The sequence below is a fragment of the Duganella sp. GW821-FHT07G03 genome, assembly GCF_059418605.1.
Map to the genome: position 1 here is coordinate 57,672 of NZ_JBWKQE010000016.1, position 92,472 is coordinate 150,143.

The following is a 92,472-nucleotide window of genomic DNA, read 5'->3' on the forward strand; positions in this document are numbered from 1 at the left end:
TGTACTACATCCTGCAACCGCCGATGCAGCGCCTGATCCGCCTGGGCCTGAGCCACAACGCCGCCACGCTGATCGTCGGCAGCGTGTTCCTGTTGTTGCTGGTGGCGGCCGGCCTGGTGTTCATCTACTGGGACAGCGGCCCGTCCGACTCGTGGCAGGACATGCTGGGCAAATACCTGACCGGCGGCCTGGAGTTCGTGCGCCACACGATGCTGTCGCTGGAGCGGGAGTTCCCCATCCTCAAGCAGATCAAGCTGGCGCGCACCGTCAACAGCCGCGTCAGCGCCTTCACCGGCAGCTTCGTGCAGAAGCATCTGACCGACATCCTGGTGTCGGTGGCGGCGTGGCTGCCGTCGCTGCTGCTGGCGCCGTTCCTGACCTTCTTCTTCCTGCGCGACGGTCTGCGCTTCAAGAAGTTCCTGGCGCGCGCCGTGCCCAACGCCTTCTTTGAAAAGACCCTGCGCCTGCTGCACGAAGTCGACCAGACCGCGCACCGCTACTTCCAGGGCCTGTTCAAGCTGACCATCCTCGACACGGCGGTGCTGGCGTTCGGGCTGTGGGCGATCGGCGTCTCGTCGCCGCTGGTGCTGGGCCTGATCGCGGCGATGCTGGCGTGGGTGCCGTATGTGGGCTCGATCGTCGGCTGCGTGCTGGTGGTGATGGTGGCCTCGACCGACGCGCCGGCCGATCCGGGCGTGGCCTATATGGCGATTGGCGTGTTCATCACGGTGCGGCTGCTGGACGATTTCGTCTTCATGCCGATGACGCTGGGCCGCAGCCTGCACATCCATCCCCTGATCACGGTGCTGATGATCTTCATCGGCGGCTCGGTGGCCGGGGTGGCGGGGCTGATGCTGGTGTTGCCGCTGCTGGGCGTGGTGATGGTGGTTGGCGAAACGCTGGGCCGGCTGATCACCGACCCGCGCCTGCGCGCGCGCCACCGCAACGCCATGGCGCTGCGCACCAGGCAGGCCAGCGCCGACCTGATTTAGTCCGAATGTCAGACTTGACCCCGGGCGTTTAAGCGGTCATCGCCTGCTTGTCGGCCGACTCGGCCACCACTTCCTCGTCGTCCGAACGGATCAGGTGATCGAAGGCCGACAGGGCCGCCTTGGCGCCGTCGCCGGTGGCGATGATGATCTGCTTGAACGGCACCGTGGTGACGTCGCCGGCCGCGAACACGCCCGGTATCGAGGTCTGGCCGCGCGCATCGACTTCGATCTCGCCGTGACGCGACAGCGCCACCGTGCCCTTGAGCCACTCGGTGTTCGGCACCAGGCCGATCTGCACGAACACGCCTTCCAGCTCAACCTTCTTCGCTTCGCCCGACACGCGGTCGTTGTAGCTCAGGCCATTGACGATCTTGCCGTCGCCGTGGATCTCGGTGGTCTGCGCCGAGACGATCACGGTGACGTTGGCCAGGCTGCGCAGCTTGCGTTGCAGCACCGCGTCGGCGCGCAGTTCGGCGCCGAACTCGATCAGGGTCACGTGCTTGACCAGGCCGGCCAGGTCGATCGCCGCCTCGACGCCGGAATTGCCGCCGCCGATCACCGCCACGCGCTTGCCCTTGAACAGCGGGCCGTCGCAGTGCGGGCAGTAGGCCACGCCGTGGTTGCGGTATTGCTTCTCGCCCGGCACGTTGATCTCCCTCCAGCGGGCGCCGGTGGCCAGGATCACCGACTTGGCTTTCAGGATGGCGCCGCTGGCGGTCTGCACTTCGATCAGCTTGCCCGGCACCAGCTTGGCGGCGCGCTGGGTGTTCATGATGTCGACTTCGTATTCCTTGACGTGCTGCTCCAGCGCCACGGCGAATTTCGGACCGTCGGTGGCCTTGACCGAGATGAAGTTCTCGATCGCCAGGGTGTCGAGTACCTGGCCGCCGAAACGCTCGGCCAGCACGCCGGTCTTGATGCCTTTGCGGGCGGCGTAGATGGCCGCCGCCGCGCCGGCGGGACCGCCGCCGACGATCAGCACATCGAACACGTCTTTCTTGCTCAGCTCGGCGGCCTGGCGGGCGCCGGCGTTCTTGTCCAGCTTGGACAGGATCTCTTCGACGTTGGTGCGGCCCTGGCCGAAATGCTCGCCGTTGAGGAACATCATCGGCACCGCCATGATCTGGCGCGCCTCGACTTCTTGCGGGAACACGCCGCCGTCGATGGTGGTCACCTTGATGCGCGGGTTGATCACCGCCATCGCGTTGAGCGCCTGCACCACTTCCGGGCAATTGTGGCAGCTCAGCGAGATGAAGGTTTCGAAGACGTAGTCGCCGTCGAGGTTGCGGATCTGCTCGATCACGGCGTCGTCGAATTTGATGGTGTGGCCGCCGACCTGCAGCAAGGCCAGCACCAGCGAGGTGAATTCATGGCCCATCGGCACGCCGGCGAAACGCACGCCAATATCGGTGCCGGGGCGGTTGATGCTGAACGACGGCTTGCGTTCGGCATCGTCGGTGCGCTTGACCAACGTGATCTTGTCGCTCAACAGGACGATTTCCTGGAGCAGTTCTTCCATCTCGCGGGCCTTGGCGCTGTCATCGAGAGAGGCGACGATCTCAATCGGTTGCACCACTTTTTCCAAGTAGGCTTTCAACTGGGTTTTGAGAGTTGCATCTAACATGATTTTTCTTCCTTTTTACAAATATTTAGGCGTATGCCGGGCCGGACGCCCGGACCGGCATCGCGGTATTACTTGTGTGCTGCGGTCTCTTTCAAGACGTGCTCAGACTTAGATCTTGCCGACCAGGTCCAGCGATGGGGTCAGGGTCGCTGCGCCTTCGGTCCATTTAGCTGGGCAAACTTCGCCTGGGTGGGATGCCACGTACAGCGCTGCCTTGACTTTGCGCAGCAGTTCCGAAGCGTCGCGGCCGATGCCGTTGTCGTGCACTTCCAGCACTTTGATGAAGCCTTCCGGATTGATGACGAAGGTGCCGCGGTAAGCCAGGCCTTCTTCTTCGATCATCACTTCGAAGTTGCGCGACAGGGTGCCGGTCGGGTCGCCGATCAGCGGGTAGTTGACTTTTTTGATGGCATCCGAGGTGTCGTGCCATGCCTTGTGCGCGAAGTGGGTGTCGGTCGACACGCCGTACACGTCCACGCCCAGCTTGGCGAATTCAGGCTGGTGATCGGCCAGGTCTTCCAGTTCGGTCGGGCAGACGAAGGTGAAGTCGGCTGGGTAGAACATCAGAACGGACCACTTGCCCTTCAGGGACTCGTCGCTCACGTCGATGAACTTGCCGTTGGCGTACGCGGTTGCCTTGAATGGTTTTACTTGGGTATTGATCAGAGACATTGTGGTTTCCTCGTTGGGTTGTGAATCATTGAGACGCCAGTTTAAGGGCTTTTGCCCCATTTGCAAAATTGATTGTTCCAATAGTTTCAATAGCTACTAGCTATAGAACAAACAAAGGGAATAGCTATTATCGCTGTTTCGGGCTATGCAGGCAGGGGTCAGCCGAGCGGAACGCCCAGCTTGCGGAGGAAGGATTGCAGAAGCGTGGTCAGGCCTGTGGCGGAGGCAAACTCGCCGTGCTCATCAAATAAGTCATTGCCGGACTCGACGTCGATGATTTCAGCGTAAAAAGCGCCGCTATCCCAGCAGGTGACGCGCCCCAGCCGCGTCGAGGCATCGAAATCGATCCTTGCTGACGGGTTGTCGGAATCCTGCGCAGCGATCAGCTCGGCCTGCACGCCGGGCGGCAAGGCATCCATGATTTCCTGCGCGCAGTCATAAAAAATTTTCAACATTAGCGCCATCCATTAAAACAATTTTGTCGCAACTAATCGAATATTCGACGCAAAGGGCATTTGAGGAATAGCGGTCTTTTTACGAGCTGCATTCCTGCCCTGTAACGACTGCGGACCGATTATTTTTGCCCAGCCAGTACCGCTGGGCCTCAAGCAGTTTGCGGGACCGCAAATTCAACATATACGTGGCCCTTCTTGGCTTGTCTTTGAAAAGACAACTGATTCGGGGGGAGCAGCACATGCGTGGTGCCGCTAAAGCTTTCCTTAACAAATCCGGTAGCCAGCATGGCCTGATATTCAGCCATGCACATCCAACGTCCGACTGTCGTCATCTGCATTGTAGTACTTGTGGCCATATTGGATAGCTAGGGCGCTGAAGGGCATGAAACACTCTATTGCTCGTGCCTGCTTGCGGTAATGAGGCAACGCAGACAATGCTCTCAGTTTCCCACGCAGATTGTGGAAGCGATACCACAGACTAGAATCCGGCATTGCGTGGGGTCCTCAGAATTGGATAACATTGCTTAAATAACACGATGAGAAGGCAGTACCCATGAACACAACAGAAATCTTCCTAATCGCGATGCTGCTGATCTTTACCGCGCCCTACCTGGTGTGGCGTATCTTCAAGACCGACTACTACGCGCCGCTGGTCATCGTCCAGATCATCGGCGGAATCTTGCTGGGCCCCGGCGTGCTGGGCGCGGCCTTCCCCGAATATCACCAATTCGTCTTCGCGCCGGACGTGGTGAAGGCCTTGAACGGCATCGCCTGGTGGGGCGTGATGCTGTTCGTGATGCTCGCCGGCATGGAGCTGGACCTGAAAAAAGTCTGGCAGTACCGCCGCGAAAGCGCGACCACGGCCACCTTCGCGCTGGGCATGCCGCTGCTGTTCGGCTGCGCCGCTGCGGCCCTGCTGCTGGGCTACCAGGGCTGGAAAGGCGCCAAGGGCCAGGACTGGCAGTTCACGCTGGGCGTGGGCATGGCCTGCGCCGTGACCGCGCTGCCGGTGCTGGTGCTGCTGCTGGAAAAACTCGACATCCTGCGCCAGCCGATGGGCCAGCGCATCCTGCGCTACGCCAGCCTCGACGACGTGGCCATCTGGGGCGTGCTGGCGCTGATCCTGCTCGACTGGCAGCGCGTCGGCCGCCAGGCCGGCTTCATCGTGGCGTTCGGCGTGCTGACCTTCGTGTTCCGCCGCGTCATGGCGCGCCTGCGGGAAAACGACCGCTGGTATGCGGCGCTGATCTGGCTGGTCGTGTGCAGCTTCGGTTCCGACTGGGCCGGCCTGCACTTCATGGTCGGCGCCTTCCTGGCCGGGGTGGTGATGGACGCGGAGTGGTTCGACCGCGGCACGCTCGACACGCTGTTCAAGCACGTGCTGCTGATCCTGATGCCGGTGTTCTTCCTCAGCACCGGCCTGCGCACCAAGTGGGAGCTGGGCGGCTATTCGGTGTTCTTCGTCGGTGGCTTGCTGCTGCTGGCGTCGGTCGGCGGCAAGCTGGTCGGCGTGCACATCGCCGGCAGGATGCTGAAGTGGAAAGCGGGCGAGGCGGCTATCATCGGCTGGCTATTGCAGACCAAGGGCCTGATTGAAATCATCTTCGCCAACATCCTGCTCGACAAGCAGATCATCACCAACGAAACCTTCACGGCGCTGCTGCTGATGGCGGCCGCCAGCACCATGCTGACCATTCCGGTCGTGCATCCCAAGCTGAACCGTTCGGCCCATGCGGGCCTGGCGCAGCAGGCCGGCTCCTGACCGCTGCGCCAGAAACCGGGCCTTACTGGCCGCGCAGCAGCTGGTCGAACTGCTCGGCCGGCATCGGGCGGGCGAACAGATAGCCCTGGCCGTAGTCGCAGCCGGCGGCGGCCAGCAGCTCGCGCTGCTCCGGCGTTTCCACGCCCTCGGCGATCACCCGCAGGCCCAGCTTGTGGGCCATGACGATGATCGCGTCCGACAGCGCCATGTCGCTGGAATCGGGCGCCAGGTTGCGGGTGAAGGAGCGGTCGATCTTCAGGTAGTCGATGTCGAACTTCTTCAGGTAGGACAGCGACGAGTAGCCGGTGCCGAAGTCGTCCAGCGCCACCTGGATGCCGGCGTCGCGCAGCTGCAGCAGCTTGTTGCTGACGGTGGCGTTGGCGTCGAGCAGCAAGCCCTCGGTGATTTCCACCACCACCGCCTGGCCCGGCAAGCCCAGCGCCTGCAGGTAGCTCAGCCACGAGTCGTAGGCGCCGTCCTCGCGCGCGAACTCCAGCGGCGACTGGTTGACGCTAACCTGGAATTCCGGATGGTGCTCGTGGCGCCAGCGCTGCACCCAGCGCGCCGATGCGCGGAACACCCACTCGCCGATGTCGATGATCAGGCCGCTGGCCTCGGCCAGCGGAATGAAGTCCATCGGGCTGACCACGCCGCGCTGTGGGTGGTTCCAGCGTATCAGCGCCTCGGCCTTGTGGATGCGGCCGCTCTTGAGGTGGACGATGGGCTGGAAATACAGCTCGAACTGCTCGGCCTTGAGCGCGCCGCGCAAGTCGTTGGTCAGGCGCATGCGGTTCAGCGCCGCCACCTGCAGCGTCGGCGTGAAATAGCTGTAGCGGTTGCGCCCGGCGCCCTTGGCGGCGTACATGGCCTGGTCGGCGTGCTTGAGCAGGTCGTCGATGTCGAGCGCGTCGTCCGGGTACAGGGTGATGCCGATGCTGGCCGAGACGAAGGCCTGCTCCTGCCCCAGCGCGAAGGGCAGGCGCAGGCTGTCGATGATGTGCTGGGCGATGTGCTCGACCCGCTCGGTGCCCTCGAGCTCGGACAGGATCACGGTGAACTCGTCGCCGCCCAGGCGCGCCACCGTGTCCGACTTGCGCACGCAGGCGCTGATGCGGCGCGCCGCGTCCACCAGCAGGATGTCGCCCTGGTGGTGGCCCAGGGTGTCGTTGACCTCCTTGAAGTGGTCGAGGTCGATGAACAGGATGGCGATGTGCGAGCGGTCGCGCTGGCTCTTGAGCATGTCGTGCGCCAGCCGGTCGTGGAACATGCGGCGGTTGGGCAGCTGGGTCAGCGGGTCGAAGTTGGCCTGCTGCCAGATCAGCGCCTCGCTCTGCTTCTTGTCGGTGACGTCCTCGATCATGCACAGGTGGTGCGGATGGCTGCCCTGCTCGGTCTCGATGGCGGTGACCGACACCTCGATCCAGACCAGCTCGCCGTCCGGGCGGAACAGCCGGTTGGTGATCTTGAAGCTGCCGATCTCGTGCACCAGCAGGCGCCCCATCTGCACCTTGAGCTGGGCCACGTCCTCCGGATGGCCGGCCTCCAGCCAGCGCATCGCGCCCAGCTCGACCTGCGAACGGCCGACGATTTCCTGGAAGCGCGGGTTGATGTCGCGGTATTCATAGGTCACCGAATCGACTAGCGCGATGCCCAGCGGCGAGGCTTCGAACATGGTGCGGAAGCGCTGCTCGCCGGTGCGGATGGCGGCGTTGGCGCGGCGCCGCTCGCGCGCCAGCAGACTGAAGTGGACGGCCGCGCCCAGCGCCAGCACCAGCGCGGCGCCGCCCAGCGCCCGGTACAGCCACAGCAGGCTGGCGCCGCCGTCGACCTGGTATATAAAGCCGTCGAAATTGGCGCTCTTCGGCACCATGCCCAAGCCGGCGTAGACGTCGGCGATGTGGCGCCAGCGCTCCGGGTTCTGGTAGCCGATCTCGACGAGCACCGGCTGCACCAGCGGCACCATCTGGCGCGCCTCGTACAACAGGTGGGCGCGGTCGTTGCGGCGCGAGTACTTGCCGAGGATGAGGTCGGCCATCTCCTCCTGGTGGCTCATGGCCCACTGCCAGCCGCGCATGCTGGCGGCGCGGAAGGCGCGCACCCGCTGCGGATGGTTGGCGATCTCGCGCTCGCTGGTGAACAGGTTGTCGCCGTAAAAGTCGATGCCGACCGCGCGCGGGCTGTAGATGTCGTAGGGGAAGCCGAGGCGGTCGAAGGTGTCCGGCTCGTTGGTGGTGTAGACCGAGAAGGCGTCCACCTTGCCGTTGATCAGGTCGGCCGTGTTGTAGCTCGGCTCGATCCGCTGGAAACTGCTGGCGGGGATGCCTTCCTTGATCAGGTAGGCCAGCAGCTCGTCGGCGCTGCCCAGCTCGTCGATCAGCGAACCGATCATCGCGCGCTTGCCGATGATGCGGCGGATGTCCGGCTCGGCGCTGGTCTGGCGCATCGCCAGCGCATACGGCGAGTGCTGGAACACCACGCCCAGCACCACCACCGGCTTGCCGGCCAGGCGCGCCAGCATCAGGCTGCTGGCGCCGACACCGTACTCGGCCTTGCCGGACAGGACGTCGCGCTCCGGCTCGTTGCCGTCCGCGCCTTCGAGGATGGCCACGTCCAGCCCGGCCTCGCGGTAATAGCCCTGCTCCAGCGCGGCGTAGTAGCCGGCGAACTGGAACTGGTGATGGTGTTTGAGCTGCAGCGTGACCTTGTCCTGCGCCGCGGCGGGCGCCAGCCACAGCGCGGTCAGCAGCGCCAGCAGCGTCAGGCCGGCACGGCGCCACCGGCGCGGCGCGCAGACGGCGGGGGAAGGGGTGGGGACGGTATCACGGACAGGCACTAGGGTTTTTCCAGAGAATCGCGGACTAGCCGTAGTGTAGCTGCTTCGGCGTCCGAAATCGTCGCTTTCTGACAATACTCAGGCATAAAACACAACGGACGGCCAGGCGTTTGCCTGCCGTCCGTCGTGATGCCGGTAGTACTACTTAGTTCGGGATGGCGACCGGCACCGGCGCCTGGGCATTGTCGCCCTTGCCCAACTGGCCTTCCGCGTTGCGGCCCCAGCCCCACAGCGTATTGTCCGAGCGCAGGCCGAAGCTGTGCAGCGCGCCCGCGGTGACCGACAGCCAGTTATTGGCGGTGCCCACCTGCACCGGCGTCGGGCTGTCCGTGCCGCCGGTGCCGAGCTGGCTTTCGGCATTGCTGCCCCAGCCCCACAGCTGGCCTTCGCGGGTCACCGCCATGGTGTGCGTGGCACCCGACGCCGCCGCCAGCCAGTTGCTGCCGACGCCGATCGGTGTGGGCGCGTTGATGTTGGTCGAGCCATTATTGCCGACCTGGCCAAACGTGTTGTTACCCCAGCCGAACATGGCGCCGTCGGTGCGGATCGCCACCGAATGGTTGGCGCCGGCCGCCAGCGACGACCATTGGAAGGTGCCGATCTTGGCGGGAGACAGAATGTCCACCAGGCCGCCGTTGCCGACCTGGCCGCTGGCATTGCCGCCCCAGCCATACAGGTTCAGGCTGTCCTTGATGATGGCCAGCGTATGGGTGTCACCGGCGCTGACCGACAGCCACGCCTTCAGGCCGGTCGGCAGCGGTACCAGGATCGGCGCCAGCCTGTCGATGTTGGTGCCGTCGCCCAGCTGGCCGTTGAAGTTGCGCCCCCAGCCGTACATGGCGCCGCTGGTCTTGATCGCGAACGCGTGCGATTTGCCAGCCGCGACAAAAGCCCAATCGCTGTCCTTGCCGACCTTGGTCGGGACCGGATGCGGGTCGGTGTCGGACGTGCCCAGGCCCAGCGTGCCGTTCTGATTGGAGCCCCAGGTCCACAGGGTGCCGTCGCTGCGCAGCGCCACCACGAACTGTTCGCCCACTACCATCTGCTTCCACAGCGTGCTGGCGCCGCTGACCAGCACCGGCGCGTTGCGGTCGGTCTTGGAGCTGTCGCCGAGCTGGCCGCGAATGTTCGAACCCCAGCCGTACAGGTTGCCGTCGGACTTGTGGCCGATGGTCTGGTTGCCGCCGGCGGCCACGCCGTTCCACTGCGCGATGACGTTGATGGCCAGGGTGCCGACCACGCCGTCCTGGGTCGCGGTCACGCTGTCGGAGCCGACCGCCTTGCCGGTCACAGTGCCGGCCGGGACGATGGTCGCCACCGCGCCGGTGCCTTTGAAGGCCCACACCAGGCCGGTGGTGGTGTTGAGCACCTTGGTGGTGTTGTCCGAATAGGTGCCGGTGGCCGTCAACGGCACGGCAATGCCGATCGGGACGGTGGTGGTGGTGGCCGCGATGGCGATCGATTTGAGCGTGACCGCCGTCGGCGTGGCCGGCGTGCTGCTGCCACCGCCGCCGCCGCCGCCGCATGCGGCCAGGATGGCCAGCACGGGTACCAGCAACAGGGTCGAGAATTTAAAGTTTTTCATGTTCTTCCAGTTCACAGAATGAGGTCTGCGTGCGGGGCCAACCGGACCGGTGGCCAGCTTGCAACCAGTGTAGCCGCAAGCGGTCTCCACGCATCGTCGGAGCAAGCCTGAATTATCCACGCAATTGCACCGATGGGGGAATTTAACAACATTTCCTGAATGAAATGGGCGAAAAAAAAGCAGCGCCACCGTGGTGACGCTGCTGGCCGGGCCGGCCTGGCCGGCCGATTGGCGGCCGGTTGGCGACTTATTTGCGGCTTATTTGCGGCCGCGCGGGGCCGGCTTGGCGCCCTTGGCCGGCGCGGCGGCGGCCGGCTTCTTGACCTTGATGGTGTCGAGAATCGAGGCGCGCGGCTTGGTGTCGAGCGACTGGCGCGCCGTCAGCGAGCCGGTCAGCGCATTGGCGCGCTGGCCCTGGTGGCGTGCCGGCGGCTGGGCGCTGGCGACGATGCCGGAGCGGGCGCCCTTGGCGCTCGGCGCCGGGCCGGACGGCGTGCGCCGGCTCGGGTCCGGCGCATTGCCTTCGCCGGCCGACCACGAGGGGATCAAATGCTTGTCGCCGTTGCCGATCAGGTCGCCGCGCCCCATGGCCACCAGCGCCTCGCGCAGGATCGGCCAGTTCTCCGGGTCCTGGTAGCGCAGGAAGGCCTTGTGGGTGCGGCGGATCTTGCCGCTGCGCGCGGTCTCGACCACTTCCGAATCCGCGCTCACCTTGCGCAGCGGGTTCTTGCGCGTGTGGTACATGGTGGTGGCCATGGCCATCGGCGTCGGCATGAAGGTCTGCACCTGGTCCAGCTTGAAGTTGTTCTTCTTCAGCCACAGCGCCAGGTTCAGCATGTCGAGGTCGGTCGTGCCGGGGTGGGCCGCGATGAAGTACGGGATCAGGTACTGCTTCTTGCCCGCCTCCAGCGAGAAGCGGTCGAACATTTCCTTGAACTCGTCGTAGGCGCCGATGCCCGGCTTCATCATCTTCGACAGCGTGTTTTCTTCCGTGTGCTCCGGCGCGATCTTCAGCAGGCCGCCCACGTGGTGGGTCACCAGCTCCTTGACGTACTCGGGCGAGCGCACCGCGATGTCGTAGCGCAGGCCCGACGAGATCAGGATCTTCTTCACGCCGGGGATGGCGCGCGCCTTGCGGTACAGCGAGATCAGCTTGCTGTGGTCGGTGCCCAGGTTGACGCAGATCGACGGGTACACGCACGACAGGCGGCGGCACGATTCCTCGATCTTCGGGTCCTTGCAGGCCAGCCGGTACATATTGGCGGTCGGGCCGCCGAGGTCGGAGATGGTGCCGGTGAAGCCCTTGGTCTTGTCGCGGATGTGCTCGATCTCGCGCAGGATCGACGGCTCCGAGCGGCTCTGGATGATGCGGCCCTCGTGCTCGGTGATCGAGCAGAAGGTGCAGCCGCCGAAGCAGCCGCGCATGATGTTGACCGAGAAGCGTATCATTTCCCAGGCCGGAATGCGGGCCTTGCCGTAGGACGGGTGCGGCGCGCGCGCGTAGTTCATGTCGTACACGCCGTCCATCTCGTCCATGCGCAACGGCAGCGGCGGCGGGTTGAGCCAGACGTCGCGCTCGCCGTGCGCCTGCACCATGGCGCGGGCGTTGCCGGGATTCGATTCCAGGTGGAACACGCGCGAGGCGTGCGCGTACATCACCGGATCGGTGCTGACGGTTTCGTAGGACGGCAGCCGCACCACGGTCTTGTTGTGCTTTTCCTTGGCCATGGCCTGGCGCTCTTCGCGGCTCATGATGCGGATAGGCTTGATCACCTCGACCGGCACCACCGGCTTGGGCTCGACCATGCCCTCGTCCACTTCGCCCTTGGCGCCGCCGTTCTCGGTGGCGCACGACGAGGTGTTCTGCTGCACCATCATGTACGGATCGGGATGGGTGTCGACCTTGCCGGGCACGTCGACGCGGGTGCTGTTGTGCACGCCCCAGTCCTGGTCCGGCAGCCAGCCGGCCGGCACCATGAAGGCGGTGCCGCGCAGGTCGCGGATGGACTTGATGTCCTCGCCGGCGGCCATGCGGTGGGTCAGGTCGACCAGCGCACGCTCGGCGTTGCCGAAGATCAGCAGGTCGGCCTTGGAATCGGTCAGCACCGAGCGGCGCACCTTGTCCGACCAGTAGTCGAAGTGGGCGATGCGGCGCAGCGACGCTTCGATCGAGCCGATCACCACCGGCGTGCCGGGGTAGGCTTCGCGCACGCGCTGGGCGTAGACGGTGACGGCGCGGTCGGGGCGCTTGTTCGGTTCGCCGTTGGCGGTGTAGGCGTCGTCGGAGCGGATCTTGCGGTCGGCCGTGTAGCGGTTGACCATCGAGTCCATATTGCCGGCGGTGATGCCGTAGTACAGGCGCGGCTTGCCCAGCGCGCGGAAGGCGTCGGCCGAGTGCCAGTCCGGCTGCGAGATGATGCCGACGCGGAAGCCCTGCGCCTCCAGCAGGCGGCCGACCAGGGCCATGCCGAAGCTCGGATGGTCGATGTAGGCGTCGCCGGTGACGAGGATGACGTCGCACTCGTCCCAGCCGAGCGCAGCCATTTCGGCGCGGGACATCGGCAGGAAAGGCGCAACGGCAGCGCGGGCAGACCGTTTCGGGACGGTCGCAAATAAATTGGTAGGGGAGCTCATATCGGACAGCATTGTACCGGAAATGCCCCGGCTCCGCTCATGGCAGAAAGAAAAATTCTTTTAGTATTCAATCACTTGAGTGTCAATGATGCAGGATTTACATTGCTATAGTCCGCAACTTTGCTATAACGGTTAGATACCTGCCACCGGGAGACCATTATGCGACGCCGACTTTATTTCATGCTGCCCGACGTGCCGAGCGCCCGTGCCATGCTGGACGAGTTGCTGCTGGCGCGGATCGAGATCGGCCATATGCGCTTCATGGCCAGGGATGGCCTGCCGTCGGACATGCCGGACGTCAGCTTCCTGCAGAAGACCGACCTGGTGCACGGCGCCCAGCTGGGCGTGGTGATCGGCGCCATCGTCGGCCTCGGGGCCGGGGTGTTCCTGACCTTGTTCCCGGTGGACGGCATGACCTTGCGCACCGCCGCCATCCTGCTGGTGGCGCTGGGCGGGGCGATCTTCGGCGGCTGGGCATCCGGCATGAATGCGGCGGCCGTGCCGAACACCCGGCTCAAGCAGTTCACGCCGCGCATCGAGCAGGGCCAGGTGCTGTTGATGGTGGACGTGCCGGTGCGGCGCGTCGAAGAAATCGAAGAGATGATCGCCAAGCGTCATCCCGAAATCAGCTTTGGCGGTATGGAACCGCCGATGCTGGCGTTTCCGTAACGCCGGCTGCCCGGGGACCTAGGTTCCCCGGGTCCTCCCCCCTGCTTTAAATTCCCATGCTGGACAGGATATTGCCCAATTCGCGCAGGGCCGGCTCGAGTTGCGGATGCTGGGCCGCGAACTTGGCGGAGATTTCCTGGGTGCGTTCGGCCAGGCCGTAGGTGGTGCTCTCGCCCGGGTTGGCTTCGGCGGCGGCGCGGCGTTCCAGCAGCTGCTTGATGTCGCCGTCCAGCTGCGTCAGCAGTTCCTGCAATTCATCGTCGATCGGACCGGCGCCGGCCAGCTGGCTGCGCAGGGCACTCAATGAGGTTTTCAGATTGCTGTCCATGATAAATCCCTAGTCGGTAAATGTCGTGGCGACGTAGAGTTCTTCGACTCTGGCGCGGGCCCACGGTGTCTTGCGCAAAAATTTCAGGCTGGACTTGATGCTCGGATCGCTGATGAAGCAATTGATGTCGATCCGTAGGCCCAGCTGTTCCCAGCCGTAATGCGCGTGCAAACGGGTTACGATGGCTTCCAGCGTCACGCCGTGCAGTTCGTTACTCATAGTTCTATCTTACTCATAAAATGAAAGGGCCGGACTCGATTCTTACACAAATCGAGTCCGGCCCTGCTGACTTACGCTGCTTCGGCTTTATTTACCGGTCAGGCCACGACGCTCCAGCAGCGGCTCGATGATCGGATCGCGGCCGCGGAAGTTGCGGAATAGGTTCATCGCATCGTCGGTGCCGCCGCGCGACAGCAGCTTGGCGCGGAACCAGTCGCCGTTCTCGCGCTTCAGGCCGCCTTTTTCCTTGAACCATTCGACGGTGTCGGCGTCCAGTTTCTCGGACCACAGGTAGGCGTAGTAGCCGGCCGAGTAGCCGCCGGAGAAGCTGTGCGAGAAGTAGGTGGTGCGGTAGCGCGGCGGCACCGGCGCGAAGTCCACGCCCATGTCCTTCAGCGAAGCCGCTTCAAAGGCCAGCACGTCGGTCGGGATCTGCGACGGCGTCAGCTGGTGCCAGCGCTGGTCCAGCAGCGAGGCCGACAGGTACTCGGTGGTCAGGAAGCCCTGGTTGAATTTCTTCGAGGCGATGACCTTGTCCAGCAGTTCCTTCGGCATGGCCGCGCCGGTCTTGTAGTGCTTGGCGTAGTTGGAGAGAACCTCGGGCCACACCGCCCACATCTCGTTGACCTGCGACGGATATTCGACGAAGTCGCGCGGCACGCTGGTGCCGGAGAAGCGCGGGTACTTGACGTTGGAGAACATGCCGTGCAGCGCGTGGCCGAACTCGTGGAAGGCGGTCTTGACTTCGTCGTAGGTCAGCAGCGTCGGCTCGCCGGCTGGCGGCTTGGGAATGTTGAGGTGGTTGGCCACCACCGAGTGCGTGCCCAGCAGCGACGATTGCGAGCTGTACTCGTTCATCCAGGCGCCGCCCTGCTTGTTGCTGCGGGCGTACATGTCGGCCAGGAAGATCGCCAGCTGCTTGCCGTTGGCGTCGAACACGTCGAACACGCGCACGTCCGGGTTGTACACCGGCAGGTCCTTGCGCTCCTTGAACGACAGGCCGTACAGCTTGCCGGCGGCGTAGAACACGCCGTTGGTCAGCACGTTGTTGAGCTCGAAGTAAGGCTTCAACTGGTTCTCGTCGAAGGCGAAGCGCTGGGCGCGCACCTTGTCGGTGTAGAAGGCCCAGTCGGCGGCGTCGATCTGGAAGCCGCCCTTGTCGGCGTCGACCACGGTTTGCAGGTCGGCCGCTTCTTTCTTCGCGTTGGTGACGGCCGGCTTGGCCAGCTCGCCCAGCAGCTTGTTGACGGCGGCGGTGTCGTGCGCGGTCTGGTCTTCCAGCGAGTAGGCGGCGAAGTTGGCGTAGCCCAGCAGGGTGGCTTTCTCGGCGCGCGCCTTGGCGATTTTCAGCACCACTTCGCGGCTGTCGAACTCGCCGCCACGGCTGCCGCGCGTCAGCGACGCGGCCATCAGGCGTTCGCGCACGGCGCGGTTGGTCAGCACGGCCAGCGGCGGCTGGCCGCTGGTGTTGACGATGGCGACCAGGAACTTGCCGTCCATGCCCTTGGCCTTGGCGGCGGCCGCCGCGGCGTCGATGGCGGCGTCGGTCATGCCGGCCAGTTCTGCGCGGGTGTCGACCACCAGCGCCGAGGCGTTGGTTTCCTTCAGCACGTTCTGGGTGAAGGTGGTTTGCAGCGTGGCGATGGCGCCGTTGATGGTCTTGAGTTTTTCCTTGTCGGCGTTGGACAGCTTGGCGCCGGCGCGGACGAAATCGGTGTGGTAGCGTTCCAGCAGGTGCTTCGATTCGGCGTCGAGCTTGAGCTTGTCGCGGTTGTCGTACAGCGACTTCACGCGGGCGTACAGCTTGGCGTTCAGGTAGATGGCGTCGCCGTGGGCGGCCAGCTTGGGCGACATCTCGCTATCGATCGCGTCCAGCTTGTCGTTGGTGTTGGCGCCTTGCAGGTTGCCGAAGGTGGTTTGCACGCGGGTCAGCAGCTCGCCGGATTTTTCCATGGCGACGATGGTGTTCTCGAACGTGGCCGGCTTCTTGTTGTCGGCGATCGCTTCGATTTCCTTCAGCTGGATGCGCATGCCTTCGACGAAGGCCGGCTGGAAGTGCTCGTCCTTGATCTGGTCAAATGCCGGGTAATGGAACGGCAGCGTGCTGGCGGCGGCCAGCGGGTTGCCGGCCAGCGCGGCGGCGGGCGCCGCGAGTACGGTCTGGGAGAACGCCAGGCCGAGGGCGGCCGCAATAACAAGCATCTGAGGACGGGACATGATGGAATCTTTCATTAAACGCCGAGGAAAAATGCTGACGCAGCGAAGCGCAGCATGGAAGCGCCAGATGATATCAGGGTGATATGGCGGCAGTCACTGGCAAAAAATGCTGCACTGCACTTGGTTGGAAAGTAGGGGATTTTTCCGAAGAATGCTTTGTCGAATTGGCATTTTTACGGCTACACTGAGGCTCCCCTTGCAACATCGCCGCAGAAATGAACACGCAACAGCTGAAACGACATTGCCAGCAATACCCCGGCGCGGTGGAAACCCTGCACGGCGAACCGTCGAATATCCTGGTCTACAAGGTCGAAGGCAAGACCTACGCCTACTTCAAGACCAGCGAGCCGGAGCGCTGGCGCTTCAGCCTGCGCGTGACGCCGGACCGCTTCCTGGAGCTGACCGACGTGCCGGGCGTGAAGCCGGCGCGCTACATGGGGCGCTTTCACTGGGTGACCATCGTCGACGTGAGCAAGTTCCCGGCCGACTACCTGGCCGAGCTGGTGGCCGGCTCCTACCGTCGCGCGGTGGCATCGCTCAGCAAGTCCAAGCAAACAGCGCTGGCGGCGCACGATAAATAAAGCGCGCCATATGTTGCGTCTACTTGCACTGGCCGGCTTGCCGGCTGCCGGCTGCTGCGCCGCCGTCGCCAGCCGATCGTTGGAGCTGACCTGTTATGTGTGCCAACACACATACGACCAGGGAATATATAGCTAAACTGAAAAAGTTAGCAAATAACAACAATAATGGCCAATGCGAATTGGTACCCATGTGCACCTGCACATTAAAAATTTTGATCACTACTGAGCTCACTGCTCGCGATGAAAGTGTTGCCATGAATTTTATTAAACTTACGATACCATTCCTGCTTGCGCTGACCTTCGGGGCGGCTCAGGCATCAACCGCCCCTTTGCTCGGCACGGCGCAAGATTTTGCGGTCTTAGGCGCAAGTACCATTACCAATACTGGTGCAACCACCATAGTCGGAGATGTAGGATTGTCTCCAGGCTCGTCTATCACCGGCTCCGGTAGTTTTTCCTTGACTGGCGCGATACACGACAGCGATATGGCCGCTTTGAACGCCCATAACGCCAGCTTCACGGCCTTTGCCTCCCTGGCAAACAAAGCGGCCACTGTCAATCTGACCGGTCAAGATTTGTCGGCGCTGACACTGCATGCGGGCATTTATCAATTCGACTCCTCGGCCCAATTGACTGGCACCTTGACGCTGGATGCGCAAAACGATCCAACCGCCCAGTTCATTTTCAAGATCGGCAGTAACTTGACAACGGCCACGGGCTCAGCCGTCAATGTCATCAACGCCGGCAGCCAGACAGGTATCTTCTGGCTGGTGGGCAGTTCCGCCACTATTGGTGGCAACACCGCCTTTGCTGGCAATATCCTGGCGGACCAGAGCATTACCCTTGATACCGGCGCCAATATCTTCGGTGGCCGGGCGCTGGCGCTCAATGCCGCCGTGACGATGGACCACAACGGTATCTATAGTAGTTGCGGCAGCGCATGCAATGATTTCGGCAGCGCTGGTTACAGCGGCGTGTCAGCTGTGCCTGAACCAAGTATGCCCTTGATGTTCGGCTTTGGATTGCTAGTGGTGATTGCGTCGAAACTGCGCTCCCGCCCGGGTGCTCGCCCGAAGATCAAGACGATTTAAGTTCTTTAGCCAGCGTTTTACAGGACTGGCCATCCAGTTTGAAGACCGGCCCCGGCCGACTACCTGGTCGAGCTGGTGGCCGGCTCCCACCGCCGCGCGGTGGGAGTCGTTCAGCCAGCATGCTGGCGGTGCTCGAAGCGGCGATCCGGAATAAACCAGATCATCGCGACGATCACGTAAAGCGCGAAACCGGCCATCGGTTCGACCAGCGACAAGACTATGCCGACCAAATACAGCAGCGAGGACAGCTTGCCCTTGCGGTCCTTGCCCAGCGCAAGCCGCAGCGCTTCGTTGTTGGCCGCCAGGCACTTGGCCAGGATGAAGTAGGCGGAGCTGGACATGAACAGGATGAAGCCATAGCAGGCCAGCGGCAGCGCGGCGAAGTGGTTCTCGCCGACCCAGCTGGTCACGAACGGCACCAGCGACAGCCAGAACAGCAAATGCAGATTGCCCCACAGCGCGCCGCCGGTGATCTTGCTGACGGTGTGCATCAGATGATGGTGGTTGTTCCAGTAAATCCCGACGTAGACAAAGCTCAGCACATAGCTGAGGAACACCGGCCACAAGGGCTGCAACGCCGCCCAGTCCGCGCCATGCGGCACCTTCAGCTCCAGCACCATGATGGTGATGATGATGGCGATGACGCCATCGCTGAATGCTTCCAGCCTGGTTTTGCCCATGTGTTGTGATCCTTTTCAGGCCGACTTTCGTCGCACCATTTTTATCTGTAATTCGCAACCTACCGCTGCGGCATATTTTTGCAGCGTCGCAACGGATGGCGCATGCCGCCTTCCCGCTTCAAGGCGGGAGATAGCGCTTTTCGTGGTCCCCATGATATCCGCTACGTTGTCCTGCGTGAGTCCGGCTTTGGTACGAGCCTTCAGCATCTGCTCGACCAGCGCATATTCCAACTCAGAGGCTTGGTATGCCTCGTCAAATCCGGGGCGCTTCCTGGCCTTGGCAATGAACTCCTCATGATTGTGCTTCACCGGCTTAAACTTCGTGTCAGCCATGATGTATCTCCCTCAAACGCTTACGTGCCAACTTCAGTTCCTTCTCTGGCGTCTGTCTGGATTTCTTGAGGAACGCATGCAGCACGATAACGCGTTTCTCAAAAATGAAACAATACATCGCTCGCCCCGCACCTGAATGCCCGTGAGGCCGGAGTTCAAAGAGTCCATCACCAAAAGCTCGGGAGAATGGCAGCCGCAGATTCGGGCCATGCTCTAGCAACAACTCAACGAGCCGAGCATAGTCCGCCAATACATCCGCTGGCCACGATTCGATAGTGTCGAGGACGCGCTGACTGAAATACTCCAGTTGGTAGGCCATACGAATATGTTAGCAAACTCGCTAACCATTGTGAACTGTGGTTTCTATGTAAAAGGCGCCCATCAAGCTTAGCGTTGGCGGGGCTCGTCAATAACGATCTGTGTCACGAATTTTACGAATGAATTCAGCTGCCGGCTCGCCCGAATAACGAATGCCCGCCCGGTGTTCGGCCAGGCTAGGGACATGCTGACGGGGTGGATCGCTTTTCACAATCTTGACGACCGCTTTTCCACGCTTGGTGATCGTCACCTGTTCGCCGCCCTCTACCAACTCGATCAGCTTGCTCAGCTGCGCTTTCGCTTCAGCCAGAGAGAACGTGTACATGGGCACCTCATGACTATCTGGATGGTCATAAGATCATAGCACCACTTGGAACTGGCTCCCCTGTCCGAGAGTCCAATGATTAGTAGCTACCGTCGATTCGGTAGGTGATGGTCACTTTGCCCTTGACGGCATATTGCTTCAAGCGCAACTCCGCGACCCCGCCCAAGCTGTCTTGCGGAAAACGAATCTCCAGATGATTGGCCGCGAGCCATTTGACATCCGGGCCATTGCGCAGATTATTGGTCCTTGGATCACGGAAGCTGGCGCAGCCGCCCACATACACGACCTGGGCATCGTCACGCGTATCGACCTTCACATTGGCGGACACGACAGCGACCGTATCAATGCAATAGGGAGCAATGCCGCCTCCGCCGTTCTCGTTGAGCAGCACCGCCTTGTATCGTCCATCAGGCGAGCGCAGCTCCTGCGTTGGAGAGGGCCGATCGCCGAAATAATTCAACAAGAACCGCGCCGCACCGGCCAGCAAGGCCAACAAGCCCACCAGCGCCAGCATATTTTTCAACCACCGACCGACGGCGCGTCGCACCGTCCCGCCTTCGCGGGAGCGCAGGTTTCCAAACAATATTTCCATTTATTCCCATCCTATTGGAGACCATGTGACCGAGTCATTTACTGCCGGCTCGGCTGTACCGCTCGGACCTGCATCAATCGTGCGCGCTATGCTGCGCGTTCATGCTGGCGTAAAGTGGTGAATGCCTCCGAGGAGTCCACCATGAACGGCAATAATCCGCCCCAGCAGGAGCAGCACCGCATCGCCGAACGCGTTGCCCATCTTGAGACGGCCATCGACTATCAAGGCCAGATCTTATCGGGGCTACGCGAGGAAATGCGGGCAGGCTTTATTCGTACCGACACTGGCTTCGATCGTGTGGACGCCCGCTTCGTTCGTGTCGACTCCGAGTTTACTCGTGTGGACGCCGAGTTTGTCCGCGTACACGAGCAGCTGATGAAGATACGCACCACGGACTTCCGCATTCTGCTGAGCATCAGCCTGACCACCGCCCTTGGCACGATGAGCTTGATCGTCAAAGTCTTCGGCCTGCTCTAGCACGCGGGCATCACTCGCGTATCTCAGGCTCCACCAACTGCGCCAGCAACACCAGCGACTCCTGCCAGCCCAGGTAGCAGGCTTCGGTTGGTATCACCGCCGGTATGCCTTCCTGCACCACCTTCAACTCCACGCCGCAGAACACCTCGCGCAGCGTCACGGTGGTCTGCATCACGCCCGGCAAGTTGGGATCATCGAACTTGCCGGTATAGACCAGCCGCTGGTTCGGCACCAGTTCCAGGTACTCGCCGCCGAAGTGATGGCCGCCGCCAGTGGTGAAGTTGGTGAACGACATGCGGTAAGCGCCGCCCACCTTGGCGTCCAGCACATGCACCTTGCCGGTGAAGCCGTGCGGCGGAAGCCATTTGGCCAGCGCATCGGCATCCAGGAAGGCGCGGTAGACGCGCTCCGCCTTGGCCTTCAGCACCCGTTGCAGTTGTACAGTATTCGTAGTCATGTGCGTATCTCCTGTGAGTGAGAGGACATCCCTCTCCAACCTACGACGAACGACGGCCGGCCAATTCGACACGCCGCCCCTATCCTGCCGGTAATAGACAAACAACTAATTTCCGCCTATCCTGCCAGTTTTCAAATTTGAAACATTAAGGATACGCTATGGGCCAGACTTTTTCCACTTGGCGCCTGCTGGCCGCGGCGCTGGGCGTCTCGGTCTCGCTGGCCAGCCACGCCGACCAGCCGCGCACCAGGCCGGTCGCCGATTTCCAAAGCTGCGCCAAGCCCGTCTGGCCCAAGGAAGCGCTGCGCAAGGAACAAAGCGGCACCGTGACCCTGTCCTTCCTGATCGCCGCCGATGGCAGCGTGGTCGACTCCAAAGTGGTCCGCTCCAGCGGCTTCCCGCTGCTCGACGACGCGGCCGTCAACGGCGTGCGCCTGTGCCGCTTCAAGCCGGGCACCGTCGACGGCAAACCGGTCAGCGCCTGGCAGCAGATGCAGTATGTGTGGGAACTGGAGGGCGCCTCCAGGATCAAGGTCGATCGGCAGGCCGTAACGCAGTACCACGACGCCGCGCTGGCCGACGATCCCGAAGCGCTGTACATGCTGGCCAAGGCCTACAGCAACGGCGCGGCCAACCAGGCGGCCAGCCTGGAACAGTTCCGCGTCACGCTGGACAAGAGCCTGGTGGCGGCGCAGTTCGAGCTGGCCCGTCGACTGGCGCACGGATCGGAAGCGTCCAAGGACCAGGTCGAAGCGAGCGTCTGGTATCGCAAGGCCGCCGAAGCCGGCCACGCGGCCGCGCAGCTGAACCTGGGCTACCGCTACGAACATGGCAACGGTGTCGCCAAGGATGATGCCGAGGCGATGGCCTGGTATCTGAAAGCGGCCGCGCAGGGCGACCACCAGGCGAAAATCAACATCGGCCTGCTGCACGCCTATGGCCGCGGCGTTGCGATCGATATGGTCGAAGCCGCCAAGTGGTATCGCAAGGCGGCCGATGGCGGCAATACCTGGGGCGAGGCCAATCTGGGCTTGTTCTACCTGTACGGCAAAGGCGTACCCGAGGATCTGCCGCAGGCGCTGCATTGGCTGCAACTGGCGGCCGCCAAGCACAATCCCGCCGCCGAGCGCGACCTGGCCACCATGTACCTGAGCGGCCGGGGCGTCGCCCAAAACGACGAGGAAGGCTTGCGCTACCTGCGCCTGGCGGCGGCCGACCAGGACGTCGGCGCGCAAATCCGGCTGGGCCTGGTGCTGTCCCACGGCCTGCACGGCGTCGCCGCCGATCCGGTCGAGGGCGTGAAGTGGCAGCGCGCCGCCAGCAAGAACGGCAGCGCGGTGGCCGAGAACAACCTGGGCTACGCCTACGAAACCGGCAGCGGCGTCGCGCAGGATTATGTCGCCGCGCGCGACTGGTATATCCGCGCCGCCGGCCAGGGCAACGGCTATGCGCAGGCCGCGCTGGGCGGCCTGTACGAACATGGACTGGGCGTCGACAAAGACCTGGCCCGCGCGGCGGCGCAGTACCAGATGGCGGCCGCGCAAAACAATCCGGATGGCCTGTTTCGCCTGGCGGCACTGCACGAAACCGGACAGGGTGTGCCCCACAGCGCGGCGACCGCCGCCGCCATGTACCTGCGCTCGGCCAACCTGAACTTCGAAGCGGCCATGCGCCGCCTGGCCACCGCCTATCAAAAAGGCGAGCTGGGCCTGAAGGCGGATGCGGCCCTGGCAAGTGATTGGCTGGCCAGGGCCGAGCAGAAGGCCGCCGCGCCGCGCTTCGACTTCCGCTAGGCTACACTGCCGTCTTGTACCGGAAAAGGATCAACGATGGAAAATTATGTCGAGCTGCTGGAAACCCTGGCGCAGCAGGAAAAGGAACTGCAATTCACCGCCTTCACCAGCGACACCGCGCTGGCGCTGGGCCTGAAGGTGATCGAGCTGGCCAGGCAACGCGAGAAGAGCGTCACCGTCAACGTGACGGTCAACGGCAAGGTGCTGTTCCACCACGCGATGCAGGGCGCCACGCCCGACCAGGCCGACTGGATACGCCGCAAGAGCAATGTGGTGACGCGCTTTGGCCGCTGCTCGTTCCAGATCGGCACCGATTATAAAAATCGCGGCGTGGCGTTCGAGGAAGTGAAGTACCTGGACCCGAAAGAGTACGCGCCCTACGGCGGCTCGTTCCCGGTGGTGGTCAGGAATGTCGGACTGATCGGCACGGCCACCGTCTCCGGCCTGCGCCAGGCGGAAGACCATGCGATCGTGGTGGAAGCGCTGCGAGCAGTACTGGCCTAGCCTGTGCTGGCCTAATCAGTAGTGCGGAGGTGGTTCGTGCGCCAGCGCGCCGCCACCACCGCCGCCTTGCGCCTGGTCGCGCACATGCTGCACCAGCGCCGCGCACATCTGCTCCAGCTTGTCGATCTGCTGCTGTTGCTCGTAGACGCGCTGGTTCAGCGATTCCACGATGTGTTCCTGGTGCGCCAGTTTGATTTCAATATCGATAAAGCGGTCTTCGTTGGTGCTCACGGCATACTCCCTGCTGGAAAGCACGCATTCTACCGCCTTATGGCCTCACTTGAGGTAGACCCCGCCGCAGACCACCAGGTCCTCTTCCGGCACGCAATACATGGACTTCGGTTCGATCTGGCCGCTGACCGGATTGGTGAACTTGTAGTCCTGCCAGAACGGCTGCTTTTTCTTCGCCAGCTCGATGCGCTCCTTGACGAAGGCCTTGCCGTCGACGTCCTTAATTTCCATCAGGTTCTTGCCGATCATCTTGGCGTTGGCGCCGTGCGCGCGCACCACGCCGTCCAGTCCGTACACGGTCAGGTACAGATCGCGGTCGGTGAACTGGCCATCCCTCTTGTTGATTTCGGCGTAGGTTTTCTCCTTGCCGTTGGCCTTCAAGAACTTCAGGGCTTTATGCACCATCGCCTCCGCTTCGGCCTTGGTGGCAATGTCGGCGGCGCGGGCTACGGGCAGCAGCGCGCAGGCGAGAACGACAGACGCGATGAGCTGGATACGCATGTGTCACCTCCGGTGGAATCGCGCCAGATAGGCACATGCCGATGCTAGCACAAGGCCGGCGCGATTACGTTTTCGGTGTGGTTAATAGTTCCTTCATGCGTGCCAGCCGCTCCTTCGGCGTCAGCACTTCGGACTCGGCCGGCACGGCGTTGCCGACGTCGAGTTCCATCTCCTTGATGAAGCGCGACGGATCGCAATGCACCTGCTCGCCCGCGCGCTTGCGCTTCTTGCACCAGGTGATCTGCAGCGTGCGCTGCGCGCGCGTGATGCCGACGTACATCAGGCGCCGCTCTTCCTGCACGCGGGCGGCGATGGTCTCGGCCGGCGCGTCGGGATCGCCCTTGTGCGGCAGGATGCCTTCCTCCACGCCGACCAGGAACACGTGCGGATACTCCAGTCCCTTCGACGCGTGCAGGGTCGACATGCGCACCGCGTCCGGGTCCTCGTCCTGGCCTTCGAGCATGGACATCAGCGCCACCATCTGCGTCAGCTCCAGTACGTTTTTCTCTTCGCTGTCGCGGTCCTTGCCGCCACGGCCGCGCTCCTTGAGCCAGTTGGTGAACTCCAGCACGTTCTGCCACTTGCCCTGCGCGGCGCGCTCGTCGAACATATCGTAGAGGAAGGATTCGTAGTTGATCGCTTCCAGCAAGTCGTCCAGCACCTGGGCCGCGTTGTCGCCACTGCCGCTCGGGCCGGGCCGGCTGGCGCGCGCCTCCAGGTTGTTGATGAAGTTGCAGAACTCGCGCAGCGGCAGCAGCTGGCGGTCGTTCAGCAAGCCTTCGATGCCGCCCTTGAACACCGCCTCGAACAGCGAGCACTGCCATTGGCCGGAGAAGGTGCCCAGCGTTTCCAAGGTCGACTGGCCGACGCCGCGCCGCGGCGTGGTGACCGCGCGGATGAAGGCCGGATCGTCGTCGGTGTTGGCCAGCAGGCGCAGGTAGCTGATGATGTCCTTGATCTCGGCCTTGTCGAAGAAGCTCTGGCCGCCGGAGATCGTGTACGGAATGCGTTCCTTGCGCAGGCACTGCTCGATCACGCGCGCCTGGTGGTTGCCGCGATACAGGATGGCGTAGTCGGACCACTTGTTCTTGCGCTGGAAATGGTCGGCCGAAATCATGATCGCCACCTGCTCGGCTTCCTGGTCGTCGTTGGCCATGCCCAGCACATTGATGGGCTCGCCCAGGCCGTGCTCGGACCACAGCGATTTCTCGAACAGTTTCGGGTTGTTGCCGATCACCGCGTTGGCCGCTTGCAGGATGCGGGTGGTGGAGCGGTAGTTCTGCTCCAGCTTGATCACCTGCAGGTCGGGGAAGTCGGTTTGCAGCGTCTTCAGGTTTTCCACCGACGCGCCGCGCCAGGCGTAGATCGCCTGGTCGTCGTCGCCCACGGCGGTGAACATCGGCTTCTTGCCGATGCCCGTCACCAGCAGCTTGACCAGCTCGTACTGGCAGGTGTTGGTGTCCTGGTATTCGTCCATCAGCAGGTAGCGCAGGCGGCGCTGCCACTTGTCGCGCACCGGCTCGTTGTCGCGGAACAGTTCCACCGGCAGGCGGATCAGGTCGTCGAAGTCCACCGCCTGGTAGGCCGACAGTGTGGCCACGTAGCTGGCGTAGATGCGCGCCGATTGCGCCTCGTCCTCGTCCTTGGCGTTGTGCAGCGCGACCGTCGGATCGACCAGGCCGTTCTTCCACAGCGAGATATCGGTCTGGATGCGCCGCACCACCTGCTTGTCGGTGGTGATCGCCATGTCCTGGATCAGCGAGCCGCAATCGTCGCTGTCCATGATGGAGAAGCGGTCCTTGAGGCCGACGCCGTTGGCCTCCTGGCGCAGGATCTTGACGCCCAGCGAGTGGAAGGTCGAGACCGTCAGCTGCTTGGCCTGCCGAGGCTGCTTGAGCAGCTTGGCGATACGCTCCTGCATCTCCAGCGCCGCCTTGTTGGTGAAAGTCAGCGCGGCGATGGTGCGCGGATCGTAGCCACGGTCCTCGATCAGGTGGGCGATCTTCTGGGTGATCACACGCGTCTTGCCCGAGCCCGCGCCGGCCAGCACCAGGCAGGGGCCGTCCAGGTACATGACGGCCTCGCTTTGCGGGACATTAAGACCGAATTGGGGGGCTTTGGACATCGGGTAACGATCGGCTGGGGAACAGCCAATCATTGTACAGCCCCGGACGCCCTAGAAGCCCGACAACACGATCTTGCCGATGGTGCGACGGCTTTCCAGCGCCTCGTGCGCGCGGCGCAGGTTGGCGGCGTTGATCTTGCCGTAGACCTCGCCCAGCGTGGTCTTGAGCTTGCCGGCGTCGATCAGCGTGGCTACCTCGTCGAGCAACTTGTGCTGTTCGATCATGTCCGGCGTGCCGAACATCGAGCGGGTGAACATCATTTCCCACACCCAGGTCACGCTCTTGGCGAACAGCTTGTCCATGTCCAGCGGCGCGGTGTTGTGGACGATGCTGACCACCTTGCCCTGCGGCGCGATCACTTGGGCGATGGCGTCGAAGTGCGGGTCGGTGTCGCTCAGGCACAGCACGTAGTCGACACTGGCGATCTCCAGCGCCAGCAGCTGCGCCGCCATGTCGCCGTTGTGGTCGATCACATGGTCGGCGCCCAGCGCGCGCACCCACTGGGCCGATTCCGGACGCGAGGCGGTGGCGATCACTGTCAGGCCGGCCAGCTGCTTGGCCAGCTGGATCGCGATCGAGCCGACGCCGCCGGCGCCGCCGATCACCAGCACGCGCTTGCCGGCGTCGGCGCCGTCGCGGCGGATCGCCAGGCGGTCGAACAGCGCTTCCCAGGCCGTGATCGAGGTCAGCGGCAGGGCGGCGGCGTGCTTGAAGTCCAGGCTGGCCGGCTTGCGGCCGACGATGCGCTCGTCGACCAGGTGGAATTCGCTGTTGGCGCCCGGGCGGACGATGCTGCCGGCGTAGTAGACCGCGTCGCCCACCTTGAACAGGCTCACGTCCGGGCCGACGGCGGTCACGGTGCCGGCGGCGTCCCAGCCCAGCACGCGCGGGGCGGCGTCGGCCGCTTCGCCGGCGCGCACCTTGGTGTCGACCGGGTTGACAGAGACCGCTTCGATCTTGACCAGCAGATCGTGGCCGGTGGCGCTAGGCACGGCGATTTCCACATCTTGCAGGGCGGTGTTGCTGACGGCGATGGCTTTCATGGCTTGCTCCAGATAAAAGTTTTGATGGACGCAGTATGAATCGCCGCATTTACTTTGATAATTGGCATAATGATGAAATCATTCTTCATTAAATCAATCAAATGGCTCTGGACCTGACCGACGTGGCGCTATTTGTGCGGGTATGCGCGACCCGCAACCTGTCCGCCGCCGGGCGCGAGTTCGGCCTGTCGCCGGCCGCCTCCAGCACCCGCATGGCGCAGCTGGAAAAGCAGCTGGGCGCGCGCCTGCTGCACCGGACCACGCGCCAGATCACCGTGACGCAGGACGGCGAAGTGTTCCTGGAACGCGCCGTCGCGCTGCTGGACGCCGCCGAACAGGCGTCGGCGGCGGTCGGCCACGGCAACGCCCAGGCGCAGGGCCTGCTGCGGGTGGCGGCCTCGGTGACATTCGGACGGCTGTACATCGTGCCCGAGGTGGCGCAGTTCCTGGAGGAGCACCCCGGCGTGCAGCTGGACCTGCGTCTGTCCGACAGCACCCACGACCTGGCGGCGGACGGCATCGACGTCGCCATCCGCGTCGGCCCGCTGCGCGATTCGGCGCTGGTGGCGCGGCCGCTGGCTCCGAGCAAGCTGGTGCTGTGCGCCTCGCCCGACTACCTGCGCCGGCGCGGCGTGCCGCAGCAGCCGTCCGACCTGTTGCAGCACGAATGCCTGGTGCTGCAAGCAATGAACCCGTGGCGGCTACGCGAGCGCGACGGTAGCGAGCTGCTGCTGCGCGTCGGCGGCCGCTTCCGCAGCGACAACGGCGAAGCGCTGCGCGACGCCGCCGTCGCCGGGCTGGGCATCGGCCTGTCGTCGAGCTGGCTGGTGGCGGACCAGCTGCGCAGCGGCGCCTTGGTACGGGTGTTGCCCGGCTACCAGACCACCGATTCGGTGATTTCCGCCGTCTACCTGAACCGCCGTTTCCTGCCGCCCAAGAGCCAGGCCTTCATCGACTTCTTCAGCCGGCGTTTCGGGCCGGAACCCTACTGGGACGAGGGCATCGCCTGAGCGGGCGCAGTCGTCTTGGTGACAGATGCGTTACCATGCGGGGACGAGGCGCGCGTGCGCCTGCCCTAAACATGGTTTCCCTATGAAATTCGAACATTTAATTGAAATTAACGACCCGCTGAATCCGCTGATCGATGCGCTCAGCCTCAAGCAGCTGTGGAGCGGCCTGGTGCTACGCGCCGAATCGCCGAAGCTGTTTGTGCCGCACCTGGACGAGTGCGTCATCGACGAGCGCACCGAGAACAGTTTCCGCCGCCGCCTCACCTACGGCAAGCTGGTCATCGAAGACCGCGTGGTGCTGGAGCCGATGCGCCAGGTGCGCTACGAGGTGGCGGCGCAGCAGGACATCAGCCAGTCCAGCCTGACGATGAGCATCGAGACGCCGACCGCCGACACGCTGTACGTGCGCTTCCAGTACGACGACGGCCACGATGCGGCGACCGACGCCGCCAACGCGATGTACGACGATTTCCGCCGCTCCGCCTACCAGGAGTCGGATATCGACACCATCCGCGTGTTGCGCGACCTGGCGCAGCAAGGCCGGTTGGACGCGCTGCTGAACTAGTTCAGACGGCGGCGCTGCGGCCCCACACCTGCTCCATGCGCAGCGGTGGCGCCTGCAGCGTGGCCAGCTGCGCCAGGCTCAGCACCTCGCGGATGCCGTGCAGCTCGGCGCGCGTATCGCGTTGCAGGAACACGTCCAGCGGCGCGCCGCGCGGGCCGATCACCGATTCCACATGCGGCGTGGTCGACTGCAGGCCGCGACGCGACACCACGCCGATCTCGCCGTTGATCAAGCGCACATAGGTGCCGATGGGATAAATGCCCAGCTCGCGTATCAGCAGCGCGGCCAGGTTGCCGTCCACCGTCACGTTCGATTCCAGCAGCAGGTCACGCAGGGCGGCGTGCGGGGTCATGGTCTTGCGCCAGGCGCGCTCGGTCACGCGGGCGCAATAGCGGTCGGCCAGCGCCAGCAGGCGCGCCAACGGCGGGATCTGCGCGCCCGACTTGCGCAGCGGATAGCCGCTGCCGTCTTCGTTTTCATGGTGATGCAGGATGCAGTCCAGCCAGGCCTGGTCGGCGATGCCGGCTTGCCGCAGCAATTGCACGCCGGCTTCGGGATGGGCTTGCACCACGGCGCGGTCGGCGGCGTTCAGTTCGAGGCGGCTGTCCTGCAGGCGCTGGTGCTGGTCCAGCATGGCGACGTTCATCGTCAGCGCGGCCAGCGTCAGGGTCGCGGTCTCTTCCGGCGACAATTGCCTGGCCTTGGCCAGCAATTGCGCGACCACGGCGGTATCGATGCAATGACGCGCGGCGTAGGACGCGGCGCGCTGGTTGTGCAGGATGGTGGCGGTGGCGACGTCGGCATTGACAGCCACGGCATCGGTGACCAGCAGCGCCACTTCCTCCAGGCGGCGGCGCAGGTCCGGCGGCGCGGCGCGCTGCGACACCGCTTGCAGCAGGGCTTGCAGCTCCAGGCTGGCGGCGTTGAGCTTGCGTAGTGCCGAGTCCGGCTCGCGGGCCTGGTCATGCTGCCCGCTGTGGTCCTCGAACGAACCGCGCTCCACCAGATAATCGATCTGGTTGGCGCTGGCGATCATATGCCCTTTGCGGACCAGCAGGGCGCCGTTGTCGCCGTACACATTCCACGGTATCAGCATGCCCAGTTTCAGATCGGCTGCCGTGACTTTACGTATCTTCATTGCCGCTGATAAAAAACTATCGAGCCAGCAGCATACGGTGTTTCGGTGACAATGTGTGAGATTGTTGTATTTAAGGTGCGGGCGTGCAATCGACACAGCCGCAATCGTAGGCCGGGGCGTTGGCCAGCTGGTGCGCCAGGTCGCGCAGCGCGGTGCGCACGCCTTCCTCCACCACCGGGTGGTAGAAGGGCATGTCCAGCATGGCGCTGACGGTCAGCCCGGCCTGGCAGGCCCACGACAGCAGGTGGCCGATGTGCTCGGCGCGGGGGCCGATCATCTCGGCGCCCAGGAAGCGGCCGCTGGCGTGCTCGGCATACACGCGCAGCATGCCCTTGTTCTGCAACATCACGCGGCTGCGGCCCTGGTTCTCAAACGACACCTTGCCGACCGAGAAGCGGCCGGCGTACGTCGCGCACAACTCTTCGTAGCTGGCGCCCAGGGTGGCGATCTGCGGCTCGGTGAAGGCGATGGTCAGCGGCGTGCGGCGCAGGCCCGGTTGCACGGCCGGGTAGCGCGCCGCGTTGTCGCCGGCGATGCGGCCCTGGTCGGCCGCTTCCGGCAGCTGCGGCCGTTCGTTGTCGGCGTCGCCGGCGATGAAGATGGCGCTGGCATTTTGCGTTCCCTTGCACTGCATCGTCTGCTGGTGGTACAGCGGAATGCCGTGATGGTCGCGCTCCAGCCCGGTGTTTTCCAGGCCCAGCTTGTGCACGTTCGGGCGCCGGCCGATCGCCGACAGCAGGTAGTTGAACTGCTCGGTGCGCTGTACACCGTCGCCATCCTCGCTGGTGACGGCCAGGCCGTCGCCGTCCTGCACCACGCGCACCACCTTGGTTTTGAAACGGACGTCGAGCTCATCGGCCATGGCGCGGCGCGCCACGGCCAGCACGTCCGGGTCGCTGAGCTGGGCAACGCTGCCGCCACGGCCGAACACGGTCACCCGCACGCCCAGCCGCGCCAGCGCCTGGCCCAGCTCCAGCCCGATCACGCCGGTGCCGGCCACGGCGATCGAGGCCGGCAGGTCGTCCCAGTAAAACACGTCGTCGCTGGTGATCACGCGCGGGCCGGCCGCGCGCCACTCGTCCGGCACGATGGGCGTCGAACCGGTGGCGATGACGAAGCGCTCCGCCTCGACCAGCGTGTGGTCGTCGATCTGCAGCTGGGTCGCGCTGAGGAAGCGCGCATGGCCGTGGATCTTGTCCTCGGCCGGATAGCCGTCGACGCTCTCGACGACGAAGCCGACAAACCGGTCCCGTTCGCTGCGCACGCGCGCCATCACGGCCTTGCCGTCGATGCGGACCTGGCCCGGATGCACGCCGAAGGCCGGCGCCGCGTGCAGCGCATGGGCCGCCTCGGCCGCCGCGATCAGCAGCTTGCTCGGCATGCAACCGACGCGGGCACAGGTGGTGCCGTAGACGTTGGCTTCGATCAGCAGGGTTTTCTTGCCGCCGGTGGTGGCGGCGCGGTAGGCGGTCATGCCGGCGGTGCCGGCGCCGATGACGGCGACTTCAGTGCGTAGCGTTTTCATTTTTCAGAGTCTACACCGTTTGGCCGGACGGCATCTCCGGCCAAAAGGCAAGCCTCCCGCGCACGATTAGGTGACACCGAGTTTTACTTCAAAGCAAAAGAGTATTAGTATCACTTATCGTTTCCAATTTATATAAGTACAGCTTATGGGCTCACTCGACTATCGCGCACTGGCCGTACTGGACGCCGTTGCCAGCCAGGGCAGCTTCGAAAAGGCCGCCTTGGCGCTGGGCATCAGCCAATCCGCCGTATCCCAGCGCATCAAAGCGTTGGAGGACGCCGCCGGCCGCCTGCTGATTGTGCGCGGCCAGCCGGCCGTGCCGACCGGCCTGGGCCAGCGGCTGGTGTCGCACCATCGCAACGTCAGGCTGATGGAAGCGTCGCTCGATATTGATCTGGGTCACAAGGTGAGCATGCCGGAGATAGCGCTGGCGGTCGACGCGGCCAGCCTGGCGACCTGGTTCCCCATGAGTTTGCAGCCCTTGCTGTCGCCGCCGCGCTGCCAGCTGAAGGTGCAGCTGGCCGACCAGCGGATGGCGCTGCACCTGGTGCAGGAAGGCAGCGTGTTCGGCAGCATCGCCGTGGCCCAGGAGCATCCGGACCAGCACGCCAACGGGCCGGACGTCACGCCGCTGGGCAAGATGCGTTACGTGTGCGTGGCCACGCCGGCGTTTGCCGGCCACTGGTTCGGCGACGGTTTCTCGCTGGATGCTGCGCGGCTGGCGCCCGCCGTGGTCAGCGACCAGGACATGATGACCGGCTTCCTGCACACCGTGCTGGAGCTCAACGGCCCCTATCCGCACCACACCATGCCGCCGTCGGCCGCCACCGCCGAGTGCATCCACGGCAGCCTGGCGTACGGCCTGATGCCGCTGATCCAGGTGTCCGGCGCGCTGGCCAGCGACCGTCTGGTCGACCTGGCGCCAGGCCACCACATCGACGTGGCGCTGAACTGGCATGCCTGGAACCTCGACACGCCGTTCACCCGCGCGCTGACCGAGCAGATCGTCGCCACCGCCCAGCGCTTCCTGCTTTAGATATCCAGCGGATCGACTTCCAGCGACCACTTCACGCGACTCTTCATTTCCCGCAGAGTGAGTAGCCACTCTCGCAGAAACGCTTGCAACATCGGCCTCGATGCCGACTCCACCAGCAACTGGGCGCGGTCGACGTTGTGCACCCGCGTCATGCTCATCGGGATAGGATCGTTGATCGTGATGCCCGGATGCTCGACGCAATCGCGGGCCATGGTCAGGAATTCGATGGCCGTGGCCAGCTCCGGCGCCTCGGCCCGCAGCAGCGCCTGGTACAGATAGGGCGGCAAGGCGGCCTGTTCGCGCTCCTCCAGCAAGGCCGAGGCGAAGTGGTCGTAATCATGGCGCACCACCGCGTCGTACAGTGGATGCTGCGGGTAGCGGGTCTGGATCAGCACCTCGCTGGCGCTGCCGCCTTCGGTCTGGGCGGAGCGGCCGGCGCGGCCCGCCACCTGCATCAATTGCGCGAACAGGCGCTCACTGGCGCGGTAGTCCTGCGAAAACAGCGCCGTATCCGGATTCAGGATGCCGACCAGCGTCAGCTTCTTAAAATCATGCCCCTTGGCCACCATCTGCGTGCCGATCAGGATATCGACCTCGCCCCGATGCACCGTATCGAAGGCGGCCTGCGCGCTGCCCTTCTTGCGGGTGGAGTCGGCGTCGATGCGCAGCACCCGCGCTTCCGGGAACATGGCTTGCAAGCCTTCTTCCACGCGCTGCGTGCCGCGTCCCAGCGGTTGCAGGTCGACATTGCCGCAAGTGGGGCAATGACGCGGGATACGCATCTCCAGGCTGCAATGGTGGCAGCGCAGCCGATGCTCGGGACGGTGCAGCACCATGAACGAGGTGCAGCGCGTGCATTCGCTGATCCAGCCGCAGGATTCGCAGCAGATTACCGGCGCATAACCGCGCCGGTTCAGGAACAGCAGCGATTGCTCGCCGCGCTCCATGCGCTGCTTGATGGCGGCGATCAAATGCGACGTCAGCCCATCCTTGGGCTTGTCGCGCTCCATGTCCAGCAGCTTCACTTGCGGCAGCACGGCGTTCTTGACGGCCCGTTCGCGCAGCTCCAGCTTGCGGTAGCGGCCGGACTGGGCGTGGTGCCAGCTCTCCAGCGACGGCGTGGCCGAACCCAGCACGATAGGAATGCCCAGCTGCCAGGCGCGCCACACGGCCAGGTCGCGCGCCGAATAGCGCAGACCTTCCTGCTGCTTGTACGAGGGATCGTGCTCCTCGTCGATGACGATCAGCTTCAGGTTCGGCAGCGAGGCCAGGATCGCCAGCCGCGTGCCCAGCACGATGCGCGCCTTGCCCTGGTGCGCGGCCAGCCAGTGCAGCATGCGCTCGCCTTCGGACAGGCTGCTGTGCAAGGTCGCCAGCATCACGCCGGGGAAGCGCGCGCGGATATTGCCTTCCAGCTGGGGCGTCAGGTTGATTTCCGGCACCAGGATCAGGATCTGCGCGTCCGCCTCGCGATCCAGCACCTGCGCGCAGGATTGCAGGTAGACCTCGGTCTTGCCGCTGCCGGTGACGCCGTACAGCAAAGTGGGTTTAAAACCGACAGCACCGCCGATCGCATCCGCCGCCTCCTGCTGCGATGGGTTGAGCTGCGGCATGTTGAGCGGCGTGCCGTCGTGCGGCGCGTCCAGCTTGGCCAGCTTCTTCAGCGCCCGGTCCAGCGCCACCGTGGTCAGCACGCGCAGATTCTTCGGCAGGCCCGGCAGCGCCACCTCGCCCAGCGGACGCTGGTAATAGTCGGCGGCAAAGCCCGCCAGCGCCAGCCATTCCGGCGACAACGGTCCCAGCTGGCTGCGCACGGACAGCGCATCCTTCAGCTTTTCGGCCGGCACATCGGTCTCGGCCGCCACGCCGACGATCAGGCCCATCACCTCTCGGCGGCCGAACGGCACCAGCGCCAGCTGGCCGACCTGCGGCTGCTCTGACGCGTCGCAATGCCAGCGGTAGTCGAAAATCGCGTTCAGCGGCGTATCAAGCGCAATCTGAAGGATGCAATGGTGGAAAAGGCCCTGCATAGATCCCGTCACAGTAGAAAATTCTTGCGGCAATTGGGCGCAAATACCGTCCCGTCTGGGGCGCTTTGAAGTATCCACAGTTTTTGTGGATAACTTTGTGGACAAAGGAATCTTAATCCCCGGAAAGCATAGACTTCTGGCTTGGCATCGTCGTAAACCGGGCAAAAATTCAAAATTATTTCTCTTTAAAATCAACCACTTGGAAAATGCTTACTAGGAGAAGAAAAATTCGCGTTTTTTCTCCGCCGCTGTGCATAAGTGAAGTATTTAGGATGCCTTTTTTGCCAAAATCAAGCATTTTTTAGAACTTATCCACCGATATTGCGGAGCACAATACGCTACTTCCGGTGGACCGCCTTGCACATACCTTATGTATAAGGTTTGTCTGTTCGCAACTTCGTTATCATGGCCAAAACTTTGCTCAGAAATCGTGCAACGCAACATAAACCTCAGGCAAAACAGCAACATTATGGCTAAGTCACGGTTTACTAAGTACTTTTATTTTTTATCCACAGTTTTTGTGGATAACTTTGTGGACAATGAAGAAATAAACTAGTTTCAGTGGACAGTCAAGGTTTACGACTTGCCATGTATTGCCTCTTCGACCACAAATTTTAACCTTTGTAATCAAAGACTTGCAACATCCTCACGGGCTAGAAAAAAAGCACTGCCTAATATTTCCGCAGTAAAAAAAATTGTGCATAAGTCGGTTTTACTGAGCCGTGAACACCAATGAAAAAAGGGCACGCCTCCGGAGAAACGTGCCCTCTTTCCGGAAATTACATCAGGCCGCGCGCTGGGCCTTGCTGTGGCTGTGAACGGCTTCGACCATGGCGGCAACGTTCTCCGGCGGGGTGAATTGGGAGATGCCGTGGCCCAGGTTGAACACATGGCCATTGCCGTCGGTCGGCTTGCCGTAGGCGTCCAGTACTTTATGCACTTCGGCGCGGATCTGGTCCGGGCTGGCGAACAGGATGGCCGGGTCCAGGTTGCCCTGCAGGCCGACCTTGTGGCCGACCAGCTTGCGCGCCTGGGTCAGGTTGACGGTCCAGTCCAGGCCGACCGCGTCGGCGCCGATGTCGGCGATCTGCTCGATCCACTGGCCGCCGCCCTTGGTGAAGACGATGGCCGGAATCTTGACGCCGTCCTTGTCGCGCTTCAGCAGCGAAACCACCTGCCGCATGTATTTGAGCGAAAACTCCTGGTAGGCGCCGTCGGCCAGCGCGCCGCCCCACGAGTCGAACACCATCACCGCCTGGGCGCCGGCGTCGATCTGGGCGTTCAGGTACTCGGCCACCGCCTTGGCGTTGATGGCGAGGATGTGGTGCATCAGGTCCGGGCGGTTGTACAGCATCGTCTTGATGGTGTGGAACTCGCGCGAGCCCTGGCCTTCGACCATGTAGCAGGCCAGCGTCCACGGGCTGCCGGAGAAGCCGATCAGCGGCACGCGGCCGTTCAATTCGGTGCGGATCTGGGTCACGGCCTTGAACACATAATCCAGCGAGCCCAGTTCCGGCGCGCGCAAGGCCAGCACATCGGCCTCGGTTTTCAGCGGACGCTCGAATTTCGGGCCTTCGCCTTCGACGAAGTACAGGCCCAGGCCCATCGCGTCCGGCACCGTCAGGATGTCCGAGAACAGGATGGCCGCGTCCAGCGGGAAGCGGTCCAACGGCTGCAAGGTGACTTCGGTGGCGTAGTCCGGATTGGTGGCCAGGCCCATGAAGGAGCCAGCCTTGGCGCGCGTGGCGCGGTATTCCGGCAGGTATCGCCCCGCCTGGCGCATCAGCCACACCGGCGTGTGGTCGGTCGGCTGGCGCAACAACGCGCGCAAGAAGGTGTCGTTCTGGAGCGGGGCAAATTGTGGCATGGAAGGCAATCGAAATCGGTCAAAAGACTATTATCGCATCCTGCGCGGATTTTTTTGCTGGATGATAGTCCGTTCATTCACTATCATGCGTAGCACCCGACTTTGGAGACGCCATGACATCTGCCACCACCATCACCGCGCCCTACGGCGCCTGGCCATCGACCATCAGCGCCGCGCGCGTGGCCGACGGCGCCACGCCGCTGTCCACGCTAATGCTGGGCGGCGCCGATGGCTGCGATATCTTCTGGCTGGCCGGCCGTGCCGCCGAAGCGGGCCGCAACACCCTGCTGCGCCACCACGGCGTGACCACCGACGAACTGACGCCGGCCCCCTTCAATGTGCGCAGCCGGGTACACGAATACGGCGGCGGCGCCTATACGGTGGACGGCGATACCATCTATTTTTCGCATTTTGCCGACAACGTCGTCTATAAACTTGATGTAGCCGACGACGGCGCGGCGCCCGTGGCGCTGACCACGGCCGGCAAGCAGCGCTTCGCCGACTTCGTGGTCGACCGCGCGCGCGCGCGCCTGATCGGCGTGCGCGAGCTGCATGGCGACGATCCGCATGCACAGCCGGCCAACACCATCTGCGCCATCGACGCCGACGGTGGCGAGACCGTGCTGGCGCAGGGCGCCGACTTCTACTCGTCGCCGCGCCTGTCGCCGGACGGCCGCTCGCTGGCCTGGCTGAGCTGGGATCATCCGCGCATGCCGTGGCAGGGCACGACCCTGTGGCTGGCCGACATCGGCGACGACGGCGCGCTGGCCGCGCCAGCGCGCATCGCCGGCGGCGCCGAGGAATCGGTGTGCCAGCCCGAATGGTCGCCGGACGGCCTGCTGCACTTCGTCTCCGACCGCAGCGGCTGGTGGAACCTGTACCGCCTGTGCCGCGAACGCGATCGCACCGAGGGCCTGTGCCCGATGGAGGCGGAATTCGCCTCGCCGCATTGGACTTTCGGGAACGCGATGTACGGCTTCCGCTCCGCCTCCGAAATCATCTGCACCTATATCGACAAGGGCGTGAGCCGCCTGGCGCGCCTGCTGCCGGGCAGCGGCAAGCTGGAAGCGATCGCCAACCCCTACGAGGAAATCCGCGAACTGCGCGTGGCCAAGGGCTACATCGCCATGCTGGCCGGCGGCCCGACCATCCCGATGGAACTGGCGCGCATCGACTTCACCGAGGAGGGCGTGGAGATCCTGGCGCAGTCGATCGAGGAGCTGCCGGACGAAGGCTACCTGTCCATCCCCGCCAGCATCAGCTACGCCAGCGTCAATGGCCGCACCTCGCACGCCTTCTTCTACCCGCCGCGCAACCGCGACGTGACGGCGCCCGAGGGTAGCAAGCCGCCGGTGATCGTCATCAGCCACGGCGGCCCGACCGGCATGACCGTCAACACGCTGAACCTGAAGACCCAGTTCTGGACCAGCCGCGGCTTCGGCGTGCTCGATGTGAACTACGGCGGCAGCACCGGCTTCGGCCGCGCCTACCGCGACCTGCTCAAAGGCCAGTGGGGCATCGTCGATGTCGAAGACTGCGTGGCGGGCGCGCAGGCGCTGGTCGAGCGCGGCCTGGCCGACGGCGAACGCCTGATCATCCGCGGCGGCAGCGCCGGCGGCCTGACCACGCTGTGCGCGCTGACCTTCCACAATGTGTTCAAGGTCGGCGCCAGCTACTACGGCGTGTCCGACCTCAAAGGCCTGGACCAGGACTCGCACAAGTTCGAATCGCACTACAATGAGTACCTGATCGCGCCGCAGCCGCAGGCCGAGGCGCTGTACCAGGCCCGCTCGCCGATCAACCATACCGACAAGCTGGCGCGCCCGATGATCTTCTTCCAGGGCCTGGACGACAAGGTGGTGCCGCCGCAGCAATCGGAAATGATGGTCGATGCGCTGAAGGCGCGCGGCGTGCCGGTGGCCTACGTGCCTTTGGCAGGCGAAGGCCACGGCTTCCGCAAGGGCGAGAACATCGTCCGCACACTGGAGGCGGAGCTGTACTTCTACCAGCGGATGTTTGGCCTGCACGACCCGGCCGCAACGCCGCCGGTACACATCGATAACCTGAAAGACTGACCACGCATGGCCGACGCTAAGCTGCTCGCCGAATTTGACGCGCTAGAATTCAACGAAAAAATGATACTGGCGCTGCTCGCCCTGATCGGCGAGCCGGTGGGACGCACGGCCATCCTCGATCACCTGAACCACGCCCGCATCGAGGACAAGGACGGCAATACCTACGGCGTCGGCACGCTGGACGAATCGATGCGCAAGCTGGAGCGGCTGGCCTTCATCAGCGTGGTGACGGGGCGCGGCTTCGCCTGCAACCCCAAGCTGCGCTGGCCGGCGATGCGCGCCTCGATCGGCACGCACGCGCTGGACGACTTGTGCGGCGCCTACGACGAGCTGACGCCGATGCGCCAGACCTGGAACAGCTTCGAGCCGCGCAGCTACCGCGCCGGCATGGCGCGCCTGCGCATGGGCCTTCTGCGCGGCCTGGCGCCGCAACAGATCCAGCCGATACTGGCGTTCTGCCTGGGCAGCTACGAAGCGGCGCAGCTGCACCCCATCGTCGACATCTTCGGCCGGCCTTTCGAGCCGGGCATGCTGGCGCGCGTGCATCCGCTGCTGCAGGACGACGTGCTGATGGTGCTGCTGCAAAACGCCCAGCATGAATTCCTGACGGTGCCGGTGATCCGCGAGTTCTGCGAGCAGCACATGCAGCGCCGCCTGGCCGCCAAGGACGACATCAGCCCCGAGCTGCGCATGGCGCTGGCGGAAGACGCCATCCTGTGCGGACGCCTGGACGACGCCAAGCGCTACCTGGAACGCACCGCCGGGCCGCAAAGCCAGTACCTCGCCAGCGCGGTGGTGCTGCTGCGCGGCGCCAGCGGCGCGGCCATCGTCGGCTTCGACGCGGCGCTGAAGACGCTGCGCCGCGACACCGGCAAACGCAAGCACCTGTTCACCGGCATGTCCGGCTACCTGTACCTGCTGTCGATGCTGCGCAGCGGCGACGCCAAGCACCTGAAGGCGGCCGAGGCCTATCTCGAAATCGCCGTGCGCATGACGCAGAACCACGACTCCGCCGTCCACCAGCAGATCGACATGCTGCGCCAGATCCGCGCCGGCACCATGCAGACCGACGCCGTCGCCGCGCTGGCATGGGACAACAACCTGCAAACGCAGATGTTCCAGTGCCTGCTGTATTTCTGGCTGTCGCTGCCGCAGCTGTCCGAGCGCAAGGCGCAGCTGCAGGAGCTGGCGCAGAACGCCGAACGCGCCGGCTATCTGTTCATCGCCGGCCAGGCCGCCTGCCTGCTGGGCCACCTGGGCGACGTCGAACAGCAGCGCCACGCGAACGCGCTGCGCTCGCGCCTGGGCTATCCCGACATGAGCGTGTGGTTCGAGCGGCAGGAAGCGTGGCAGCGGCAGCTGACGGCGCTGATCAATCTCCAGCAGCCCGCCACCGCCGATGCCGCCGGCAGCACGCGCCTGGTGTGGATGCTGAACTACGACAACCGCTACGGCCTGACCGACGTCGCGCCGGTGGAGCAGAAGCGCGATGCGCGCGGCCTGTGGAGCAAGGGCCGCGCCGTCGGCCTGAAACGCTTGCGCTTCGAGGCCGAGCAGTTCGACTTCCTGACGCCGCAGGACGTCCGCGCCTCCGAGGCGATCTCGGTGGCGCACCGCAGCTACCAGTCCAGCGGCCTGGCTTACGAAATCGATCCGCAGCGTGCAGCGTCGGCGCTGATCGGCCATCCGCTGCTGTTCTGGGCCGACGCGCCGGACACGCGGGTGGAAATGCTGGCCGGCGAGCCTGAACTGCTGATCAAGAAAAGCCCCGGCAACCTGGAACTGCGCCTGCAACCGCCTATCCCGGACGACAGCTCATCCGTCATCGTCAGCAAGGAGACGCCGACCCGCCTGCGCGTGGTCACCATCCTCGACGAGCACCGCCGCATCGCCGCCATCGTCGGCAACGGCTTGAACGTGCCGGCCCACGCCGAGCAGCAGGTGCTGCATGCGATCAGCTCCATCTCCTCGCTGGTGACGGTGCAGTCGGAAATCGGCGGCGCCGCACCGGACATGGAACAGGTGGAGGCCGACATGCGCCTGCACCTGCACTTGCTGCCCTACCAGCACGGCCTGAAGATGCAGGTGCTGGTGCGCCCCCTGGCCAATGGCGCCTACTATGCGCCGGGTGCCGGCGCCGACAGCGTGATCGCGGACGTCAACGGCAAGCCGGTGCAGGCGCGCCGCAAGCTGATCGACGAACGCGACGCCGAGCGCGAACTGATCGCCAAGTGCCCGGTGCTGGAAGCGGCCGAGCAGGAACATGGCGAATGGCTGCTGGGCCAACCGGCGCTGTGCCTGCAGCTGCTGGTGGAGCTTCAGGAGATGAACCCGGACACCATCGTGCTGGCCTGGCCGGAAGGCGAGAGCTTCCGCGTCACCGCCAAGGTGGAGACCAAGCAGCTGCGCCTGGCCATCAAGAGCAACAAGGACTGGTTCGCGGCCAGCGGCGAATTGCAGATCGACGAAGGCAAAGTCATGGATCTGAAAACGCTGCTGGAGCTGATGCAGAAGAGCCAGAGCCGCTTCGTGGAACTGGGCGAGAACCGCTACCTGGCGCTGACCGAGGAACTGCACCGCCGCCTGATGGAAGTGTCGGTCTACGGTGAGCTAACCGAGGACGGCGTGCGCGTGCATCCGCTGGCGTCGTTCGCGCTGGAGGAACTGGCCGACGATATCGGCGGCCTGAAGTCGGACAAGCTGTGGAAGGAGCATCTGACGCGGATGGAGGCGCAGGCGGCCTTCGTGCCGCAACTGCCGAGCACTCTGCAGGCGGAGCTGCGCGACTACCAGCTGGAAGGCTTCAACTGGCTGTCGCGCCTCGCCAGCTGGGGCGTGGGCGCCTGCCTGGCCGACGATATGGGCCTGGGCAAAACGCTGCAGGCGCTGGCGCTGATCCTGTCGCGCGCGCCGCAAGGCCCGACCCTGGTGGTGGCGCCGACCTCCGTCTGCATGAACTGGATCAGCGAAGCCGCGCGCTTTGCGCCGACCTTGAAGGTGAAGCTGTTCGGCCCCGGCGACCGTGCCGAGACCATGTCCACCCTGCAGCCCTACGATCTGGTGGTGACCAGCTACGGCCTGCTGCAACTGGAATCCGCGCTGTTCGCCGGCGTGCAGTGGAACACCATCGTGCTCGACGAAGCGCAGGCGATCAAGAACGGCGCCACCAAGCGCTCGCAGGCCGTGATGGCGCTCAAGGGCGACTTCCGCATGATCGCCACCGGCACGCCGCTGGAGAACCATCTGGGCGAGTTGTGGAACCTGTTCCGCTTCATCAATCCGGGCCTGCTGGGCAGCATCGAGCAATTCAACCTGCGCTTCGCCGCGCCGATCGAAAAACCGCAGGACCACCGCGCCGAAGTGGGCGCGCGCAACCGCCTGCGGCGCTTGATCCAGCCCTTCATGCTGCGCCGGACCAAGGCGCAGGTGCTGACCGAGCTGCCGTCGCGCACCGAGATCACGATGGAAGTGGACTTGTCGGCGGACGAGACGGCGCTGTACGAATCGCTGCGCCGCGCCGCGCTGGAAAACCTGGCCGCCGTCGAAGGACCGGCCGAGAAGAAATCGATCCAGATCCTGGCCGAGATCATGCGGCTGCGCCGCGCCTGCTGCAATCCCAACCTGGTGGCGCCGGAGCTGGGCCTGGCCAGCAGCAAGCTGGCGGCCTTCGCGCATCTGCTGGAAGGCTTGCTGGAGAACCGCCACAAGGTGCTGGTGTTCAGCCAGTTCGTCGACCACCTGTCGCTGATCCGCGCCCACCTGGACGCCAACAACATCAGCTATCAATACCTGGACGGCTCGACGCCTATGGCCGAGCGCAAGAAGCGCGTCGACCTGTTCCAGGCCGGCGAGGGCGAGGTGTTCCTCATCAGCCTGAAGGCGGGCGGCGTCGGCATCAACCTGACCGCCGCCGACTACGTGATCCACATGGACCCGTGGTGGAACCCGGCGGTGGAAGACCAGGCCTCGGACCGCGCGCACCGCATGGGCCAGTTGCGGCCGGTGACCATCTACCGGCTGGTGGCGCGCCATACCATCGAGGAAGGCATTGTCGATCTGCACCAGCACAAGCGCGATCTGGCCGACAGCCTGCTCGAAGGCAGCGACGTATCGGGCCGCATGACGGCCTCCGATATGTTGAACATGCTGCAAGAAGGAATGCGAAAGTAGCCGTCCGGTTACAAACCGGATGCGCTCAAACCTGCGGATTAATGATAATCTCCTCCGCTTCGGCCCGGTACGCCCGGCCATTTTATCGACAAGGCTGTTCAAGATGATCAAGACAAAAATCGCACTGGCTGTATTGATGACGACGCTCGCCGTCGCACCAGCCGGCGCCACCACGCACCACAAGACAAGCCACACTTCGGCCAAGAGCGGCGGCAAGAGCAGCAGCCACACGGCCCACGCGAAAAGCGGCAAGTCCGGCAAGAGCACTAAAGGCACTAAAACCAGCAGCAAGAGCGCCGGCAAGCACGGCAAGACGAAAGCCGTCGCCGCCGCCGCGGTGGTGGCCGCCGTCGCCGCGCCATCCCTGAAGCCGTCCGGCACGCCGGAACGCCGCCAGGACCGCTCCTTCGACGGCCAGAGCAGCCAGTTCCTCAACGCGCTGTGGCGCATCGATTCGGAGAGCGCGATCTACGCCGGCAAGTACGATACCGCCGCCACGCTGTCCATCCCCGACAAGGCTGGCCAGGCCAAGGAACTGGCTTTCATCGACGAGTGGAAGCAGCGCTTCGGCGCGATCAACGCCAGCCAGCTGTCGGCCAAGCAGCGCACCGACCTGGCGCTGCTGATCAACAAGCTCGACAGCGACCGCTTCCGCCTGACCACCTTGAAGGAATACGAGTGGAACCCGGCCAGCTACAACGTGGCCGGCCCGATAGACCTGATCCTCAACACCGAATACGCGGCCCAGCCGCAGCGCCTGCGCACGCTGCTCAAGCGCATCGCCGGCATCCCGGCCTACTACGATGCGGCGCGCGCCAACATCGTCAACCCGACGCGCGAACACACGCGCCTGGCGATCGCCCAGGCGCCCGGCGTGCAGACCCTGCTGACCGAGGTGGACAAGGCGGCGCAGGCGTCGATCCTGACGCCGGTGGAGAAGCAGCTGTTCACCCAGCGCGTGAACGCGGCGCTGACCGCGGTTGACGGCTATGTGGCCTTCCTGACCGAGATGGACAAGCAGATGGACACCAGCGGCCGCCGCACCTTCCGCCTGGGCAAAGAACTGTACGAGAAAAAATTCACCTTCGACATCCAGTCCGGCAGCAGCGCCGAACAGACCTACCAAAAGGCGCTGGCCGCGCGCGAAGAGCTGCTGGCCAATATGGAGCGCATCTCCGACGAGCTGTGGGACAAGACCATGGGTTCCACCGCCAAGCCGGCCGACCGTTTTGCCAAGATCGGCAAGGTGATCGACAAGCTGTCCGAGCGCCACGTCAAGCGCGAGGATTTCTTCGCAGAGATCCGCCGCCAGGTGCCGGTGCTGCAGGACTGGGTGATCAGCCACAACCTGCTGACGCTCGATCCGAAGAAGCAGCTGGAAGTGAGGGCGACACCTGCCTACCAGGCCGGCGTGGCGGGCGCCAGCATCGATGCGCCGGGACCATATCGTCCGCAGGACCGCACCTTCTATAACGTGACGCCGCTCGACGGCGCGACGCCGGAAGCGGCCGAGAGCAGCCTGCGCGAGTACAACTACTGGATCTTGCAGATCCTGAATATTCATGAGGCGATACCGGGGCACTATGCGCAGCTGGTGTATGCCAACAAGTCGCCGTCTATCGTCAAATCCATCTTCGGCAATGGCGCGATGGTGGAGGGTTGGGCGGTGTACGGCGAGCGCATGATGCTGGAGTCCGGCTACGGCGACAACGCGCCGGAGATGTGGCTGATGTATTCGAAATGGAACCTGCGCAGCGTGACCAACACCATCCTCGATTACAGCGTGCACGTGCTGGGCATGACCGAAGAGCAGGCGATCGACCTGCTGACGCGCCAGGCCTTCCAGACGCGCAGCGAGGCTGTTGAGAAATGGCATCGGGTGCAGGTGTCGTCGGTGCAGCTGACCAGCTATTTCAGCGGCTACAGCGAGATCATGGAACTGCGCGAGCAGCGCAAGCAGCAGCTGGGCGCCAAGTTCAACCTGAAGGAATTCCACGAGCAATTCCTGAGCTACGGCAGCGCGCCGGTGCGGGTGATCAAGGGCTTGATGACGCAGTAGCGTCGCATGGGTTTGCGCGCACTTGAGTGCGCGCAAACGACTCAACCATTGATTCGATACGATAGTGAGCCGGTTCGCATTCTGCCCGGTTTCTGCTACGATTAAATCAGGGAGCGGTCATGAATATGGCTATCAAATTCGACACCCTTTCATACGCCAGAAAACTCGAGGAAGCAGGGTTGCCTCAGCAGCAAGCCGAGGCCCAGTCGCTGGCCTTGCGCGACGCATTAGCCCAGTCCACGGTGACGCCCGGCGATCTGTTATTGCTGAAGACGGATATTGTCGCACGCATCGAGATGCTGCGCAGCGATGTGCACGCGCAGATCGAAAAGCTGCGTAGCGAAATACAAGCGCAGATCGAGAAGCTGCGTAGTGACCTGCAAGGACAGATCGAGAAGCTGCGTAGCGACATGCAAGGGCAGATCGACGCGTTGAAAGGACAGATCGACGCGTTGAAAGCACAGATCGTCGAGTTGAAAGCACAGATCGCCGAGTTGAAAGCGCACATGAATATCCGGTTCAACATACTTTACATGCTGACCGGACTCTCCTTGGCGCTACATGGCGTAACGCTCGGCGTGCTTTTTAAAATATTGAGCCGGCTGCCATAGCCAGGCAGATCAGGCCTTCTCTTCCGGCGCCGTCGACATGCGCACGAACATCGGCGCCACCAGCAGGCCCAGCTCGAACAGCAGGCACATCGGAACCGCCAGCGAGAACATGCTGACCGCATCAGGCGGCGTGACGATCGCGGCAATCACGAAGGCGCCCACGATGGCGTAAGGCCGTATCTCTTTCAGCTTGGCCACCGTCACCAAACCCATCCGCACCAAAATCACCACCACCACCGGCACCTCGAAGGTCGCGCCAAACGCCAGGCACATCGACATGACGAAATCCAGGTAGTTCTCGATATCCGGCGTCACCGCGATCGAGTGCGGCGAAAACTCGGAAATGAACTGGAACACGCGCCCGAACACCAGGAAGTAGCAGAACGCCACGCCGGCCATGAACAGCACCGACGACGAAATCACCAGCGGCGCGATCAGCCGCTTCTCATGCGCATACAGGCCGGGCGCCACGAAGGCCCACAGCTGGTACAGCACCCACGGCAGCGACAGGATGATGGAAATGACCAGCGTCACCTTCATCGGCACCAGGAAAGGCGAGATCACGCCGGTGGCGATCATCTTCGAGCCGACCGGCAGCGAGGCGATCATCGGCCGCGCGATGAAATCGTAGATCTGCGACGGACCGGGCCAGATCATCAGCGCGATGCAGACGATGGCAATGCCGATCGATGCCTTGACCAGACGGTCGCGCAATTCGATCAGGTGAGAGATAAAGGTCTCTTCGCCCTTTTCAGGTGTAGTCATTTAGTAGAACGAAGAAGAGGAGTTGCTGCCGGGGCGGAAGCGCTTCACGCGCGCAGCGCCGGAGGTCACGTGCTTCTTGCCGCCGTGACGCTGCTTGTACCAGCCGGGGATGGCCGAATTGCGCACCAGCTTCTTGCGGCGGAACTCGCGCGCCTTGCGCGACAGGTCGTCGGTGGTGACGTTGCTGATGGTCGGCGAGTGGATGGTCGGCGTGTCGTGCCAGGCGTTCTCCACCTCGGCCACGTGCTGCGACATCGAGCTTTCGACGTCCGCCTTCACGCTCTCGGCCGCCGCCTGCACTTCTTTCTGGAGGTTTTTCAACTCTTCCAGTTCGATTTCGCGCGAGACTTCGGATTTGACTTCGTTCAGATAGCGTTGGGCGCGGCCGTATAGCGTCCCGGCCATGCGCGCTACCTTGGGCAGCTTTTCAGGACCGATGACGACCAGCGCAACCACGCCGATCACAGCAAGTTTGGTAAGACCGAGATCGATCATAAGGGTGTTTCAGCGAAAAGGGAGCACCGCTCCCCCAGCTTACTTCTTCTCTTTAGCGTCGACGTCGATGGTGCCGGGAGCGGCTGGCGCAGCTGGCTTGTCGTCGTCGCCCTTGACGCCATCCTTGAAGCCTTTAACGGCCTTGCCGATGTCCGAACCCATATTGCCCAGTTTTTTGGTGCCGAATACCAGCATCACAATCACCAGGACGATCAACCAATGCCAAATACTGAATGAACCCATCATATTCCCCTTGCAAGGCGCATGCGCCCAATTTATCCGTTGATTCGAGAACTGCTGCAACAGTATAAGCGAACCGCAGCCTGTCATGTAGATGTCATGCGGCTAGCGATATAACGCCATGGCGACTAGCGTTGTCCGCGCCAAGGGTGCGGGCCGCCGATCACGTGCAGATGTAAATGGTACACCTCCTGGCCGCCGTTGGGACCACTGTTAATCAGGGTCTTGTAACCGCCGGTCGGCGTGCCGTCCGCATCATAGCCGACCCCGCAGCCGGCTTCCTCTGCCAGACGGGGGGCCAGCGCCAGCATCTTGCCCAGCAGCGGCGCTTCATTGGCGCTGCAATCCGACAAGGTCGAGAAATGTTTCTTCGGGATCAGCAGCAAATGCACCGGCGCGGCCGGGTTGATGTCTTTGAAGGCCAGCAGGTCTTCATCTTCGTAGACGATGGCTGAGGGGATTTTCTTTTCGGCTATTTTGCAAAACAGGCAGTTTTCCACAACGACTCCGTAAATGGGGGATTATTCCTTGCGAGCGGCTTTTTCGGCTATGCCGGAAACGCCTTCGCGGCGCGCCAGCTCGTCGAGTACCTGCTGCGGCTTCAGATCGAACTGGGCCAGCAGCACCAGCGTATGGAACCACAAGTCGGCCACCTCGTACAGCACCTTGCCGCTGTCGCCGCCGGCGCGCGCATCCTTGGCGGCCATCACGGTTTCGGTGGCTTCCTCGCCGATCTTCTTCAGGATGGCGTCGTCGCCCTTGGCGAACAGCTTGGAGGTGTAGGACGTGGCGGGATCGCCCCCGTTGGCCAGTTTGCGCGACTCGATGATGTCGGCCAGGCGGTCCAGGATAGTACTCATGTGGATTTCTTTGCTTTGGTTTTCGCCACGGTGGCGGGGGTGTAGATGTCGGATGGATCTTTCAGCACCGGCTCGGTGTTCTGCCAGTCGCCTTCCAGCGCGTCGCCTTCGAACTTCTGGAAGAAGCAGGAATGGCGGCCGGTATGGCAGGCGATGCCGCCGGCCTGTTCGATCTTCAGCAGCACCACGTCTTCGTCGCAGTCGAGGCGGATTTCCAGCACCTTCTGCACGTGGCCGGACTCCTCGCCCTTGTGCCACAGCTTCTTGCGCGAGCGGCTCCAGTAGACTGCTTCGCCGAGCTCGACCGTCTTGGCCAGCGCGTCGCGGTTCATCCAGGCGAACATCAACACATCGTTGCTGCCCGCTTCCTGGGCGATAACCGGCACCAGGCCGTGCTCGTCCCACTGGATTTTCTTCAGCCATTTAGCCTTGGCCAAGGCGCTTGCGGTAGTCGACATCTTCATTTCCATACTGTTAAAAACTACGCCAGGCGCATCGGAATGCCCTGTTGCGCCATGAAGCGCTTGGCTTCCTGCACGGTGTGCTGGCCGTAGTGGAAGATACTGGCCGCCAGCACCGCATCGGCCTTGCCCAGCTTGATGCCGTCGGCCAGGTCCTGCAAGCCGCCGACGCCGCCCGAGGCGATCACCGGGATGCTGACTGCGTCGGACACGCCGCGCGTCAGGCCCAGGTCGAAGCCGGACTTGGTGCCGTCGCGGTCCATGCTGGTGAGCAGGATTTCGCCGGCGCCCAGCTGTTCCATTTTCTTCGCCCATTCGATGGCGTCGATGCCGGTGGCCTTGCGGCCGCCGTGGGTGAACACTTCCCACTTGCCGGGCGCGATCTGCTTGGCGTCGATCGCCACCACGATGCACTGCGAGCCGTGCTTTTGCGAGGCGTCGAACACCAGCTGCGGATTCGACACCGCCGACGAGTTCATGCTGACCTTGTCCGCGCCGGCGTTGAGCAGGCGGCGCACATCGGCCACTTCGCGCACGCCGCCGCCCACCGTCAGCGGAATGAACACCTGCGAAGCGACGGCTTCGATGATGTCCAGGATCAGGCCGCGGTTGTCGCTGGTGGCGGTGATGTCGAGGAAGGTCAGTTCGTCGGCGCCCTGCTCATCGTAGCGGCGGGCGATTTCCACCGGGTCGCCGGCGTCGCGCAGCTCGGTGAAATTGACGCCTTTGACGACGCGGCCATTGGTCACGTCCAGGCAGGGGATGATGCGTTTAGCGAGCATGATATTTGACTTTAGTTTTCTTCCGAGTCGACTTCCAGGTCGCCGCTCAGTTCATCCGCGCGCAACTGGGCCGAGGCCAGGTCGATGGTGCCTTCGTAAATCGAACGGCCGCAGATCACGCCCTCGATGCCTTCGTCCTGGACAGCGCACAGCGCTTCGACGTCGCCCAGGTTGTGCAGGCCGCCCGAAGCGATGACCGGGATCTTGACCGCCTGCGCCAGCTTGACGGTGGCTTCGATGTTCACGCCGCCCATCATGCCGTCGCGGCCGATGTCGGTGTAGATGATCGATTCGACGCCGTAGGCTTCGAACTTCTTGGCCAGGTCGATCACTTCGTGGCCGGACATCTTGCTCCAGCCGTCGGTGGCGACCTTGCCGTCCTTGGCGTCCAGGCCGACGATGATGTGGCCGGGGAAGGCGCCGCAGGCGTCGTGCAGGAAGCCCGGCTCCTTGACCGCGGCGGTGCCGATGATGACGTAGCTGATGCCGGCGTCCAGGTAGCGCTCGATGGTGTCGAGGTCGCGGATGCCGCCGCCCAGCTGCACGGGGATTTCATCCAGGTCGTTTTCTTCGGCGTATTCCTGCACCACTTTCAGGATGGCCTTGACCGCGGCTTCGTTCTTCGGCTTGCCGGCGAAGGCGCCGTTCAGGTCGACCAGGTGCAGGCGGCGCGCGCCTTGCTTGAGCCAGTGCAGGGCCATGTCGGCCGGGTCTTCGGAAAATACGGTGGCGAGTTCCATATCGCCTTGTTTCAAGCGAACGCAGTGACCGTCTTTGAGGTCGATGGCAGGAATGAGCAGCATGATGGTTTCAGTAGATTTAAGGGGTAAATGAAATCAAGGGTTCCAGTGAACGAAATTTTTGTACAACTGCAATCCGGCCGCGGCGCTTTTCTCCGGGTGGAACTGGGTCGCAAAAATATTATCACGGGCGACGGCGCAACTGAACGCCGCACCGTAGACGGTTTGTCCAACGGTGTGCTCGGTCCGCTCAGGCTGGGCGAAATAGCTGTGCACGAAATAGAAATAACTGTTGTCGGCAATGTCCTGCCACATCGGGTGAGACGCGTTTTGGTGGACTTGGTTCCAGCCCATCTGCGGCACCTTGAAGCGCGAGCCGTCTTCCTGGATCTGGCCGTCCAGCTGGAAGCGTACCACTTTACCCGGCAACAGGCCGAGGCCGGCGGCATCGCCTTCCTCGCTGACGTCGAACAGCATCTGCTCGCCGATGCACACGCCCATCAGCGGCTTGGTTTTGGCGGCCACCAGCAGCGCTTCCTGCACGCCGGATTCGCGCAGGCTGCGCATGCAATCCGGCATGGCGCCCTGGCCGGGCAGCACGATGCGGTCGGCCGATTCGATGTCGGCCACTTCGCCGGAAATGAGCACATTGGCTTCGGGCGCGACGGCGCGCAGGGCCTGCGCGACCGAGCGCAGATTACCCATGCCGTAATCAACTACTACGATTTTTTTCATGATGTATCTTCTACAGACTGCCCTTGGTCGACGGGATGGTGCCGGCGGCGCGCGGGTCCAGCTCGGACGCCATGCGCAGCGCGCGGCCGAAGGCCTTGAACACGGTTTCGCATTGATGGTGGGCGTTGGTGCCGCGCAGGTTATCGATGTGCAGCGTGACCAGCGCGTGGTTGACGAAGCCGCGGAAGAATTCCAGCGTCAGGTCGACGTCGAAGGTGCCGATCATCGCGCGCGTGAACGGAATATGGTACTCGATGCCAGGACGGCCGGAGAAATCCAGCACCACGCGCGACAGCGCCTCGTCCAGCGGCACGTACGAGTGACCGTAGCGGACGATGCCCTTGCGGTCGCCGATGGCCTTGGCCACGGCCATGCCCAGCGTGATGCCGACGTCTTCCACCGTGTGGTGGTTGTCGATATGGATGTCGCCGGTCGCTTCCACGTCCAGGTCGAACAGGCCGTGACGGGCGATCTGGTCCAGCATGTGGTCCAGGAAGGGCACGCCGGTGTTCAGCTTTTGCTGGCCGGTGCCGTCAAGGTTGATGGAAACGCGGACTTGCGTCTCGTTGGTGTTGCGGATGATTTCTGCGGTGCGGTTCATGAAGGGCTCGCGATGGGTCTCAGGATGCCAGCGATGCGGCGAAGGCATCGAGGAAGGTGGAATTCTCTTCCGGGGTACTGACCGTGATACGCAAACAATTGGCCAGCACATCGTGCATTTTACCTACATTTTTGACTAATACCTTGCGGGACAGCAGTTTCGCGTAGGCATCGTCGGAATTTGGCACCCGAATCAAGATAAAATTCGCCGCCGAGGGAAATACCTCGACGCCGGGCATAGCGGCCAATGCCGCCGTCAGATCGGCGCGTGCGGCGCGCAAAGCGGTGGCCTGCTGGTTCAGCACCTCCACGTGGTCGAGCGCGAATTCGGCCGCTGCCTGCGTCAACACGTTGATGTTGTAAGGAGGCCGCACTTTGTCGAACTCCGCCAGCAATTGCGGCGCCGCCGACATGTAACCCAGGCGGATGCCGGCCAGGCCCAGCTTCGATACGGTGCGCATCACGACCAGATTGTTAAATTCCGGCAGGCGGTGCATAAAGGTCTGCTGCGCGAACGGCTCGTAGGCTTCGTCGACCACCGCCAGACCGAAACCGTCCAGCGCCTTGATGATGGCGACGATATCGTCCGCCGCGAACAGGTTGCCGGTCGGGTTGTTGGGATAGGACAGGAACACCAGCGACGGCTTGTGCTGCTTGATCGCGGCCAGCATGGCCGGCATATCCAGCGTCAGGTCGGCCCTGAGCGGTACGCCGACGTAGTCCATGCCGGCGAATTGCGCCGAGCGCTGGTACATGACGAAGGATGGCGTCGGCGCCAGCACCACGGCGCGGCGGTCCTGCAGCGCGCAGCCCATGCACAGGATCGAGATCAGTTCGTCGGAGCCGTTGCCCAGCATGACGTCGTAACCGGCCGGCACGCCCAGTTTGGCGCACACGCTTTGCTTGATGGAGGCGTAGGAGGCGACCGGGTAGCGGTTCAGCGTCACCTCCACCAGGCGGCGGGCCAGCTCCTCGCGCAGATGATGCGGCAGGTGGTAAGGGTTCTCCATCGCGTCCAGTTTGATATAACCACTCGCGTCGGCGACGTGATAGCCATGAATGGCGCGCACGTCGGAGCGGATGGTGGTGTTGACCAGGGTGTCGATGGAAGACATCTTACTAAGGCTCCTATGAGTTGACTAAACTTCGTTTAACAGCGGATTTTTTCTTCTTCTCCGGCGGTGCGGGCACCTCCGGCATGGCGAGACGTTCGGCAATGATGGCGCAGTAGTCCGGATTCAGTTCGAAGCCGACGAAATTTCGGCCGCAGCGCTTGGCGGCGATCGCCGTCGTGCCGCTGCCCATGAACAGGTCCAGCACCACGCCATCCGGCGGGCACGAAGCCTTGAGCATGCGCTCGATGATCTCCAGCGGCTTTTGCGTTGGATGGTCGGCGCGCTCGGGATGCTCACGGTGCAGGCGCGATACGCTCCACAAATCCTTGGGGTTGTAGCCCACTTCCAGCCATTTTGCGCCGATGAAGATCGAGCGCGAACGGGCTTTCTTGGTTTCGGCGTCGTAGGGAATGCGCACCGAGTCCAGGTCGAAGTAGTAATCCTTGCGGCGCACGAAGAAGCCGATGGTGTCGTGCACCGACGAGTAGCTGCGCACGCTGCCGCCCATCGACGGCACGCGGCGGTCCCAGATAATCTCGTTCATCATCGTCATGCGCTTTTTCAGCAGCACGAAGATCTCCGGCGAAAAGCGCCAGGTCAGGAAGATGTACAGGCTGCCGTTGGGCTTGAGCTTGGGCAGCGCGGCGTCGATCCACTGCTCGGTCCAGCGCAGGTACTCTTCCACCGTCTGCGAATCGGAGTCGTTGCCGTAGTCCTTGCCCAGGTTGTACGGCGGGTCGGTCAGTATCAGGTCGATGGAACCGTCCGGGATGCGCGCCAGGCCGGTCAGCGCATCCTCACAGAAGACCTGATTGATCCATGCTTCGCTCATTTGAGGCGCAGCTCCGCGCTGCGGGCGTGGGCTTGCAGGCCTTCGCCGTAGGCCAGTTCGGCCGCGACCTTGCCCAGCGTTTGCGCGCCGGCTTCGCTGACGTGGATGATCGACGAGCGTTTCTGGAAATCGTACACGCCCAGCGGCGACGAGAAGCGCGCGGTGCGCGAGGTCGGCAGCACGTGGTTCGGGCCGCAGCAGTAGTCGCCCAGCGATTCGGACGAGTAGCGGCCGAGGAACATGGCACCGGCGTGGCGGATCTGGTCGGCCCACTGCTGCGGGTTCTCGGCCGAGATCTCCAGGTGTTCGGCGGCGATGCTGTTGGCGATGGCGCAGGCCTCGGCCATGTCGCGCACTTTCACCAGCGCGCCGCGGTCGGTCAGCGAGGTGCGGATCGTTTCCGCGCGCGGCATCGTCGGCAGCAGCTTGTTGATGCTCGCTTCCACCTTGGCGATGTAGCCGGCGTCGGGGCACAGCAGGATGGCTTGCGCCAGTTCGTCGTGCTCGGCCTGCGAGAACAGGTCCATCGCCACCCAATCCGGGTCGGTGGTGCCGTCGCAGATGATCAGGATTTCGGAAGGGCCGGCGATCATGTCGATGCCGACGATGCCGAACACGCGGCGCTTGGCGGCGGCCACGTAGGCGTTACCTGGGCCGACGATCTTGTCGACCGGCGCGATGGTCTCGGTGCCGTGCGCCAGCGCGGCGACAGCCTGCGCACCGCCGATGGTGATGACGCGGGTGACGCCGGCAATCGCGGCGGCGGCCAGCACCATCTGGTTCTTCACGCCGTCCGGGGTCGGCACCACCATGATGATCTCTTCGACGCCGGCGACGTGCGCGGGAATCGCATTCATCAGCACCGACGATGGATAGGCGGCCTTGCCGCCGGGGACGTAGATGCCCACGCGGTCCAGCGGCGTGACCTTCTGGCCCAGCACCGTGCCATCGGCCTCGGTGTAGGTGAAGCCGTTCAGTTCCTGCTTCTGGCGCTCGTGGAATACGCGGATGCGCTGCGCGGCGATGTGCAGCGCGTTGCGCTGCGCTTCGGGAATCGCGGCCAGCGCGGCCTGCAGTTCGGCTTCGGGAATATCGAAGGCGGCCATGCTGGTGGCGCCACCGTTCGGAATGCGATCGAAGCGGTTGGTGTATTCCAGCACGGCGGCGTCGCCGCGCGCCTTGACGTCGGCCAGGATGCCGCCGACGGCGCGTTCGATCGCTTCATCGGTGCTCGCTTCAAATGCCAGCAGGGCATCCAGGGACTTTTTGAAATCGGCTTGGGTGGAATCGAGCTTGGTAATTTGAATCGACATGATGATTTACTTTTTAGAGGCGCGTTCGAATGCTTCGATGATCGGTTGCAGGCGGGCGCGCTTGATCTTCAAGGCGGCCTGGTTGACGATCAGGCGCGACGAGATGTCCATGATCGCTTCGACCTCTTTCAGGTCGTTGGCGCGCAGCGTGTTGCCGGTGCTGACCACGTCGACGATGGCGTCCGACAGGCCGACCAGCGGCGCCAGTTCCATCGAGCCGTACAGCTTGATCAGGTCGACGTGCACGCCCTTCTTGGCGAAGTGCTCGCGCGCGGTTTCCACGAACTTGGTGGCCACGCGCAGGCGCGCGCCCTGGCGCACGGCGGTCTCGTAGTCGAAACCGTTGCGCACGGCGACCGACATGCGGCAGGCCGCGATGTTCAGGTCGATGGGCTGGTACAGGCCTTCGCCGCCGTGCTCCAGCAGCACGTCCTTGCCGGCCACGCCAAAGTCCGCCGCGCCGTGCTGCACATAGGTCGGTACGTCGGTGGCGCGGACGATGATGACGCGCACGTCAGGATCGTTGGTCGACAGGATCAGCTTGCGCGATGTCTCCGGGTTTTCGGTGACGGTGATGCCGGCCGCTTCCAGCAGCGGCAGGGTGTCCTCGAAAATACGTCCCTTCGACAGCGCGAGGATCAGCTGCGAGTTGGCCTGGAATGCGCTCATGTTATTTAATCCGTTTGATGTTGGCGCCCACTGCGGACAGTTTCACTTCCATCTGGTCGTAGCCGCGGTCGAGGTGGTAGATGCGGTCGATCAGCGTTTCGCCGCGCGCGGTCAGCGCCGCGATCACCAGCGATGCCGAGGCGCGCAGGTCGGTCGCCATCACAGGCGCGCCCACCAGCTGCTCGACGCCTTTGATGAAGGCGGTGTTGCCGTCGGTTTCAATCGACGCGCCCAGGCGGTTCATCTCCTGCACGTGCATGAAGCGATTTTCGAAGATCGTTTCGGTCACGCGGCTGGCGCCATCGGCGATGGTGTTCACCGCCATGAACTGCGCCTGCATGTCGGTCGGGAAGCCCGGGTATTCGGTGGTGCGGAAGGTCACGGGCGTCGGACGCTTGTCCATCTGCGCGCGGATCCAGTTGTCGCCGATGGTCATCTGCAGGCCGACCTCGCGCAGCTTGTCCAGCGCGGCGTCCATGATGTCGACGCGGGTGTTGCGGATGGTGATGTCGCCGCCGGTGGCAGCCACTGCGCACAGGAAGGTCGCCGCTTCGATACGGTCGGAGATCACGGCATGCTTGGCGCCGTGCAGCTCGGCCACGCCCTGGATCACCAGGCGGTTGCTGCCGATGCCTTCGATCTTCGCGCCCATCGCCACCAGCAGGTTGGCCAGGTCGGTCACTTCAGGTTCGCAGGCGGCGTTTTCCAGCACGGTCTCGCCTTCGGCCAGGGTGGAGGCCATCAGCAGGTTCTCGGTGCCGGTCACGGTGATCATGTCGGTGACGATGCGCGCGCCCTTGAGCTTTTTGCACTTGGCGTAGATGTAGCCGCCTTCGACGGTGATGTCCGCGCCCAGCGCCTGCAGGCCCTTGATGTGCTGGTCCACCGGACGCGAGCCGATGGCGCAGCCGCCCGGCAGCGAGACCTTGGCTTCGCCGAAGCGCGCCAGCAATGGGCCCAGCACCAGGATCGAGGCGCGCATGGTTTTCACCAGCTCATACGGGGCTTCCAGCTTGTCGATGGCGCTGCCATTGAGCGTGACCTTGTCGCCGTCCTGCGCCACTTTGAGGCCGGTCTGGCCCAGCAGCTTGAGGATGGTCGCCACGTCGTGCAGGTGCGGCACGTTGGACAGTTCGACATCGCCCGACGTCAGCAAGCCGGCGCACAGGATAGGCAGCGCAGCGTTCTTCGCGCCGGAGATGTTGATGTCGCCGTTCAGGCGGTTGCCGCCTTGTATGAGGAGCTTGTCCATGCTTGCTTATCCTTGGTATTCGTCAGGGGTGAGGGTTTTCATCGACAGCGCGTGGATTTCTTCGCGCATGCGATCGCCCAGCGCGGCGTACACGATCTGGTGGCGCTGGATCAAACGCTTGCCGACGAAGGCCGGCGAGACGATGACGGCCTGGAAGTGCTGGCCGTCGCCCTCCACTTCGAGGTGGGTGCATTCGAGGCCGGCGCTCAGGTAGCCGTGGATCAGTTCTGGAGTAGTGGTCATGATGAAGTCCTTGGAATTAATGGCGCAAACCTTAGTGGCGTAAACGATATCCGCTGCGCAGCAAACGTATCGCCAGCAGTGCCAACACGACGAGGAAGGCGGAGACGATGCTCACGCTGACCAGCGGGTTGACGTCCGACTGGCCGAAGAAACCGTAGCGGAAGCCGTCGATCATGTAGAAGAACGGGTTCAGATGCGATACCGTCAGCCAGAACGGCGGCAGCGAATGGATCGAGTAGAACACGCCGGACAGGAAGGTCAGCGGCATGATCAGGAAGTTCTGGAACGCGGCCAGCTGGTCGAATTTCTCGGCCCAGATGCCGGCGATCAGGCCCATGGTGCCGAGGATGGCGGCGCCCAGCAGCGCGAACACCACGATCCACAGCGGCGCCGTGAACGACAGGTGGGCGAACCACGCCGTCACCACGAACACGCCGAAGCCGACCACGATGCCGCGCACCATGGCGGCCAGCACGTAGGCCGAGAAGATCTCCCAGTGCGACAGGGGCGTGAGCAGCACGAACACCAGGTTGCCGGTGATCTTGGACTGGATCAGCGAGGACGACGAGTTGGCGAAGGCATTCTGCAGCACGCTCATCATCACCAGGCCGGGAATCAGGAAGGCGGTATAGCTGACGCCCGCATACACGGTGACACGGCCTTCGAGCACGTGGCCGAAGATCAGCAGGTACAGCATCGCCGTCAGGATGGGCGCGGCGACGGTTTGCGTGGCCACTTTCCAGAAGCGCAGCGTCTCCTTGTAGACCAGGGTGCGGAAGCCGGTGGAGATGAAGTTCATACGGTGCCCTTGTCCATGATCTGCAAGAAGATGTCTTCCAGGTCAGCTTGTTGCAATTGCATTTCGTCGATCACGGCGCCGGACTGGCGCAGGCGCGCCAGCAGGGCTTCGACTTCTGCGTATTCGTTGACGCGCAGGCTGTACTTCTTCCCGTGCTCCGAGGTCTCCGGATGCGTGACCAGGTGGCGCATGTCGTCCGGCAGGTCGCCGGCGGCCAGGTTGACCGTCAGCTGCGAGCCGGAGATGCGGCGGATCAGCGACGCCATCGTGTCCAGCGCGACGACCTTGCCGCTCTTGAGCATGGCCACGCGCTTGCACATGGCTTGCGCTTCTTCCAGGTAGTGGGTGGTCAGCACCACGGTGTGGCCTTCGCGGTTCAGGCGCGAGATGAACTTCCACAAGGTCTGGCGCAGTTCGACGTCGACGCCGGCGGTCGGCTCGTCGAGCACGATCACGGGCGGCTTGTGCACCAGCGCCTGCGCCACCAGCACGCGGCGCTTCATGCCGCCGGACAGGGCGCGCATGTTGACGTCGGCCTTGTTGGTCAGGTCGAGGTTGTGCATCACCTCATCGATCCAGGCGTCGTTGTTCGGCAGGCCGAAGTAGCCCGACTGCAGGCGCAGCGTCTCGCGCACCGTGAAGAAGGGGTCGAACACCAGCTCCTGCGGCACCACGCCCAGCATCTTGCGGGCGGCGCGGAAATCGCCGGTGACGTCATGGCCGTGGATGGTGACCTTGCCGGCGTCGGGACGGATCAGGCCCGCGATGATGGAAATCAGGGTGGTCTTGCCCGCGCCGTTGGGGCCCAGCAGACCGAAAAACTCGCCCTCTTCGATCGAAAGGGACACGCCGCCCAGTGCCTGGAGCGACTTGTAGCGCTTCTCGACATTACTTATTTGGATCGCTGTCATGCTTGACTTATCTGTAAGGTGCGGCGGCACGGGTCCGGCGCGTAGGTGCCAAAAAGGCGGAAGATGCTGCGGGCGCCGCGGCTCTCAGGCAGCGGCAACGTTCAATTATATTGGAAATTCGGATCGGCAGAGCCAGACTGGCTATTTACCGGGGGAACAACAAGCGGCGGGGGGTGCGGCGAGGGTCAATGATGGTGGTGCGAAGCCGGGTCGTCGGCGAGACCGGTCTTGGGGGTGAAGAAGGATTCCGGTGCATGGACCGGAGCGAATTCTTCGTGGGCGGGATTGCTCGCCGCGGCGCCGTCCTGCTCCAGCTTGACCTCTGGCGGGAACAGCAGCGAACACACACCGTACAGCTTGGTCAGGCTTTGCAGCGCCGGCGGCAGGTTTTTCAGTTCCAGCTTGACGCCGCCATCCTGGGCGGCGCGCTGCCACGCCAGCATGACCGACACCGCCACCGAATCCACCGTCAACACATGGCGCAGGTCGAACACGGTCTGGCCGGCCTTGAGGGCCGACAGGCCGCGCTCCAGCGCCGCGGAGGCGTTGAGCACGGTCAGGGTCGTGAGCGACTGCAAGTTGTCGATGGCTTCGGATACGGCGTTAGACATGGCGTGTTGGCTTGGTTATGGCTTACTTGGCGACGGTTTTCAGGGGTTTGTTGGCCAGCGACTTGTTCTTTTCCGTCAGCGTCTTGATCAGGCCGTCGATGCCCCCCTTGCTGATTTCGGAGGCGAACGTGCCTTTGTAGGTCTCGACCAGCCATGCGCCCAGCACATTGATGTCGTAGATCTTCCAGCCCGACGGGGTCTTGGCGACGCGGTAGTTCAGCGGGATCGGTTCGCCGCGGGCGACGTTGACCTGCGAACGCACTTCCACTTCGTTGTCGGCCGGATCGGAACGCATCGGCTTGAATTCGATGGTTTCGTTCTTAATCTGCGACAGCGCGCCGGAATAGGTGAAGATCAGCAGCGTGCGGAACTGTTCCGACAGCGCTTTTTGCTGTTCGGGCGTGGCGTCGCGCCAGAAGCGGCCGGCCGCCAGCGCGGTCATGCGCTGCGAATCGACGTAAGGCAAAATCTTGCTCTCGACCAGGTCGAGCACTTTCTTCTGGTCGCCGGACTGGATGGACTTGTCGGCCTTGGCGGTCTCGATCACTTCCTGGCTGATGCGCTTGACCAGCACGTCCGGTGCTTCGTTGGACGGCGCGGCGGCCGCGTGGGCGTTGACGGCCAGCGCAACAGTTACTAAAGCGATAAGTTGTTTGATCAATTTCATGTTGTCGTTACCTTTGTGTGGTTCTTCGGGGTCACTGGCTGGCGGTAGCCGCAGCCGGTGCGCCAGAGTTTAACTCTTTTGGCGCCGATTCGGATGACACGGGGATAGAACTTTGTGCGGCAGTGGCCGGCGCAGCGCCAGGCACGGCCGCCGGTTTGGCGTCGATCTCGGCCGAATCGTCCTTCGTCGACTTGCGCGGAGCATCGTCGCCGTCAGGGTGGATCTGGCTTTCGCGGCGTTGCAGGAAACCGTCGCGGATGAACTCGTAGCGGTCCAGCGCGGCGTCTTCCAGCAGGCTGGTCGCGTTGAGCAGGTTAGCACGTTGGTCGACCACGCGTAGCGCGGTACCGGTGTTGCGGATGTAGACCGGCTCCTTGTAGGCCCAGATATCGCCCTTGATATCAAGCGGCAAGGCCACCGTGTCGCGCACGGTCGATGGGCCCAGCAGCGGCAGCATCAGGTAGGGGCCGGACGGCACGCCCCAGGTGCCCAGCGTCTGGCCGAAGTCTTCCTTGTGCTTTTGCAGGCCGGCTTCCGAGGCGATGTCGAACAGGCCGACGATGCCCAGCGTGGAATTGAGCGCAAAGCGGGTGACGTCCGACATGCCGGCTTCGCCCTTGCCTTGCAGCAAGTTGTTGACGCCGGTCCAGGCGTCGGCCAGGTTGCCGAAGAAGTTGTTGACGCCGGTCTGCACGAAGGTCGGCAGCACGTTGCGGTAGGCCGTCGCGGCCGGCTTGAGCGCATAGGTGTCGACCGTATCGTTGAAGCTGAACATGGCGCGGTTGAAGCCCTCGTAGGGGTCGCGCGGGTTCGGGCCGGCGCAGCCGGCCAGCAGCACGGTGACGCCCAGCGCCAGCGCGGCGCTACGGAGGTGTTTGGCGGTACGTTGCGTCATTTACTGTCCTTTCCGTCTGCAGCTTTGCTGTAGATGAACTGGTTAATCAGGTCTTCCAGTACGGCGGCCGACTGGGTACGGGCGATCTTGTCGCCGGCGCCCAGGTTGTTGGTGTCGCCGCCGGCTTCGATGCCCACGTATTGCTCGCCCAGCAGGCCGGCCGTCAGGATCTTGGCCGAGCTGTCTTTCGGGAACTTGTAGCCTTCTTCCATGTTCAAGGTTACCAGTGCCTGGTAACTCTTGTCATCAAACTTGATCTCTCCCACACGGCCGACCACCACGCCGGCCGCCTTGACCGCCGCTTGCGGGCGCAGGCTGCCGATGTTGTCGAACTTGGCGGTGATCGGGTACACCTTGCCGAAGGACATGGACCCCATGTTGCCGGCCTTCAGCGCCAGGAACATCAGCGCGACGACGCCGACGACGATGAACAGACCGACCCAGATATCCAGAGATTTACGTTGCATAGCGATTCCTTAGTTTCTTATCTTGTACTTTAACGCTTATTTGCTGAACATCAGCGCCGTCATCATGAAGTCCAGCCACCAGATCATCAGCGATGAGATCACGACCGTGCGGGTGGTGGCGCGCGCCACGTCTTCCGGGGTCGGCTGGGCTTCATAACCCTGGTACAGCGCAATGAAGGTGATGGCGATGCCGAACACCACGCTCTTGGCAAAACCGTTGAAAATATCTTTCCAGATGTCGACGCCGCCCTGCATCTGCGACCAGAACGCGCCGTCGTCGACGCCGATCAGCTGCACGCCGACCAGCCAGCCGCCCAGCACGCCGACCGCGCTGAACACCGACGCCAGCAGCGGCACCGAGATCACGCCGGCCCAGAAACGGGGCGCCAGCACGCGCTGGATCGGGTTGACGGCCATCATTTCCATCGCCGACAGCTGCTCGCCGGCCTTCATCAAGCCGATTTCGGCGGTCAGCGAGGTGCCGGCGCGGCCGGCAAACAGCAGCGCGGTGATCACCGGGCCCAGTTCGCGGGTCAGGCCCAGCGCCACCAGCAGGCCCAGCGACTGCTCGGCGCCGTATTTGTTGAGCGTGTAGTAACCCTGCAGACCCAGCACCATGCCGACGAACAGGCCGGACAGGGTGATGATCAGCATCGAATAATTGCCGATGAAGTGCAGTTGCTCGACCAACAGCGCCGGACGCCGCAGCAGGCCGGGCGACACGCCCAGCATGTTGCCGAAGGTACGGGCGCCGTAGCCTATGCTTTCAACGTAATCGCGCAGCGGCGCGCCCAGCTTGGACAACCAGTTCTTGATGCTCATAAGACGTGCACTCCCAGGCCCAGGTCATCGGCCAGGGACTTGCCTGGATAGTGGAACGGCACCGGGCCATCGGCCTCGGCGTTGACGAACTGCTTCACGTACGGGTCGGTCGACACCACCATGTCGGCCGGCGTGCCGTGGGCGACGATCTTGCCCTGCGACAGGAAGTACACGTAGTCGGCGATGGCGAAGCATTCCTTGACGTCGTGCGACACCAGCACGGTGGTCGAGCCCAGCGCGGTATTCAGGTTGCGGATCAGGTTGGCGGTGACGCCCATCGAGATCGGGTCGAGGCCGGCGAACGGCTCGTCGTACATAATCAGTTCCGGGTCCAGCGCGATCGAACGCGCCAGCGCCACGCGGCGCGCCATGCCGCCGGAGATTTCGCCCGGCTTGAGCTTGGCGGCGTTGCGCAGGCCGACGGCGTGCAACTTCATCAGCACCAGGTTGCGGATCAGCTCTTCCGGCAAGTCGGTATGCTCGCGCAGCGGGAAGGCGACGTTTTCAAAAACGGTCAGGTCGGTGAACAGCGCGCCGTGCTGGAACAGCATGCCCATCTTGCGGCGCAGCAGATACAAGCCGGCGGTGTTGAGCTTGTGCACGATCTGGCCCTGCACCTTGACGTGGCCGCGCTGCGGGCGGATCTGGCCGCCGATCAGGCGCAACACCGTGGTCTTGCCGCTGCCCGAGCCGCCCATCACTGCGATTACCTTCCCGCGTGGGAAGTCCATCTGGAGCCCCGACAGGATCGAGCGCTTTCCATAGGAGAAGTGTAAATCACGGATTTCGACTAGATTAGCCACGACTGAACTCATTGTTTTTAATGCCGTATTGTAGTGCAGAAAGGTTAATCTCTGCTGGCGCCCCCGTCTTTTGTGACAGGAAGACGCATCGTAAGTAGCAGATAATACAACACTACTGAACCTAAAGTCAGCAATTTACACCTATCAAGAATTGTTACATTGCTGCATCGCACAACATCTATGCGACATTGTTGCGGCCAGAAACAATATGTCGATTGACAACATATGTGTAAATGATGACAATCCCTGTTCCCTTTTCGAAACAGAGCCGCCATGCCAAGTCCATCCAACATGTTGCCTAACAAAAAACTCGCCGGTACCGCCGCGCTGCTGGCCCTGACCTCGCTGGCGGCGCATGCCGACGTGATCCGGGTCGACGGCATCAACCAGACGCTGGGAGGGCGGTCGCCCGGCGTCGGCAATCCCCCCCTCGCTTCTATCGCCGTGGATGTAGACCACAACGGCACCACCGACTTCTCGCTGGCGGATAATTGGTCCGTCTACGGCACCACCTATATCTCGGCCGGGGGCGGTTCCCTCTACGCCTTCTACGTTTATGACCGCTCGGTCAAGGTCGCCGCCCAGGGCGTGGCGGCAGGCGCGGTGGCCGCCGGCGCGCTGATCGGGCCGTCGCTGACGATGTCGGGCACGACGACCCTGGACCTGACCACCAACGCGCGGGTAGGCTCGATCATGGGACCCTGCAACAACGTCGGCAAAGGCTCTGGCGGTAGCCAGCAATGCAACAACTACCCGGTGCTGGCCAGCACCATGACCAACAAGAATATCGGCGACAACCTGCTGGTGCCGTTCCAGTTCGCCAGCGGGCAGCAGACGCAATACGGTTGGATAGACGTGTCCATCCAGGACTCGATGACCGGTAGGGCCGCCAATGTCCCGTACGTAGTGACACTCAACGGTTACGGTTACGACAATACCGGCGCCGCAGTGGCCGCCGGCGCGGCCGCCTTCACCAGTCCGGTACCCGAGCCGTCGTCGCTGCTGATGCTGGCCAGCGGCCTGGCCGGCATCGCCGCCTACCGCCGCAAAGGCCGCGGCCGGCGCAACGACGCCGCGCTGCCGGCCTGAAGCGAGGTAGTGCCGCCGATGGCGACGGTGCATGTCGCCGTGGCTCAACCGGGCGAACTCGACCTGGCTTTCGCCTTGCTGCCCGACGTCGCCAACCTGGGCGTGGCGACCGAATCGGTGCTGCTCGCCCGCCGCGCCAACGACCACGCGATCGTCGGCGCGGCGGCGTTTTCAGCTATTCCGTGGGAAGTGCGGCGCAGCGGACTACGCGGCGCCATCTTCGTGCTGCCCTCGCAGCGCCGGCGCGGCATCGGCGGCGCGCTGCTGGCGGCGCTGAGCGTGGCGCTGCGGCAATGGGACGTCGATTACCTGCACGCCTGGGGCGAATGGGACAGCGCCGACGCACCGCCTTTCCTGGCGCGCAAGGGATTCACACCGCAGCGCGCGGTGCTGCATTTTGAGGTGGACACCCGCAACGCCTGCCAGCAGACCAGTCTGATGCTCGAGCGCCTGCACGCCGGCCGGCGTATTCCAGCCGGCGCCGCCGCCATGCCGCTGGCGCCGCGCCATCTGCCGCAGGCCATCGCGCTGTACGGCAGCTACGCCCGGCTCCCCCTCGGCACCGCCGCCGCCCGCTTCGAAGCCGCACTGGCCGACCCGGCTTGCGCCGTGCTGTCGCAGGTGGTCGAACTGAATGGCGAGCTGATCGGTTTGTTGCTGTGCAAGCCGAACCAGGAATTGCCCGAAGTGGACCTGTGGATCACCCAACCCGGCCATCGCCACGGCTGGCCGGCCCTGCTGCTGCTGGACGCGTCCGCCCGGCAACTGGCGGCGCTGGCGCGGCCACGCTTCCGGTTCAGCTGCAACGACGCCGCCAGAGCCACCTTGCAGATAGCCCGCCGCACCGACGCCACGCTGCTGCACACCACCCATACCTATGCACTCGCCCTCTGAAGCGCGGAGCGCACCCGCGCTGGTCATGCTGGCGCTCGACGGCGTCGACTGGAATCTGTTGCAGGAACTGGACGAGGGCGGACTGACGCCCTTTCTGTCCAGCCTGGTGGGCGCCGGCACTTGGGCGCCGCTCGACTTTCCGCTGCCGGCCTGCGCCGACAGCGGCTGGACCAGCGTCGCCACCGGCATGCAGCCGGACCGCCACGGCATCCTGCACCCGCTGACGGCCATCGACGGCTCGCTGTTCATGCAGGCGCCCGGCGCCGCCGCGCTGCGCACCGAGGCCATCTGGCACGCGGCCGACAACGCAGGCCGCCACGCGGCCGTGATCGGCTGGCCGGTCACGCGCGGACTGCGGCTGCGCCACGGCACCGTCGTCGCCCCCGGTGCCAGCGCCGCGCCGGCCGACGACGAACACGCCTGGCCGCTGGACCCGCAAGCGGTCTGGCCGCCCGAGGTGCGCGAGCTGGTGCACGCCGCGCGCCTGGCGCCCGGCGACATCCAGGCACCAGACCTGCACTTCCTGCTAAGTCCGCTGGACACGGCCGCCCGGCGCCGATTGGCGGGCACGGCGGCGGCGGCGCTGGCCGAATGCGCGACCCTGCACGCGCTGGGAACTGCCGCCATCGAACAACGCGGCGCCGAGGTGCTGGTGTTGCGCCTGCCGTTTATCGCCGTCATGGCCGCCGCGCTGGCCGGCGTGCCGGACCGGCAGGCCGCGCGCCTCTGTCTGGCCCGCTGCCACCAGTTTCTCGACCTGCTGTGCGGCCGCTACCAAAATCTCGCGGGCCGCGAGGCCTGCTTCGCGGTCCTGTCGAACGGTGCGCGCGACGCCGGTTTCATGCTGCTGTGCGGCCCCGGCATCGCGCGCGACCAGGCTATCGCACCGGTGGCCGCCTGCGATATCTGGCCGACCGTGGCGCTGGTGCTGGGCTTGCCAGTCGCCAGCGAGCTCGACGGACGCGTGATCGACGAGGCGCTGGCCGCCGCGCCGGTCCGCATGAAAGCAAACGCAGCTGCGGTGGCGCCGCTGACGCCGGCCGGGATCCGCGTCACCCCGTCGTCGCCGGCATTGTCGGCAGCGGAATTGGCGATGTTCGAACAAGAGGGTTTGACGCTGCCCGATTTCGCGCCGCAAATTGCATTTGCCCGTAGCGTCGAATGCGAGACGCGCCTGACGCTGGCGACGATGACGGCGTTGCGCGGCGACCGCAGCGCGGCGCTGGAGCAGCTGCGCGCATTGGAGTACCGCTTCGACGTCGACCTGAACGTGCGCATCGCGCTGGCCGAGCAGTTGCTGCTGGCCGGCCAGTTCGACGAATGCCTGGCCATCACACGCGACTTTCCGCTGGTGCGGGCGGGAGGCGACTGGGCCGATGCGACCGAAGGCATGGTTGCCTTCGCCAGCGGGGACTGGCCGCTGGCGATGACACGCCTGGGCGCATTGGCACGCACCCAGGCGGCATCCCCGGCAGCAGCCACGCCGCCAATCAACGCCGCCATGTGGATGGGCCGGGCCCAGCTTGCGCAGCGGGAATGGGAATTGGCGGCAGCCAGCTTCCGCGCCGCGATCGCGCATGACGGCCGCGATTATTTCGCCTGGTCCGGATTGGGGATGGCCGAGCGCATGCTGGGGCAATGGCGGCACGCGGCCAGCGCCTACGGCCGCGCGGTCAGCCTGGGACCGCGTTCGGCGGAGGCGCTGCTCGATCTCGCCATAGCGTGGGAACACTGCGGCGATATGAGCCTGGCCGCGCAGGCGCGCGCGCGGGCGATGCGAATCGATCCAAGGGCGGTGGCCGGAATGGCAAGGCTTACCACGACAGAATAAAAAAAACCGGCAGGAACGGGGATCACCCATTCACTACCGGCGGAGACAGGCTACTTCGGCCGCAGGGATTAGCGCGGTAGTTCCGAAGTACCCATCAAAAACTCATCGACCGCGCGCGCGCATTGGCGGCCTTCGCGGATCGCCCACACCACCAGCGACTGGCCGCGGCGCACATCGCCGGCGGCAAATACGTTGGGGGCGGAAGTCTTGTAACAGCCTTCGCCGTCCGTGGTGGCCTTGGCGTTGCCGCGTGCATCTTTCTCGACACCAAAAGCGTCCAGCACGTTGGCGACCGGCGACACGAAGCCCATGGCCAGCAGCACCAGGTCGGCCTTCATCTCGAATTCCGAGTTCGGCACTTCAGCCATCTTGCCGTCTTTCCACTCGACGCGGCAGGCGACCAGCTTCTCGACCTTGCCGTTCTTGCCTTCCAGGCGCTTGGTGGCCACCGCCCAGTCACGCTCGCAGCCTTCCTCGTGCGACGAGGAGGTGCGCAGCTTGGTCGGCCAGTAAGGCCAGACCAGCGGCTTGTTCTCTTGCTCCGGCGGCATGGGCATCAGTTCGAACTGGGTCACCGAGGCGGCGCCGTGGCGGTTCGAGGTGCCGACGCAATCGGAACCGGTATCGCCGCCGCCGATCACCACCACGTGCTTGCCGGTGGCTTTCAGCTGGTCTTTGACCTTGTCGCCGGCGTTGACCTTGTTTTGCAGCGGCAGGAAGTCCATGGCGAAATGCACGCCCTTGAGCTCGCGGCCAGGCACCGGCAGGTCGCGCGGCTGTTCGGCGCCACCGGCCAGGACGACGGCGTCGAAGTCCTTGGCCAGGTCTTCAGGGAAGATGGTTTCCTTGGCCCAGTTGTTGACGTTGGCAGGGAAGTCCTTGCCAACCAGCACGCTGGTGCGGAACACCACGCCTTCGGCTTCCATCTGCTTGATACGGCGGTCGATATGCGACTTTTCCATCTTGAAGTCTGGAATGCCGTAGCGCAGCAGGCCGCCGACGCGGTCGCTTTTCTCGAACACGGTGACGGCGTGGCCGGCGCGCGCCAGCTGCTGCGCCGCCGCCAGGCCGGCAGGACCGGAGCCGACCACGGCGACCTTCTTGCCCGATTGCTGCTCGGCCGGCTGCGGCACGACCCAGCCGTGTTCCCAGCCTTCGTCGATGATCTTGTGCTCGATCGACTTGATGCCGACCGGATCGTTGTTGATGCCCAGCGTACAGGCGGACTCGCACGGCGCAGGGCAGATGCGGCCGGTGAACTCCGGGAAGTTGTTGGTCGAGTGCAGGGTGTCCAGCGCCTCGCGGTAGTTGCCGCGATACACCAGGTCATTCCAGTCCGGGATGATGTTGTTGACCGGGCAGCCGGTGTTGCAGAACGGGATGCCGCAATCCATGCAGCGCGCGCCCTGCACCTTGGCCTGTTCATTGGTCAGGGTGATGACGAATTCGGAATAGTTTTTCAAACGCGTAGCAGGCGGCAGATAGCTCTCGTCCTGACGCTTGAATTCCATGAAGCCGGTGATTTTACCCACGATAAGTCCTTAAATATTGTTCTGTACGGTCAGCATCAGGCTGCGATCGGCTGGGCGGATGCGGCTTCGTTCGCCACATCCTCGGCCATTTCGGCCAGGGCGCGCTTGTATTCGCTCGGGAAGACCTTGACGAATTTGCCGCGGCCTTCGGCCCAGTTGTCCAGCAACAGGCGGGCACGGGTGCTGCCGGTGTGCTTGAAGTGGCGCTCGATCAGGCGCTTCAGGATCACTTCGTCCGCTTCGCGGCCGTGGTCCTTGTGCTGCACGTGCCAGGTTTCGCTTTGGGCTTCCTGCTCCTTGACGGTCAGCACCGGCTCCAGCGTCACCATCGAGGTGTTGCAGCGCGCTTCGAAATCGCCGTCCGGGTCGTACACGTAGGCGATACCGCCCGACATGCCCGCCGCGAAGTTGCGGCCGGTGGCGCCCAGCACCACCACGGTGCCGCCGGTCATGTATTCGCAACCGTGGTCGCCGGTGCCTTCGACGATGGCGGTGGCGCCCGAGTTACGCACGGCGAAACGCTCGCCGGCCACGCCGTTGAAGAAGGCTTCGCCGGCAATCGCGCCGTACAGCACGGTGTTGCCGATGATGATGTTGTTCACCGCCCAGCCGCGGAACTCGGTGTTCGGACGCACGATGATGCGGCCGCCCGACAAGCCCTTGCCGACGTAATCGTTGCCTTCGCCGACCAGGTCGATGGTGATGCCGTGCGCCAGGAAGGCGCAGGCCGACTGGCCAGCCGTACCTTGCAGCTGGATGTGGATGGTGTCGTCCGGCAGGCCGGCGTGGCCGTAGCGCTTGGCCACTTCGCCCGACAGCATGGTGCCGACGGTGCGGTTGACGTTGCGCACCGGCGAGATGAACGACACGCGTTCGCCTTTTTCCAGCGCGGCCTTGGCTTGCGCGATCAGCTTGTGATCGAGGGCCTTGTCCAGGCAGTGGTCCTGTTCCTTCGTGTGATAGATGGAATCGCCGCTCGGCACTTCCGGCGAGTAGAAGATGTTGCTGAAGTCCAGGCCCTTGGCTTTCCAGTGCGTGATCGCCTTGGATTTGTCCAGCAGGTCGACGCGGCCGATCAGCTCGTCATAGGTGCGGATGCCCAGTTGCGCCATCAGCTGACGGGCTTCTTCGGCGACGAAGAAGAAGTAGTTGACGACATACTCGGGCTTGCCGGAGAACTTGGCGCGCAGCACAGGATCCTGCGTGGCGACGCCGACCGGGCAAGTGTTCAGGTGGCATTTGCGCATCATGATGCAGCCCTCGACCACCAGCGGCGCGGTGGCGAAGCCGATTTCGTCGGCGCCCAGCATGGCGGCGATGACGACGTCGCGGCCGGTGCGCATCTGGCCATCGGCTTGCACCCGAATACGGCTGCGCAGGCCGTTCAGCACCAGGGTCTGCTGCGTTTCCGCCAGACCCAGTTCCCACGGTGTGCCGGCGTGCTTGACCGACGACAGCGGCGAAGCGCCGGTGCCGCCGTCATGGCCGGCGACCACCACGTGATCGGCCTTGGCCTTGGTCACGCCGGCGGCCACGGTGCCGATACCGACTTCCGACACCAGCTTGACCGAGATCGAAGCGCGCGGATTGGCGTTCTTCAAGTCGTGGATCAGCTGGGCCAGATCTTCGATCGAATAAATATCGTGGTGCGGCGGCGGCGAGATCAGACCCACGCCCGGCACCGAGAAGCGCAGCGTAGCAATGTATTCGGATACTTTATGGCCTGGCAGCTGGCCGCCTTCGCCAGGCTTGGCGCCCTGCGCCATCTTGATCTGGATCTGGTCGGCCGAGTTCAGGTAGGCCGCGGTCACGCCGAAACGGCCGGACGCCACCTGCTTGATGCGCGAGCGCAGCGAATCGCCTTCCTGCAAGGCAATATCGACCACCATCTGCTCTTTGCCCATGACCGACGCCATGGTCTCGCCCTGCTTGATCTTGATGCCCTTCAGTTCCATCGTGTAGCGCGATGGATCTTCGCCGCCTTCGCCGGTGTTGGACTTGCCGCCGATGCGGTTCATCGCCACCGCCAGCGTGGCGTGGGCTTCGGTCGAGATCGAGCCCATCGACATCGCGCCGGTCGCGAAGCGTTTGACGATTTCCTTGGCCGGCTCGACTTCGTCCAGCGGGATCGCCTTGCTCGGATCGAGCTTGAACTCGAACAGGCCGCGCAAGGTCAGGTGGCGTTTGGTCTGGTCGTTGATCAGCTGGGCGTACTCCTTATAGCTGGAGAAGTTGTTGCTGCGGGTCGAATGCTGCAACTTGGCGATCGCATCCGGGGTCCACAGGTGGTCTTCGCCGCGCACGCGGTAGGCGTACTCGCCGCCGGCGTCCAGGTGGTTTTCCAGCACTGGATCGTTGCCGAAGGCCAGGTTGTGCAGGCGCAGCGCTTCTTCCGCCACTTCAAACACGCCGATGCCTTCGACGTTGGAGGCCGTGCCCTTGAAGTACTTGTCGACCAGCGACTTGTTCAAGCCGACCGCTTCGAAGATCTGCGCGCCGCAGTAGGACATATAGGTCGAAATGCCCATCTTGGACATGACCTTCATCAGGCCCTTGCCGATGGCCTTGGTGTAGTTGTAGACCGCCTTCTCGCCGGTCATGTCGCCCGGCATGCCGAGCGCCATCTCGACCAGCGTTTCCATCGCCAGGTAAGGGTGGATCGCTTCGGCGCCGTAGCCTGCCAGCAGCGCGAAGTGGTGGGTCTCGCGGGCCGAGCCGGTCTCGACGACCAGGCCGGTGGAGGCGCGCAGGCCCTTGCTGACCAGGTGCTGGTGCACGGTCGAGGTGGCCAGCAGCGCAGGAATCGCCACGCGCTCAGGGCTCACCGAACGGTCCGACACGATCAGGATGTTGTGGCCGGACTTGACCGCATCGACCGCTTCGGCGCACAGCGAGGCCAGGCAGGCTTCCACGCCGTCCTTGCCCCATGCCAGCGGATAGCAGATGTTGAGCTCATATGACTTGAACTTGCCGCCGGTATGCGCGCTGATGCCGCGCAGGCGGGCCATGTCGTCGAAGCCCAGCACCGGCTGCGAGACTTCCAGGCGCATCGGCGGATTGACGTTGTTGGTGTCCAGCAGGTTAGGCTTGGGGCCGATGAAGGACACCAGCGACATCACCATCGCTTCGCGGATCGGGTCGATCGGCGGGTTGGTCACTTGCGCGAACAGCTGCTTGAAGTAGTTGTACAGCGGCTTGAGCTTGTTGGACATGACGGCCAGCGGCGAGTCGTTGCCCATCGAGCCGGTCGCTTCTTCGCCGGCGGCGGCCATCGGCGCCATCAGGAATTTCAAGTCTTCCTGGGTGTAGCCGAAGGCTTGTTGGCGGTCCAGCAGCGACGGCGTGGCTTTTTCGCCCTGGGCCGGTGCGACATCCTTGGCGCGGTTGTGCGCCAGCTGGCTTTCGCTGAGCTTGATTTCGTTGAGCTTGATGCGCACCGCGTTGATCCATGCCTTGTAGGGCTTGGCGTTGGCGTAGGTGTCTTTCAGCTCTTTATCGTCGATGATGCGGCCGGCTTCCAGGTCGATCAGGAACATCTTGCCTGGTTGCAGACGCCATTTCTGGATGATTTTCGATTCAGGAATCGGCAGCACGCCCGATTCCGAGGCCATCACCACCAGGTCGTCGTCGGTGACGATGTAGCGGGCCGGGCGCAGGCCATTGCGGTCCAAGGTGCCGCCGATGTAGCGGCCGTCGGTGAAGGCCATGGCGGCCGGGCCGTCCCATGGTTCCATCATGGCTGCGTGATATTCGTAGAACGCGCGGCGATTGTCGTCCATCGTGCCGTGATTTTCCCAGGCTTCCGGAATCATCATCATCATCGCCTGGGCGATCGGATAGCCTGCCATCAACAGCAGTTCCAGCGCGTTGTCGAAGCAGGCGGTGTCCGACTGGCCTTCATAGATCAGCGGGAACAGTTTCTGCAGGTCGTCGCCCAGCACGGCGGACTTCATCACGCCTTCACGGGCGCGCATCCAGTTGAAGTTGCCTTTGACGGTGTTGATCTCGCCGTTGTGGGCGATCAGGCGGTACGGGTGGGCCAGCGGCCATTCCGGGAAGGTGTTGGTCGAGAAACGCTGGTGCACCAGCGCCAGCGCGGAAATGCAACGCGCGTCTTGCAGGTCTTTATAGTACACGCCGACCTGGTCCGCCAGCAGCAGGCCCTTGTAGACGATGGTACGGGCCGACAGCGAGGCCACAAAGAATTCTTTGCCGTGGATCAGTTTCAAGGCCTGGATGGCGTGGCCGGACGACTTGCGGATCACGTACAGCTTGCGTTCCAGCGCGTCGGTCACCATGATGTCGGCGCCGCGGCCGATGAAGATCTGGCGGATCACCGGTTCTTTGGCGCGCACGGTAGGGGACATCGGCATGTCGCAATCGACCGGCACATTGCGCCAGCCCAGCACGACCTGGCCTTCGAGGCGCACGGCGCGCTCGATTTCCTGCTCGCAAGCGATGCGGGAAGCGTTTTCCTTAGGCAGGAACACCATGCCGACGCCGTATTCGCCTGGCGGCGGCAGTTCCACGCCTTGCTTGGCCATCTCGTCGCGGTAGTACTGGTCCGGGATCTGGATCAGGATGCCGGCGCCATCGCCCATCAGCGCATCGGCGCCGACGGCGCCCCGGTGATCGAGGTTTTTCAGGATCAACAGACCCTGTTCCACGATGGAGTGGCTCTTGTTGCCCTTGATGTGGGCGACGAAACCGACGCCGCAGGCATCGTGTTCATTGGACGGATCGTACAGACCTTGGGCTTTCATGGGGGGCTCTCCACTGCAATTTTGACTAACGAAAAGCTAGAGTAGTGCAATGCAGCGTAAACTTCAACAATAACAATTAGGGTCGGAGTCAGATTAATTTTCCACAAGTTGCTGAAAATTTTAATTAGGGACAGAGTGATGCGGGGTTTAAAAAAACCGCAGGAACTGGCGATTCCTGCGGTTTTGATATGCTGTTCAGGCCGCTTCCGGCTTGATTTTGAACGGTCTGCCGCGCTTGGCCGGCAATACCTGGCGCTTGACCTTGTGCTGTAACGCCGTCTTGAATTGCTCGCTGCCCAGCGGCCAGCCCTTGAGCAGCGCCTGGCTGATGCTGGCCACCTCGTCCTCGCTCAGCGTCGGCTCGGCCAGCGCGATATAGGCCGCCTCGCGCTGGAACGGCGTGTTGCCCAGCTCCCAGAACTTCGGATGGTCGACGATCAGGCCGTCCGAGCGCAGCCCGGCGTGGTGCGGATAGCTGGACCACGGATAATCCTCGGCCCGCCCCACCATGCCGTTGCGCACCGGATTGAACTCGATATATCGGCTGCACGACATGAAGTATTGCTCTGCGTCGATAAGCGAGGTTTTGTAGCGTCCATTCCACAAAGTACCGCTGCGGCCATATTTTTGATTGAAATAGGGCACGTAGTAGCGGCCTATCCACTGCATCATCTGCCCCAGGCCATCCGCATCGGCCGGCGTGACCAGCAAATGCAGGTGGTTCGGCATCAAAACATAGGCGTGCACCGCCACTTTGTAGTTCTTGGCGGCGGTGCGCAGCCAGCCCAGGAAGGTTTGATAATCTTCCGTGTCCTGGAAGATAACCTGGTTGTTATTACCGGTCTGGATGACGTGATGCGGCTGGCCGGGGACGATCAAACGGGGTAGACGTGCCATAAATTTGAGCAAAATGTATCGAATACGGCCATTCTACACCACTCTGTCCCCGATTATTCAAGCACCCAGCAAAACTGGCCTGACTCTGTCCCTCTTTTTGCTCATGTTGCCGGAAAGCTGGAACACGCTGACCACGCGGGCCAGCGCGCCGCTCTGGTCCTGCAGGGCGGCGGAGGCGGCGGCCGCTTCTTCAACCAGCGCGGCGTTCTGCTGCGTCACCTGGTCCATCTGCGCGATGGCGCGGTTGATCTGCTCGATGCCATTGGTCTGTTCGGCGCTGGCGGCGGTGATTTCGCCGATGATATCGGTCACCCGCCGCACGTTGACGACGATTTCCCGCATTGTGCTGCCGGCCTGGGCCACCAGGCGCGCGCCGCTTTCCACCTTGTTGACCGAATCGCCGATCAGGGCCTTGATTTCCTGGGCGGCGCTGGCGCTGCGCTGGGCCAGGTTGCGCACCTCGGTCGCCACCACGGCGAAGCCGCGGCCCTGCTCGCCGGCGCGGGCCGCTTCCACCGCCGCGTTCAAGGCCAGAATATTGGTCTGGAAGGCGATGCCGTCGATCACCGCGATGATATCGACGATTTTATGCGCGGAAGCGCTGATCTCGCTCATGGTGTCGACCACTTCGTCGACCACGCTGCCGCCCTTGACCGCCACTTCCGAGGCCGACAGCGCCAAGGTATGCGCCTGGCGCGAGTTGTTGCCGTTCTGCTTGACGGTGGCGGTCAGTTCCTCCATCGACGAGGCCGTCTGTTGCAGCGAGCTGGCCTGCTGTTCGGTGCGGGCCGACAGATCGAGGTTGCCGCTGGCGATCTGGCCGGAGGCGGTGGCGATGGTGTCGGTGCCGCTGCGGACCTGGCCGACGATATTGACCAGGCTGGCGTTCATGTCCTTCAGCGCCTGCAGCAGCATGCCGGTCTCGTCCTTGCTGCGCACGTCGATCTTGCTGCTCAGGTCGCCGGCGGCGACGGTCTGCGCCACCCGCACCGCCTTGTGGATGGGGCCGGTGATCGAGACGCCGATGATGTAGGCGAACCAGGCGCCCAGCACCAGCGCGCCGGCCGTCAGCCCCAGCAGGAAGCGCTGGCCGGAATGGTATTGCGTCTGCACGTCTTCCCCCAGCGCGCGGCCGACGCCGGCCTCGTAGTCGCCGATTTTCTGCACGCTGTCCAGATAGGCATTGAATTGCTGTTCCAGCTTGCTGTCGGCCAGCGCGCGGGCGCCGGCGATGTCGCCGCTCTTCTTGAGCTTGAACAACACGTCGCGGCTGGCCGCATAAGCCTTGCGCACCGAGGCGACCGTCTCCAGCAAGGCTTTTTCCTCATTGCTGACGAGCAGGGGTTCGAGTTGCTTCTGGATGGCGTTGACGCGCGCGCGGGTGGCGGCGGCTTTTTCGGAGAGCGCCGGCGATTCGGCGGTTTCGGTATTGCGGGCAAAGGCCAGTACGCTGACGCCGCTGATGCTGATCTGGTTATGCCATTCGGCGGTCAGGCGCTCCTTGACGCTGGCGCTGCCGACCATTTGTTCGGTCAGGTCGCCCACCGCCTGCAAGCGCCACATGCCGGCCATGGCCATGCCGACGACCAACAACATCACCAGGCCAAAGCCGCCGGCCAGGCGTATCCCAATCTTCCAATCGCTGTAACGCATTGCAATTCTCCCCAACAGTTGTAGGTGGAAAATTCATGCTACGTCAAAGCTGCGCTTAGGAAACTCTCACATTTCCACATAACAAAATTACTATCGGGATTGAATCAAGACAAGTTGAAGCTGGCGGACAGGCTGTAGCCTTCGCCATAGGCGCTGCGCAGCGGCAGGTCCTGGCCCAGGCCGGTGCGGGCTTTTTTGCGTAAACGATACACCAGCATGTCGACCCGGCGTCCGGCGTCCGGATCGTCGCCGCCGATGCCGGCCACGATGACCTGGCGCGGCACGGGACGGGTGTTAATCGTCAGCAGATGCAGGAAATTGCATTCTTTTTCGGTCAGGGTGATCGCCATGCCTTGCAGTTCCAGCTGGCGGGCGCTGACTTTGAGGGTCCACTTGCTGGGCGCCGGAATGGTTTCCTGCGGGCCGACGCGGCGATCCAGCGCCTCGATGTGGGCGGCCAGCTCCGGGAATTTGATCGGCTTGGTCAGGTAGTGGTCGGCGCCCAGGCGCAGACCGAGGATGCGGTTGTCGAACGCGACCCGGCCGGTCAGCACCAGCAGGCCGATTTGCGGATACAGCTGGCGCATCCGGGGTATCACATTGAAACCGTCTTCGTCCGGCAGGCCCAGATCGAGCACCACCACGCCGACATTGCCCTGGCTGAGGGCCGACCACATTTCGCTGGCGTTGTTAGTGATGTGCACTTCGTGTTCAAGCTCAGTCAAAAACTCTGCCATTTCTTCGGCATAGTCCAGATTGTCTTCCACGATGAGTATTTGCGTCATTGATGCGCCATTCGATCGATTATTGAGCAACAGTGCTCAGTCCTGCCTTGCTATTTCAGCTTGCGCTCAAGGAATTATCACTGCTGCCACCCGCCCGCGCAAGGCTTTTCCCGGCGCTGGCCGCTATGGGCAGCCAAATCCGAAATTCGGTGCCGCTTTCAGAAACATTTGTTGCCGTCAACGTCCCACCGTGTGCATCCACCACCGCGCGCGCCATATACAGGCCCAACCCCGATCCGGCGATGCCGGCGGCGTTGCTGCCGCGGAAGGATTTGTCGAACACATGCGCCAATTCCGCCGCCGGCAGACCGGCTCCGTGATCGCGCACCAGGAACTCGACGCCCCCTTCGCTTGCCATTTTGCCTATCAATTCTATCGGAGTATTGATAGTTGTGTACTTAATTGCATTGTCGAGCAAAATTTCCAGGCATAAACGCACACCGGCGGGGTCGCAACGCATCCATTGCGGCAGCGATTCGGTCCGCACGCTCACGGCGGGACGGCGGCTGCGCGCCTGCTCGGCCACCGCTTCCAGCAGCGCGGCGGGGCAGATTTCGTTCGGTTGGCGTTCGCGGCCGATGCTGGCCATGCGCTCGGGCGACAGGTACTCGTCCAGCATCGCCAGCATGCGGTCGACCGCGGTCTGGATCTTGCGGTAGCGCTTGCGCGTGCCTTCGTCGTGGTGGGCGCCGGTCATTTCCAGGCGCTGCACGGCGCCATCGATGGTCGACAGCGGCGTGCGGAATTCGTGCGACAGCATGGAGGCGAACTTTTTCTGCTGCGCGGCCAGCTCGCGGCGCGCGCTCAGGTCGCGCACCACGCCGACCACGCTGACGGCGACGCCGCGCCCGTCGAGGATCAACGTCGATTCGATTTCCACCGGCAGCAGGCGGCCGTCCGCATGGGGCAATTCGGTCTCACGCAGCAGGCGCACGCGGCTCTGGTCGCCGCCGGCGTGGCGCTCCAGCCTGGCGGGCAACTGCCGCAACAGGCCGGCCGCCAGCGCCTGCGCCGAGTCCAGCGTGTAGCCGAACTGGCGCTCGGCGGCCGGACTGAGCCAGGATAGTTGCAGGCTGGCGCAGTCGGCCATCCAGCTGACCTCGTCGCTGTGCTGGAGCAGCAGGCGATAGCGCTCGGCCTCGGCCTGCGACTGGCGCAACGCCGCTTGCAGTTCGGCGACGGTCGCCACTTATTCCGCCAGCGGGGCGAAGATCTGCTGCAAGTCTTCCTGGGTGAGCGCCATTTTCTGCGACTCGCCTTCGGCCAGGATGGATTGCGCCAGATCGGATTTCTTCTGCTGCAGCACCTGGATTTTTTCCTCCAGCGTGCCCTTGGCGATCAGCTTGTAGACGAACACCGGCTTGTCCTGGCCGATGCGCCAGGCGCGGTCGGTGGCCTGGTTTTCCGCCGCCGGGTTCCACCACGGATCGTAGTGGATCACGGTGTCGGCCGCCGTCAGGTTCAGGCCGACGCCGCCAGCTTTCAGGCTGATCAGGAAGATCGGCACCGCGCCCTGCTGGAAGGCCGCCACTTGCGCGCTGCGGTCCTTGGTTTCGCCGGTCAGCAAGGCATACGGGATGTCGCGCGCTTCCAGTTCCTCCTCGATCAGCTCGAGCATGCTGGTGAACTGCGAGAACACCAGGATCTTGCGGTTCTCTTCCAGCAAATCCTCGACCATCTGCATCAGGTCGATCAGCTTGGCCGAGCCGGCCGTCTGCTTCTTCGACGGCAGCGACTTAACCAGGCGCGGATCGCAGCACACCTGGCGCAGCTTGAGCAGCGCCTCCAGGATGACGATCTGGCTGCGCGCCACGCCCTTGCGGTCGATTTCATCGCGCACCTTCTGGTCCATCGCCAGGCGCACCGTCTCGTACAGGTCGCGCTGGGCGCCGGTCAGCTCGACCTTGCGCACCATCTCCGTCTTCGGCGGCAATTCCTTGGCGACGTTGTCCTTGGTCCGGCGCAGCAGGAAAGGCTTGATGCGGCGGTTCAGCAGCGCGCGCCGCAGCGGATCGTCCTGGCGCTCGATCGGATGACGGAACACGGTGTTGAAACCCTTCTCGTCGCCAAGCAGGCCCGGCAGCAGGAAGTGGAATTGCGACCACAGCTCGCCCAGGTGGTTTTCCAGCGGCGTGCCGGACAGGCACAGCCGGTGGCGCGCGCGCAGCAGACCGGCGCTCTGCGCGGCCTTGCTGCGGGTGTTCTTGATGTAGTGCGATTCGTCCAGGATGACCAGATGGAAATCATGCTCGCGCAGTTTTTCCTCGTCGCGCGGCAGCAGCGCGTAGGTGGTCAGCACCAGGTCGGCTTCCTCGATCTGGTCGAACTGGACCATGCGGTCCTTGCCTTGCAACAGCAGCACGCGCAGGCCGGGGGCGAAACGCGCCGCCTCTTCCTGCCAGTTGCCCATCAGGCTGGTCGGCGCGATCACCAGCGCCGGCGCGGTCAGGCGGCCGGCCTCTTTTTCCACCAGGATGTGCGCCAGCGTTTGCACGGTCTTGCCCAGGCCCATATCGTCGGCCAGGATGCCGGCGAAACCGTATTCGCGCAGGAACTGCATCCACGACAGACCGTCGCTCTGGTAGTCGCGCAGCGTCGCTTGCAGGCCGGCCGGGGTGGCGATACGCTTGACGGCGCCGAACTGGTTCAGGCGCGCGCCCATTTCGCGCAGCTCGGCGCCGCCGGTCCAGTTCAGCTCGACGTTGCGGGACAGGTCGTCCAGGCGCGCCGCGTCCAGCGTGGCCATGCGCAGCGAGGTCTTGATCTTGTCGCTGAAGTACAGCTCGCCCAGCGTGGTCAGGATGGGCTTGACGCGCCCCCACGGCAGGGCGACGCGGCTGCCGTCCGGCAAGGTGGCCAGCATCTGGTCTTCGTCGCCGTGCAGCGCGATGGTTTTCGGATTGAAGTCGTTCGGCGCGCTGCGTATCATCTGCACCAGCACCGGCAGCAAGGGCACGCGGTCCTGGTCGACCATGATGCCCAGTTCCAGCTCGAACCAGGCGCGGCCGCCGTCGGCCGGGTCTTCCACCACGTCGGCATACCAGTCGCCGACGTCGCTGACGTCATAGCGATATTTGACGGTTTTCTCCACTTTCCAGCCGGCTTGCTTTAGCGCCGCGATGCCATCGCGGGCGAAGCGCAGCCATTCGGCCTGGGTGGGCAACAGCAGGCCGCCCTTGACGCTGCTCAGCGGCAGCGCGGCGGGCGGCAGGAAATGGCGTTCGGTCAGCAGCGACAGGGCCAGCTCTTCGGCGACGTTGTCGCGCTGGATGATTTCGGTCACTTCGCCCTTCTGGCGCACCACGCGTTGCGACGGGTCGAAAGACACGCGCTCGCCGTCGTAGTCGAAGGACAGCACGGCAAAGTCGTGCCAGCGTTGCAGCGAGCCGTCGGCCAGCATGGCGGCGTCCAGCGTCAGCACCGGACGCGGCTTGACGTCGTCGCGCACGCGCTGCGGCAGCGGTTGCGGCAGCGGCATCAGCTGTTGCAGGCCATGGGCCAGCAGCAGCTGCGACACGCGCATCTTGTCGTTATTGGTCAGCAGCGGGGCTTGCGCCACCAGCGCCTGCAGGTCGGCCAGCGGGATCGAGGCGCCGCCCTGGTTCAGTTGCAGCACGCCACAGGAAAGATTGTCGATATACCACGGCGGATCGGTCGGCAGCATGTAGTCGACCTGGTCGGCGCCGACATGCTTGGCGTTCGGCGCCGCCTGCACCTGCCAGCCGAGGCGCAGGCCCTTGCCCTCTTCACGCCAGGCCAGGTTGGCCTCGCGCATCACGCCGCCCCTGAGCGGGTAGACCAGGCCATTGCCGACGTCGGCCCAGGAATTTGCCCAAAGCAACTTATCCTGTTCGGCCAACATGTTGAGCAGGGCCGCGCCGATCTTGCCGCGCGGCTCGGTGGCGGAGCCGGTCTGGGAATTCTGTCCGCTGCGCATGGCAACGAAGAAACGGATCAAGTCCTCGTCGCCGGCCGCGAGGAAGCTCGGCGGCGCCGACAGCAGCGAAAACACTTCGCTCACCGGGCTGGCCGCGGCGACGTCGCCGTTCGAGCGCAGGCGCGCCTTGTACAGGCACAGCGCCACATGGCGGCCGCCGCTGGTGGGCGCCATCACGTAGATCAGCTTGTATTGGGTTTGTTGCTTCGGATCGGTATCGGCCGGCGGCGCGTTCAGTTTGGCTTTGGGATGCGCTGCCGCATCCACACGCTGCAGCCAGGTGGCTACGGCGTACGACAATTGATTCGCGGGCGGCGCAGGGCGAGCGGGAGATGTTGGGGCGGCCGGAGCAGCTGGCTTGGCGGGAACATCGTCGGTGGCGTCGTCGCGGGTAAAATCCATAGGTCGCATTGTTGGTCAAAGATGGTTCAAAAACGGCAACAGGCGATATTATCCGCCATACACGCGTTCGTGTTTGCGGATTCTTCATAAAACCCGCATGTAAACGTGTTACCTGCGTGTTCCAAAGCCGTGCACAGTCCTTTTGGACTGTCAAGACTGGCACATTCGCGCCGATTGCGTATGATTCCGGGCTTGACTGCTTAGGAATCGCCCACATGTTGCCTTCAATCGAACAACGTCTTGCCCTGGAACTGACTTGCAAACCGGTACAGGTTGCCGCCGCCATCGCCCTGCTGGACGAAGGCGCCACGGTGCCCTTCATCGCCCGCTACCGGAAGGAAGCCACCGGCGGCCTGGACGACATTCAACTGCGCCTGCTCGAGGAACGCCTGCGCTACCTGCGCGAGCTGGAAGACCGCCGCGCCGCGATTGTGGCATCGATCACCGAGCAGAATAAGATGACGCCGGAACTATTAGATGCTGTCATGCACGCAGAAGACAAGACCCGTCTGGAAGACTTATATCTGCCATACAAGCAAAAACGCCGCACCAAGGCGCAGATCGCCATCGAAGCGGGCCTGGCGCCGCTGGCCGACGGCCTGCTGGACAACCCGGAACTGAACCCGGAGATGGAAGCCAACAAATACCTGCGCGAAGCCTTCACCACCGCCGAGGGCAACAATCCCGGCGTGGTCGACATCAAGGCCGCGCTGGACGGCGCCCGCCAGATCCTGATGGAACGCTTTGCCGAAGATGCAACGTTGCTGCAATCCTTGCGCGAATACGTATTGGATCATGGCATTGTTGAATCCAAGGTTATTGAAGGTAAGCAAGACGAAGGCGAAAAATTCGCCGATTACTTCGACTATTCCGAAACCATAGTCACCGTGCCGTCGCACCGCGCGCTGGCGCTGTTGCGCGGCCGCCGCGAAGGCATCCTCGATGTCACGCTGCGGCTGGACACCGAGGCCGAAAAACCGAAGTGGGACGCGCCGCACAATCCGTGCGAAGGCCGCATCGCCGCCCGTTTCGGCATCAAGAACCAGGGCCGTCCGGCCGACAAATGGCTGGGCGACACCGCCCGCTGGACCTGGCGCGTGAAAAGCTTCATGCACCTGGAAACCGAACTGATGGGCGCGCTGCGCGAGCGTTCCGAACTGGACGCGATCAACGTCTTCGCCACCAACCTGAAGGCGCTGCTGCTGGCCGCGCCGGCCGGCCAGCGCGCCACCATGGGCCTGGACCCCGGCCTGCGCACCGGCGTCAAGGTGGCGGTGGTGGACGCCACCGGCAAGGTGGTCGATACCGCCGTGATCTACCCGCACCAGCCGAAAAACGACTGGGACGGCTCGCTGCACACCCTGGGCAAGCTGGCCGCCAAGCACAATGTGTCCTTGATTTCGATCGGCAACGGCACCGCCTCGCGCGAAACCGACAAGCTGGCGCAGGACTTGATCAAGCAATTCCCCGAGCAGAAAATGACCAAGATCGTCGTCTCGGAGGCGGGCGCGTCGGTGTACTCGGCGTCGGAGTTCGCCTCGCGCGAGCTGCCGGACATGGATGTGTCGCTGCGCGGCGCGGTGTCGATCGCCCGCCGCTTGCAGGATCCGCTGGCCGAGCTGGTCAAGATCGATCCGAAGTCGATCGGCGTCGGCCAGTACCAGCACGACGTCTCGCAGACCCAGCTGGCCCGCTCGCTGGACGCGGTGGTCGAGGATTGCGTGAACGCGGTCGGCGTCGATGTGAACACCGCCTCGGCGCCGCTGCTGGCGCGCGTGTCCGGCCTGTCGGCTTCGGTGGCGCAGGCCATCGTTTCCTACCGCGACATCAAGGGCGCGTTCACCTCGCGCGCGGGGCTGAAAGCGGTGCCGCGCCTGGGCGACAAGACCTTTGAACAGGCGGCCGGCTTCCTGCGCGTGATGGGCGGCGAAAACCCGCTGGACGCCTCGGCGGTGCACCCGGAATCGTATCCGCTGGTGGAAAAAATCCTGAGCGACATCAAGAAGGACATCAAGGCCGTCATCGGCGAGACCGCGCTGATCAAGACGCTCAATCCGGCCAAGTACGCCGACGACAAGTTCGGCGTGCCGACCATCTCAGACATCCTGAAGGAGCTGGAGAAGCCGGGCCGCGATCCGCGTCCCGAGTTCACCACCGCCACCTTCAAGGACGGCGTGGAAGAGATCCGCGACCTGCGTCCGGACATGATCCTGGAAGGCGTGGTCACCAACGTGGCCGCGTTCGGCGCGTTTGTCGACATCGGCGTGCACCAGGACGGCCTGGTGCACATCTCGGCCTTGTCGAACACCTTCGTCAAGGATCCGCACACGGTGGTCAAGGCTGGCCAGGTGGTCAAGGTCAAGGTGCTGGAGGTGGACGAGAAGCGCAAGCGCATCGCCCTGACCATGCGCCTGAGCGACAGCGCGCCGCAAGCGGGCTCGCAGCCGCAGCAGCGCGGCGATCGCAACGACCGCAAGAGCATGGGCCAGCACCAGAAGCAGGCAGCCAAGTCCGAACCGGTCGGCGGCAGCATGGCAGCCGCCTTCGCCAAGCTGCGCGGCTGACCTTCCGGCAGTAAAAATACCGGTGCCGGCGTTTTCTTATAAAATGACGGCATCTATTTACATCTTTTCACTGAGGCAGCTATGAGCGACGTACAAACCTGGATCAAAGAAACCGTGACCAGCACCCCTGTGGTGCTCTTCATGAAGGGCACCGCCCAGTTCCCGCAATGCGGCTTTTCCGGCCGCGCCATCCAGATCCTGAAAGCTTGCGGCGTTGAGAACATCGCCACCGTGAACGTGCTGGAAGATCCTGAAATCCGCCAGGGCATCAAGGACTACTCGAACTGGCCTACCATTCCTCAGCTCTACGTCAAGGGCGAGTTCATCGGCGGTTCGGACATCATGAACGAGATGTTCGAGTCCGGCGAACTGAAGGCCTTGCTGGATGCCTGATCGTCCGCGGCGGATTATTATCGCCATCACCGGCGCCACCGGCGCGGTGTATGGCGTGCGTCTGCTGCAACAGTTAGAAGAAGTGCGCAGGTCGGAGAGCCGCCCTATAGAGACGCACCTGATCGTCTCGGATGCCGCGGTCCTCACGCTGCACCAGGAAACCGGCTTGCAGCGGCGCGAAGTCGAAGCGCTGGCCCACGTGGTGCACAAGGTGCGCGATGTCGGCGCCTCGATCGCCAGCGGTTCTTTCCAGTCGGATGGGATGATCGTCGCGCCATGCTCGATGAAGACGCTGGCGTCGGTGGCGCATGGCCTGTCGGACAACCTGATCGCGCGCGCGGCCGACGTGGTGCTCAAGGAGCGCCGCCGGCTGGTGCTGATGGTGAGGGAAACGCCGTTCAACCTGGCGCACTTGCGCAATATGACGGCGGTGACGGAAATGGGCGGGATCATTTTCCCGCCGCTGCCCAGCTTTTATCACAAGCCGCAAAGCATTGCGGAGATGGTCGACCACACGGTCGCCCGGGTCATCGACTTGTTCGGCATTGAGCACACGCTGGCCCCGCGCTGGAACGGCATGAAGCCGACCAGCGAGTCCAACTAAGTACTGCGCCTGCTACCCCAGCCTAGCGTTTATCGAACTGCGATCCGCTGGCCTTCTTCAGATCCCGTGCTTCCTCGACCATGCGGCGGTGGGCAATGCGCTTGCGCATTACTTCCGCGTGCTGGGCGGCGGTCATTGGGGGGACGGTCATCAAATCTTTTAGCTGCGCGACGTTGCTGTAGTTACTTTTCATAAGACGGCTCAAAAGCTTGGCTCCCGAAGTAAATGCTGCGGCTCAGCGATAGCTGATTACCTATTGTGCCTCAAATCCGTGTCGAAACTATGACAATTCGTAAAGCCCCCGAAAATAAAAAAAGCGCCCCCTAAGGGACGCCCTATCCGAACAAAAACCGGCTAAACCGTGAAACTAGTTTCACACGGAAACACTTTGGAACTCAGCCACAAACGGTCAAAATAACTCCGTAGTAGTACTTAAAATGACTACTTTTGGTGATTAACCCGTACCAACATGCGAATAAATTCGCGTGCGATCTGGCGGTGATGCTCGTCCAGGCGTTGCAAATCCGCGATCAGCTTGACGTCAGCCGACTCGAAACGCGACAGGCCGTTGCCGCCTTCGCCAGTCGGCGCGTCCGCTTCGGCGCCGCCAAAGCGCAGCCATTCGGCCGGCACGCCCAGCCACTGGGCGATCATGCGCAGCTTTTCCTGGGTCGGAATCGCCTCGCCTACCAGCCATTTACGGGCGGCGTGGACGGTGATGGGCCGGCCATCGAAGCGAATATTGAATTCCCGCGCCAATCGAGTCGGGCTGTCGGGGGAGTAGTGGGCGTTTTTGAGAGCCTGTTGCAAGCGCTGGCTAAAGCTTTCGCGTTCATTAGAAGAATTCATAATTGCACTATTTCACGTTGCGTCATGAAAGTCAGTCTCTTGTTTTTAAGATCTGATTGTGACGTGATGGGATTTTATAATTAACACTTTATCCTCTGTAAGTGCAAGCACGGGCTGGAACCCGCGCCGAACTTTATTCGGTTTCCTACTACCAAACGGACCGAAGCCTCGGAGCCGTTTACAGTGGAAATAGTGAAGTTATTACAATAACACCGCTACTAGTTTACGGCCACACTTTCAACGCTACGCGAGGCGGAAACGTATGATGCCGTCCACCCCTGTTTCACGGCGCACGATACCGTCGTGCCACAATTTGTGCAAATGGGCCAGCGCCTCGCCCAGCGCAAAGCTAAGCTGGTGGGCGTCTAGCGGCCGTTTGAACATCATCGGCACGATGTCGGCCGCCGACTGCCAATCGCGGCAGGCGTCGACCACCTCGGCCAGCCGCTCGGCGTGGTGTTGGCGCAACTGGTCGATGCGGGTATGCACCCCCCGGAACGGTTTGCCGTGCGAGGGCAATACCAATACATCGTTCGGCAAGTCAACAAACTTGCTCAATGAGTCAAGATACAGCGTCAGTGAGTTGGCCTCCGGTTCCACCGCGAAAACCGACACATTGGTGGAGATGCGCGGCAGCACCATATCGCCGGCGATCAGCACGTTCAGTGCCTCGCAATACAGCGAAGCATGCTCGGGGGCATGGCCGAAGCCGGTAATCACCCGCCAGCGATGGTCGCCAATCGCAACCAACTGTCCATCCTGGATGCGGGTGTAGGCGGCCGGCACCGACGGTACCAGGGTCGGGTAGTAGTTTTTCCGGCTAGCCATCTTTTCCAGCATGTCCGGCGCGCGCAGGCCGTGGCGCTGGAAATGCGGCAGCGCCGCCGAACCGTCCACGCCCGGCAGCGCGGCCGACATCATGCGCGCGAAGGCGTATTCGCCGGTGGTGGTCCACAGCGGCGCGTCCCAGCGGCGGCACAGCCAGTCGGCCAGGCCGATGTGGTCGGGATGGCAATGGGTGGCGAACACGCGCCGGATCGGCAAGCCGTCCAGGCCATTTTCGAAGATGGCCTCCCAGGCGGCGCGGGTGGCGTCGCCGGCCACCCCGCTGTCGACCACGCTCCAGCCCTCGCCGTCGCGCAGCAGCCACAGGTTGATATGATCCAGCGCAAACGGCAGCGGCATGCGCAGCCAGCGCAGGCCGGGGACGATCTGGTGCACGGCGCCGGTGGCCGGGATGGTGTCGCCCAGCGGGTAGTCCAGTTGCAGTTCGAGCGGGTTCATTTTTCTTCTTTCAGGAAGTCAGGCGCGCTACAATGTGCTTGACGTTGACGTAAACGGAAATTGTACGACTTTACCGCAAACCCAGAGATGCCCAACACTTACACCATCACCGAACTGGCCCGTGAATTCGACATCACGGCGCGCGCCATCCGCTTTTACGAAGACCAGGGCCTGCTGAGCCCGTCCCGCGAAGGCGCGGGCGGCCGCAACCGCGTCTACACGCCGCGCGACCGCACCCGCCTCAAGCTGACCCTGCGCGGCAAGCGCCTGGGGCTGTCGCTGTCGGAGATCAAGAGCCTGGTCGACATGTATGAATCGCCGAAGGACACCAGCGCCCAGATGAACCGCTTCCTGGGCGTGTTGGCGCAGCACCGCGAAACGCTGGAACAGCAGCGCGAGGACATCGAAATGTCACTGGCCGAAATCACCGCCCACGAGGACGAATGCAAGCGCCTGCTGGCCGCCATCGGCGAACCCCGGCCGGCCACCATCTAACAAAAATAACAATATTGCGTGACGGCCCACCGTCACCGCTGCTTTACGTTTACGTTAACGTCACACCGGCGTATTATTGACGCTTCCATCAAAACACAAGAATGAGGACGACATGCTCCATCTCCCAGGCCTGACCTTTGACCACGGCGAAGACATCGCCGCCCTGCGCGAAGCCGTGCAACAGTTCGCCGCCGCCGAAATCGCGCCGCGCGCCGCTGAAATCGACCGCAGCGACCAGTTCCCGATGGACCTGTGGCGCAAGATGGGCGATCTGGGCGTGCTCGGCATCACCGTCGGCGAAGAATACGGCGGCGCCAACATGGGCTACCTGGCCCACATCGTCGCGATGGAGGAAATCTCGCGCGCCTCGGCCTCGGTCGGCCTGTCCTACGGCGCCCACTCGAATCTGTGCGTCAACCAGATCAAGCGCAACGGCACCGAAGAGCAAAAACAAAAATACCTGCCGAAGCTGATCTCCGGCGAACACGTCGGCGCCTTGGCGATGTCCGAGCCGAACGCCGGTTCCGACGTGGTCAGCATGAAGCTGCGCGCCGACTTCAAGGGCGACCGCTGGGTGCTCAACGGCACCAAGATGTGGATCACCAACGGCCCCGACGCCGACGTGCTGGTGGTCTACGCCAAGAGCGACCTGGAAGCCGGCCCGAAAGGCATGACCGCCTTCCTGATCGAGAAAGACTTCAAGGGCTTCTCCGTGGCCCAGAAGCTCGACAAGCTGGGCATGCGCGGCTCGCACACCGGCGAACTGGTGTTCGACAACTGCGAAGTGCCGGCCGAGAACGTACTGGGCGGCCTGGGCAAGGGCGTCAACGTACTGATGTCCGGCCTGGACTTCGAGCGCACCGTGCTGTCCGGCGGCCCGCTGGGCATCATGCAGGCTTGCATGGACGCGGTGGTACCGTACATCCACGACCGCAAGCAATTCGGCCAGCCGATCGGCGAATTCCAGCTGATGCAGGGTAAGATTGCGGACATGTACTCGACCATGATGGCGTGCAAGGCATATGTGTACGCCGTCGGTCAGGCCTGCGACCGGGCCAAAACCCCGGAAGCGGTCCGCCAGTTGCGCAAGGATGCAGCGGGAGCCATTTTGTATAGCGCAGAAAAAGCGACCTGGATGGCCGGCGAGGCGATCCAGACGCTGGGCGGCAACGGCTACATCAACGAGTATCCGGTCGGCCGCCTGTGGCGCGACGCCAAATTGTATGAAATTGGCGCCGGCACCAGCGAAATCCGCCGCATGCTGATCGGCCGCGAACTGTTCGCGGAAACCAAGTAAGCATCGCGTGTGCGTGCGCTGGCCCGGCGGCTGTATTCCGCTGATAGCCAGCTAACGCACACCAGGGCTGACCCATGATCCAGGCTGCTTTCCCCAAACTGCTGCGCTCGCAGATCGCGTTCGACATCGCCCGCACCATCCGCGACGGTTTCGACAAGCACTACCGCTTGTTCCGGCTCACCAGCCAGCAGGCCAAGCAGCATTTCGAGCAGGGCGCCTGGCGCACCGCGCAGCAGGCCGCGCGCGAACGCATCGACTTCTACGACCGCCGCGTGCAGGAATGCGTGCAGATGCTGGAAGACGAGTACGACCCGGCCGAACTGACCGACGAAGTGTGGCGCGAACTCAAGCTGCACTACATCGGCATGCTGTCCGACCACAAGCAGCCCGAGCTGGCCGAGACCTTCTTCAACTCGGTCTGCTGCAACATCCTGCACCGCCGCTACTTCCACAACGAATTCATCTTCGTGCGCCCGGTGGTCTCCACCGAGTACATCGAAACCGAGGAAATCGCGCCGACCTACCGCGTCTACTACCCCGGCACCGACGGCCTGCACTACACGCTCAAGCGCATCATCACCAACTTCCAGCTGAGCACCAGCTTCGCCAACCTGACGCGCGACGTGGCGCAGATCGAAGGCCGGCTGCGCACGCTGTTCGGCGGCATCAAGCTCGAGCCCAACCACCAGATCCACGTGCTGTCGAGCCTGTTCTTCCGCAACAAGGGCGCCTACATCGTCGGCAAGGGCATCAACGGCAACAAGGAATATCCCTTCGTCGTGCCCATCCTGCACAACAAGCACGGCGAGCTGATACTCGACACCGTGCTGTTCGACCAGGAACAGATCACGGTCCTGTTCTCGTTCACGCGCGCCTACTTCCTGGTCGACATGGAAGTGCCGTCGGCCTACGTGCAGTTCCTGCGCACGCTGCTGCCGCGCAAGCCGCGCAGCGAGATCTACACCATCCTCGGCCTGCAAAAGCAGGGCAAGACGCTGTTCTACCGCGACTACCTGCAGCACCTCAAGCATTCGTCCGACCTGTTCGACATCGCGCCCGGCATCCGCGGCCTGGTGATGCTGGTGTTCGCGCTGCCGTCGTTCCCGTATGTGTTCAAGGTCATCAAGGATTTCTTCCCGGCGCCCAAGGAAACCACGCGCGCGCTGATCAAGGAAAAATACCTGCTGGTGAAACACCACGACCGCGTCGGCCGCATGGCCGACACGCTGGAATACTCCAACGTCGCCTTCCCGCGCCACCGCTTCAGCGAAGAGCTGATCGCCGAGCTCAAGCATTTCGTGCCGTCGCTGCTGGAAGAGGAAGGCGACCAACTCGTCATCAAACACCTGTACATCGAGCGGCGCATGGTGCCGCTGAACATGTGGCTGACCAACGCCGACAACGACAATGACGAAGTGCAGATCGAACACGGCGTGCTCGAATACGGCAACGCCATCAAGGAACTGGTGGCCGCCAACATCTTCCCCGGCGATATGCTGTACAAAAACTTCGGCGTCACGCGCCACCAGCGCGTGGTGTTCTACGATTACGACGAAATCGAATACATCACCGACTGCAATTTCCGCGTGATCCCGGAAGCCCGCACGGAGGAAGAGGAAATGGCCTCCGAGCCGTGGTACCCGATCGGCAAGTACGACGTCTTCCCCGAGCAGTTCGGCCGCTTCCTGCTGGGGAACGCCAAGATCCGAAAATATTTCATGAAGCACCACAGCGACCTGCTGACGCAAGCCTGGTGGCAGGCGCGCAAGCAGCGCATCCTCGAAGGCCATGTGGAAGACGTCTTCCCGTATCCGCAGCACATCCGATTTTGCAATCAACACACCACCCCACCGGCGGCAATCCAGCCGCCATTTATGGAGACTCTAGAAAATGAATGATCCTATCGTAATCGTCGGTGCAGCCCGCACCCCCATGGGCGCCTTCCAGGGCGACTTCTCCAGCAAGGTCGCGCACGACCTGGGCGCCGTGGCGATCCAGGCCGCCGTCGAACGCTCCGGCATCGATGGCAAGCTGGTCGAGCACGTCTACTTCGGCAACTGCCTGATGGCGGGCCAGGGCCAAGCGCCGGCGCGCCAGGCGCTGTTGAAGGCCGGCCTGCCGACCTCGACCGGCGCCGTCACGCTGTCCAAGATGTGCGGCTCGGCCATGCAGGCCGCGATCTTCGCGCACGACCAGCTGATCGCTGGCAGCGCCGAGGTGGTGATCGCCGGCGGCATGGAATCGATGACCAACGCGCCCTACCTGGTGCCGAAGGCGCGCGGCGGCTACCGCATCGGCCACGGCATGCTGTTCGACCACATGATGTACGACGGCCTGGAAGACGCCTACTCGCGCAACGAGAAAACCGGCGAAGGCCGCTCGATGGGCACCTTCGCCGAAGAGTGTTCGGCCAAATACGAGTTCACCCGCGAAGCGCAGGACAACTTCGCCATCGAATCGGTCAAGCGCGCGCAAGTCGCCACCAATGAAGGCTACTTCAAGTGGGAAATCGCGCCGGTCACCGTGACCACCCGCGCCGGCGACACCGTCATCGACAAGGATGAAGGCCCGCTCAAGGCCAAGATCGACAAGATCCCGACCCTGCGTGCCGCGTTCAAGAAAGACGGCACCATCACCGCCGCCTCGTCGTCGTCGATCAACGACGGCGCCGCCGCGCTGGTGATGATGCGCGAATCGACCGCCAAGAAACTGGGCCTGACCGTGATCGCCAAGATCCACGGCCACGCCACCTTCGCGCAGGAGCCCAACCTGTTCACCACCGCACCGATCGGCGCGGTCGAAAAACTGTACAAGAAAATCGGCTGGGGCACCAAGGACGTCGACCTGTTCGAGATCAACGAAGCGTTTGCCGCCGTGCCGATGGCCGCCATGCGCGACCTCGACATCCCGCACGACAAGGTCAACATCCACGGCGGCGCCTGCGCGCTGGGCCATCCGATCGGCGCCTCCGGCGCGCGCATCATCGTCACCCTGATCGGCGCGCTGAAGCGCACCGGCGGCAAGAAGGGCGTGGCGGCGCTGTGCATCGGCGGCGGCGAAGCGACCGCCATGGCCATCGAGCTGGCGTAAGCGGATGGCGACGGCACTGATCATCGGCGCCTCGCGCGGCATCGGCCTGGAACTGGTACGCCAGTACCTGGCCGACGGCTGGCGCGTGATCGCCACCGCGCGCAAGGCGGAAGACATCGACGCGCTGGCCGCGATGGGCGCCGAGGCCCACGGGCTGGACGTGACCAACGTCGAGGCGGTTGCGGGGCTGGGCTGGAAGCTGGACGGCGAGGAGCTCAACGTGGCCATCCTCAACGCCGGCGTGTACGGCCCGCGCCACGACGGCTTCCCGCTGCAAACCGACTTCGACACGGTGATGCACACCAACGTGCTGGCGGCGATGCGGCTGCTGCCGATCATCGCGCCGATGGTGTGCGCGACGCGCGGCAAGCTGGCAGTGCTGTCGTCTAAGATGGGTTCACTCAGCGAGCGCGGCAATCCCACCGGCTCGCTGTACCGGGCCAGCAAGGCTGCGCTCAATTCGGTGCTGATCGACACGGCGCTCAGCTTCGGCAAGCAGGGCGCCACCTGCGTCGCCCTGCATCCGGGCTGGGTGCGCACGGACATGGGAGGTGGCGGCGCCGATCTCCCGGTGGAACAAAGCGCGGCAGGCATACGCGCAACGCTGGCGGCGCTACCCGCGTCCGACCAGGCGGTGTATCGCAACTACGATGGCACAAGCATCGGCTGGTGATTCAATAACGATAAACGAGACAATATGATACTGAGCGAAGAACACGAAATGATACGCGACGCCCTGCGCACGTTTGCGCGGGAGCGCCTGGCGCCCAACGCCGCCCGCTGGGACAAGGAGCACCACTTCCCGAAAGAGGAGTTGAAGGAGCTGGCCGCGCTGGGCGCGTTCGGCGTCGCGGTGCCGGAGGCCTTGGGTGGCGCCGGCATGGACTACGTGTCGCTCGCGCTGGTATTGGAAGAGATCGCGGCGGGCGATGGCGGCACCTCCACCATCATCTCCGTCAACAACTGCCCGGTGTGCAGCATCGCGATGATGTACGCCAACGACAAGCAGAAAGAGCAGTGGCTGCGTCCGCTGGCGCAGGGCGAGATGCTGGGCGCCTTCTGCCTGACCGAGCCGCACACCGGCAGCGACGCCGCCGCCCTGCGCACCACCGCCACGCGCGAAGGCGACGAGTATGTGATCAACGGCGTCAAGCAGTTCATCACCAGCGGCAAGTATGCGGACGTGGCGATCGTCATGGCCGTCACCGACAAGGCGGCCGGCAAGAAGGGCATCAGCGCGTTCTGGGTGCCGACCTCGGCGCCGGGCTACATCGTGGCGGGGCTGGAGCAGAAGATGGGCCAGCACTCGTCGGACACGGCGCAGATTCTGTTCGAAAACTGCCGCATCCCGGCGGAGAATTTGATCGGCGAAGAAGGCCAGGGCTACAAGATCGCCTTGTCCGGCCTGGAGGGCGGCCGCATCGGCATCGCCTCGCAGGCGGTGGGCATGGCGCGCGCCGCGTATGAAGCGGCGCTGGCCTATGCACGCGAGCGCGAAAGCTTCGGCAAGCCGATCTTCGAGCACCAGGCGGTGCAGTTCCGCTTGTCGGACATGGCGACGCAGATCGAAGCGGCGCGCCAGCTGATCCGCCATGCGGCCTCGATGAAGGATGCGGGCTTGCCGTGCCTGAAGGAAGCGGCGATGGCCAAGCTGTTCGCGTCCGAGATGGCGGAGAAGGTGTGCTCCGACGCCATCCAGGTGCACGGCGGTTACGGCTACGTGTCCGACTTCCCGGTGGAGCGCATCTACCGCGACGTGCGCGTGTGCCAGATCTACGAAGGCACCAGCGACATCCAGAAACTGCTGATCGCCCGCGCACTGTAAAAACCCGGGGTCAAGTCCTGAACCTTCCCCTCAAATTTCTTGTAAACATTTGAGGAAGCTGTTAACTTTCTATCTTAAAAACG

General features: G+C 63.5%; 84 protein-coding genes and 1 pseudogene (1 of these 85 cut by a window edge). 27 read left to right on the forward strand and 58 right to left on the reverse strand.

The window, feature by feature from the left end:
• Positions 1–992: the 3' portion of an AI-2E family transporter gene (locus AC07OK_RS19815; protein ID WP_494691902.1), read on the forward strand. It extends 133 nt beyond the left edge of the window; 992 of the gene's 1,125 nt are visible here — the last part of the coding sequence; its start codon lies off the left edge, out of view; it ends in the stop codon at positions 990–992.
• A gap of 28 nt (positions 993–1,020) precedes the next feature.
• Here the strand turns inward: AC07OK_RS19815 and ahpF are convergent, their stop codons facing one another.
• The 4 genes and pseudogenes from ahpF to AC07OK_RS19835 form a co-directional block, all read right to left on the reverse strand.
• The gene (gene ahpF, locus AC07OK_RS19820) at positions 1,021–2,616 is read right to left on the reverse strand and encodes an alkyl hydroperoxide reductase subunit F (protein ID WP_494691903.1); all 1,596 of its coding nucleotides are present in this window, start codon (positions 2,614–2,616) and stop codon (positions 1,021–1,023) included.
• Positions 2,617–2,724: 108 nt separating this feature from the next.
• The gene (gene ahpC / locus AC07OK_RS19825) at positions 2,725–3,288 is read right to left on the reverse strand and encodes an alkyl hydroperoxide reductase subunit C (protein ID WP_492923471.1); all 564 of its coding nucleotides are present in this window, start codon (positions 3,286–3,288) and stop codon (positions 2,725–2,727) included.
• Positions 3,289–3,446: 158 nt separating this feature from the next.
• On the reverse strand, positions 3,447–3,743 hold the full coding sequence (locus AC07OK_RS19830) for an immunity protein TriTu family protein (RefSeq protein ID WP_494691904.1): 297 nt from the start codon (positions 3,741–3,743) through the stop codon (positions 3,447–3,449).
• A 12-nt stretch (positions 3,744–3,755) separates the two neighbouring features.
• Positions 3,756–4,099: pseudogene (locus AC07OK_RS19835) on the reverse strand (TreTu family toxin).
• 197 nt (positions 4,100–4,296) lie between these two features.
• Here AC07OK_RS19835 and AC07OK_RS19840 point away from each other — a divergent pair.
• A complete protein-coding gene (locus AC07OK_RS19840; RefSeq protein WP_494691905.1) occupies positions 4,297–5,505 on the forward strand; it encodes a cation:proton antiporter in 1,209 nt (402 codons plus the stop codon).
• Positions 5,506–5,527: 22 nt separating this feature from the next.
• On the opposite strand, the gene AC07OK_RS19845 is transcribed toward AC07OK_RS19840, so the two are convergent.
• The 3 genes from AC07OK_RS19845 to AC07OK_RS19855 form a co-directional block, all read right to left on the reverse strand.
• Positions 5,528–8,338, reverse strand: a complete 2,811-nt coding sequence (locus tag AC07OK_RS19845) for an EAL domain-containing protein (RefSeq protein ID WP_494691906.1) — start codon at positions 8,336–8,338, stop codon at positions 5,528–5,530.
• Positions 8,339–8,483: 145 nt separating this feature from the next.
• Positions 8,484–9,923 (reverse strand): hypothetical protein, encoded by a 1,440-nt coding sequence (locus AC07OK_RS19850; RefSeq protein WP_494691907.1) that lies wholly within the window; start codon positions 9,921–9,923, stop codon positions 8,484–8,486.
• A gap of 258 nt (positions 9,924–10,181) precedes the next feature.
• Positions 10,182–12,482 carry a YgiQ family radical SAM protein gene (locus tag AC07OK_RS19855; protein WP_494691908.1) on the reverse strand — a complete coding sequence of 767 codons (2,301 nt, stop codon included), beginning with the start codon at positions 12,480–12,482 and terminating at the stop codon, positions 10,182–10,184.
• A gap of 234 nt (positions 12,483–12,716) precedes the next feature.
• Here AC07OK_RS19855 and AC07OK_RS19860 point away from each other — a divergent pair, with 234 nt between their 5' ends.
• Entirely contained in the window at positions 12,717–13,226 is a 510-nt protein-coding gene (locus AC07OK_RS19860; RefSeq protein ID WP_494691909.1) for a DUF1269 domain-containing protein, read from the forward strand.
• Between the two features lie 46 nt (positions 13,227–13,272).
• Here AC07OK_RS19860 and AC07OK_RS19865 read toward each other — a convergent pair whose 3' ends face one another.
• The 3 genes from AC07OK_RS19865 to AC07OK_RS19875 form a co-directional block, all read right to left on the reverse strand.
• Positions 13,273–13,554, reverse strand: a complete 282-nt coding sequence (locus tag AC07OK_RS19865) for a DUF4404 family protein (protein WP_494691910.1) — start codon at positions 13,552–13,554, stop codon at positions 13,273–13,275.
• A 9-nt stretch (positions 13,555–13,563) separates the two neighbouring features.
• On the reverse strand, positions 13,564–13,773 hold the full coding sequence (locus AC07OK_RS19870; protein WP_020703779.1) for a VF530 family protein: 210 nt from the start codon (positions 13,771–13,773) through the stop codon (positions 13,564–13,566).
• An 87-nt stretch (positions 13,774–13,860) separates the two neighbouring features.
• Positions 13,861–15,990, reverse strand: a complete 2,130-nt coding sequence (locus tag AC07OK_RS19875; RefSeq protein ID WP_494691911.1) for a M3 family metallopeptidase — start codon at positions 15,988–15,990, stop codon at positions 13,861–13,863.
• A 215-nt stretch (positions 15,991–16,205) separates the two neighbouring features.
• Here AC07OK_RS19875 and AC07OK_RS19880 point away from each other — a divergent pair, with 215 nt between their 5' ends.
• Complete coding sequence (locus tag AC07OK_RS19880; RefSeq protein WP_494691912.1) at positions 16,206–16,571, forward strand: MmcQ/YjbR family DNA-binding protein; 366 nt, start codon at positions 16,206–16,208, stop codon at positions 16,569–16,571.
• Between the two features lie 95 nt (positions 16,572–16,666).
• Positions 16,667–17,662: an ice-binding family protein gene (locus tag AC07OK_RS19885; protein WP_494691913.1), complete on the forward strand. Its 996-nt coding sequence runs from the start codon at positions 16,667–16,669 to the stop codon at positions 17,660–17,662.
• A 110-nt stretch (positions 17,663–17,772) separates the two neighbouring features.
• On the opposite strand, the gene AC07OK_RS19890 is transcribed toward AC07OK_RS19885, so the two are convergent.
• The 5 genes from AC07OK_RS19890 to AC07OK_RS19910 all read right to left on the reverse strand — a co-directional run bounded on the left by AC07OK_RS19890 (position 17,773) and on the right by AC07OK_RS19910 (position 19,910).
• A complete protein-coding gene (locus AC07OK_RS19890) occupies positions 17,773–18,342 on the reverse strand; it encodes a TMEM175 family protein (protein WP_494691914.1) in 570 nt (189 codons plus the stop codon).
• A 15-nt stretch (positions 18,343–18,357) separates the two neighbouring features.
• The gene (locus AC07OK_RS19895) at positions 18,358–18,675 is read right to left on the reverse strand and encodes a helix-turn-helix domain-containing protein (protein WP_494691915.1); all 318 of its coding nucleotides are present in this window, start codon (positions 18,673–18,675) and stop codon (positions 18,358–18,360) included.
• Entirely contained in the window at positions 18,668–18,994 is a 327-nt protein-coding gene (locus AC07OK_RS19900) for a type II toxin-antitoxin system RelE/ParE family toxin (protein ID WP_494691916.1), read from the reverse strand. The genes AC07OK_RS19895 and AC07OK_RS19900 overlap by 8 nt, the downstream gene beginning before the upstream one ends.
• Positions 18,995–19,081: 87 nt before the next feature.
• Positions 19,082–19,318 carry a type II toxin-antitoxin system Phd/YefM family antitoxin gene (locus AC07OK_RS19905; RefSeq protein WP_494691917.1) on the reverse strand — a complete coding sequence of 79 codons (237 nt, stop codon included), beginning with the start codon at positions 19,316–19,318 and terminating at the stop codon, positions 19,082–19,084.
• Between the two features lie 79 nt (positions 19,319–19,397).
• Positions 19,398–19,910, reverse strand: a complete 513-nt coding sequence (locus AC07OK_RS19910) for a hypothetical protein (RefSeq protein ID WP_494691918.1) — start codon at positions 19,908–19,910, stop codon at positions 19,398–19,400.
• A gap of 141 nt (positions 19,911–20,051) precedes the next feature.
• Here AC07OK_RS19910 and AC07OK_RS19915 point away from each other — a divergent pair, with 141 nt between their 5' ends.
• Complete coding sequence (locus AC07OK_RS19915) at positions 20,052–20,387, forward strand: hypothetical protein (RefSeq protein ID WP_494691919.1); 336 nt, start codon at positions 20,052–20,054, stop codon at positions 20,385–20,387.
• 10 nt (positions 20,388–20,397) lie between these two features.
• Here the strand turns inward: AC07OK_RS19915 and AC07OK_RS19920 are convergent, their stop codons facing one another.
• Complete coding sequence (locus AC07OK_RS19920; protein ID WP_494691920.1) at positions 20,398–20,844, reverse strand: SRPBCC family protein; 447 nt, start codon at positions 20,842–20,844, stop codon at positions 20,398–20,400.
• A gap of 158 nt (positions 20,845–21,002) precedes the next feature.
• Here AC07OK_RS19920 and AC07OK_RS19925 point away from each other — a divergent pair, with 158 nt between their 5' ends.
• The gene (locus AC07OK_RS19925) at positions 21,003–22,637 is read left to right on the forward strand and encodes a TonB family protein (protein ID WP_494691921.1); all 1,635 of its coding nucleotides are present in this window, start codon (positions 21,003–21,005) and stop codon (positions 22,635–22,637) included.
• 36 nt (positions 22,638–22,673) lie between these two features.
• Positions 22,674–23,141, forward strand: coding sequence for a heme-degrading domain-containing protein (locus tag AC07OK_RS19930; protein WP_494691922.1), 468 nt, complete (start codon positions 22,674–22,676; stop codon positions 23,139–23,141).
• Positions 23,142–23,156: 15 nt separating this feature from the next.
• Here the strand turns inward: AC07OK_RS19930 and AC07OK_RS19935 are convergent, their stop codons facing one another.
• The 4 genes from AC07OK_RS19935 to AC07OK_RS19950 all read right to left on the reverse strand — a co-directional run bounded on the left by AC07OK_RS19935 (position 23,157) and on the right by AC07OK_RS19950 (position 27,042).
• Entirely contained in the window at positions 23,157–23,372 is a 216-nt protein-coding gene (locus AC07OK_RS19935) for a SlyX family protein (RefSeq protein WP_020703788.1), read from the reverse strand.
• Between the two features lie 45 nt (positions 23,373–23,417).
• Entirely contained in the window at positions 23,418–23,873 is a 456-nt protein-coding gene (locus tag AC07OK_RS19940; RefSeq protein WP_494691923.1) for a cache domain-containing protein, read from the reverse strand.
• A gap of 64 nt (positions 23,874–23,937) precedes the next feature.
• Entirely contained in the window at positions 23,938–25,998 is a 2,061-nt protein-coding gene (locus AC07OK_RS19945; RefSeq protein WP_494691924.1) for a UvrD-helicase domain-containing protein, read from the reverse strand.
• 51 nt (positions 25,999–26,049) lie between these two features.
• Positions 26,050–27,042, reverse strand: coding sequence for a zinc-binding alcohol dehydrogenase family protein (locus tag AC07OK_RS19950; protein WP_494691925.1), 993 nt, complete (start codon positions 27,040–27,042; stop codon positions 26,050–26,052).
• Positions 27,043–27,143: 101 nt separating this feature from the next.
• Here AC07OK_RS19950 and AC07OK_RS19955 point away from each other — a divergent pair, with 101 nt between their 5' ends.
• Together AC07OK_RS19955 and AC07OK_RS19960 are read left to right on the forward strand one after the other, a co-directional pair.
• Complete coding sequence (locus tag AC07OK_RS19955) at positions 27,144–28,052, forward strand: LysR family transcriptional regulator (RefSeq protein WP_494691926.1); 909 nt, start codon at positions 27,144–27,146, stop codon at positions 28,050–28,052.
• 82 nt (positions 28,053–28,134) lie between these two features.
• Entirely contained in the window at positions 28,135–28,617 is a 483-nt protein-coding gene (locus AC07OK_RS19960) for an SRPBCC family protein (RefSeq protein ID WP_494691927.1), read from the forward strand.
• Position 28,618: 1 nt separating this feature from the next.
• On the opposite strand, the gene AC07OK_RS19965 is transcribed toward AC07OK_RS19960, so the two are convergent.
• Positions 28,619–29,755: an HD-GYP domain-containing protein gene (locus tag AC07OK_RS19965; RefSeq protein ID WP_494691928.1), complete on the reverse strand. Its 1,137-nt coding sequence runs from the start codon at positions 29,753–29,755 to the stop codon at positions 28,619–28,621.
• Between the two features lie 70 nt (positions 29,756–29,825).
• Entirely contained in the window at positions 29,826–31,280 is a 1,455-nt protein-coding gene (locus tag AC07OK_RS19970) for a dihydrolipoyl dehydrogenase (RefSeq protein ID WP_494691929.1), read from the reverse strand.
• Between the two features lie 145 nt (positions 31,281–31,425).
• Here AC07OK_RS19970 and AC07OK_RS19975 point away from each other — a divergent pair, with 145 nt between their 5' ends.
• Positions 31,426–32,316, forward strand: a complete 891-nt coding sequence (locus AC07OK_RS19975; RefSeq protein ID WP_494691930.1) for an ArgP/LysG family DNA-binding transcriptional regulator — start codon at positions 31,426–31,428, stop codon at positions 32,314–32,316.
• Here AC07OK_RS19975 and AC07OK_RS19980 read toward each other — a convergent pair.
• The gene (locus tag AC07OK_RS19980; protein ID WP_494691931.1) at positions 32,313–34,346 is read right to left on the reverse strand and encodes a primosomal protein N'; all 2,034 of its coding nucleotides are present in this window, start codon (positions 34,344–34,346) and stop codon (positions 32,313–32,315) included. The genes AC07OK_RS19975 and AC07OK_RS19980 overlap by 4 nt on opposite strands.
• A 784-nt stretch (positions 34,347–35,130) precedes the next feature.
• Positions 35,131–36,213 (reverse strand): uroporphyrinogen decarboxylase, encoded by a 1,083-nt coding sequence (hemE, locus tag AC07OK_RS19985; protein ID WP_494691932.1) that lies wholly within the window; start codon positions 36,211–36,213, stop codon positions 35,131–35,133.
• A gap of 113 nt (positions 36,214–36,326) precedes the next feature.
• Between hemE and AC07OK_RS19990 the strand changes: the two genes are divergently transcribed.
• The 4 genes from AC07OK_RS19990 to AC07OK_RS20005 all read left to right on the forward strand — a co-directional run bounded on the left by AC07OK_RS19990 (position 36,327) and on the right by AC07OK_RS20005 (position 45,128).
• Entirely contained in the window at positions 36,327–38,288 is a 1,962-nt protein-coding gene (locus AC07OK_RS19990; protein ID WP_494691933.1) for a dipeptidyl-peptidase 5, read from the forward strand.
• Positions 38,289–38,294: 6 nt separating this feature from the next.
• Positions 38,295–42,458, forward strand: a complete 4,164-nt coding sequence (locus AC07OK_RS19995) for a DEAD/DEAH box helicase (protein ID WP_494691934.1) — start codon at positions 38,295–38,297, stop codon at positions 42,456–42,458.
• A 103-nt stretch (positions 42,459–42,561) separates the two neighbouring features.
• Positions 42,562–44,517: a DUF885 domain-containing protein gene (locus AC07OK_RS20000; protein WP_494691935.1), complete on the forward strand. Its 1,956-nt coding sequence runs from the start codon at positions 42,562–42,564 to the stop codon at positions 44,515–44,517.
• 119 nt (positions 44,518–44,636) lie between these two features.
• The gene (locus AC07OK_RS20005; RefSeq protein ID WP_494691936.1) at positions 44,637–45,128 is read left to right on the forward strand and encodes a coiled-coil domain-containing protein; all 492 of its coding nucleotides are present in this window, start codon (positions 44,637–44,639) and stop codon (positions 45,126–45,128) included.
• A gap of 9 nt (positions 45,129–45,137) precedes the next feature.
• Here AC07OK_RS20005 and tatC read toward each other — a convergent pair whose 3' ends face one another.
• From tatC to AC07OK_RS20125, 24 genes are all read right to left on the reverse strand, one after another.
• Positions 45,138–45,893: a twin-arginine translocase subunit TatC gene (tatC, locus tag AC07OK_RS20010; protein ID WP_494691937.1), complete on the reverse strand. Its 756-nt coding sequence runs from the start codon at positions 45,891–45,893 to the stop codon at positions 45,138–45,140.
• The gene (gene tatB / locus AC07OK_RS20015; protein ID WP_494691938.1) at positions 45,894–46,388 is read right to left on the reverse strand and encodes a Sec-independent protein translocase protein TatB; all 495 of its coding nucleotides are present in this window, start codon (positions 46,386–46,388) and stop codon (positions 45,894–45,896) included.
• Positions 46,389–46,427: 39 nt separating this feature from the next.
• Positions 46,428–46,631 carry a Sec-independent protein translocase subunit TatA gene (gene tatA, locus AC07OK_RS20020; RefSeq protein WP_026334731.1) on the reverse strand — a complete coding sequence of 68 codons (204 nt, stop codon included), beginning with the start codon at positions 46,629–46,631 and terminating at the stop codon, positions 46,428–46,430.
• A gap of 125 nt (positions 46,632–46,756) precedes the next feature.
• Entirely contained in the window at positions 46,757–47,128 is a 372-nt protein-coding gene (locus AC07OK_RS20025) for a histidine triad nucleotide-binding protein (protein WP_494691939.1), read from the reverse strand.
• Between the two features lie 21 nt (positions 47,129–47,149).
• On the reverse strand, positions 47,150–47,488 hold the full coding sequence (locus tag AC07OK_RS20030; protein WP_217941599.1) for a phosphoribosyl-ATP diphosphatase: 339 nt from the start codon (positions 47,486–47,488) through the stop codon (positions 47,150–47,152).
• A complete protein-coding gene (gene hisI, locus AC07OK_RS20035) occupies positions 47,485–47,946 on the reverse strand; it encodes a phosphoribosyl-AMP cyclohydrolase (RefSeq protein ID WP_494691940.1) in 462 nt (153 codons plus the stop codon). Before hisI ends, AC07OK_RS20030 begins: the two co-directional genes overlap by 4 nt.
• Positions 47,947–47,969: 23 nt before the next feature.
• Positions 47,970–48,731: an imidazole glycerol phosphate synthase subunit HisF gene (gene hisF / locus AC07OK_RS20040; protein WP_494691941.1), complete on the reverse strand. Its 762-nt coding sequence runs from the start codon at positions 48,729–48,731 to the stop codon at positions 47,970–47,972.
• A gap of 11 nt (positions 48,732–48,742) precedes the next feature.
• Positions 48,743–49,534 carry a 1-(5-phosphoribosyl)-5-[(5-phosphoribosylamino)methylideneamino]imidazole-4-carboxamide isomerase gene (hisA, locus tag AC07OK_RS20045; protein WP_494691942.1) on the reverse strand — a complete coding sequence of 264 codons (792 nt, stop codon included), beginning with the start codon at positions 49,532–49,534 and terminating at the stop codon, positions 48,743–48,745.
• A gap of 33 nt (positions 49,535–49,567) precedes the next feature.
• Positions 49,568–50,206, reverse strand: coding sequence for an imidazole glycerol phosphate synthase subunit HisH (gene hisH, locus AC07OK_RS20050; protein WP_116991409.1), 639 nt, complete (start codon positions 50,204–50,206; stop codon positions 49,568–49,570).
• A gap of 10 nt (positions 50,207–50,216) precedes the next feature.
• Positions 50,217–50,807 carry an imidazoleglycerol-phosphate dehydratase HisB gene (gene hisB, locus AC07OK_RS20055; RefSeq protein ID WP_008443061.1) on the reverse strand — a complete coding sequence of 197 codons (591 nt, stop codon included), beginning with the start codon at positions 50,805–50,807 and terminating at the stop codon, positions 50,217–50,219.
• A gap of 19 nt (positions 50,808–50,826) precedes the next feature.
• A complete protein-coding gene (hisC, locus tag AC07OK_RS20060; RefSeq protein ID WP_494691943.1) occupies positions 50,827–51,921 on the reverse strand; it encodes a histidinol-phosphate transaminase in 1,095 nt (364 codons plus the stop codon).
• Positions 51,922–51,934: 13 nt separating this feature from the next.
• Positions 51,935–52,753 carry a DNA-methyltransferase gene (locus tag AC07OK_RS20065; RefSeq protein WP_332853871.1) on the reverse strand — a complete coding sequence of 273 codons (819 nt, stop codon included), beginning with the start codon at positions 52,751–52,753 and terminating at the stop codon, positions 51,935–51,937.
• Entirely contained in the window at positions 52,750–54,066 is a 1,317-nt protein-coding gene (gene hisD, locus AC07OK_RS20070) for a histidinol dehydrogenase (RefSeq protein WP_494691944.1), read from the reverse strand. Before hisD ends, AC07OK_RS20065 begins: the two co-directional genes overlap by 4 nt.
• Before the next feature lie 6 nt (positions 54,067–54,072).
• A complete protein-coding gene (gene hisG / locus AC07OK_RS20075; protein ID WP_217941591.1) occupies positions 54,073–54,735 on the reverse strand; it encodes an ATP phosphoribosyltransferase in 663 nt (220 codons plus the stop codon).
• Position 54,736: 1 nt separating this feature from the next.
• Positions 54,737–55,987, reverse strand: a complete 1,251-nt coding sequence (gene murA, locus AC07OK_RS20080) for a UDP-N-acetylglucosamine 1-carboxyvinyltransferase (protein ID WP_494691945.1) — start codon at positions 55,985–55,987, stop codon at positions 54,737–54,739.
• Positions 55,988–55,993: 6 nt separating this feature from the next.
• Positions 55,994–56,230 (reverse strand): BolA family protein, encoded by a 237-nt coding sequence (locus AC07OK_RS20085; RefSeq protein WP_008443072.1) that lies wholly within the window; start codon positions 56,228–56,230, stop codon positions 55,994–55,996.
• 31 nt (positions 56,231–56,261) lie between these two features.
• A complete protein-coding gene (locus AC07OK_RS20090; RefSeq protein WP_494691946.1) occupies positions 56,262–57,029 on the reverse strand; it encodes an ABC transporter permease in 768 nt (255 codons plus the stop codon).
• Positions 57,026–57,940: an ABC transporter ATP-binding protein gene (locus tag AC07OK_RS20095; protein WP_494691947.1), complete on the reverse strand. Its 915-nt coding sequence runs from the start codon at positions 57,938–57,940 to the stop codon at positions 57,026–57,028. Before AC07OK_RS20095 ends, AC07OK_RS20090 begins: the two co-directional genes overlap by 4 nt.
• 185 nt (positions 57,941–58,125) lie before the next feature.
• Entirely contained in the window at positions 58,126–58,551 is a 426-nt protein-coding gene (locus AC07OK_RS20100) for an STAS domain-containing protein (protein WP_494691948.1), read from the reverse strand.
• A gap of 22 nt (positions 58,552–58,573) precedes the next feature.
• Positions 58,574–59,218, reverse strand: coding sequence for an MlaC/ttg2D family ABC transporter substrate-binding protein (locus tag AC07OK_RS20105; RefSeq protein WP_494691949.1), 645 nt, complete (start codon positions 59,216–59,218; stop codon positions 58,574–58,576).
• A gap of 31 nt (positions 59,219–59,249) precedes the next feature.
• The gene (locus tag AC07OK_RS20110; protein ID WP_494691950.1) at positions 59,250–60,113 is read right to left on the reverse strand and encodes an MlaA family lipoprotein; all 864 of its coding nucleotides are present in this window, start codon (positions 60,111–60,113) and stop codon (positions 59,250–59,252) included.
• Positions 60,110–60,580, reverse strand: a complete 471-nt coding sequence (mlaD, locus tag AC07OK_RS20115) for an outer membrane lipid asymmetry maintenance protein MlaD (protein WP_494691951.1) — start codon at positions 60,578–60,580, stop codon at positions 60,110–60,112. The genes AC07OK_RS20110 and mlaD overlap by 4 nt, the downstream gene beginning before the upstream one ends.
• Positions 60,581–60,616: 36 nt before the next feature.
• A complete protein-coding gene (mlaE, locus tag AC07OK_RS20120; RefSeq protein WP_494691952.1) occupies positions 60,617–61,402 on the reverse strand; it encodes a lipid asymmetry maintenance ABC transporter permease subunit MlaE in 786 nt (261 codons plus the stop codon).
• The gene (locus AC07OK_RS20125; protein WP_494691953.1) at positions 61,399–62,217 is read right to left on the reverse strand and encodes an ABC transporter ATP-binding protein; all 819 of its coding nucleotides are present in this window, start codon (positions 62,215–62,217) and stop codon (positions 61,399–61,401) included. Before AC07OK_RS20125 ends, mlaE begins: the two co-directional genes overlap by 4 nt.
• A gap of 261 nt (positions 62,218–62,478) precedes the next feature.
• On the opposite strand from AC07OK_RS20125, the gene AC07OK_RS20130 reads away from it, so the two are divergent.
• Genes AC07OK_RS20130 through AC07OK_RS20140 form a run of 3 tightly spaced genes read left to right on the forward strand, consistent with a single transcriptional unit; the run spans position 62,479 to position 66,019 of the window.
• On the forward strand, positions 62,479–63,294 hold the full coding sequence (locus AC07OK_RS20130; protein WP_494691954.1) for a PEP-CTERM sorting domain-containing protein: 816 nt from the start codon (positions 62,479–62,481) through the stop codon (positions 63,292–63,294).
• Between the two features lie 18 nt (positions 63,295–63,312).
• Complete coding sequence (locus AC07OK_RS20135; RefSeq protein WP_494691955.1) at positions 63,313–64,188, forward strand: GNAT family N-acetyltransferase; 876 nt, start codon at positions 63,313–63,315, stop codon at positions 64,186–64,188.
• The gene (locus tag AC07OK_RS20140) at positions 64,172–66,019 is read left to right on the forward strand and encodes a tetratricopeptide repeat protein (RefSeq protein ID WP_494691956.1); all 1,848 of its coding nucleotides are present in this window, start codon (positions 64,172–64,174) and stop codon (positions 66,017–66,019) included. The genes AC07OK_RS20135 and AC07OK_RS20140 overlap by 17 nt, the downstream gene beginning before the upstream one ends.
• Positions 66,020–66,087: 68 nt before the next feature.
• On the opposite strand, the gene AC07OK_RS20145 is transcribed toward AC07OK_RS20140, so the two are convergent.
• The 7 genes from AC07OK_RS20145 to AC07OK_RS20175 form a co-directional block, all read right to left on the reverse strand.
• A complete protein-coding gene (locus AC07OK_RS20145) occupies positions 66,088–67,551 on the reverse strand; it encodes a glutamate synthase subunit beta (protein ID WP_494691957.1) in 1,464 nt (487 codons plus the stop codon).
• 35 nt (positions 67,552–67,586) lie between these two features.
• A complete protein-coding gene (locus AC07OK_RS20150) occupies positions 67,587–72,314 on the reverse strand; it encodes a glutamate synthase-related protein (protein WP_494691958.1) in 4,728 nt (1,575 codons plus the stop codon).
• A gap of 195 nt (positions 72,315–72,509) precedes the next feature.
• Entirely contained in the window at positions 72,510–73,211 is a 702-nt protein-coding gene (locus AC07OK_RS20155) for an REP-associated tyrosine transposase (protein ID WP_494691959.1), read from the reverse strand.
• A gap of 57 nt (positions 73,212–73,268) precedes the next feature.
• Positions 73,269–74,864 (reverse strand): methyl-accepting chemotaxis protein, encoded by a 1,596-nt coding sequence (locus AC07OK_RS20160; protein WP_494691960.1) that lies wholly within the window; start codon positions 74,862–74,864, stop codon positions 73,269–73,271.
• 104 nt (positions 74,865–74,968) lie between these two features.
• Positions 74,969–75,649 carry a response regulator transcription factor gene (locus AC07OK_RS20165; RefSeq protein WP_116991391.1) on the reverse strand — a complete coding sequence of 227 codons (681 nt, stop codon included), beginning with the start codon at positions 75,647–75,649 and terminating at the stop codon, positions 74,969–74,971.
• 55 nt (positions 75,650–75,704) lie between these two features.
• Positions 75,705–76,838, reverse strand: coding sequence for a PAS domain-containing sensor histidine kinase (locus AC07OK_RS20170; RefSeq protein ID WP_494691961.1), 1,134 nt, complete (start codon positions 76,836–76,838; stop codon positions 75,705–75,707).
• A complete protein-coding gene (locus AC07OK_RS20175; protein WP_494691962.1) occupies positions 76,839–79,988 on the reverse strand; it encodes a DEAD/DEAH box helicase in 3,150 nt (1,049 codons plus the stop codon).
• A gap of 215 nt (positions 79,989–80,203) precedes the next feature.
• On the opposite strand from AC07OK_RS20175, the gene AC07OK_RS20180 reads away from it, so the two are divergent.
• The 3 genes from AC07OK_RS20180 to AC07OK_RS20190 all read left to right on the forward strand — a co-directional run bounded on the left by AC07OK_RS20180 (position 80,204) and on the right by AC07OK_RS20190 (position 83,549).
• The gene (locus AC07OK_RS20180) at positions 80,204–82,552 is read left to right on the forward strand and encodes a Tex family protein (protein ID WP_494691963.1); all 2,349 of its coding nucleotides are present in this window, start codon (positions 80,204–80,206) and stop codon (positions 82,550–82,552) included.
• Between the two features lie 81 nt (positions 82,553–82,633).
• Complete coding sequence (grxD, locus tag AC07OK_RS20185; protein ID WP_492923359.1) at positions 82,634–82,945, forward strand: Grx4 family monothiol glutaredoxin; 312 nt, start codon at positions 82,634–82,636, stop codon at positions 82,943–82,945.
• Entirely contained in the window at positions 82,938–83,549 is a 612-nt protein-coding gene (locus AC07OK_RS20190; protein WP_494691964.1) for a UbiX family flavin prenyltransferase, read from the forward strand. Before grxD ends, AC07OK_RS20190 begins: the two co-directional genes overlap by 8 nt.
• 22 nt (positions 83,550–83,571) lie before the next feature.
• On the opposite strand, the gene AC07OK_RS20195 is transcribed toward AC07OK_RS20190, so the two are convergent.
• The 3 genes from AC07OK_RS20195 to AC07OK_RS20205 form a co-directional block, all read right to left on the reverse strand.
• A complete protein-coding gene (locus AC07OK_RS20195; RefSeq protein WP_256367502.1) occupies positions 83,572–83,700 on the reverse strand; it encodes a hypothetical protein in 129 nt (42 codons plus the stop codon).
• Positions 83,701–83,990: 290 nt separating this feature from the next.
• Positions 83,991–84,398, reverse strand: a complete 408-nt coding sequence (locus tag AC07OK_RS20200) for a hypothetical protein (protein WP_494691965.1) — start codon at positions 84,396–84,398, stop codon at positions 83,991–83,993.
• Positions 84,399–84,641: 243 nt separating this feature from the next.
• Positions 84,642–85,682, reverse strand: coding sequence for an MBL fold metallo-hydrolase (locus AC07OK_RS20205; protein ID WP_494691966.1), 1,041 nt, complete (start codon positions 85,680–85,682; stop codon positions 84,642–84,644).
• An 87-nt stretch (positions 85,683–85,769) separates the two neighbouring features.
• On the opposite strand from AC07OK_RS20205, the gene AC07OK_RS20210 reads away from it, so the two are divergent.
• The 6 genes from AC07OK_RS20210 to AC07OK_RS20235 all read left to right on the forward strand — a co-directional run bounded on the left by AC07OK_RS20210 (position 85,770) and on the right by AC07OK_RS20235 (position 92,389).
• A complete protein-coding gene (locus tag AC07OK_RS20210) occupies positions 85,770–86,177 on the forward strand; it encodes a MerR family transcriptional regulator (protein ID WP_116991385.1) in 408 nt (135 codons plus the stop codon).
• A 112-nt stretch (positions 86,178–86,289) separates the two neighbouring features.
• The gene (locus AC07OK_RS20215) at positions 86,290–87,474 is read left to right on the forward strand and encodes an isovaleryl-CoA dehydrogenase (protein ID WP_116991384.1); all 1,185 of its coding nucleotides are present in this window, start codon (positions 86,290–86,292) and stop codon (positions 87,472–87,474) included.
• A 74-nt stretch (positions 87,475–87,548) separates the two neighbouring features.
• Positions 87,549–89,372, forward strand: a complete 1,824-nt coding sequence (gene aceK, locus AC07OK_RS20220) for a bifunctional isocitrate dehydrogenase kinase/phosphatase (RefSeq protein WP_494691967.1) — start codon at positions 87,549–87,551, stop codon at positions 89,370–89,372.
• Positions 89,365–90,564 carry an acetyl-CoA C-acyltransferase gene (locus tag AC07OK_RS20225; RefSeq protein ID WP_494691968.1) on the forward strand — a complete coding sequence of 400 codons (1,200 nt, stop codon included), beginning with the start codon at positions 89,365–89,367 and terminating at the stop codon, positions 90,562–90,564. The genes aceK and AC07OK_RS20225 overlap by 8 nt, the downstream gene beginning before the upstream one ends.
• Positions 90,565–90,568: 4 nt before the next feature.
• On the forward strand, positions 90,569–91,237 hold the full coding sequence (locus AC07OK_RS20230; RefSeq protein ID WP_494691969.1) for an SDR family oxidoreductase: 669 nt from the start codon (positions 90,569–90,571) through the stop codon (positions 91,235–91,237).
• A gap of 24 nt (positions 91,238–91,261) precedes the next feature.
• Positions 91,262–92,389 (forward strand): acyl-CoA dehydrogenase family protein, encoded by a 1,128-nt coding sequence (locus tag AC07OK_RS20235; RefSeq protein ID WP_494691970.1) that lies wholly within the window; start codon positions 91,262–91,264, stop codon positions 92,387–92,389.
• Positions 92,390–92,472: the final 83 nt, after the last annotated feature.

What these genes read in the sequence shown, in the direction of transcription:
- ahpF (WP_494691903.1), bottom strand. Translation starts at nt 2,616, where the DNA reads ATGTTAGATGCAACTCTCAAAACCCAGTTGAAAGCCTACTTGGAAAAA.
- ahpC (WP_492923471.1), bottom strand. Translation starts at nt 3,288, where the DNA reads ATGTCTCTGATCAATACCCAAGTAAAACCATTCAAGGCAACCGCGTAC.
- AC07OK_RS19830 (WP_494691904.1), bottom strand. Translation starts at nt 3,743, where the DNA reads ATGTTGAAAATTTTTTATGACTGCGCGCAGGAAATCATGGATGCCTTG.
- AC07OK_RS19840 (WP_494691905.1), top strand. Translation starts at nt 4,297, where the DNA reads ATGAACACAACAGAAATCTTCCTAATCGCGATGCTGCTGATCTTTACC.
- AC07OK_RS19850 (WP_494691907.1), bottom strand. Translation starts at nt 9,923, where the DNA reads ATGAAAAACTTTAAATTCTCGACCCTGTTGCTGGTACCCGTGCTGGCC.
- AC07OK_RS19855 (WP_494691908.1), bottom strand. Translation starts at nt 12,482, where the DNA reads ATGTCCCGCGCCGAAATGGCTGCGCTCGGCTGGGACGAGTGCGACGTC.
- AC07OK_RS19860 (WP_494691909.1), top strand. Translation starts at nt 12,717, where the DNA reads ATGCGACGCCGACTTTATTTCATGCTGCCCGACGTGCCGAGCGCCCGT.
- AC07OK_RS19865 (WP_494691910.1), bottom strand. Translation starts at nt 13,554, where the DNA reads ATGGACAGCAATCTGAAAACCTCATTGAGTGCCCTGCGCAGCCAGCTG.
- AC07OK_RS19870 (WP_020703779.1), bottom strand. Translation starts at nt 13,773, where the DNA reads ATGAGTAACGAACTGCACGGCGTGACGCTGGAAGCCATCGTAACCCGT.
- AC07OK_RS19875 (WP_494691911.1), bottom strand. Translation starts at nt 15,990, where the DNA reads ATGTCCCGTCCTCAGATGCTTGTTATTGCGGCCGCCCTCGGCCTGGCG.
- AC07OK_RS19880 (WP_494691912.1), top strand. Translation starts at nt 16,206, where the DNA reads ATGAACACGCAACAGCTGAAACGACATTGCCAGCAATACCCCGGCGCG.
- AC07OK_RS19885 (WP_494691913.1), top strand. Translation starts at nt 16,667, where the DNA reads ATGTGTGCCAACACACATACGACCAGGGAATATATAGCTAAACTGAAA.
- AC07OK_RS19890 (WP_494691914.1), bottom strand. Translation starts at nt 18,342, where the DNA reads ATGGGCAAAACCAGGCTGGAAGCATTCAGCGATGGCGTCATCGCCATC.
- AC07OK_RS19895 (WP_494691915.1), bottom strand. Translation starts at nt 18,675, where the DNA reads ATGGCTGACACGAAGTTTAAGCCGGTGAAGCACAATCATGAGGAGTTC.
- AC07OK_RS19900 (WP_494691916.1), bottom strand. Translation starts at nt 18,994, where the DNA reads ATGGCCTACCAACTGGAGTATTTCAGTCAGCGCGTCCTCGACACTATC.
- AC07OK_RS19905 (WP_494691917.1), bottom strand. Translation starts at nt 19,318, where the DNA reads ATGTACACGTTCTCTCTGGCTGAAGCGAAAGCGCAGCTGAGCAAGCTG.
- AC07OK_RS19910 (WP_494691918.1), bottom strand. Translation starts at nt 19,910, where the DNA reads ATGGAAATATTGTTTGGAAACCTGCGCTCCCGCGAAGGCGGGACGGTG.
- AC07OK_RS19915 (WP_494691919.1), top strand. Translation starts at nt 20,052, where the DNA reads ATGAACGGCAATAATCCGCCCCAGCAGGAGCAGCACCGCATCGCCGAA.
- AC07OK_RS19920 (WP_494691920.1), bottom strand. Translation starts at nt 20,844, where the DNA reads ATGACTACGAATACTGTACAACTGCAACGGGTGCTGAAGGCCAAGGCG.
- AC07OK_RS19925 (WP_494691921.1), top strand. Translation starts at nt 21,003, where the DNA reads ATGGGCCAGACTTTTTCCACTTGGCGCCTGCTGGCCGCGGCGCTGGGC.
- AC07OK_RS19930 (WP_494691922.1), top strand. Translation starts at nt 22,674, where the DNA reads ATGGAAAATTATGTCGAGCTGCTGGAAACCCTGGCGCAGCAGGAAAAG.
- AC07OK_RS19940 (WP_494691923.1), bottom strand. Translation starts at nt 23,873, where the DNA reads ATGCGTATCCAGCTCATCGCGTCTGTCGTTCTCGCCTGCGCGCTGCTG.
- AC07OK_RS19945 (WP_494691924.1), bottom strand. Translation starts at nt 25,998, where the DNA reads ATGTCCAAAGCCCCCCAATTCGGTCTTAATGTCCCGCAAAGCGAGGCC.
- AC07OK_RS19950 (WP_494691925.1), bottom strand. Translation starts at nt 27,042, where the DNA reads ATGAAAGCCATCGCCGTCAGCAACACCGCCCTGCAAGATGTGGAAATC.
- AC07OK_RS19955 (WP_494691926.1), top strand. Translation starts at nt 27,144, where the DNA reads ATGGCTCTGGACCTGACCGACGTGGCGCTATTTGTGCGGGTATGCGCG.
- AC07OK_RS19960 (WP_494691927.1), top strand. Translation starts at nt 28,135, where the DNA reads ATGAAATTCGAACATTTAATTGAAATTAACGACCCGCTGAATCCGCTG.
- AC07OK_RS19965 (WP_494691928.1), bottom strand. Translation starts at nt 29,755, where the DNA reads ATGAAGATACGTAAAGTCACGGCAGCCGATCTGAAACTGGGCATGCTG.
- AC07OK_RS19970 (WP_494691929.1), bottom strand. Translation starts at nt 31,280, where the DNA reads ATGAAAACGCTACGCACTGAAGTCGCCGTCATCGGCGCCGGCACCGCC.
- AC07OK_RS19975 (WP_494691930.1), top strand. Translation starts at nt 31,426, where the DNA reads ATGGGCTCACTCGACTATCGCGCACTGGCCGTACTGGACGCCGTTGCC.
- AC07OK_RS19980 (WP_494691931.1), bottom strand. Translation starts at nt 34,346, where the DNA reads ATGCAGGGCCTTTTCCACCATTGCATCCTTCAGATTGCGCTTGATACG.
- hemE (WP_494691932.1), bottom strand. Translation starts at nt 36,213, where the DNA reads ATGCCACAATTTGCCCCGCTCCAGAACGACACCTTCTTGCGCGCGTTG.
- AC07OK_RS19990 (WP_494691933.1), top strand. Translation starts at nt 36,327, where the DNA reads ATGACATCTGCCACCACCATCACCGCGCCCTACGGCGCCTGGCCATCG.
- AC07OK_RS19995 (WP_494691934.1), top strand. Translation starts at nt 38,295, where the DNA reads ATGGCCGACGCTAAGCTGCTCGCCGAATTTGACGCGCTAGAATTCAAC.
- AC07OK_RS20000 (WP_494691935.1), top strand. Translation starts at nt 42,562, where the DNA reads ATGATCAAGACAAAAATCGCACTGGCTGTATTGATGACGACGCTCGCC.
- AC07OK_RS20005 (WP_494691936.1), top strand. Translation starts at nt 44,637, where the DNA reads ATGAATATGGCTATCAAATTCGACACCCTTTCATACGCCAGAAAACTC.
- tatC (WP_494691937.1), bottom strand. Translation starts at nt 45,893, where the DNA reads ATGACTACACCTGAAAAGGGCGAAGAGACCTTTATCTCTCACCTGATC.
- tatB (WP_494691938.1), bottom strand. Translation starts at nt 46,388, where the DNA reads ATGATCGATCTCGGTCTTACCAAACTTGCTGTGATCGGCGTGGTTGCG.
- tatA (WP_026334731.1), bottom strand. Translation starts at nt 46,631, where the DNA reads ATGGGTTCATTCAGTATTTGGCATTGGTTGATCGTCCTGGTGATTGTG.
- AC07OK_RS20030 (WP_217941599.1), bottom strand. Translation starts at nt 47,488, where the DNA reads ATGAGTACTATCCTGGACCGCCTGGCCGACATCATCGAGTCGCGCAAA.
- hisI (WP_494691940.1), bottom strand. Translation starts at nt 47,946, where the DNA reads ATGTCGACTACCGCAAGCGCCTTGGCCAAGGCTAAATGGCTGAAGAAA.
- hisF (WP_494691941.1), bottom strand. Translation starts at nt 48,731, where the DNA reads ATGCTCGCTAAACGCATCATCCCCTGCCTGGACGTGACCAATGGCCGC.
- hisA (WP_494691942.1), bottom strand. Translation starts at nt 49,534, where the DNA reads ATGCTGCTCATTCCTGCCATCGACCTCAAAGACGGTCACTGCGTTCGC.
- hisH (WP_116991409.1), bottom strand. Translation starts at nt 50,206, where the DNA reads ATGAAAAAAATCGTAGTAGTTGATTACGGCATGGGTAATCTGCGCTCG.
- hisB (WP_008443061.1), bottom strand. Translation starts at nt 50,807, where the DNA reads ATGAACCGCACCGCAGAAATCATCCGCAACACCAACGAGACGCAAGTC.
- hisC (WP_494691943.1), bottom strand. Translation starts at nt 51,921, where the DNA reads ATGTCTTCCATCGACACCCTGGTCAACACCACCATCCGCTCCGACGTG.
- AC07OK_RS20065 (WP_332853871.1), bottom strand. Translation starts at nt 52,753, where the DNA reads ATGAGCGAAGCATGGATCAATCAGGTCTTCTGTGAGGATGCGCTGACC.
- hisD (WP_494691944.1), bottom strand. Translation starts at nt 54,066, where the DNA reads ATGTCGATTCAAATTACCAAGCTCGATTCCACCCAAGCCGATTTCAAA.
- hisG (WP_217941591.1), bottom strand. Translation starts at nt 54,735, where the DNA reads ATGAGCGCATTCCAGGCCAACTCGCAGCTGATCCTCGCGCTGTCGAAG.
- murA (WP_494691945.1), bottom strand. Translation starts at nt 55,987, where the DNA reads ATGGACAAGCTCCTCATACAAGGCGGCAACCGCCTGAACGGCGACATC.
- AC07OK_RS20085 (WP_008443072.1), bottom strand. Translation starts at nt 56,230, where the DNA reads ATGACCACTACTCCAGAACTGATCCACGGCTACCTGAGCGCCGGCCTC.
- AC07OK_RS20090 (WP_494691946.1), bottom strand. Translation starts at nt 57,029, where the DNA reads ATGAACTTCATCTCCACCGGCTTCCGCACCCTGGTCTACAAGGAGACG.
- AC07OK_RS20095 (WP_494691947.1), bottom strand. Translation starts at nt 57,940, where the DNA reads ATGACAGCGATCCAAATAAGTAATGTCGAGAAGCGCTACAAGTCGCTC.
- AC07OK_RS20100 (WP_494691948.1), bottom strand. Translation starts at nt 58,551, where the DNA reads ATGTCTAACGCCGTATCCGAAGCCATCGACAACTTGCAGTCGCTCACG.
- AC07OK_RS20105 (WP_494691949.1), bottom strand. Translation starts at nt 59,218, where the DNA reads ATGAAATTGATCAAACAACTTATCGCTTTAGTAACTGTTGCGCTGGCC.
- AC07OK_RS20110 (WP_494691950.1), bottom strand. Translation starts at nt 60,113, where the DNA reads ATGACGCAACGTACCGCCAAACACCTCCGTAGCGCCGCGCTGGCGCTG.
- mlaD (WP_494691951.1), bottom strand. Translation starts at nt 60,580, where the DNA reads ATGCAACGTAAATCTCTGGATATCTGGGTCGGTCTGTTCATCGTCGTC.
- mlaE (WP_494691952.1), bottom strand. Translation starts at nt 61,402, where the DNA reads ATGAGCATCAAGAACTGGTTGTCCAAGCTGGGCGCGCCGCTGCGCGAT.
- AC07OK_RS20125 (WP_494691953.1), bottom strand. Translation starts at nt 62,217, where the DNA reads ATGAGTTCAGTCGTGGCTAATCTAGTCGAAATCCGTGATTTACACTTC.
- AC07OK_RS20130 (WP_494691954.1), top strand. Translation starts at nt 62,479, where the DNA reads ATGCCAAGTCCATCCAACATGTTGCCTAACAAAAAACTCGCCGGTACC.
- AC07OK_RS20135 (WP_494691955.1), top strand. Translation starts at nt 63,313, where the DNA reads ATGGCGACGGTGCATGTCGCCGTGGCTCAACCGGGCGAACTCGACCTG.
- AC07OK_RS20140 (WP_494691956.1), top strand. Translation starts at nt 64,172, where the DNA reads ATGCACTCGCCCTCTGAAGCGCGGAGCGCACCCGCGCTGGTCATGCTG.
- AC07OK_RS20150 (WP_494691958.1), bottom strand. Translation starts at nt 72,314, where the DNA reads ATGAAAGCCCAAGGTCTGTACGATCCGTCCAATGAACACGATGCCTGC.
- AC07OK_RS20155 (WP_494691959.1), bottom strand. Translation starts at nt 73,211, where the DNA reads ATGGCACGTCTACCCCGTTTGATCGTCCCCGGCCAGCCGCATCACGTC.
- AC07OK_RS20160 (WP_494691960.1), bottom strand. Translation starts at nt 74,864, where the DNA reads ATGCGTTACAGCGATTGGAAGATTGGGATACGCCTGGCCGGCGGCTTT.
- AC07OK_RS20165 (WP_116991391.1), bottom strand. Translation starts at nt 75,649, where the DNA reads ATGACGCAAATACTCATCGTGGAAGACAATCTGGACTATGCCGAAGAA.
- AC07OK_RS20175 (WP_494691962.1), bottom strand. Translation starts at nt 79,988, where the DNA reads ATGGATTTTACCCGCGACGACGCCACCGACGATGTTCCCGCCAAGCCA.
- AC07OK_RS20180 (WP_494691963.1), top strand. Translation starts at nt 80,204, where the DNA reads ATGTTGCCTTCAATCGAACAACGTCTTGCCCTGGAACTGACTTGCAAA.
- grxD (WP_492923359.1), top strand. Translation starts at nt 82,634, where the DNA reads ATGAGCGACGTACAAACCTGGATCAAAGAAACCGTGACCAGCACCCCT.
- AC07OK_RS20190 (WP_494691964.1), top strand. Translation starts at nt 82,938, where the DNA reads ATGCCTGATCGTCCGCGGCGGATTATTATCGCCATCACCGGCGCCACC.
- AC07OK_RS20195 (WP_256367502.1), bottom strand. Translation starts at nt 83,700, where the DNA reads ATGACCGTCCCCCCAATGACCGCCGCCCAGCACGCGGAAGTAATGCGC.
- AC07OK_RS20200 (WP_494691965.1), bottom strand. Translation starts at nt 84,398, where the DNA reads ATGAATTCTTCTAATGAACGCGAAAGCTTTAGCCAGCGCTTGCAACAG.
- AC07OK_RS20205 (WP_494691966.1), bottom strand. Translation starts at nt 85,682, where the DNA reads ATGAACCCGCTCGAACTGCAACTGGACTACCCGCTGGGCGACACCATC.
- AC07OK_RS20210 (WP_116991385.1), top strand. Translation starts at nt 85,770, where the DNA reads ATGCCCAACACTTACACCATCACCGAACTGGCCCGTGAATTCGACATC.
- AC07OK_RS20215 (WP_116991384.1), top strand. Translation starts at nt 86,290, where the DNA reads ATGCTCCATCTCCCAGGCCTGACCTTTGACCACGGCGAAGACATCGCC.
- aceK (WP_494691967.1), top strand. Translation starts at nt 87,549, where the DNA reads ATGATCCAGGCTGCTTTCCCCAAACTGCTGCGCTCGCAGATCGCGTTC.
- AC07OK_RS20225 (WP_494691968.1), top strand. Translation starts at nt 89,365, where the DNA reads ATGAATGATCCTATCGTAATCGTCGGTGCAGCCCGCACCCCCATGGGC.
- AC07OK_RS20230 (WP_494691969.1), top strand. Translation starts at nt 90,569, where the DNA reads ATGGCGACGGCACTGATCATCGGCGCCTCGCGCGGCATCGGCCTGGAA.
- AC07OK_RS20235 (WP_494691970.1), top strand. Translation starts at nt 91,262, where the DNA reads ATGATACTGAGCGAAGAACACGAAATGATACGCGACGCCCTGCGCACG.